We start from the raw sequence: 112,369 nt of genomic DNA, 5'->3' as shown, positions 1-112,369 counted from the left end.
TTCCAATTTAACTAACTTACTATGAACCAACCAACGATGAAGGGCGTGGCCACCCTTAATGTGCCATCTTATGTTAAACATCAGAAGTTGATTGACTGGGTGGCTGAAATTGCTGCTTTGACAATGCCAGATAATGTTTATTGGTGTGACGGAAGTGAAGAAGAATACGATCGCTTATGCGCTCAAATGGTTGAAGCAGGAACGCTAAAAAAGCTAAATCCAGCAAAAAGAAAAAACTCTTATTTAGCTTGTTCCGATCCTAGCGATGTGGCCAGGGTTGAGGACAGAACCTATATTTGCTCCAAAAATAAAGAAGATGCCGGCCCAACCAATAATTGGATGGACCCAGCAGAAATGCGCACGACGCTACAGCCGTTATTCACAGGTTGCATGAAAGGCAGAACGATGTATGTTGTGCCTTTTTCAATGGGGCCTCTAGGATCTCCAATTGCTCATATTGGCGTTGAGTTATCAGACAGCCCGTATGTTGCTATCAATATGCGCATCATGACGCGCATGGGTAAAGGTGTTTTTGATGTTTTGGGCACCACAGGTGATTTCGTGCCTTGCGTTCACACGGTTGGCAAGCCACTTCAGGCAGGCGAAAAAGATGTGTCTTGGCCATGCAATAACACCAAGTACATCGTGCATTACCCAGAAACTCGTGAAATTTGGTCCTTTGGTTCAGGTTACGGCGGCAACGCATTGTTAGGTAAGAAGTGCTTTGCCTTGAGAATTGCTTCAACCATGGGTCGTGATCAAAACTGGTTGGCTGAGCACATGTTGATTTTGGGTGTTACATCCCCTGAAGGTAAGAAATACCATGTGGCAGCAGCGTTTCCATCAGCTTGTGGCAAAACAAACTTTGCCATGTTGATTCCACCCCAAGGCTATCAGGGTTGGAAAGTAACCACCATTGGTGACGACATTGCTTGGATCAAGCCACGCAAAGATTCTGTCACAGGAAAAACACGTTTATTTGCGATCAACCCAGAAGCTGGCTATTTTGGCGTTGCCCCAGGCACCAACACCTTGACCAATGCGAATTGCATGGCCTCTTTGAATGAGAATGTCATCTTTACAAACGTGGCATTAACGGATGATGGTGATGTTTGGTGGGAAGGGATGACTGATAAAGCCCCAGATCACCTGATCGATTGGCAAGGCAAAGACTGGACTCCAGCAGATGGCGCAGCGGGAAGAAAAGCATCCCATCCAAACGCCCGTTTCACAGTTGCTGCAACTAACAATCCAGTGATTGATCCAGAGTGGAACAATCCTGATGGCGTTGCAATTGATGCATTCATTTTCGGCGGCCGTCGCTCAACAACAGTGCCATTGGTAACAGAAGCACGTAATTGGGTTGAAGGTGTTTACATGGCCTCAACCATGGGTTCCGAAACAACCGCCGCGGCTGCTGGTCAGCAAGGTGTTGTTCGTCGTGACCCATTCGCGATGTTGCCTTTCGCTGGTTACAACATGAGCGATTACTTCCAACATTGGTTGAACATGGGTCAAAAACTTGAAGCCGAAGGTGCTAAGTTGCCAAGCATTTACTGTGTCAACTGGTTCCGCAAGAACGAAGCAGGCAAGTTTGTGTGGCCAGGATACGGTGAGAATATGCGTGTTCTAGCTTGGATGTTGGAGCGCATTGAAGGCAAAGCAAAGGGTCAAGAAAACATTTTTGGCACAACACCTTCGCACAAAGACATTAATTGGTCTGGCCTAGACTTCAGCGAAGATCAATTCAATCAAGTGACTTCAATTGATAAAGCTGCATGGCAAGAAGAAATGAAGTTACATGATCAGTTGTTTGATCAGCTTTCATATCATTTACCAAAAGAATTGGTTGAAACAAAGCAGGCTTTAGAAAAGCGCTTAGCAAGCTAATTCTGTAGTAAAAACAAACAGCCCCTTGTTTGAGATTTCAAGCAAGGGGCTTTTTTATTGTTACTTAATTTATTTGATTCAGCGGCCTTACCTTGTTACCAAGAGAAGGCGCCTAATTAGTTAGCACTCTTTGGAATCATGTTCGCTGGATTGATGTGGGTGCCAGCTCTGATCACTTCGTAGTGAAGGTGTGGACCTGTTGATCTTCCAGTATTGCCAACCTTGGCAATCATGTCGCCACGTTTAACGGTTTGCCCTACTCTGACCAATAATTGGCTTGCGTGCGCGTAGCGTGTTTTAAAGCCTTCTGCATGATTGATTTCAACGATGTTGCCGTATTGAGAATCCCAACCAGAGCGGCTCACAACTCCGCCTGCAGAGGCTAGAATCGGTGTGCCAACTGGCGCAGAAAAATCCAAGCCTTCATGCTTTGCCATGGTGTGCAAGAAAGGATCTAGTCTTAAGCCAAAGCCACTGCTTAAGCTGTAGTTATTTTTAACGGGAATGCCTGTTGGCAAACTATTCAACCAAGTCAGCTGCTTTTCCCACAGGGCATTGATTTCAGAAATGCTTTTCTTGAACTCTGTCATGTCTTGAAGCGAACTATCAAGAGCATCGATCAAGCTAACATCCTTCTGAACTTTCAATTCTGGAAGTTTATGAGGGCCGCCTTTGCCGTTACCGCCAGGCACTTGAGACTTAACTGCGCTGGGAGTGGCCAAGTCCATGAAGCGATCTTTTAATTTTTGAATCTGAATAATTTCATCAGAGGTCGTTTGTAGCTTTTCTTGAATTGCTTGAAGTCGCTCTTTGTAAGCTGACTCAATTTGATCTTGCTCTGCTTGGGTTAGAACTCCACCCAGCGCTCTGGCTAAATCAGGCCTAGCCTCAATCGCAATTCTTAAGCCAACAAAATGCAAAATGCCGCCCGCTGCCACCAAAAGCGCTGCGAGGATACCAACCGCAATTGAAACGGTTCTTAAGGTAATCGATATTTTTCGTACCCGGCCTGTTGGACCGGAAACCCACATTAGCTGCATAAAAGTTGTTGATTTTGATCAGACATGCATTATAAAGGCTCCCATGAATATGCCAACCCTCTCCCAAACCCATGAAGCAATTGTGATTGGCGGGGGTATTGCGGGTGCATCAATCATAAAATCGTTAAAAAACAATCACTTAAATAACTTTTTGGTGATTGACTTAGGAAATTCGCCTGCTCAGGGCACCAGTGGGCATGACGGCGCGCTTTGCCACCCCTATGTTGGGCGAGGGGCTTCAAGGCTTCAACGTTTGAGCATGATTGCCTTTAACGAAGCCAAGCAGATTTGGGCTAATTATTGGTCTGGCAAGGGAGTTTTGCATCTGGCCAGAAATGCAGAAAACCACGATAAAAAGTTAATGAGTGAGCGCCTACTATCACAAGGGTTTAGCTTTGATAATGCTCAGGTGATTTCTTCCAATGAAGCCAAGGTTCTCTGCGGGGTATCGTTGGCAGGCACATTTTTCCCAGAAGGTGGCTGGGTCAATCTCAAGCAAATCTGCGAAGATCTGTTTTCTGAGCTGACAGATCAGCAGACCATGATGTCATGCACCGTTAAAAAAATTGCATATCGTGACAAATATTGGCTTGTTTATGACGAAGAGCAAAAAATCATTGGGGTGACTCCGAGATTATTTTTAGCCAATGGGCTGGGCGTTAAATCATTGGCTGCATCGGCAAACATTGATTTACCTTTGAAGCCAGTTCGCGGACAACTATCAACCTTTGGCTACAAAAAAGGAAGCCCATGGGCAAACTGCCAACCAAGGGTTGCGCTTTCAGGTAAGGCGTATTGTTTACCCCCAATTGAAATGAACGATGGGTCTTATCAGTGGATGGTTGGATCTAGCTACGATGAACACGAAGAGGATTTAAGTGTCTGGGATCAAAGCCATCAAGAAAACTTGAGCTTGATTCAGGAAATGCTGGGCACGAAATGCGACCTTGCAGAAATTGAGCCGGTGGATGCTTTTGTTGGAATACGCTGTGTGGCCAGTGATCGTCTACCCATCATGGGTCCTGTCAAAGGTCATCCAGGCTTGTATATTTTGACCTCTTTGGGATCAAGGGGTGTGATGTGGTCAGCACTCGCCCACCAGATGTTCACAGAACATCTGGCAGAAGAGCTGCGTCACTCAGCTTTTTTGGAGACGCGTTTTTTTGCGGGTGCTCGTTTAGCTGGTTTGGGTTTATCAGAAGATTTGGTTTCTGCTTTGCTGCCTGCGCGCTTTTTGGCGGGCGCCTCAAATTCAAAACCAATTTTGCCGTCTGGTTGACGCGCCAAATATGCTTTGAAACCACGTCCAGTTCTGGATGATTTGAAGTTGGTGAGCAAATCTGTTTTTCCTTCATTCAAAAGCTTGGACACCTGCTCTTGAGAGATCTCTTGTTGTAAGACCACCTTGCCAGTAGAAAAGTCACAGGCTTTATTTGGACCAACACTGCGCTCACAGAGATACTTCATGCCATGCTCATACACCGCACCTGAGCATTTAGGGCAAGCGCCCAATGACGATTGACCAGTGAAGTCAACTTCTTCATTGTTGTCTTCATCGCTGTTACCAAAATCAAACTCAAGTTTATAACCAGCATTTGGATAGTCTTTGTCGTCTTCAGGAATAGACACTAATTTAATGATTGCAGCAAATGGGCGCCCCATCTTGCTTCTAAAACCTTGGAGTGGACCAATCTCTTTGTTCTTAATGAATTCTTCGGCTTCGTGGTATTCAAAAGCGCGGCCACCAGGAATTTTGCTGATAGAGAAGCCACACTTTTCACAGGCGAAGCGACGGTAGTTTTCTTTGACCAAACCGCCACAATGAGGGCAAGGCGTTTTTAGATCTGCATAGTCACCAGGAATCGTATCGCTGTCATATTCTTTGGCACGCTTAACAATGCGCTGAGTGATTTGCGCAATTTCTTGCATGAAGGTGTTGCGATCAATTTGACCTTTTTCCATCAACGCAAGTTTGTGCTCCCAATTACCTGTCAATTCTGGGTGCGTTAATTCTTCAACGCCCAAGCCACGCAATAAAGTCATGAGCTGAAAAGCTTTGGCTGTTGGAATAATTTCTCTTGCTTCACGCACCATGTATTTTTCAAAGAGCAAACCTTCGATGATCGCGGCCCTGGTTGCAGGTGTGCCCAATCCTTTTTCTGACATGGCTTCGCGATAGTCTTCATCATCAATCAGCTTGCCTGCACCTTCCATGGCAGACAAAAGCGTTGCTTCGGTATAGCGTGCAGGAGGCTTTGTTTTCAGTGAAACTGGTTTGACAGATTCAGTTTGAACCTTTTCGTTCTCACCGACCACCACAAGTTCTTTGTCATCCTGTGATGATTTTCCGTAAACCGCCAACCAACCTGGATTGATCAAAATCTTGCCATCTGTTTTAAATAGATGACCACTGACTTCAGTGATACGAGTGGTGACTTTGAATTCAGCCGATGGGAAAAAGATTGCCATGAAGCGACGAACCACCAAGTCATAAAGTTTTTGCTCTGGCTCAGATAGATTTTTTGGTGCTTGAAGTGTTGGAATGATCGCAAAGTGATCTGAAATTTTGCTGTTATCAAAAATCTTCTTATTAGGCTTCACCCAAGAATTGTTCAAAATTTGTGCTGCATGGGGGTAATAGTTATCAGAACTTTCCGCCAGCATTTCTAGTGTGCTGGTCACAGTAGGAAGATAGTCCTCTGGTAGCGCACGAGAATCAGTTCTTGGGTAAGTAAGAACTTTGTGTCTTTCATACAAGGCCTGGGCTAAGCCCAAGGTGTTTTTGGCTGAGAAACCAAATCTTGCGTTCGCCTCACGTTGCAAACTGGTTAAGTCAAAAAGCTGCGGGGCTGCCTGAGAACTGGGTTTTGATTCTTCACGGACCTTGCCAGTTTTATCGTGACAAGCAGCAACAATACTTGCAGCAGCGGCCTCGCTCCATAAGCGACTATCTTTTTTCTCTGGATCCGCGTTGGCGTCTTTAGAATCTTTTTTAAACTTTGGATCAAACCATCTGCCTTGATAAATGCCTGCTGCACAAATGAACTCCGCAGTGACTTCCCAGTAATCTCGAGAGATGAATTTTCTGATCAGCTCTTCTCTTTCAACCACGATCGAGAGCGTTGGGGTTTGCACACGTCCTACGGTGGTTAAGAAGAAGCCACCACTTTTACTATTAAATGCAGTCATGGCACGCGTGCCATTGATACCAATCAACCAATCAGACTCTGAGCGACAGCGTGCCGCATTCGCAAGATTCATCAGCTCTTCATCGCTGCGCAATTTGCCAAAACCATCCTTAATGGCTTGGGGCGTCATGGATTGAAGCCACAAGCGCTCGACTTTTTGAGCGGCCTTGGTGTGTTGAGCGATCAAACGGAAAATGAGCTCACCTTCTCGTCCCGCGTCACATGCATTGATCAATCGATTGATGTCTTTGCGCTTGATCAGTTTTTGCAAAACTTTTAAGCGGGCTTCTGTTTTGGCAATCGGGCGAAGGTCAAAGTGAGGCGGAATCACTGGTAAGTTAGCAAATGACCATTTACCTCGTTTAACTTCATATGCATCTGGAGCGGCTATTTCAAGCAGGTGTCCAACTGCAGATGAAACAACAAACTGATCACTTTCAAAGTAATCTTCGTGTTTTGTGAAGCCGCCCAGTGCGCGAGCAATATCCGCCGCAACCGATGGTTTTTCAGCAATGATTAAGGCCTTAAAAGGTCCAGTTTGAGCAGTTGTTTTTGCCACGTGACAGCTTCCCCAATGGGTCTAATTAAATGAATTTCCTTTTTTCATTATTAACCGATAAATGGAAAATAAGGAAATAATTAAGAAAACCCATGCTTGAGGTCGGCCATTAGTGCTTGATAAATATAGGTTATTTTTCAAAAAACCTTAATTCTTCAAATATATCTTCAGGCCGCCCCACCAGCTTTGCGCCCTCCTTGATGAGCTGGTGACACCCCATTGATTGAGGTTGGTGGATTGAATTTGGGATGGCAAACACCTCGCGCCCCAGATCATTGGCGTATTTTGCAGTTGTCATAGAGCCTGAACGAACGGCTGCTTCAACCACCAATATCCCTAAAGAGAGTGCGGCAATCAGCCGGTTTCTTTGTCTAAAGAAGTACGGTTTAGTGACTGAGCCAGGGGGATATTCAGATATCAAGAGGCTTTGCTGAGCAATTGCTTTAAATAAAGGCTGATTTTTGCTGGGGTAGCACTGATCTAAGCTGGTGCCACAAACGGCGATGGTCGATAGCAGCGGCCTGGCTTGCAGGGCTCCTAAGTGGGCTGCTGAATCGATGCCCTCAGCCAGCCCAGAAATGACCAATAAGCCACGATCAACCACAGCATTTGCAAAATAAGAAGCAGTTGTCATGCCTTCTTTGGATGCTTGACGAGACCCGACGATACCAAGGCTGGGTATTTTCAGCGCTTCAAGATTCCCTAGGCAGTAAATTTCTTGTGGGGCATCAGGCAAATCTAGCAATCTGCTTGGATAATAGGGGTGTGATTGTTTAACGGTGATAATTGAGTTCATAGACATGAAGTCTATGAATTAAGATTGATTGAACAATCAGATATCCCTGAACTTATTTGTAAGAACTTTCTGAAATGGCTGCATTACCTATTCTTTGTTATCCAGACCCTCGCTTACACACGGTTGCCAAACCAGTTGTGGCGGTGAACGATGCCGTTCGTCGATTGGTGGCTGACATGGCTCAGACCATGTACGAAGCCCCTGGTATTGGATTGGCTGCTACCCAAGTGAACGTCCATCAACAAGTGATTGTGATTGATCTGTCGGATGAAAGAGATCAACTACAGGTTTTCATCAATCCAGAAATTATTTGGAGCAGTGAAGAAAAGAAAGTTTGGCAAGAGGGATGTTTATCTGTACCAGATTTTTTTGATGAAGTTCTACGCCCATCAGAGGTAAAAGTGCGCGCATTAAATTTAGAGGGAAAGCCATTTGAGATACATGCCGATGGATTATTGGCAGTTTGTATCCAGCATGAAATGGATCACCTCAAGGGCAAAGTGTTTGTTGAGTACTTGTCATCATTAAAGCGCATGAGAATTGCTGGCAAACTAAAGAAGAAAACAAAAGCAGGCGCTCTCTGATGTTGAAAGTTGTATTTGCAGGAACCCCCGACTTTGCCAAAGTTGCCTTAGAAGCGATTGTTCATGCGGGTCATGAGGTGGTGATGGTGATGACTCAGCCTGACAGGCCTGCCGGTCGAGGCATGCAGCTACATGCCAGCCCAGTCAAACAATTTGCTTTAGAAAAAAATATTCCAGTCATGCAACCCACGTCACTCAAGGTAGCTGGGTCATACGGCGATGAGGCTCGAGCGGCTTTGAGTGGTTTGCAAAAATTAGACTTTGATGTGATGGTGGTGGCTGCTTATGGTTTGATTCTGCCCCAAGAAGTCTTTGATATCGCAGAGCAAGCTGGCCGAGCGGGGTGTTTGAATATTCATGCTTCTTTATTACCGCGTTGGCGAGGTGCTGCACCGATTCACAGAGCGATTGAAGCTGGAGATCTTGAGACCGGAATTGCGATCATGCAAATGGATTTGGGTTTGGATACCGGTGCGGTGATTGCGATGAACAAAATGCCAATTGCAGCCAATGAAACAACTGCAACACTCCATGACGCATTGGCAAAGATGGGCGCTTTGATGATTGTGGAAACTTTGAATCGATTTGCGCAAGAGCGAAGTTTGAAGTCTGTGCCTCAAGCGCTTGAGGGCATCACGTATGCTCATAAAATCATGAAGGAAGAGGCAAAGATTGATTGGCAGAAAGATGCCAAGGTAATAGATTTAAAAATCAGAGCATTCAATCCTTTTCCCGGGGCGACTTTGCTTGATGGAGCGTCGATCATCAAAGTTTGGCAAAGCTCTCTGACTGATGATCAATTGCAGAGTGAACCAGGAAAGATCATCAACATCACCACAGACGGTGTGCAGTTAGCCTGTGGAAAGGGCAGCGTTTTATTGACTGAATTACAAAGAGCTGGCGGCAAAAAAATGTCAGCGGCACAGCTTGCGCAGACATTGGGCTGGAAGCCTGGCCAAGTACTGAATTAACAACCCCAAGCGATAATCAACAATTAAGACGGGGTATGCTAGAAATGAGTATTAATTTTAGAATTTCTAAATCTGTTTTCAAGAAGGATTTTAAAGATGTTTAATTGGTTCAAGACAGCCGTATTAATGGCCGGCATCACGGGTTTGTTTATCGTGGTGGGTGGAATGATTGGCGGCGAGCAGGGGATGTTGATGGCCTTGCTTTTGGCGATTGGTATGAACTTCTTTAGCTATTGGTTTTCAGACAAAATGGTCTTGAAGATGATGAACGCCAAAGAGGTGGATGAGGTAACAGCACCTCATTTTTATCGAATGGTGCGTGAGCTTGCGCAAAAAGCTGAGCTGCCGATGCCAAAGGTTTATTTGATTGAAGAAGATTCTCCCAATGCTTTTGCCACAGGCCGCAATCCACAAAACTCTGCGGTTGCTGCGACCACAGGCATCTTGAGAGTTTTATCTGAGAGAGAAATTCGCGGAGTGATGGCTCATGAGTTGGCACACGTCAAACATCGCGATATTTTGATTTCAACCATTTCAGCCACAATGGCGGGAGCCTTGTCTGCGCTTGCAAACTTTGCGATGTTCTTTGGTGGCAGAAGCTCTGATGGTCGCCCGAGCAATCCGATGGCCAGCATTTTGGTGGCCATCTTGGCGCCTTTGGCAGCCAGCTTGATTCAAATGGCGATCTCTCGCGCTCGTGAATATGAAGCGGATCGAGGCGGCGCAGAAATTTGTAATGATCCAGAGGCCTTGGCCATGGCATTGGACAAGATTCACCAAGTTGCCAGCGGTCGACATTTTGATGCAGTTGAAAGACATCCTGAAACTGCTCAAATGATGATCATGAGCCCTTTATCTGGTGGCGGTTTAGCGGGTTTATTTTCTACTCATCCACCAACCGAAGAGCGTGTTGCACGTTTGATGCAAATGGCAAGAACGGGAACATATCCTGGCTGATATCAAACAACAAGGCATCAGCCTTTCAAAAGCACTTTTTGCATCTGCCAAGGTATTGGAAGAGGTTCAAAACGGGACCTCACTGACTTTGGCCCTTCAGGGCACATCACCAGATTTAAGACCTGCTGTTCAGAGCATTGCCTTTCAAGCCCTTAGAAGGGGATTTTGGGCTCAAGAGGTTTTGAATCAATATGTTCAAAAAACTCCACCAGGCCTAACGCTCTATTTGCTTTGGGCTGCGATTGCTTTGTTACCAGAAAAAAATAGCGAGCCCATGTATGCCACACATACCTTGGTGAATGAGGCGGTGAATGCAACAAGCTTGGACAGCAATCTTGGTTTTGCCAGAGGGTTGATCAATGCGGTGTTGCGCAGAGCCCTCAGAAATGAAAAGCTGTATCAAGAAATACCCGAAGAGCAGCACCCTTCTTATCCAGAGTGGTGGACAAGAAAATTAAAATACGCCTACCCAGAGCAGTATCTGAATATTCTTGCGGCATCAAAAGAGAAGCCGCCACTAACCTTGCGTCTAAATCATCGATTTCTGAAAGATGAAGCTGGTGTCAAAAAATATTTAGATGATTTAAGCAAAGCTGACATTGAGTATCAATTGATCGATAAGGTTGGTGGGCAAAAGTTATCAGGTGCGATCGAATTAAAAAACCCAATCCCAGTGGCAAAGATTCCGGGATTCTTTGATGGTGCCTGTTCAGTTCAGGATGCGGGCGCGCAAGTGGCAGCAGAGTTGTTAAAGCTTGCTCCAGGACAAAGGGTGCTTGATGCGTGTGCCGCGCCTGGTGGTAAGGCGGCACATTTTTTAGAAAAATACGATATTCACCTAGATGCACTAGAGATAGACGCATCAAGAGCGAAAAGAATTGAAGAAAACTTTGGTCGTTTAAAACTTAATGGTGGCCACATCATCATTGGTGATGCATCGACTCCAAAAGCATGGTTTGGGGGTGAGTTGTACGATGCAATCATTGCAGACGTGCCATGTTCTGCTTCGGGCATTGTGAGACGGCATCCCGATATCACGTATTTACGCCAAGAGGGCGATATCAAAAATTTGCAAGTGGCACAACGAAAGATCCTCACAGCCCTTTGGAGCTTGTTAAAGCCAGGCGGTAAGTTACTATATGTCACTTGCTCAGTATTTCCAGACGAGGGAGAGCTGCAAGCTAAGTGGTGGCTGAATGCCATGCCAGATGCAGTCAGATTGAAAGCCCCTGGACAGCTTTTGCCATCAAAGCAGCACGATGGATTTTTTTATGCGCTTTTTGAAAAATGAAAGCTTTAGATTAACAATCAGCATGCGCCAACTATTCAATTGGATTGCTAAGATTTTTTTGCTGGCCACCATGGTCAGCTTTGTGCATGCCAATGAAATTAGCTTTAGTAATGTTAGCTTAACCCCGCTTGAAAAATCATGGGCTTTGAATGCAGATGTTCAATTAGAGCTCAGCCCCGCCCTTGAGCAATTAGTTAAAAAAGGTGTGACGCTTCATTTTGTGACTGAGTTTCAGTTGAGCAAAAAAAGATGGTATTGGTTGGATAACAAGATCGTCGACGTCCAACGAGTTTCTAAAATATCTTATCAAGCGCTGACCAATCAATACCGTGTGACGCTGGGCACTTTCAGTTTGACTGCTGCCACATTAAAGCAGGCATTGTCAGCGGTAAAAACAACTGAGGGATGGGTGGTTATTGACCAGGGTATGGTTGAACTGAATCAACCATATCAAGCGGCCGTCCGAATGCGCTTGGATACCAATCAATTGGCAAAGCCATTTCAGGTGAATGCCATCAATTCTAAGTCTTGGAATTTGCACAGTGATTGGCATCGTTTTGAGTTCATACCAAGAGTGCAGCCTGCTCCACAAACGCTTGGGGCTCAGCCATGATGAGATTATTGGCCAAGCCTTTTTTGATTGGCGTAGTGGTATTTTTGGCGCTTATTCTATTGTTGCTGTTGGCCTTTGCCTCAGCCAACACATCTTTTTTTGACGAATATTTTGCTTTGTTGTTCGCCGCCAATGTGTTGATTGGGGTTTTATTTTTGCTGGTGATCGTTGCCTTGGTTTTTAACCTGGCCATGCGTTTGCGCCAAAAGTATTTTGGCTCTAGATTGATTGCAAAGTTAGCGATGTTCTTTGCTTTGGTAGGAGTTTTGCCAGGCGCGATTCTTTACGGCGTTTCTTTGCAGTTTGTGTCTCGCAGTATTGAGTCATGGTTTGACGTCAAGGTTGAGCGTGCTCTTGAGGCGGGCTTGCAATTGGGCAGAACATCGATTGAGATTTCGCGCACAGATTTATTGAGCAAGGGTCGAGAGATTGCGACTCAGATTCAAGCGACCTCACGCGCTTCTGGTGAAGGCGCTTTGACCTTGTTATTGTCAAGACAGCGTGAGCAAAACAGCCTTGAAGAAATCACTTTGTTTGGCTTGGGATCTAAAGTTGTTGCGAGTGCCGGCCTTGGTTTTAATTCTTCAGTATCTGAGATGTCTCAGGCTGATAAGTTGCAACAGGCAAAATCGGTGGGTTATTTCACGCAGACAGATGAACCAAATCCGGAGCTTTCTAAAAAAACTTACACCATTAAATTGTTGATCCCGATTGATAATATTTCTGGGGGCAGTTTGGGTGGATTTAATTTACGTGCTCAGTCAGAGGACAGGTATTTACTGCTGGTTAAAAACATGCCAGAAAGTCTTAGTAATAATGCTTTGGCCGTTCAAAGCGCTTACATTGAATACCAAGAAAAAGCCCTTGGTCGTTCAGGTTTGCGAAAGATGTATATCGGCACTCTGACAATTACGCTGTTTTTAGCATTGTTCATTGCAATGGCCCTGGCCTTGTTATTGGGGCGTCAGTTAGCCACGCCTTTGATCATGTTGCTCAAGGGTACGAAAGCTGTTGCAGAAGGAGACCTTTCTCCTAAGCCGGAATTGAACACCGGGGATGAGCTTGGTTTGTTGACCAAGCAATTCAATGTCATGACCCGCCAGCTATTAGAAGCCAGAAATTTATTAGAAGATTCAAAAACTTTTTCTGAAAGTGTTTTGTCTAATTTAACTGCTGGCGTGTGTGTATTGGATGCCGAGTTTAAATTGGTGGTTTCTAATGCGGGCGCTTCTAGAATTTTTGGAACTCCGTTAGACCAGCTGATTGGTAAGGGCTTGGGCGGTATTCCTCGCTTGCAAGAATTTGAGGCTGCTATTAAAGATGCATTCAGCGCCCATGAGATTTCCAGTAATGACCAAAGTGATCACTGGCAAAAACAAATCATTTTGGATGCATCAAGTCATATAGATTCGCAGCATGATCATGGCATTACTCTGTTGGTTCGCGGAACTCATTTGCCAAGCGGTCTATTCATTGTGGTGTTTGATGATATTTCAGAGGTGATCACAGCTCAACGCTCTATTGCCTGGGGCGATGTGGCCAGACGCTTGGCTCATGAAATCAAGAATCCTTTAACGCCGATTCAATTGTCGGCTGAGAGAATTCAGTTAAAGTTAAAAGAGCATTTAGCTCCTCAGCAGCAAGAGTTTCTTGAGCGCAGCACCACAACCATCATCACCCAAGTTGAAGCGATGAAACAGATGGTGAATGACTTCAGAGATTTTGCTAAAACTCCGGATGCGCAGTTACAAGAATTATCAATGAATGGTTTGGTGCTTGATGTCTTAGGTTTATACGGTGGCACCCCGGTGCGCGCAGATCTTGATCAAGCGTGCCCGATGATCATGGCTGACGCAACGCAAATTCGTCAGGTGATTCATAACCTGATTCAAAATGGTCTTGATGCAAGTGTTGAAGCCAACAAAGGGGACTTTTCAATTTTGGTGAAAACAGAGTTCTTGCCTTATCCAGATTCTAATGAGAATGATAAGGTTGGTAAGGGCATTGTTAAATTGAGTATTTTGGATGCGGGCACAGGTTTTGCCCCAAGAATTTTAAGTCGTGCCTTTGAGCCTTATGTGACAACCAAGGCTAAGGGAACAGGCTTAGGCCTTGCCACTGTGAAGAAAATCGTGGATGAGCACGGCGCAAGAATTGAATTACGTAATCGCATGGAAGACAATCAGGTCATTGGTGCCGAGGTGTCTATTTATTTCAACCAACTGGTAAAGCAAAGTTAGTTATGGCAAGTATCTTAGTTGTTGATGACGAGATGGGCATCAGAGAGCTCCTCAATGAGATCCTAACGGATGAGGGGCACTCGGTGGTATCTGCGCAGAATGCAAATGAGGCTAGAAAAGCCCGAGAAAATCTTGAGCCTGATTTGGTTCTTTTAGACATTTGGATGCCTGACGTTGATGGCGTGACTCTTTTAAAAGAGTGGTCGAACAATGGTCAGCTGACCATGCCAGTGGTGATGATGTCAGGGCACGCCACCATTGATACAGCCGTAGAGGCCACCAGAATTGGTGCGGTGAACTTTTTAGAAAAACCCATTGCGCTACAGAAATTATTGAAAACAGTGGAGCAGGCTTTACAAAAAGCACCTCCTAAAGAGTTATTTGTTGTTGAAACTAAAACTGACATCAAGGCGGATGGGTCTGTACAAATCAGCAGCAAGATTGAGGAATTCATTGTTGAAGAAGCCGATACCAATCAAGCCGAATTCAATTTAAGTTACATCGATCTGCCATTAAGGGAAGCCAGAGACTTATTCGAAAAAGCTTATTTTGAATACCATCTCAACCAAGCTTCAGGCAGCATGACACGCGTTGCAGAAAAGACTGGCCTAGAGAGAACCCATCTTTACCGAAAGCTCAAGGCACTTGGCATTGATGTTGGTAATTACAAAGGTGATTAGTTGCTTTTCATCACAAAATTTTTGTGTATGAACTTCATGAAGATTAGATATTTGTTATCACCAATAATTTTTTTATCGTTAGTAACGGTTTTCTTTGTTTCCTTGGCAAATGCTCAGCAAGCCACCGTGGTGGTTGCTGCAAACATGAAGCCAGCGATGGAAGAGATCTATCAACAATACAAAATAGCAGGTGGTCAGGACTTAAGAATCATTTATGGCTCATCTGGTAATTTTGCCCGTCAAATACAACAGGGCGCGCCATTTCATTTGTTTGTGTCTGCTGATGAGAGTTTCCCTTTGACTTTATATCGTCAGGGTTTGACTGTGGATGAAGGAAAGATTTATGCGATTGGCAGACTGGCTTTGATTGTGCATAAGTCAAAAAAGATCAGGTTGAGTCTCAATCAAGTTGAGCTGAAGAAAATTATTGAGGATGTGAATAAGATCGCCATCGCGAAGCCTGATACAGCGCCTTATGGAAAAGCAGCCATTGATTTTCTGAATGCACTCGGTTTGTATGAGGCCGCAAAGAATAAGATTGTTTTTGGTGAGAGTATTTCATCAGCAACCATGTTTGTGACTTCTGGTTCGGCAGGTATCGGATTAACAGCTTATTCTTTGGCCAAATCTAAAGAAGTGGCGCAAATAGCAGATCACCTTTTAATCCCTGAGAACTTTCATGAACCAATCAAGCAGAGGATGGTGTTAATGAAGAACCCACCTAAGCCAGCTGTGGATTTTTATGCCCATCTGCAAAGTGCCAAAGCCAAGGATGTTCTTAGGCTTAATGGCTACTCAGCCCCTTAACTGGGGTGGGCAGTTTGGGGTAAAAAGCCTTTTATAGTACAATTCTCGATTCTTGGCCTGGTAGCTCAGTCGGTAGAGCAGAGGATTGAAAATCCTTGTGTCGGTGGTTCGATTCCGCCCCGGGCCACCAAGATTCTATAAACCACCTTCGGGTGGTTTTTTCGTTTCTGTAGTGTGCTGGCATGTCGTTTTAAACGACATACCTAATGATCTTTAGTACCATGTAGATCATGGAGTTAGCCAATCAAATCTTTTTTATCGCTTTTTCACTAATTGGTCTGGGGTTATTTTTAAGCGCCCTGTATCAATACCGCGTCAGTGCTGCTAGTGGGCTGAGCATCTATTGGCCGTTGAGCGTGGGAATTTTCTCGCTGTCCTCTTTCAGCTTTGGCATTGCTTTGTGGACGCATAACTTTCTTCTCACAGTAGCAAACACTTCGTTCATTGTTTCTGTTTTTCTTCTGATATTTTTATATCGCTCTTGGAATCAACGCCCCTTTACCAAGATTCAAGCAGTGCTTTTGTGGCTGATCCCAGTTTTTATTGCCTTTCTTTATGACTATTTGAGGGTAACACCAGACACCTTTAAGCATCGCGTGGCTTTGATCACAATTACTCAAGAATTATTTTTAATATGGCAAATCTGGGAGTTGAGAAAGTATTACAAAGTAGATCCAACAATAGTTGTAAGGTGGCTGATTTTTTTAACGGCCTTTACCTTATTTGGAGAAATTCTTAGAACACTTTGGATATTGTTCGGAAGCACCCAAACTAATTTCTTTTTATATGCTCAGGATGCTCTGGCTTTAACACTTTTATGGATTGGTTATGGCAGCACGATCTTGGTGTATGTGGCACTTAATAGTTTCTATTTGGAAAAGCAGATTAGAAAAGAAAACCAAATTGCCAATGCCTTAAAGAGTACAACCGAAGAGAATAAAAAAATTACCGAACTTTTAAAAGAGAAAGAGCGTCTTATCTACGGTCTGATGAAGGCTAATAAGACCGCTGCCACAGGCGCGCTGTCTGCTTCGATTGCTCATGAGCTCAATCAACCTCTTGGCGCATCTAACCTCAATATCCAGTTTCTTAAAATGAATTTAGAAAAAGGGGTGCTGAATCCTGATTTAGGTAAAGAGGTTTTAGATTCTCTAGAAGAAGATAATAAGCGCGCAGCAGCAATTGTTAAATCTCTCAGATCAATCTTTACTGAAATTGACTCAAATGCTGAAGAGGTCGAGCTTGGCAAGCTGATTGATAAATTTTTAGAGATTGTTAAGCCAGAACTAAAGTCTAGGAATATTCAAATTCAACTTCAAGTTGATGATGAATTGCGGATTCGAGTAAATTCTTCTGAAATTGAGCAAGTCATACTAAACCTACTTAATAATGCGATCCAGGCTCTAGCTAACGCAGGAACACTTCAGCGTCGAATTGTTATAGAAGCTGCCAAGGATGAGCATTTTATTCACCTAAGTATTTCTGATAATGGTGCAGGGGTACCGATTGAATTTAAATCTCAACTTTTTGAGCTCTTGAGTACGACCAAGCAGACGGGAATGGGCTTGGGTTTGTGGCTATGTAAGCACATTGTCACTAGATATGGTGGCTCAATTCGCCATGAGGACGCGATTGGCGGTGGAGCTCGGTTTGTCGTGGAGCTACCTTCGGTAGGTTAGCTTATCGATCTAGCTTGTGATTCAGATGCCCTGTTTTGACATAGATGAGGGCGCCCTCTGATTTTGTGAATGGTTTGTGGGTGCTGTATCTGGGGCTTCTGATCCATGTGCCACTCGGGTATGAGCCGTGCTCATCATGAAAGACACCTTCTAAAACCAGAATCTCTTCTCCGCCTGGATGAACGTGTGGATTGAATATGGTGTTGGGTGCCCAACGCACCAGTGCTGTGCCTACACCATCGAATTCATGCAAGGGCATCACGGACAGTCCAGGAACCAGGCCTGGATACCAGGCAGTGTTCTTGGTGTCGATTCTGATGGTGGCTGAATCATCGGGATGAAATTGTCTTAATTTGACAAAAATCGTGCAGCCTTCTTTTGAATAAGGGGTGTGTGAACTGTTGGGTGGATTGCGCAGGTACATCCCTGCTGAGTAATCACCACTTTCATCTGAGAAAGTGCCTTCAAGCACCAAGATTTCTTCCCCAGCAGGATGGGCGTGTTTAGGGAAAGAAGAATTCGGCGCATAGCTCACGATGGTGGTTGCAATCGCAACTTCATCACCAATGCGATCCAGAGGTTTTCGATGAACGCCTGCCATAGGTGATGGCAACCACGGTGCTTCGTGAGTGTTGACCACGGCTTTTTGACTGAAGTCAGCATGGATGTTCATGATTAAGCCCTGAATGTGGGTAGGTGCCAATTCTTATACAAGGCAATCGCACGAATGATGAAAATGAACATGAATGAAACCACTGCAGCCATGGATTCATCTAACAAGTAGGTGCTCAGCAGAATGTACAAACCACTTCCAGCAAAGGCAATCACTGCATAGGGACGGTTGTCATAGAACAGCTGAGGAATTTCTCCGCACACGATGTCTCGCAGAGCGCCCCCAAAAGTTGCAGAAATAACCCCTAGCAAAATGGCTACTACTAATGGCGTGTCAAATTGAAGTGCAATTTGAGTGCCCAGGATCGTTGCCAAGGCAAGGCCCATGGCATCAGGCAACTGAATCATTTTTTCTGTGTAGGCAATGTGTTTGTTCTTAATGAACCAAATGCTCACAATGGTCAATGCAATGATCACCCAAAGCCAGTAAGAGTGTTCAACCCAAAAGAAGGGTCTGCGATCTAAAAGAATGTCTCTTAATGTGCCACCACCAAAAGCAGTCAAACCAGCCACGATGCTGACACCCACCAAGTCTAATTTTTTTCGTAAGCCAGCAATGAGCCCTGAAGCAGCAAATGAGAAGATGCCAATCAACTCAATGATTTCTTGGAAAAAGCTGAGGGTTGGTGTGCTGAACATGCCTTAATGTCTTATCTGTTGCGTATAGGAAAATAAAAGATATCCTTATTATGCAATGCGCCTGAAAATAATTCAGATAGTGATTAATATGGATATATAAGATTAAACAAATGAGCGAGCTAGGGTCAATCAATATGAAGCGTTTTGTTGGTATTCAGGGAAATGATCAAGGCCATTGGGTTGGCGATGGTTTTCCCGTGCGCACTTTATTCTTTTATCAGCAGTTGGGTAAAGAGATGAGCCCATTTTTGATGCTTGATTTGGCTGGGCCGACCGAGTTTCCACCAACAAATGAGCGCAAGGGAGTTGGCACTCATCCTCACCGTGGTTTTGAAACGGTCACCATTGTTTATGAGGGAGGAGTTTCTCATAAGGATTCAACGGGTCAAGGTGGAACGATTGGCCCAGGAGATGTTCAGTGGATGACTGCTGGCTCTGGCATCCTTCATCAAGAATTTCATTCTGATGCTTTTGCAAAGCAAGGTGGAATTTTCCAAATGGTGCAGCTCTGGGTGAATTTGCCAGCCAAACACAAAATGACTCCACCCACTTATCAGGAGATCTTAAGTCAGAGCATTCCCGAGATTCAATTATCAAACTCCAGCGGATCAATCCGAGTGATTGCTGGCGAGCATGAAGGACAAGTGGGTCCTGCAAAAACGTTTACCCCCATGAATGTGTTTGATATTCGTTTGAAAAAAGGCGAGGAACTTGTTTTGCCCGCGCCCAATGGTTGGAATGCTTCCGTGGTTGTTTTGCGTGGCGCTTTAGAAAGTGCCGGTGAGCGTGGTGCAGTGGCACAGGATGCAAAGATGCTGATATTTAGTCAAGATGGGCAAGACATCAAAGTCAAAGCCCTTGAAGATACCGTGGCATTGCTGTTAAGTGGCGAACCAATTGCCGAGCCGATTGTCGGATATGGTCCTTTTGTGATGAATACCCGTGAAGAAATTAATCAAGCAATCAGTGATTTCAATCAAGGAGCATTTGGCAGCATTTAAAGTTTTAAAAATTAAAACTCTTTAAAGAATGCCAATGCCTTTAAAAAACTGAGAGCCCAGAGGTGAGATTGGTTCATGAATCTTGCCAATCTTGCCCGTGATCTTCTTTACTTCATCAATCAAGATCTTGCCATAGCCTTGGCGACGATAAGCCAAATTGACACAGATGTACTCAATATCGCCTGAGTCTAAAAATCTACAATAAGCAATGGTTGTGTTTTGATTCTTGATCAGCACAATGCCATCAGAGATATCTATCTGATAGCTGTTTTTATCAATGGTCATTTAGATCACAAAAATGTGACACGCTTGATCAGAGCTTCTAAGGTCACTTGAGGGCTGGCGATTGTTTTGCCATTGTTTGCGCTGTTGGCAACCACCCCTTTGCCTGCGATGGGTGCCAAGTTATCAACTTTGAAGCGGCCCGCTTGATCTTGTTGGCGAATAAAACACTCTTCATCAAAGAAAAGTTGGTCAAAATTGAAGTCAATCTCATCAGAGTCGACTGTTTTGAAACCAATTAAATCTTGAATTGCTTCAATCGTAGGCTCAATTTCAACTTCAGTGACTTCTTTGAGCTTGGGATTGATTAGAAATGCTTTCATGCGCTTGTCTCTCGAGTGTTTATATCTTATCCACTCTAAAGGATTTTTCATAAATTTGCTGATGCCCTGCAGGAGTCAAAGGCGTAAAATCAAGAGATGAAAAATAAAATATCAAGGGTAGCGGTGGTTGGCGCAGGAGCTGTTGGAAGTTACTTTGGCGGATTGTTGGCAAGAGCCGGACATGACGTTACCTTGATCGCGCGCCAAAAGCATGTGAAAGCCATTCAAGAGAATGGCTTATTTATGGAATGTCAATCTTTTCAAGAGCATGTTTCAATTAAAGCCAGCACTGAATATTCGGCCATCAAGGACGCAGACCTTATTTTATGCTGCGTTAAATCACCAGATACAGAGCGCGTGATGCGTGAAATCAAAGATTTGATCAAGCCAGATGCCTTGATATTGAGTTTGCAAAATGGGGTTGATAACGCCGAAAGAATTGCTCAAGTTGTGCCCAATCCTGCCATTTCTGCCGTTGTCTATGTTGCAACAGGCATGGGTGGTGACGGTCACGTGAAGCACTTTGGTCGGGGAGAGCTCATCATTGGCCAGCTTGGTGGGCATGAGAACATCTCTGCCGAGTTAGAGCAGATTTGCGATCTATTTTTGAGTGCTCAGATACCTTGTTCTGTTTCAAACAATATTCAGCGTGAGCTTTGGCTCAAATTTTTAGTCAATTGCTCGTACAACGGTATATCTGCAATTGGACAAATCACTTACGGTGAAATGGCTCAGCAAGAAAATATCTGGCAATTAATCAATGATCTCACCGCGGAATTTTTGTTGGTGGCGCATCAAGAAAAGATTGATATATCTTTAGCTGAAGCACAAATGGTGAATGAGCAAATTGCTAAAACAATGGCAAATCAGCGCTCATCTACTGCACAAGATCTCATGCGCCGCAAGCCAACAGAGATAGATTATTTGAATGGCTTAATTGTTCGCAAAGCAAAACAACATGGCCTTTACGCGCCCAATCACCAGGCTATTTATGCTTTGGTAAAAATGATTGAGCAAAAGAACCGTGAGTCATCTATTTAAATGACGGCCGTTTTATATTCTTATCGGCGTTGTCCTTATGCCATGAGAGCCAGGATGGCTTTGGCATATTCAGGCATTCCAGTTGAAATCCGAGAAATTTCTTTAAGAGAAAAGCCAGCCTCTTTATTGGCCATCTCACCCAAAGGAACTGTCCCAGTTTTACAAAATGATGGGCTTGTGATTGAACAAAGTTATGACATCATGAAGTGGGCTTTAAAACAGTCTGATCCAGATTGTTGGCTGACTGCAGAAACAGAAGCAGTGATTGATGAATGGGTGGCAAAAAATGACGGCCCTTTTAAAAAGTTATTGGATCAATACAAGTACCCCGATAGGCACCCAGATATTTCTCTTGAAGAGACATTGAGCCAAGCAACAGCATCATTTCTGGGTCCCATCAATGAGCAGTTAACGAAAAGTACTCATCTATTAGGATCTAAGGTGAGTTTGGCTGATATAGCGATATTTCCATTTGTGCGTCAGTTTGCAATGGTTGATCCAGACTGGATTGATCAATCTGGCCTAGATTCTTTAAAACAGTGGTTAAATCAACATCTAGAGTCACCTTTGTTTTTAAGTGTGATGCAAAAATACCCAACTTGGCACGATCCAACCCAGGAATAAGCATGAAAAAATTTATTGGATTCTTAATTGTTTTGGTTTTACTTTTTTGTCTTTACACCTGGTTGGTTTTGACTTGGAGCTATTCAGCTGGTGAGCGCGCTGGGTATGTGCAAAAGCTTTCTAAAAAAGGCTGGTTATGCAAAACTTGGGAGGGTGAGTTGGCCATGATCAATATGCCTGGAACTTTGAGTGAAAAATTTAACTTCACCGTTCATGATGAAACGGTGGTCAAAAAAATCAATGAAAGCATGGGCAAGCGCGTTTCATTGGTTTATGAAGAGCACGTGGGCATTCCAACAACCTGCTTTGGTGACACAGGCTATTTTGTCAAAGACATACTGATTGTTGATTAACTACTTGGTCAGAATCAATTTTCTGTATTTGGTGACTCTCAGTCGATAGACTTCACCCTCGTGTGCAATGTCCAAGTAATTGGACTTGCCCATCAATTCTTTGCTATCAATTAATTTAACTTCTACTTTTTCGCCTTCTCTTATGGAGAAGTGATTATTTTCTTTGGTCATAAGACACTCTTCTTTTGAAAGAAGAAATCATTCTAAAGCATCAAATCAATACTCAAAATAGGGATAAAGCACACATTAGTTTAGTGGCGTGATTCAAGCTTTTTGATTGAAGATTCTTTTCTTGTAAAGAAAGATGACTGCTTTGGCCAAGTAGATAACAATGAATGTGCCAATCAAATCCCCAATGATCATCACGCCCAAGCCTTCAAAGAAAGGACTATCTTCGTTATGCAGTTTGTACCATGCTTGGTGCATGAGAGGGCTGACAATTGAAAAAACAAAAACACAATTGAGTAATTGCTTTGCGTCGAGCTGAGAGAGATCTTGTTTTAAGTCAGAGTCTCGAAAAACAAGTAGTTTCGCTATGTAGGGCGCCAAACCGCTGATGACTCCTGCGCCAATGCCTAGGATTGGATCTTCAAAATAGAAGCCCAGGCTGATAGCAATAGAGGCCATGGCAATACCTAGGGCCCCATTTTTGTCTAATAGCAGGGTCAGCAACAACCTAAATCCTGCGGGCAAAAAAACCCAAGACACCCCAAGGGAAAAAGAAAACGAGCCCATGACATAAGAGTTGATTAAAAAGCTTGCTGCATAAAGAATGGCAGCAATACTGATCAGGGCGGGGCTTAGAAAAACAGGCGAAGACATTGCTGTAAATATAACAAATAGTTGGCTAATTTGTTACTTAAAACATTTAATTCAAATTTAATATTCTTTCCAAAAATTATGGTTACAATTTAAAGCACGTAGTGTTCTACGTGCAAACATCCAACAATGATTGATAAGGAGCATCACTTGAATAAAGCAGAACTTATTTCCGCAATTGCAGAAGAATCTGAATTGTCAAAGGCCAAAGCTGAATTTGCATTGAATTCAATTATGGACAACATCAAAAAGGCTGTTACCAAAGGTGATAGCGTTCAGTTAATTGGTTTTGGTACTTTTGGTTCTGGTAAGCGCGCTGCTCGTGTAGGCCGCAATCCAAAAACTGGCGAAGCAATCAAAATTGCTGCCGCTAAGACAGTTAAGTTCTCAGCTGGTAAAGCATTTAAAGATGCTGTGAATAAGCGTAAGAAGTAATTCGCTGATTTGCATGATCAAAAAGCCCAGCTTCGAGCTGGGCTTTTTTTATGTTTCTTTTATCTCTCTCTTATCCATCTCGATGGATTACTTGATTAATTTCTAGCTTTGCACAAGTCTGCGGTAGCGATGAATGCTCATCAAAATGCCCACGCCGATGCCCAAGGTCACCAGGGCTGTACCACCATAACTGATGAATGGCAGCGGTACGCCGACCACCGGTAGCAGGCCACTGACCATGCCCATGTTCACAAAGGCATAAGTGAAGAAAATCATTGTCACGGCACCGCCCAAAAGTCTTGTGAAGAGTGTTGGAGCATTTGATGAGATGGCAAGACCCCGCTGAATCAAGGCAACAAATAAGCCCAGCAAAATGATATTACCAAGCAAGCCAAATTCTTCAGCAAAAACAGCAAAAATGAAATCGGTGTGTTTTTCTGGAATGAACTCAAGGTGTGCTTGAGTACCATTCAGCCAGCCTTTACCAAATAGCCCACCTGAGCCAATTGCAATGATGGATTGAATCGTGTGAAAACCTTTGCCGAGAGGGTCAGAGCTCGGGTTTAAAAGCGTGCACACACGATTTTTTTGGTATTCATGCAGTAAATACCATTTCACTTCTGGTTCGCAAATGTAGCCACCAAAAATAATGATCAACAAAATGCCGAGCGTGCCAGCTCCTACCACTGGAATGATGTACTTCCATGGAAAGCCCGCAAGAATGATGACGTAAATACCAGATGCCAATACCAGCAATGCAGTGCCAAGGTCAGGCTGCCGACCAATCAAAGCCACTGGCAAGATCAGCAACAAAGCTGCCACACCATAATCCCAAGTCTTTAAGACGCCTTCACGACGTTGAAAGTACCAAGCCAACATCATGGGCATCGCAATCTTCATGATTTCAGATGGCTGGATCACGATGCCAATATTGACCCAACGTCGCGCACCTTTTTTGATCAGACCAAAAGCAGCTACAGCAAGAAGCAAGGCAATACCAATGGTGTAAATCCAAATCGCAGATTTTTCTAGCCACTTGGGCGGAATTCTAGAAACAATCAGCATCACACCAATCGACACAATCAGGTTGCGTGCTTGATCAATAAATTGCACATGTGTTCCGCTGGTCGCCGATATAAATGTGACAATACTGATGGCCACAAGAGCTAAAACAATCAGCCCCAAGGTTTTATCAAGGCCATTCCACAGAAAATCAATCTTATGAATCAAGGAGCGTTTTTCCATTCCGGAACCTCCTTGGGCCAGCGACCCTCAAGATAGTAATCAAGCGCACGTCGCGCAATAGGAGCTGCATGAGCTGCACCGAAGCCAGCATTTTCAACAATCATGGCGATAGCGATCTTTGGATTTTCTGCTGGGGCAAAGACAACGTACAAAGCATGATCTCGTAAAAATTCTGGGGTTGCACCGTGGTTATAGTTTTTAGCATTCAAGCTATACACCTGTGCTGTACCAGTTTTACCCGCAGCGTTGTAGCTCGCACCTTTGAACGCTCCTGCTGATGTACCAAATCTATTCACGTCCACCATTGCATTGGTGACCACGTCTATGTTTTCTTTTTTAAGATCAATTTTGTAGCTTTCTTGTGGCGTGGTTAAAACGCGATCTTTGGTGATAGGGTTTTCTACTGATTTAACCAAGTGCGGTTTCATCACAACACCTTGATTAGCAATATTGGCGGTGGCATGCGCTAATTGCAAAATTGTAAAACTGTTATAGCCTTGCCCGATGCCCAAAGAAATGGTTTCACCTTCAAACCATTTTTGTTGTTCAGACTTCTTAAATGCCTTTTCTTTCCAAGCTGTTGAGGGCAGAATGCCTCGTGCTTCGCCATCAAGATCGATCCCGGTGATTTGACCAAACCCAAGTGGTTTCATGAAGTCGTGCATCGGATTGACGCCCATATCACGAGCCAGGTGATAGTAATAAGTGTTGCAAGAATCAACAATTGATTTGGCCATGTCCACTGTGCCGTGGCCACCGACTTTATCGTCTCTGAAAGTGTTGTTGCCGAGAATAAAGTAACCAGGATCGGCAATCGACTGACTAGGCGTGCGTTTACCGGTCTCAAGAGCTGCCAGTGCCATGAATGGCTTATAGGTTGATCCTGGTGAGTAAGTGCCTTTTAATGGCCGATTGTAAAGAGGCTTCTCTAGAGAATCATTCAAGTCTTTCCAAGTGCTGGCATCAATACCTTCCACAAAATCATTGGGATTGAAATTTGGCTTAGAAACAAATGCAAGGATGTCGCCAGTGTTTGGTTCAATCGCCACAAATGCGCCACGTCTTTTCCCGTACATTTGCTCAACCAAATGCTGAAGCTTGATATCAACAGCCAGCACCAGATTTTTTCCGGGCGTGGAAGAAGATGTTGAAAGTGTTCTGACTGCTCTTCCACCAGCAGTGATTTCAACTTGCTCAAATCCAGGGGAACCTCTGAGAGCCTGTTCATAGCTTTGTTCAATGCCAACTTTGCCAATGTAGGGCATGCCCAATAAGTTGATATTTTTTCTCTGAGCCCAATCCTCATCCATGCTTTTGCTGGAGTCTAATTCGGCAATTAATTTTTCACGATCTTTTTGTGAGACTCTGCCGATGTAGCCAATCAGATGTGAGCCAAGCTCACCATAAGGGTATTGTCTAAATAAACGCGCACGAATTTCTACCCCAGGAAACCTGAAGCGTTGTGCCGTGAATTTTGCAACCTCTACATCGCTGAGCAAAGTTCTGATTGGAAATGAATCAAAAGTTTTTGACTCTGCTGCTAATTTCAAAAAGTTACGACGATCTTTCGGTTGAATGTCGATGACCAATGACAGTTGATCAAGCAATTCATTTAAGTTGGTCTCAACTTGTGAAGGATTGATCTCTAGGGTGTAAGCAGAGTAATTGCGCGCAATCACAATACCATTGCGATCATAAATAAGACCGCGATTAGCAGGAACCGGAATCAAGGCAATGCGATTATTTTCCGCCGCTAAAGAATGACGGTGATGAGTGAATACTTGTAGCCAGACAAATCTCAACAAAAGTATTGAAAAGCAAATCAATACAAAAATCATGGCAACACTCAGCCGATCTTGAAATGACTTAACCGTTGGTTGAGAGTGATTAAATCGATTCATGTGCCGTCAATTAAATTGGACGGTTGAGGTCAACGTCGGTTGGCCTGCGTTGCGGTGCCAATAAGAGGACGACTGCCATTGGCCACAAGAGAGCTTCAATAAAACCAGAAAACAGACTCGACCATGCCCAGAATGGAATTTCACCCGTAGCAACCCAACGAATGATCAACGGCCAAATTGAAGCTGATATAAAAAGCGGCAAGAGATGCAAAGCTTGTTGGATGCGCGTAAAGCCCATCACCCGTCTTTGCCAAAAAATACCAAAGTAGGCAACCAGTGGGTACATGAATGCGTATTGGCCAAGTAAATTGCCATTGTGAACATCCATGACCAAGCCTAAACAAAACGCCCAAATCACACCCACTTTTCTTGGTTGATGAATGGTCCAAAACACCAAGCAAAGCAACAGCCAATCAGGCACCCACGGAGCATTGCCCAGCGGTAAAAAGTTGAGCAAAGTGGCTGCTAGCAAGCTAAAGGTAATGAACAGAGGATTTGCAGGACGAAGGATGTAGCCGCTTTCTATCATGGCTTACCTCTGTATAAACGATTGGACTTTGTATCAGTTTCTTTGAAATTTTTATTGGCTTCTGGCTTAGGACCAAATCCAGCGTCGTAGAAAAGAATCATCACGTGACGAAAGCGATTCACACCGCCCACGGGGGAGCAGTAAACGTAGGCAAAATTTTTGTCGACGTTGCGCTCAATTTTATCGATGGTGGCAACTGCAAAACCTGGTGGATAAACGCCATCAATGCCAGATGTCATCAAGACGTCACCCACTTGCAAATCGCTCACTGCAGCCATGTGTCGCAACTCCAATGGCTGACCTCTGCCATTGCCATGAAGGGCGCCTCGCAGACCATTTCTGGCGACTTGAATTGGAATCACCATGTCTCTGTCATCCAACAAAGTGACTTCAGATTTGTTTTCCATGACACGCACCACTTGACCAATGATGCCTTGATGATCTGAGACCGCTTGGCCAAGAGAGAGGTTGTCTGCTGCACCCCGATCAATCACAACGCGTTGAGACATGGGGTTCGATGGACTATAAAGAATTTGCGCAAGCAAAATCTTAAAGCGAGATTGTTCTTGGATACCAATCAGTTTTCTCAATTGTGCATTTTCAGACATGAACAGTTCTGACTGATTGGCTAGAAGTGTTAACTCGGCCACGCGCTTAGTTAAGAGCTCATTTTGAACTTCTAAAGAGCCTTTGCTGGTGAGGTAGTCGTAAGTACCCACCAAAGCATTTCTAGGCATTTGCATGGCATATTGAAACGGGGTGATTAAGTAGCTTGCAACAGAGCGAACCTGATTCAGCGCCTTGAATTGATGGTCCATGACCATCAGCAAAATGCTGACCAAAAGACAGCCCGCCAGCTTGATGAGAGCTGGCGTACCTTGTTTGAAGAGAGGAGGAGGGCTAAGCTGCAATTAAATTTCTCTAGCTGCTTAGCGAACTTATTCTTGAGAGAATACGCCGCCTAGCTTGTCCATGCGCTCAAGCGCAATGCCTGAGCCTCTGACCACGCAGGTCAATGGATCTTCGGCAATATGAACAGGCAGGCCAGTTTCCTCAAGCAATAAGCGATCTAGGTCGCGAAGCAAAGCGCCGCCACCAGTCAACATCATGCCGCGATCAGCAATGTCAGAGGCCAATTCTGGAGGTGTTTGTTCTAGGGCCACCTTCACGGCGGTCACAATTTGATTCAATGGATCAGTCAAGGCTTCTAGAATTTCATTACTTGTTACTGTGAAGCTGCGTGGGATACCCTCAGAGAGGTTGCGACCACGGATTTCCATGTCTTTCACTTCTGAGCCTGGGAAGGCTGAGCCAATCGTTTTCTTGATGGCTTCAGAGGTTTGTTCACCGATCAACATACCGTAGTTACGGCGAATGTAATTGATGATGGCTTCGTCAAATTTATCGCCACCCACACGGATAGAACCCTTGTAAACCATGCCGCCTAGGGACATCACACCCACTTCGGTTGTGCCGCCACCAATGTCGACCACCATTGAGCCAGAAGCCTCTGAAACTGGCAAACCGGCGCCGATGGCCGCAGCCATAGGCTCTTCGATCAAATAAACCTGTGAGGCGCCTGCGCCCAAGGCGGATTCGCGAATCGCACGTCTTTCAACCTGGGTTGAGCCGCAAGGCACGCAAATGATGATTCTTGGGCTTGGTTTGAGCAATTTGGTCTCATGAACCATTTTGATGAACTGCTTGAGCATTTGCTCTGTGATTGTGAAATCAGCAATAACGCCATCTTTCATGGGGCGAATTGCTTCAATATTGCCAGGAACACGACCAAGCATCTGCTTGGCTTCCTTACCTACGGCTAAAATAGTCTTTTTGCCGTTCGGGCCGCCTTCTTGACGAATCGCCACAACCGATGGCTCATCAAGGACAATACCCTTGTCACGCATGTAGATAAGGGTATTTGCGGTACCCAAGTCAATGGCTAAATCATTAGAAAAGTAGTTGCGAAAGAGACCAAACATAATATAAGTAGGAAAATAGATTAATTAATACGTTAATGAACCCTTTAATGATACCGTAGCAGGACAAATGAATCTCGAAGATGTTAAGCGCATAGCGCATTTATCCCATTTATCGCTCTCGGAAGACGAAGCTAAGGCCACTTTGGCCCAGTTGCAGAAAGTCTTCCATTTGGTTGAGCAAATGCAGGCCGTGAATACCGATGGTATTGAGCCTTTGGCTCACCCAATTGAGCAAATCATGGCCATTGCCCAGCCATTGCGTGAAGATATGGTCACAGAGCATGATCAAAGAGATGCTTATTTGAAAAATGCACCCGCTGAGCATGATGGTTTATTTCTTGTGCCAAAGGTGATCGAATGAGTTGGCACACCAAAACCATTGCAGAATTATCAAAATCACTTCATTCAAAAGAAGTGAGCAGCCAAGAGCTCGCAAATTATTTTTTAGCGCGTATTGCCGAATCAAAAGAGCTGAATGCTTTTGTTGATGTGAACGTTGAACAAACTTTGTTGCAAGCCAAGGCTGCTGATGCTCAATTGGCTGATGGTTCTGCAACTAAATTGACGGGTGTACCACTGGCGCATAAAGATATTTTTGTCACCAAGCATTGGAAGACAACCGCTGGTTCAAAAATATTGAATAACTACATCAGTCCATTTGATGCGCATGTGGTTGCTGAGCTTGGAGTTGGTCGTGCGGGCATGGTTTGTTTGGGCAAGGTCAACATGGATGAGTTCGCCATGGGATCTTCCAATGAAAGTGCTTACGCAGGCCCCACTAAAAATCCTTGGGATCTCGCACGAGTTCCGGGTGGTTCATCAGGTGGTTCCGCTGCAGCAATTGCTGCAGGTTTGGCACCCGCTTCAACTGGAACAGATACTGGCGGATCGATTCGCCAACCCGCAGCGTTTTGCGGCATCACTGGCATTAAGCCTACCTATGGCCGAGTGTCACGTTACGGCATGATTGCTTATGCATCGTCACTGGATCAAGCAGGGCCAATGGCAAAGACCGCAGAAGATTGCGCCATCATGCTCAATGCTATGGCGGGACATGATGCAAAAGATTCCACGAGCTTAGAGCGCGCCAAAGAAGATTACACAAAAGCACTTGGTAAAACTTGGTCTGGTGAGCCAGGCTTGCCTCTCAAAGGTTTAAGAGTGGGATTGCCTAAGGAATATTTTGGCGATGGCTTGAACGCAGATGTTAGAACGGCTGTCGATGCCGCCATTGAGCAATTGAAAAAAATGGGCGCCGAGTGTGTGTCAGTGTCTTTGCCAAAAACAGAGTTATCGATCCCGGTGTATTACGTATTGGCTCCCGCAGAAGCGTCGAGTAATTTGAGTCGTTTTGATGGTGTTCGTTATGGACATCGCGCGGCAGAGTACGGCGATTTAACAGACATGTACAAGCGTTCAAGATCAGAAGGATTTGGCGCAGAAGTAAAGCGCCGCATCATGATTGGTGCTTACGTTTTGTCGCACGGTTATTACGATGCTTATTATTTAAAAGCACAGAGAATTCGTCGCATCATTGCGCAAGATTTTCAAAATGCATTTGATGCCTGCGACATCATCGCAGGACCGGTTGCGCCGAATGTTGCCGGCAAGCTGGGTGAAAAAGTTTCTGATCCAACACAAATGTATTTAGAAGATATTTACACGCTTTCACCAAACTTGGCAGGTTTGCCAGCCATGAGCGTGCCTTGTGGTTTCGGTGATCACGGCATGCCAGTAGGTTTGCAATTAATTGGTAATTACTTCTCTGAAGCTGCTTTGCTACAAGTAGCACATGCTTATCAGCAAGAAACCAATTGGCATCAAGCTCAATCACCTTTTGCAGTGAAAGGTGGTGCGTGATGAAATGGGAAGTCGTGATTGGCATGGAAACCCATGCGCAACTAAGAACTAATTCAAAAATATTCAGCGGTGCATCGATTGAGTTTGGTGCCGAACCAAATAGACAAGCGTGCGCGGTTGATTTGGCTTTGCCCGGTGTTTTGCCTGTCTTAAATAAGGCAGCGGTTGCTCATGCGATTCGTTTTGGTTTGGCCGTTGGTGCACACATTGCACCCATGAGTATTTTTGCGCGCAAGAATTATTTCTATCCTGACTTGCCCAAGGGTTATCAAATCAGTCAATTTGAAATCCCGGTGGTGCAAGGTGGCAAGGTTCACATTGTTTTAGATGGTGTGGCTAAAACTGTTCAGCTGACCAGGGCTCACTTAGAAGAAGATGCCGGTAAATCATTGCATGAAGATTTTCGTGGCCCTCACGGCGAGTCATCCAGCGGCATCGATTTAAATCGTGCTGGCACACCTTTGCTTGAGATTGTCACAGAGCCAGACATGAGAAGCGCTGCAGAAGCTGTGGCTTATGCCAAGGCGCTCCATAGCTTGGTGGTTTGGCTGGGTGTTTGCGATGGCAATATGCAAGAAGGTTCATTCCGTTGTGATGCCAACGTTTCTGTCAGACCTGTTGGGCAAAAAGAATATGGCACTCGTTGCGAAATTAAAAACTTGAACTCTTTCCGCTTTTTAGAAGAGGCGATTCAATACGAAGTTCGTCGTCAAATTGAATTGATCGAAGATGGCGGCCGAGTTGTTCAAGAAACGCGACTATACGATCCAGATAAAAAAGAAACACGTAGCATGCGCAGCAAGGAAGACGCGAATGACTATCGCTATTTCCCCGATCCAGATTTATTGCCGCTGATGATTTCTGAAGAGTGGATTGCTAAAGAGCGTTCTGAAATGACAGAATTGCCAGCACAAAAATCAGAGCGCTGGCAGTCTGAATTCGGTTTGTCTGCTTATGATTGCCAGGTTCTCACGCAAGAGCGTGCCACGGCTGATTTTTATGAAGACTTGCTTAAACAAGTAGGCAAAGATCAAGCCAAGGCAGCGGCTAATTTGATGACTGGTGAGTTTGCGTCGGCCCTGAATAAAGAAGGCATCAGTGCAGCGCAGTCACCACTGAATCCTTCTCAGTTGGCGCAACTCATTCAACGCATTGCCGATGGCACGATTTCTAACAAAATTGCTAAAGAAATTTTCACGGCCATGTGGGATGAGAAAGCATCAGACCCTGATGCTGTTGATCGCATCATTGAGGCAAAAGGTCTTAAGCAAATCAGTGATAGCGGCGCTTTGGAGGCGATCATTGATCAAGTTTTAGCAGCCAATCAAAAGTCGGTAGAGGAATTCCGCGCTGGCAAAGAAAAGGCTTTTAATGCTTTGATTGGCCAGATCATGAAGGCAACTCAAGGCAAGGCCAATCCACAGCAAGTCAACAAATTACTCACGGATAAGTTAAATCAATCATGACACAAGCAAACAATCAAACGGCTGAGCAACAAGAGCGCGAAGCTTTAGTTGCAGAGTGGCTTTTAGCGACCCCAGGGTTTTTTGAAAGACATGCTGATTTATTGGCAGACATTCAATTAAAAAATCCACACGGCGACCGGGCCATTTCTTTGCAAGAGCGTCAGTTGGGTGTTTTGCGTCAACAAAACCAGGCTTTGAACCAGCGTCTTTCAGACATGCTGCGCTTTGGTAGTCAAAACGATAAAACGCAGGGTTTGATGATTCAGTGGTTATCAAATTTGTTGTCTGCCAAGTCTGAGGCTGATGTCAGGGCTGCCATCAGCGCTGGACTGGCCACAATTTTTGACATTGAGCAGGTTGAATTGCTGGATGGTGATCATGGTAATTTCTGTGGTTCAGCAAATCAATCCAGCGATGCCATCAAAGCTCTTTTAAAAGAGAATATTCAAAGTCTTGCAGTGATTAACTTGTCATCGTTAAACGTTCAAATATTACTTGCTAGTCAAAGCGCTGAAAAGTTCACCTCTGACATGGGGCGTGTTTACTTGGATCAAATCGGTGAGCTTGCTTTAGCAGCATTAACCCGTTCAAAAGAATAGGATTGATCTAATCATGAAGTCTTTGCTCGCGCAAGAATACCTGCGTGAACTTCATGTGGTCAGGCAGGTTTCGCAACACACGATTGCCGCTTACACAAAAGATCTTGATTATTTGTTGGCCAGACTTGATGAGCAAGGGCTTGAGTTGGCCGAGGTTACTTCAGATCATGTGCGCTCATGGGTTGTGAAACTGCACTCTCAGGGTCAAGCATCAAGAAGCATTGCGCGAATGCTCTCCGCTTGGAGAGGTTTTTATTTATGGTTGGCCAATCAAAAAGGTTTGGTCAATAAAAGCCCTTTGAGTGATATCAAGGCCCCCAAACGAAAGAAGCCTTTACCTAAGGCGCTGTCGGTTGAACAAGCGATCAATTTGGTGGAGAGTGCCAATAAAGAAAGCGTTCAGGCAGATGATTTTTTGAGGGCAAGAGACAGGGCCATTGTTGAATTACTTTATTCGTCTGGTTTGCGCTTGTCTGAATTGCTGGGCATTGATTTGAATCCGATTGAAACGAAAGAGTATTCGTCCGCTGGCTGGATTGATTTTGAAGCTGGTGAAGTGATGGTTTTAGGTAAAGGTAAAAAAAGAAGAACGGTGCCCGTTGGTGAGGCAGCACTTCATGCTTTGAAAGATTGGCTGGCGGTGCGCGCCAATCATGCCTTGACTGGAAAAGAGGTGGTTCAGGCATTATTTATCAACAAACAAGGTAAGCGAGCTTCAGCAAGAACCATTCAGCAACATTTGGCAGCACTGGCAGTCAAAGCGGGACTGCCCACACATGTTCATCCGCATATGTTGAGACATAGTTTTGCCAGTCACGTTCTACAATCATCGGGTGATTTGCGTGCAGTTCAAGAAATGTTGGGTCATGCCAGCATCACCAGTACGCAGATTTATACCGCCTTGGATTTTCAGCATTTGGCGCAGGCCTATGATTTGGCGCATCCAAGAGCTAAAAATAAGAAGAGTGAATAATGCAAGCGAGCATCACATTAAAAGCCGGTAAAGAACGCCCACTCCTAAGACGACATCCTTGGGTGTACTCGAATGCGATCGAACGTGTTGATGGCAAGATTTATCCTGGAGCAACAGTTCAAGTTTTATCACACGAGGGCAAGTTCATTGCCAAAGGTCTTTACAGTCCAACTTCACAAATCAGGGTGCGGGTGCTGACTTGGGATGAAGGCAAAACAATTGACCATGCTTTTTTTAAAGAGCGTATTTCTAAGGCCCTTGCGCACAGAGCGCAGTGGGTAAAAAACACCAACGCGATTCGCTTGATTTTTGGCGAGAGCGATGGTCTACCAGGATTGGTGGTTGATCAGTACGCAGATACTTTGGTGTGCCAGTTTTTATTTGTTGGTATGGAGCATTGGAAAGAAGCGATTGTGCAGGCCTTGGTTCAACAAACAGCTTGCAAAACTGTTGTTGAGCGATCTGATGCGGCCGTTCGTGCCCGCGAAGGTCTTGAGCCTCATGTCGGGGCGCTGTTTGGCCAGATGCCAGAGGCTCCAATCAATGTGAATGAATGCGGTGTGCTGTACAGCGTGGACGTGGTGCATGGCCACAAAACTGGTTTCTATATCGACCAAAGAGATAGTCGACATCTTTTAAGTGAGCTATCAAACGATAAAGAAGTGTTGAATATGTTTTGCTACACCGGCGGCTTTTCTTTGGCGGCCTTAAAAGGTGGTGCAAAGCACGTCACTTCGGTTGATTCTTCAGGTGAAGCTTTGGCAATGGCTCAAAGACAGATGTTGTTAAATGGTTTTGATGAGCGTCGTGCGACATGGATTGATTCAGATGCGTTTGCCGTGTTGACGCAATTAAGAAAAGAAGAGAAGCAATTCGACATCGTTGTTTTAGACCCACCTAAATTTGCCCCATCCTCCCATCATTTGGATAAAGCTTTGCGTGCCTACAAAGAGATTAATCGTGCTGGCATGCAGCTTTTAAAACCAGGCGGCTTGCTTTTTACGTTTTCTTGCTCTGGTGCGGTTGATTCCGCATTATTTGAAAGAACGATCGCGATGGCCAGCGCCGAGGCAATGGCACATTCAGGCAATACTTCGATGGACTTTAGGTTGATGCAGCGCTTGTCTTCGGGCGCCGATCACCCACTTTTAACAAGTTTCCCTGAGGGAGATTACTTAAAGGGCTTGTTGCTTCAGAGGCTATAGCCATCTGCGCTCGATAGGCTCATAATTAATAGATTACACAAGGATGCAATCATGGCTTTGATACCAGTAACAATTCTTTCCGGTTTTTTGGGTAGTGGCAAAACAACTTTGCTCAAACATATTCTTCATGAAAATCATGGCAAAAAAATTGCCGTGATTGAAAACGAGTTCGGTGAAGAGAACATCGATAATGATATTTTGGTTCAGGACAGTGATGAGCAAATTGTTCAGATGAGCAATGGTTGCGTTTGCTGCACGATTCGCGGAGACTTGGTCAAAGCGCTCAATGACTTATTTGAGTCTCGCAAAGAGAAGAAAATTCATTTTGATCGAGTGGTGATTGAAACCACAGGGGTTGCCAACCCTGGTCCTGTGGCTCAAACATTCTTCATGGACGATGAGGTTGCCAGCCACTACATTTTGGATGCTGTTGTGACCTTGGTTGATGCCAAGCACGGTAACCAACAGTTAGACCAACACGAAGAAGCACAGCAGCAAGTTGGTTTTGCTGACAGAATTTTTATCACTAAAACAGATTTGGTCGATGCAAAAGCGGTTGATCAGCTAAAGCATCGATTGATGCACATGAATCCTCGTGCGCCAATCACAGGCATTACTCAAGGAACCGTGTCTTTGGATCAGGTATTGGATTTGCGTGGCTTTAATTTGAACGACAAGTTGGATATTGACCCGCATTTCTTGGAGCAAGACGACCATGACCATGCAAATTGCGGTCACGATCATCATGAGCATGGCCCAGACTGCAACCACGGGCATGACCATCAGCATGGTCACCAGCACACTCAACCCGTGCAATTCATGAAAAAGGGTCACACCGACAAAATTCAATCATTTGTATTTAAAAGCGATCGACCATTTGATTCTCAGAAGCTTGAAGATTTTTTGGGTGGAATTTTGTCTGTTTTTGGCGCTAAGATGTTGAGATATAAAGGTGTTTTGTTTATCAAGGGTGGTGCACGCAAAGTCATCATTCAGGGCGTTCATGAAATGATGGCTTCTGATTTAGGCGCTCCGTGGGGTAAGGATAAAAAAGAGACCAGGATGGTTTTTATTGGAATTGACCTGCCCAAAGATGTTTTATTGGGTGGCCTTGAAACATGTTTGGTGTAATCTTTATAGATTAGAGTAGAATCCGCGCCCTGAGCTCTTATAAAAATTAAGGGGTATTGCGGCGCAAAAATAGCTTGTAAAGAGCTTGTAAAGCGGTTGTAAGAGATTTAAATTTAGCGAAGTAAGACCAAAGTCCCGAAAGGACAAGAAATGAGCAAGAAAGCATTAACAGAAGCAGATATCGTAAAAATGCCTGAAAAGGATTATATGAATGCTGCTCAACTAGAATTTTTCAAAGCTAAGCTATTGGCTTTGAAAGCAGATCTTTTGCTTCATGCAAACGAAACCACTGAGCATCTTCGCGAAAACGTTTTGGTTCCAGATCCAGCCGACCGTGCAACGATTGAAGAAGAGCATGCTTTGGAATTGCGCACACGTGATCGCGAGCGCAAGCTTCTCAAAAAAGTAGAGCAGTCTTTATTGAGTATCGAGTCTGGCGACTATGGTTGGTGCGAAGAAACTGGTGAGCCAATTGGCATTCCACGTTTGTTGGCTCGCCCAACAGCCAATCTATCTTTAGAAGCTCAAGAGCGCCGCGAATTGCGCCAAAAGTTATTTGGTAACTAAACACAATCATTGGTGTTTAAAGCCCGCACAATTTCTTTTTTAATTTTCCTTGTCATGGGCTTATTTGTGGCCCAGTGGCAAGGTTTTAGCCATAGCGTTTCTCATGGCTTAGCGGTCACGCAGCATAGCGCGTCCGATGGTGTTGCGAATGAACATCAAGTGGATGGCGCAAAACATCATCATCGTCATGATGGCAATGAGTCTGATGGCAAACATCACTGTGCTGCTTATGATTCTCAAACATTGAGCATGGCAATGCCAACGGCTCCAATGACTTTGTCAGTCATTGATAAAACCAATGCGGCCATCAATAGCTATTTAACATATCAGGCTTCGATCGAAGCCTATCGACCCTTTGATGTCAGAGGTCCGCCTAATTCTTAAATACTGAAATTTACTCACGCCAAGTGCGTGATCTTTATTCATGTTTAGGAGAAACACATGCAAGACTTTATGCGCACTGCTTTCAGTGCTGCAGCAATTGCTGCTTTATCAATTTCGTTCGCACAGGCTCAACAAACTTTGGAGCCAGTGATTGTTAGTGCCAACCCTCTTGGCGCAGATATCAATGATTTAATCACTCCTGTGAGTGTTTTGCGTGGCGATCAATTGTCACAAAAACAATCAAGCACTTTGGGCCAAACCCTGAATGGTTTACCAGGCGTTGGGTCAACAGATTTTGGACCAAATTCCAGTCGACCAACCATTCGAGGTTTGGATGGTGATCGCGTTCGAGTGATGAGCAATGGTGGCGCAAGTTTGGACGCTTCCACTTTGTCTTACGATCATGCGGTTGCAATAGAGCCTTTGTTAGTTGAGCAAATTGAAGTGGTTCGTGGACCAGCGGCTCTTCAGTATGGCGGTAGCGCTATTGGAGGCGCGGTTAACGTGATTGATAACCGCATACCAAAGGCTCCTGTGAAAGGTGTTCATGGCCGCGCCGAAGTAAGAGCTGGTGGAGCTGAATCAGAGCGCGCAGCCGCTGGTTTGGTAACCGTTGGTAACGGCGCATTTGCAATTCATGTTGATGGTTCAAGCAGAAAAACGGATGATCTAAAGGTTCCAAAGCAAGCTGGACGCGAGGGCTTTATCAGCCAAGGTAAATTGCTGAACAGTGATGCTGATCAACAAGGCGGCGCATTGGGATTTTCTTTGACCAATGACCATGGGTATCTGGGGCTTTCACTTGACACTTATCGCAATGAATACGGCACAGGTTTGTATGAAGAGGGCGATATTGCGAGCCCAACCAGAATCAAATTAAAACAAGACAAATTAACGCTTGCCGGTGAGCAAAGAAATTTATCAGGCAAAACCGGTCCTTTTGAATCTATCAGAGGCTCATTCAGTACAACGGATTACAAGCATGAAGAATCAGCTGGTGGAGTGGTTGAGTCAACCTTTAAAAATAAAGGTTGGGACAGTCGCATTGAAGGAACTCATTTACCCATTCAAACTTCTTTAGGCTCATTAAAGGGTGCATGGGGTGTTCAGGGAGCTGAGTCTAAATTCTCTGCCATCGGTGATGCAACTTTCGTTCCCAACACTCAAACCAACAGCATGGCCCTATTTGTATTTGAGGAACTTTCTTTTGCCCCGGGCAAAGCTGTTAACGCAGGCTTAAGACTGGAGTCTGTGAAGGTGGATAGTTTTGGTGGTGGCACAAATGGTGAAACTGAGTCATTCACTGCTGATAGCAAAAAATTCAAACCATTCAGCGCTTCAGTCGGCTATCGCCAAGACATGGGTTCTGGATGGACCGCTACCAGTGGTTTGTCTTACACCGAACGCGCCCCAACATTTTATGAACTTTATGCCAACGGCATGCATCACGCCACAGAGACTTATGAGAAAGGAAACGCCGACAACAAAAAAGAAAAAGGCACAACGCTTGAGTTAGGGATGAAGTTTAAAACCCCAACCACGCGCGCTAATTTTGGAGCGTATGTCACGGAGTTCTCTAATTTTATTGGCTTGACTCAAGGCGGATACGTAGATGAGTTAGATGGAAGAATTCAGTCGCTTGACATCGATGAATGTCAGGGGGGCGGCAGTGGCCACTGCGTCCCTAAATACAACTTCAGTGGCATCAAAGCTCGCTTGTATGGTTTAGAGGCTGATGGTCGTTTCCCGTTGGCTTCTGGCTTATTTGGCAAGGTTAGTCAGCTGAACATGGATTGGAAAGCTGATTATGTGCGTGGTGAAAATCGCTCAACAGGTGTTGCATTGCCTCGTATCTCACCATTGCGTTTGAGTTCTGCCTTGGTGTACTCGGAGGGCAAGTATTCAAGCCAAGTCGATGTGCAATATTCCGCTCGTCAGAATCGTTATGCCGATGATTTAGGCGCTACGCCAAGTTACACAATGTTCGGTTTGGGGGCCTCTTATAAAACGGCCGTTACAGGCATGAAGTCTGCATATCTTTTCATGAGAGTGGACAACTTTACCGATGTAGAAGCTCGTAATGCCTCATCTGTTTTGCGCGACATGGCTCCTGCAGGTGCTCGCGCTATCAAGGTGGGCTTAAGAGGCAACTTCTAAGCAATTCTGATGGTGACCTGGGAAAGCTTCACGAAAGTTTTCCTCATAAAAGGCGGCTTTGGGCCGCCTTTTTGCTTAATTGCATAAAAATTCTAGCCAAGCATGGCAACTAATCTTACAATCCGCGCATGAGCACACCACTAGCTGAACTTAAAGACGTTTCCCCTGCTGTTAAAGCCGAGGTTTTGGCACAGGCTTTGCCGTACATCAAGAAATACCACGGCAAAACAATTGTTATCAAATACGGCGGAAACGCCATGACTGAAGATCGTCTAAAAGAAGGTTTTGCGCGTGACGTGATTTTGTTGAAATTGGTGGGCATGAATCCTGTGGTGGTTCACGGCGGCGGCCCGCAAATTGATGATGCTTTGAAAAAAGTTGGCAAGGCTGGAACTTTTATTCAGGGCATGCGCGTGACTGATGAAGAAACCATGGAAGTCGTGGAGTGGGTTCTTGGCGGAGAAGTGCAGCAAGACATCGTGATGTTGATCAATCATTTTGGTGGTCAGGCGGTTGGCTTGACCGGTAAAGATGGCGGTTTGATTCATGCGCGAAAAATGATGATCCCAAATAAAGAAAAGCCAGGTGAGATGTTAGACATCGGCTTTGTTGGTGAAATTGACTCTATCAACCCTGCAGTTGTAAAAGCCTTGCAAGACGATGCTTTCATTCCAGTTATCTCACCGATTGGTTTCGGTGAGGATGGCCAGGCGTATAACATCAATGCTGACTTGGTGGCGGGCAAGATGGCTGAGATTCTGAAAGCCGAGAAATTGGTCATGATGACCAATATTCCTGGTGTGATGGATAAGAGCGGCAACCTGTTGACTGATTTAACTGCCAGAGAAATTGATGGTTTGTTTGCGGACGGCACAATTTCTGGCGGTATGTTGCCAAAGATCTCTTCTGCTTTAGACGCTGCCAAGAGTGGTGTTAATTCAGTTCACATCATTGATGGTCGAATCGAACACTCCTTGCTTTTGGAAATTCTGACCGAGCAAGCTTTTGGTACGATGATCCGATCTCATTGAGCTAATTGAGATTGGCATGCGCCAACCTTTATGGTTATTTGATTTAGATAACACCTTGCACGATGCATCAAGTGCAATTTTTCCTTCTATCAATCATGCAATGACGAGCTATGTGGCTCGTCATTTAAATTTAGATACCCAAGCTGCAAGTCAATTAAGAGACCATTACTGGCGCATGTATGGCGCAACATTGTTGGGCTTGGTCAAACATCATGCAGTTGATCCACACCATTTTTTGCGTGAAACCCACCTCTTTAACGAGGTCAGCGGCAAGCATTTGCAAGATCTGGCAGGCATGGTTCGTGGTGAAAAAGGGCTTCGGCAGATATTGAATCGCTTACCGGGCGAAAAGATCTTGCTCACCAATGCCCCAAAATCTTATGCCTTAAAGGTATTAAAAGAGTTGGGCCTTACAAAATGTTTCAAAGCAGTTGAGGCCATTGAAGACATGGAGCTTCACCAACAATGGCGACCCAAGCCAGATCACCTGATGATCAAAAGACTCTTAAATAAGTACCGATGCGCCCCTCAAAGAGCCATTTTGGTGGATGACACACTGGGGCATTTACTTGAGTATTCAAAATTGGGCATAAAGACCGTATGGTTTAAAAGACATGTTAGGGCTTACACTCAAAATCGAGGAAGTGTCTCTCTGGAAGTACAATCAATCCATCACTTATTTAAAAGTTGGCAAAAACTAAAATGAACTCACCATTTAATCAAATGCCCATCTCTGACGAAGCCGAAAATACTTCTGCTGCCCCAGTTCGTAAACGTCCGCGTCCGGGCGAGCGAAAAATACAAATTTTGCAAGTATTGGCCGAAATGTTAGAGAGCCCAAAGGGTGATCGCGTGACCACTGCTGCCTTGGCTGCCAGATTGGATGTTTCTGAAGCAGCTTTGTACCGACATTTTGCTAGCAAGGCGCAGATGTTTGAGGGGCTGATTGCCTTCATTGAACAAACTATTTTTGGTCTGATCAATCAAATCACAGATCGTGAAGAATCGGGTGATCGCCAGGCTCAAGAAATTTTGATGTTGTTATTGGGTTTTGGTGAAAAGAACCCTGGAATGATTCGGGTTTTATTGGGCGATGCTTTATGGCTTGAAGATGAGCGCTTGCAAGAAAGAATCTTGCAGATTTTTGAACGCATTGAGTCTTCATTAAAACAATCTTTGCGCATCGCTCAAACTCAGGGTCGCTTGACGCAGTCTGCAGATGGTCAAGAGGTGAGCGCCAGAGCGGCCATGATGATGAGCTATGTGGTTGGTCGCTGGCATCGTTACGCAAGAAGTGGCTTTAAGAAGTCGCCGACTGAATTTAACGAGTTACCTATGAGAGTTTTATTCTCCGCATGAGTCTAGGGCTTGTAACGCCTCAAGTACTTAACTTTGCAACACCATTGAAGTTGCAAAGCGGAGCAAGTATTGCTGATTACAACTTGGTGGTTGAGACTTACGGCCAATTAAATGCCCAAAAAAGTAATGCGATTCTGATTTGTCATGCGCTCAATGCTTCTCATCATGTGGCTGGCGTGAGTGCAAGCGACCCCAATGATCTAGGTTGGTGGGACAACATGGTTGGTCCTGGCAAGCCTGTTGATACAAATCGATTTTTTGTGATTGGTGTTAATAATCTGGGCTCATGTTTTGGTTCTACTGGGCCGATGAGTGTGAATCCCTCTACTGGCAAGCCTTATGGCGCGACCTTTCCAGTTGTCACGGTTGAAGATTGGGTGAATGCCCAGGCACGCGTGGCCGATCATTTCCAAATTCAAAAATTTGCTGCTGTGATGGGTGGTAGCCTCGGCGGCATGCAAGCCATGGCGTGGAGCATGATGTATCCCAATCGTATTGGCCACTGCATTGTGATTGCATCAACCCCCAAGCTATCAGCACAAAACATTGCATTCAATGAAGTGGCTCGCAGTGCGATTTTGAGCGACCCAGATTTTCATGGGGGCGATTACTACGCCCATGATGTCAAGCCACGCCGTGGCTTGAGAGTAGCGCGCATGATTGGTCACATCACTTATTTGTCAGACGATGACATGGCTGAAAAGTTTGGCCGCGAATTAAGGCGTGCCGATGGCGATTCTGATGAATACAACTTTAATTTTGATGTTGAGTTTGAGGTGGAAAGTTATTTGAGATATCAAGGTGAGAAGTTTGCAGATTACTTTGATGCAAATACTTATCTGTTGATCACTCGTGCCTTGGATTACTTTGATCCTGCAAAATCATTTGCCAACAATCTCAGCGCAGCCATGAAAAATATTGCTGCTAAGTTTTTGGTGGTGAGTTTCTCAACCGATTGGCGTTTTGCCCCAGAGCGCAGTCGTGAAATCGTTAAGGCATTGTTGGACAATAAGTTGGATGTCACTTATGGTGAGATTGATGCACCCCATGGCCATGATGCATTCTTGTTAGAGGATCCTCGATATCACAACTTGGTCAGAGCTTATTTTGAGCAAATTGCCCAGGAGCTTCAATCATGATGCGTTCAGATTTTGCCGCGATTGCGAAGTGGGTAGAGCCCGGCTCTCAGGTGTTGGATGTTGGCTGTGGTGATGGCAGCTTATTGCATTACTTAAAAGAAGCCAAGCAAGCCCATGTATATGGCGTTGAGTTGGCTGATGACAAAGTTTTGGCTTGTGCGCAAAAAGGTTTGAATGTTATCCAGCAAGATCTTGAAGGTGGTTTGGCTTTGTTTGAAGATCAAAGCTTTGACAAAGTAATCCTCTCGCAAACATTACAAACGATCCATCAAACGGCCAGGATCTTGAGTGAAATTGCCAGGGTTGGTAAAGAATGCGTTGTCTCATTTCCTAACTTTGGCCATTGGTCGCACCGCTCAGCTGTTTTATTGGGTAGGATGCCCGTTTCTAAATCATTGCCTTATCAGTGGTACGACACGCCCAACGTCAGAGTTTTAACGATTGCTGATTTTGAAGCTTTAGCACCAGCGGTTGGTCTTGAATTACTTGATCGCGTGGTTTTCCATGACGGACAGTCTGTGGAATTTTTGCCTAACCTAAGGGGAAGTCTTGCAGTCTATCGTGCACGTCGGGCCAAGTAGAACCAAAGCATTACTTGTTTGTATTTTTCTAGGGTTTTCTAGTGGACTGCCTTTGTTCATTCTTTATAACTTGCTTTCAGCATGGTTAAAAAGTGAAGGCGTCGATTTAAAAGCCATTGGTCTGTTTGCCTTGGTCGGTATGCCTTACACATGGAAGTTCTTGTGGGCTCCTGCGATGGACAGATTCAAGTTACCGTTTTTAGGGCGTCGCCGCGGCTGGATGGTCGTGACTCAAATTGCTGTGATGTTGGCTGTGATCTTGATGGGTCAATTCAATCCAAGTACTGAAATTTGGATTGTGGTTTTTTTAGCATCGATTGTTGCTTTTTTCTCAGCAAGCCAAGACATCGTGGTTGATGCTCATCGACGCGAGTGGTTGACCGAGGGTCAAATGGGTTCTGGCACAGCTCTCTTTGTGAATGCATATAAGTTGTCAACCCTGGTGCCTGGATCACTTTCATTGATCTTGTCAGATTTAATTAGCTGGGATTGGGTATTTTTAATCACCGGTTTATTCATGCTCCCAGGTATTTTGACAACATTGTTGGTGTCAGAGCCTAGAGAGTACGGCCCTCCGCCACTCACCATGAGAGACGCAGTGATTGAACCTTTTAAGGAGTTCATTCATCGCTCTGGCTGGAAGCACGCCGCTTTAATTTTGTTATTTATTTTTCTTTATAAACTCGGTGATTCGATGGCAAGCGCCTTGGCAACACCGTTTTATATTGAGCTTGGTTTTACTCGAACTGAGATTGGCATCGTTGCCAAGAATGCAGGTCTTTGGGCCAGTATCTTGGGCGGAATCCTTGGCGCCTATTGGATGTTAAAAACAGGCGTCAATAAAGGCTTGTGGATTTTTGGAGTCTTGCAAGCAGTGGCCACTTTTGGGTTTGTCGTGCTGGCTCAATCAGGTCCTGATTTGTGGGTCTTGTCATGGGTGATTGGTTTTGAGGCAATCACGGCAGGCCTTGGTACAGCAGCTTTCACCGCCTATCTTGCTTTAGAGACCAATCCACGTTTCACGGCAACTCAGTTTGCTTTGTTCACCAGTCTATCTGCTGTACCCAGAACTTTTATCAATGCATTGACTGGTTACATTGTTGAAATCACTGGTTGGACTAACTTTTTTATCATTTGCGTTATTTTGGCATTGCCTGGCTTGATGTTGTTGCCTAAGATTGCACCATGGCGCGAAGAAAAAAAATCTCCATTTGAAAAAACTGTGTGATCAGATGACTTTCTTAATTTCTTCTAATTTCAAAAGATATTTTTTATTTTCTCTGATAGCTTTATTGGGGGCTTGTAGTTCTTCCTCAAGGCAAGTTGGACCAACTGATGGTGTGAAAGTTGGCAACGGCTCGAGTTTGAAGGACATGGTTCCTGCTAGTCAGCTGGAGGCATCCGCCACCAAGCAATACAACACCATGAAGCAAAAAGCTTCTGAAAAAAATACCTTGGCACCTGATAATCATCCGCAGTTGATTCGTTTGCGTGCGATTGCAAAAAATATATTGCCGCATGCTTATGCATGGAATCCAGACTCTCAGGCTTGGAAATGGGAAGTTAACTTGTTCATTTCTGATCAGGTCAATGCATTTTGTATGCCCGGCGGAAAGATTGCTTTTTATACCGGCATCATCGAAAAGCTGAAGTTAAATGATGATGAAGTGGCTACTGTGATGGGCCATGAAATTGCCCATGCTTTGCGCGAGCACTCAAGAGACCGAATCGCTAAAGCGCAATTAAGTAATTTAGGCGCCAGTGTTCTATCTTCAGCCTTGGGCTTGGGCAACGTGGGAGGACAAGCCTTGGGGCAGGGTCTACAAATCTTGGGCTTGAGTTTTTCAAGGGCTGATGAAAGAGATGCTGATTTGGTTGGCATGGACATTGCTGCTAGGGCTGGCTATGACCCGCGGGCGGGAATTTCTTTGTGGCAAAAGATGGGTCAGCTATCAAAAGAAAAGCAACCAGAGTGGCTCTCTACGCACCCATCTGGCGATAGTCGAATTTATGAGATTCAAAAAAATATCAACGAGGCTTTATTTTTGTATGCACGCGCCAAAAATACCACCGTTGATAAATTACCCAATTACAAGCCTTAAGATTTATACGCCCTCGTAGTCAATGATCAGCGGGGCGTGATCAGAGAACCTTTCAGCTTTATAAATTTCTACTCGCTGAGCTTTCTTGGCGATTCCTGGGGTTGCGATTTGGTAGTCAATTCTCCAACCCACATTCTTTGCGTATGCTTGACCTCTTTGACTCCACCATGTGTAGCATTCATCTTCGGTATTTGGATGTAAGTGTCGATAGACATCCATGAAGCCCGCCTCAGTAAAAAGATGGGTCATCCATTCGCGTTCTTCTGGTGTGAAGCCCGAGTTTTTGAGATTGCCTTTCCAATTCTTTAAATCAATTTCTTTGTGAGCAATATTGATGTCACCACAAAGAATAATTTCTAGACCCTCTGATTTCAGTTGTTTGATATGGGGCATGAATAAATCAAGAAATCTGAATTTGGCTTCTTGACGCTCAGGAGCGCTGGAGCCTGAAGGAAAGTAAACAGAAATAACAATCAGCTTGCCAAACCGCGCTTCAACGTAGCGACCTTCGGCATCAAACTCGCCATCATCAAAGCCAATTTTGATGCTGTCAGGTGCTTTTTTTGAATAAAGCCCAACGCCGCTGTAGCCTTTTTTATTGGCATACTGAAAAAATCCATGGTAGCCATTGGGGCTCATCAAAGCGTTGTCTAAATCAGCTTCTTGAGCCTTAAGCTCTTGAATACAAAGGATGTCAGGGCTTTGAGTATTGACCCACTCAAAGAAACCTTTTTTAGCGGCTGAACGAATACCATTGAGGTTGGCGGTAATGATGCGTAACATCTCGGTTATGACTTCCAATCAAGAAAACTTTAAAAACGAATTTATCCATTTTGCCTTAGATGCCAAAGTGTTAGCTTTTGGCGAATTTAAAACAAAGGCGGGTCGATTATCTCCTTACTTTTTTAATGCCGGTGGTTTCAATGATGGCGCGCTCCTCAAAGCTTTGGGTGAGTTTTATGCCAAGGCATTGATTGACTCGGGCATTCAGTTTGATATGTTGTTTGGCCCGGCCTACAAAGGCATTACTTTGGCGGCCACCACCGCTGTTGCCTTGGCTGGTATGGGACGCCCAGTGCCGTTTTGTTTTAATCGCAAAGAAGCCAAAGATCATGGCGAGGGCGGTACTTTGGTGGGTGCACCATTAAAAGGCCGAGTGGTGATCATTGATGACGTGATTTCAGCAGGCACTTCCGTGCGCGAATCAGTCGATATCATTCGTCGCGCTGGCGCAAACCCTGCAGCTGTTCTGATTGCTTTGGATCGCATGGAAAGAGCAGGCACTGCAACAGAAATCGCTGAGAGTTCAGCGGTTCAAAACGTAGAAAAAGAATTTGGTATGCCAGTGGTATCTATTGCAAATCTAGCAAGCTTGATGAGCTTTTTAGAATCAAGTCAAAGCAAAGAATTGCAACAGTACTTGCCAGCTGTGAAGGCCTACCGAGATCAGTACGGCGTTTAAAGTCATTAAGCTAACGCTTAATCGAGAGTGATCTCGCCTTCAAAAACAGTTTGAGCTGGTCCGGTCATCATGACTGGATTTTGTGCCGATGAAGCGCTATTCCAAGCGATGCTCAGATCTCCACCACGGGTATGAACTGTTACTGGCGAATCCAGGTGACCTCTTAAAATTCCGGACACAACAGCTGCACAAGCACCAGTTCCGCAAGCCAAGGTTTCTCCTGAACCTCTTTCGAAGACGCGCAATTTGATTTCATGGCGATTTTGAATTTGCATGAAGCCAGCATTCACCTTTTTCGGAAATGCCAAATGTGTTTCTATCTGTGGGCCATCTTTTGCAACAGGTGCAGTGTCAACATCTTGCACAATTTGTACAGCGTGTGGATTGCCCATAGAGACGGCGTTGATCCACACCGCATGATCAGAAAGTTCAAGTTGGTATAAGTTCGTCTTGCCTTCAATTTTTTCTTGAAGGCCTGAAGATGTAAATGGAATTCGTTCATTCGTTAAGATCGGGGCGCCCATGTTGACCGTGACTTGACCATCATCATTTTCAGTCAGTGACAAAATGGTGTGAGCCACTTGAACTTTGACGGTTTTGTTCTTGGTCAAACCTTTTTCTCTCACAAAGCGTACAAAGCAACGAGATCCGTTGCCGCATTGCTCAACTTCACCGCCATCAGAGTTAAATATTCTGTAGCGAAATTCTGCTTCAGCCACGGTGGGCTTTTCTACTAAAAGGATTTGGTCGGCGCCAATGCCCAATTGACGATGCGCAAGTCTTGCCCACTGCTCTTTGGTGATGCCCGAGAGGTCTTGAGATATGCCATTTAAGACAATGAAATCATTGCCTGCGCCATGCATTTTGGTGAAGCGTAATCTTGTGCCCGTCATAGGGGTAAATATACAGGTTTGCCATCAAAAGTGAGAATGTTATAGAATTTAGGTATTCGCCGAGTTAAGACAACTTGCGGGGCGAATTCAAAATATCCGCTAAAGCGTCGCCGCACTTAGTAATACTCGGCACGTGTTGTCGCTTATTTAACTAAGGAGCAATCATGGCGAACAATTATTTCTTTACCTCAGAGTCAGTTTCTGAAGGCCACCCAGATAAAGTATCTGACCAAATTTCTGATGCAATTCTTGATGCTATTTTGGCGCAAGACCCAACAGCACGTGTGGCTGCAGAGACTCTTTGCAATACCGGCTTGGTTGTTCTGGCGGGCGAAATCACCACAACCGCAAACGTTGACTACATCCACGTCGCGCGAGACACCATTCGTCAAATTGGTTACGACAACACTGAGTACGGCATTGATTACAAAGGCTGCGCAGTTTTGGTGGCTTATGACAAGCAAAGCCCGGACATTGCTCAGGGCGTTGATAAAGCCCATGATGATGGTCTTGATCAGGGTGCTGGCGACCAAGGCTTGATGTTTGGTTATGCGGTTGATGAAACCCCAGAATTAATGCCTTTACCAATTCATTTGGCTCACCGCTTGGTTGAGCGTCAAGCCGATTTGCGTCGTGACGGTCGTTTGAATTGGTTGCGCCCAGATGCAAAGTCACAGGTGACTTTGCGTTATGTTGACGGCAAGCCAGATTCAATTGATACGATTGTTTTGTCAACTCAGCACTCTCCAGATATTTCATTAGAGAAGCTTCGTGAAGCCGTGATTGAAGAAATCATCAAGCCAGTACTTCCAAAAGAGTTGATCAAAGGCGAAATCAAATACTTGGTGAACCCAACCGGTCGTTTTGTGATTGGTGGCCCACAGGGCGATTGTGGTTTGACAGGGCGCAAGATCATTGTTGATACATACGGTGGCGCAGCCCCCCACGGCGGCGGTGCTTTCTCAGGCAAAGACCCATCCAAAGTGGATCGTTCAGCTGCCTATGCAGGTCGTTATGTGGCAAAAAACATTGTGGCCGCTGGTTTGGCTAGCAAGTGTTTGGTACAGATTTCCTACGCGATTGGCGTTGCTCAGCCAACGTCTGTGATGGTCAGCACGTATGGCACGGGCAAGATTTCAGATGAGAAGATCGCTGAGTTAGTGCGCACTCACTTTGATTTAAGGCCAAAGGGTATCGTGAAAATGTTGAATTTGTTGCGCCCAATCTACCGCAAAACAGCTGCTTACGGTCACTTTGGTCGTGAAGAGCCAGAGTTCACATGGGAAGCCACAGACAAGGCTGCAGCCTTGAGGGCCGCTGCTGGTTTATAATTTCGCAAAATCTCTAAGGAGCGTTGCGAGGTGTTTAAGTCTCTAAAGTCTTAAACACCCTAGGCTTAGAGGAAGGCCCCAGGCCTTTAGCAACGACGCTCGCTAACCTGTGAAGTGATTGGTTGGCGGGCTTTTTTTATTTGCCCTCCATGATCTTCCTTACTAGCTTGGAGTGGATATGAACAAACCTACAGATTTAAATGTGCTTAAAGATTGCGCCATCGCCGATATTTCATTGGCTGATTGGGGTCGCAAAGAAATCATCATTGCCGAAACAGAAATGCCTGGCTTGATGGCGATTCGTGAAGAGTTTTCTGCTAGCCAGCCTTTGCGCGGTGCTCGCGTTACTGGTTCTTTACACATGACAATCCAAACAGCTGTTTTGATTGAAACATTAGAAGCTCTTGGCGCTGAAGTGCGCTGGGCGTCTTGCAATATTTTCTCAACACAAGATCACGCTGCTGCTGCGATTGCTGCAAACGGCACACCGGTGTTTGCGATCAAAGGCGAAACGCTTGAGCAATATTGGGAATTCACACACCGTATTTTTGAATGGCAAGACGGTGGTTATTCAAACATGATTTTGGATGATGGCGGCGATGCCACCATGTTGTTGCATTTGGGTACAAAAGCTGAAAAAGATTTATCAGTATTGAACAACCCAACCAGCGAAGAAGAAACCGTGTTGTTTGCTTCGATCAAAGCCAAATTAAAAATGGATCCAACTTGGTATTCAGTTCGTCTTGAGAAAGTAAAAGGTGTGACAGAGGAAACCACAACGGGTGTTCATCGTTTGTATCAAATGCACGCTAAGGGCGAATTAAAGTTCCCAGCGATCAACGTGAATGACTCAGTGACTAAGAGCAAGTTTGATAACTTGTATGGTTGCCGTGAATCATTGGTCGATGGTATCAAGCGCGCCACAGACGTGATGATTGCGGGCAAGGTGGCCGTGGTTGCTGGTTATGGTGACGTGGGTAAGGGTTCAGCACAAGCCTTGCGCGCGCTGTCAGCTCAAGTATGGGTGACAGAAGTTGATCCAATTTGCGCACTTCAGGCAGCCATGGAAGGTTACCGTGTTGTGACCATGGACTACGCTGCAGATAAGGCAGACATCTTTGTTACTGCAACAGGTAACTACCATGTGATCACTCATGACCATATGGCAAAAATGAAAGACCAAGCCATCGTTTGTAACATTGGTCACTTTGACAATGAAATCGATATCGCTGGTGTTGAGAAGTACAAGTGGGAAGAGATCAAGCCACAAGTGGACCACGTGATTTTCCCTGCCAGCAATGGTCAGCCAGAAAAGCGCATCATCATTTTGGCCAAAGGACGTTTGGTTAACTTGGGTTGCGGTACAGGTCACCCGTCTTACGTGATGAGCTCATCATTTGCCAATCAAACAATTGCTCAAATCGAGTTGTGGCAATCTGCTGGAACAAATAAGTACCCAGTGGGCGTTTACACATTGCCTAAGCACCTTGATGAGAAAGTGGCTCGTTTGCAGTTGAAGAAACTGAACGCTCAGCTCACTGAATTGTCAGAGCAACAAGCCAACTACATCAACGTGAAAAAAGAAGGCCCTTACAAGCCTGAAACATACCGTTATTAAAAACGTGATCAGGAATGAATGACATGGAATTAAGCCTTGAGTTTTTCCCACCCAAAACAGAAGAAGGAGCTGCGAAGCTCCGCTCTGTTAGAGAGCAGTTATCTAGAGCGCTTAAGCCAACATTTATTTCTGTAACGTTTGGTGCTGGTGGCTCAACCCAAGACGGCACTTTGTCGACCGTCAAAGAAATCCATGAGGCAGGCCAAGAGGCCGCGCCTCATCTTTCTTGTGTGGGAAGTTCAAAAGAAAAGATTCGTGAATTACTACAGCAATATAAGCAAATCGGTATTCGTCGGATTGTGGCTTTGCGTGGCGATCTGCCTTCTGGCATGGGTCAGTATGGAGAGTTTCATCACGCCGAAGAATTGGTCAGATTTATTCGTTCAGAAACTGATAGCCATTTCCATATCGAAGTAGCAGCCTATCCAGAGATGCATCCTCAGGCGAAATCAATGAGTGATGACATCTTGATGTTTGCCAATAAGATGAAAGCTGGCGCAGATTCAGCCATCACCCAATACTTTTTCAACAGCGATGCTTATTTCAGATTTGTGGACGAGGCATACAAGCTGGGCGTTGATCAACCCATAGTGCCTGGCATCATGCCAATCACCAACAGTACTCAGCTGTTACGCTTCTCAGATGCTTGTGGTGCAGAGATTCCTCGCTGGATTCGTTTGCGTCTACAGTCATTTGGTGACGACTCTGCATCCATCAAGTCATTTGGTTTGGATGTGGTGACGGATTTGTGTGATCAATTACGCGTGGCGGGTGTTCCAGGCTTGCATTTCTATAGCCTGAATCAGGCAGAAACCACTTTGACAATCGCTAAGAATTTGGATTTGTTGAAGGCTTGATCGAACTTTAAGCAACAATCATCAAGTCGAGTGCTTGATCGTGACTCTGAGGGCGCCATGCGCCCTCTTTTACTTCTAAAGCTTTATATCCGACACCAACTGTTTTAACGGGGCGCTTATCTTTTTTGAATTCAGCAATGGTTCGGTCGTAATACCCACCGCCATAGCCTATTCGCCAAAACTGATCATCCTGTAATGACCAGCCAAGGCAAGGAATGATGAGCAAATCTGGTTCGATTTTGGAGCTGAATGAATCAAGCAAGGGTTCATTGATGTTTTGAGGGCCTTTGACCAAGGTGGTGTCTTGATTCCACTCACCAAAGATCAGAGGCTTATTGAGTTCGACAATCGGCAGTGCTAATTTTTTCTTGGGGTTTTTAGCAGACCAATCAAGTGCCAGAGGACGCAGGTCAAATTCGCTTTTGATCGGCCAATAAATACCCACACAGTTGGCATCAGTTTCATTTAAGAATTGAGAGATTTTGATTTCAAGTTCGTCGCGAAGACTCGAATCTTGATGAAGATCGAGTCTCTTGGCGAGCAATTCTTGTCTTAAATGATTTAAAGTTTTCACAAGCTATTCAAAAGTAGAAAAAATAAGGCATGATTAGGGCTATGCTACAACGAAAAACCACAAAATTGATAAATAAACACCTGCTCATGAGCTTGGTAGTTGTCGCTTTTGCATCAACTTCTTTAGAACTTGCTTATGCTCAAAAGAATCAAACGGCCACCAAGAAAAAATCATCTGACATCAGTTTAACTTCTGATGACAAGATCTTTCTTGAATTAAGAGAAGCCTCGAAAAACAATGAGGCTAGCAAAGCCAAAGATTTGGGTCAAAAGCTCTCAAATTATGACATCGCTGATTACGTTGCATATTTTCAAATCAAGCCTCGCCTGTTTGATAAAGGTGGAGCCCCAAGAGCTGAAACAATGGCTGATGATGCCGTTGATCAATTCTTAAAAAAATATGATGGTACTGCTCTGGCTGATAGATTGAGAAATGATTGGCTTTTGGTGTTGGGCAAGCGCAAAGATTGGCCTACTTTTGATCGAGAGTATGCGCAATTCGTTTTAGATGATGACACTCAAGTGAAGTGTTATGCCCTTCAGTCAAGATTGACCAAGGGTGAGTCAGTGAATGTGCTGGCCGCTGAAGTTAAAAATATTTTATTGGACTCTCGCTATTTTGGAGATGCTTGTCCAGATCTTGTGAACTCGATATACAAGGCCAATGGATTTTCAAAACATGAAGTAGCGACATTTTCAAGAATGGCCGTAGAGAACAATTTTGAAACCTTGGCCAATCGATTCGATGTGCCTGATCCGATGGCAGACATTGTCAGAAGTGCCAGAAAATCACCTGAAGTAGCTTTCCGTGATTTTGATAAAAAGGCGTGGCGCACAAGCAAAGAGAACACCGCGGCTGCATGGGGAAGTGTTGGTCAGTATTTGGCGAAGAAGTTAGACCCTAATGGCTTGAAAGCCTTCAAGATGCAACATGAGCTGGGGCACCATCATTTGTTGACACCAGAAACTCAAGAGTGGAAGGTGAGGGCTGCATTGCGAGAAGGTGATTGGCGAATCGTCAAAGAGACCATTGATCATATGACGCCATCCGTCAGAAAGCGTGATCCGGCATGGACGTATTGGCATGCCAGAGCACAAAAAGAATTGGGCGATGAATCTTTGGCAAAAGAAAGTTTGCAAGCTTTGTCGGATCAGTACCATTTTTATGGACAGCTGGCCAGAGAAGACTTGGGCATGAAAATTCATGTTCCTAAGCGTGTGGCGGCTGACGAAAGTTTGGTCAAGCAAGCGTCATCGAATAAAGCCTTCGCAAGAGCCGTGCGCTTTTATGACATGGGTTTGCGTTTCGAAGGAAATAGGGAGTGGAATTGGGAATTACGTAATCTTAGCGATAAGCAATTGATTGCAGTGGCTGAGCACGCCAAGCGAATTGGTTTATATGATCGCGCAGTTAACACGGCGGATCGAACAAAACTGGAGCATGACTTCAGTTTGCGTTATCCCACCCCATTCAAAGAATCTCTTGCTCCAATTGCTGGATCGATTGGTTTAGATACCAATTGGGCTTATGGTTTGATTCGTCAGGAATCACGTTTCATCATGAATGCGCGCTCTCATGTTGGAGCTTCCGGCCTGATGCAAGTGATGCCAGCAACAGCGAAGTATGTGGCGAAAAAAATAGGAATGAACAGCTTTAAGCCATCCCAATTAGATGATATGAAAGTTAATTTAACCTTGGGCAGTAATTATTTAAATATGGTTTTACAGGATTTGGATGGCTCATGGGCTTTGGCCTCGGCTGCTTATAACGCTGGACCCGGAAGACCCAAGATGTGGCGTGAAAAATTACCTCGAGTGGTTGAGGGGGCAATCTTTGCAGAAACAATTCCCTTCAATGAAACCAGGGGATATGTGAAAAATGTTTTAGCAAATGCCAGTTATTACACCGCCATGTCTAGCAATAAAACGCCGTCTCTTAAGCAGAATCTTGGAACGGTTTCTCCTAAAGCATCTGTATTGTCGGAATTGCCATGATGAACGAAGCAAAAATATTATTGATAGGTGGTAGCGGGTTCATTGGTCAGAAAATAGCCAGTGGATTGAGCGCACTTGGCCACTCAGTTTTATTGCCAACACGCAAAGCTGCATACGCCAAAGAATTATGGGTGTTACCCAAGCTTCAAGTGATTGAAGCCAATATTCATGACCCTGCTGTGTTGGCGGATATGTGCCAACGTTTGGGTCCTGGTGGCGTGGTGATTAACTTGGTGGGTATTTTGCATGACAAAACTGGATCACCTTACGGCCCAGGCTTTTTAAAAAACCATGTTGAGCTCACTAAAAAAATCATTGCTGCAATGGGTGCTGCAAACTTAAAGCGCTACATTCACATGAGTGCTTTGGGCGCTAGTAGCTCAGGCGCATCGATGTATCAGCGCAGCAAAGGTGATGCAGAAAATTTGGTCAAGGCCAGCGATTTGGATTGGACAATTTTTAGACCCTCTGTGGTGTTTGGTGAAAATGATAAGTTCATCAATCTATTCGCCTCTTTGCAAAAGTTCGCCCCAGTTTTGCCTTTGGGCGGTGCAGCCGTTAAATTTCAGCCAGTCTATGTGTCCGATGTTGCGCAAGCGTTTGTGAAATCAATTTCAATGTCAGAGACGATTGGCCGAGTATTTGATTTGGCAGGACCTCGCGTTTACACCTTGGCTGAATTGGTGAATTTTGCTGGCATGGTTGGTGGTAGAAAAAGTATGATTATTCCTTTACCAAAACCATTGGCTTATTTGCAGGCTGGCTTATTAGAAATGATGCCAGGACCTACTTTGATGTCACGAGATAATTTGGCTTCGATGAGCGAAGACAATGTGTTGCCAGCGGGCGCTGAAAATGCTTTAGAAAAAGTATTTGGCATCAACCCACAAGCATTGAATGTTTTAATCAAGTGAAGATTTATGTTGTTGGGGGCGCCATCAGAGATCAGTTACTGGGATTGCCAGTAAAGGATCTTGATTACGTTGTTGTGGGCGCAACAACCGAGCAAATGCTCGCCCAGGGATATACCCCTGTTGGGCAAGACTTCCCAGTATTTTTACATCCCGTCACACATGCTGAATATGCATTGGCCAGAACTGAGCGAAAAGTTTCGCCAGGCTATAAGGGCTTTGTATTTCATGCAGACCCAGGGGTGACCTTAGAGCAAGATTTGGCACGACGCGATTTGACCATCAATGCAATGGCCAAAGAGGCTGATGTGAATGGGCAACCTGTTGGTGATGTGATTGATCCCTATGGTGGTCAAAAAGATATCAACAATAAATTATTTAGGCACATTGGTCCCGCCTTTAGCGAGGACCCTGTGCGCCTTTTGCGCATCGCAAGATTTGCAGCACGTTTTTCTGATTTTTCAATAGCGCCATCCACGCTCACTTTGCTCAAAGAAATTCATTCGAGTGGTGAACTCAATGCTTTGGTCAAAGAAAGAGTGTGGCAAGAAATATCCAGAGGCTTGATGTCTGAGAAGCCATCTAGGATGTTGGAAGTGCTGGTTGAGATGGGAGTTTTTGAATTATTTTTCCCAAAGATGAATTCAAACAATTCATCTTTATTGGGTGATATTGATTTGGCAGCAAACCACCAATTGAATTTGTCTCAGCGGTGCGCAGTTTTGTTGTCAAGTTTGAATGTTGAAGATATCAATGCTTGGGCGGCATTGTGGGGCATCCCAGTTGAGTGTCGCGATCATGCTGTGCTGGTTCGTGAATTACAGATGGGCTTACAGTCAGCCACTCTTGAACCTCGAAATTTATTAGATTTATTAAATCGCGTGGATGTTTGGAGAAAGCCTGAACGCTTTGAGGAGTTGATCAAGGTGGCTGATTTATTAAGACTCCCTACGAAGCAGTTGATGCATTCATATGACTGCGCAAAAAAAGTAGACATTGCGCAGATTGTTCAGGAGGTCGGTGAGCAAGGCTCATCCACTGGAGCGAAGATCAAGCAATTGATTGAAGACAGAAGACTCTTGGCAATCAAAAGCAATTAAATAGGGTTGCGGGAAATTACAGAGATCGAGGCCTTGATCTGAACCCGGGTAAATCACCTTCTTCAAAAGGGAGGCCTTTACCAAAACACATCACTTTGAATAGCTCGCCCATTTCTGCTTCTGATAATAATTTTTGAATGGCATTTGAATGTGGCATGAATTCCGTGGCATTCGATGGATCAACCTTTTCCATCAGCAAGGATCCTATGCCTGCATCTAATAAGTAGGCGGCTTGGCTTGTGAATCCGAGGAGTGATAGACCTGAACCGATGCCGGTCTTTGCGATGCCAGTCCAATCAACGTGCGAGGTTAGATCGCAAAGCCCAGGATAAAAGAAGGGGTCTTGAACCGCTTGATGCGCATAGTGACCCATGACCGTTCCTTGGTTGCGCTGAGAGTGATAGTACTCATGCTCAGGAAATCCATAATCAATCGTTAATACGATTCCCATGCCCAAGATTTCGGAGATGCTGTTGATCCAAGCTTTGGCATTTACATTGACTTCAGTGGTGTAACCATTTTCGAATGATTGTTGTTGCAAGTATTCTGGAAGCATTGTTTCGGGGACTTCTTTGCCCAGGCAATGTCTGAAGCTGATGGTATCTTCAGATGCATCTTCAGATGATTCTTCGTCCAAAGTAACATCTTTAAACACCCACTGCTGATTTTGGTAAGTGATCAATTCAATGGGCATGGCATCCAAGACTTCGTTGGCAAGGATGATGCCTGAGAAGTTTTTTGGTAATTGATTGATCCAAGTAGCCATGGGAAATGGTTGAGCAAGCCTAGATTGTTGGCGCTCAATCAAATCAGCTGATAAATCAAGAATGCTGTAACTATCAACCGCAATGCCTTGGCGCTGTAATTCTGTCAAAATCGACTCGGCCAGGGCGCCTGTTCCGGCTCCAAATTCTAGGATTTGGACCGGTAGATTCAATTTTTGAAGATGTTCAATGATGGGCAGCAAGGTTTGCACAATCGTGGCCCCAAATAAAGGGCTGATTTCAGGGGCTGTGGTGAAATCCCCCTGGCTGCCAAGCTTGCGTTTACCTGCGGCGTAATAGCCTAATCCTGGCGCATACAGGGCCATTTCCATATACTTAGCGAAAGAAATTCGCCCATTTTGAGCTTGAATTTCTTGCTGAATTAAACGAGCCAGCGTTTGACTATGAGACGCTTCTTCGATACTGGGGTTAATATCCATACCTCGCGAGTCTACAACTCTTATAAGTGGTGCTGCAAAAAATATGAAAAACCCAAAAATTGCCTTAGTAACTGGAGCCGCCAAGCGCGTTGGACGCGCTATTGCGATTGGCCTAGCCAAGGATGGCTGGGATGTTGCGATTCATTATGGCAACTCCAAAGACGCTGCTGAACAGACTGTTAAAGATATCTTGGCAACTGGGCAGCGAGGTGTTGCTTTGCAGGCAGACTTATCAGATGAAGCGCAAGCGAGTCAGTTGATCAATCGATGTTGCGAAGCCCTAGGGTTGCCATCTTGTTTGGTGAACAATGCTTCTTTGTTTCAATACGATGTCGCTTCAAGTTTCAGTTATGCCTCACTGGATCGTCACATGCTCACCAATGTGGCTGCGCCATTGATCTTGTCAAGAGATCTGTATCGTCAGCATGCAAAGTTAAGAACTGCTGATACTCGTGGCCCAAGCGGAGTGGTGATCAATTTGCTTGATCAGAAATTAGAAAACTTGAACCCAGACTTTTTGTCTTACACCTTGTCAAAGGCCGCGCTCAACTCAGCAACTAATTTATTGGCGCAATCTTTTGCGCCTAATTTACGCGTTGTAGGATTGGCTCCGGGAATCACGATGGTGTCAGGCGATCAATCTGAAGATGGCTTTGCCAAAGCCCACGGCATGACTCCTTTGGAGCAATCATCAACTCCTGATGACATTGCTGATGCGGTGATTTATTTGGCCAAGGCAAAAGCCATCACTGGTACAACTTTGTATGTTGATGGTGGGCAGCATTTACTTTCGACTAATCGTGACGTGATGTTTTTGACGGAGTAAATATGCAAGCATTGTTATCTCACCCTCGCCTGATGGATTGCCGAAGATTGTTTCTGAGCAATTATGAGGTTTATATCAATATTGGGGTTCATGATTTTGAGAAGCGCGGTGAGCAACGCGTTTTAATCAATGTTGATTTATTTGTACCTTTGGTAGAAAACACACCATCGAAAGATAGTCTGGATGAAGTGGTTGATTACGACTTCATGCGTCAAAGTATCATTGAAAGAGTTTCTAAAGGGCACATACATCTTCAAGAGACTTTGTGTGATGATGTTGCAAAAATCATGTTGGCTCATCCAAATGTGAGAGCCGTTAAAGTTTCAACTGCAAAGCCGGATGTTTATCCTGATTGTGAAGCAGTTGGTGTTGAAATTTTCCTGATCAAAGAATGAAAGATCCACGCAAAGTAGCCTACGAAGAAAATAAGCTAGACAAGAAGCTTTGTCGTCTAGCTGGTCAAGCCATCGTTGATTACAACATGATTGAAGATGGTGACAAGGTCATGGTTTGCATGTCGGGCGGTAAGGACAGCTATGCCATGCTCGATATTTTGATGAAGCTGAAAGAGCGTGCTCCGATTGATTTTGATTTGGTGGCTGTGAATCTTGATCAAAACCAGCCAGGCTTTCCAAAAGAAACCCTGCCCAATTATTTTAAAAAATTGGGTGTGCAGTTTCATATTGAAGATCAAGATACCTATGGGATTGTGAAGCGTGTGATTCCTGAGGGGAAAACAACCTGTGGTCTTTGCTCGCGTTTAAGGCGTGGCATCTTGTACAGGGTTGCTGGTGAGCTTGGCGCCACCAAGATTGCGCTGGGTCATCACCGAGATGACATCATTGAAACTTTGCTGATGAATATGTTTCATGGCGGCAAGTTAAAAGGCATGCCACCGAAATTAAAGTCTGATGATGGCAAGCACATTGTGATCAGACCTTTGGCTTATGTACCAGAGAGTTATCTTGAGAGATATGCTGCGCAGATGGATTTTCCAATCATTCCTTGTAACTTGTGCGGTAGCCAAGAAAATTTACAAAGAAATGCGATGAAGGCTTTGATCAAGGAATGGGAAAAGAAATACCCAGGTCGCGTAGAAAGCTTATTCAGTTCCATTCAAAATGTGGTGCCTTCACACTTAATGGATGCCACCCAATTTGATTTTAAAGATTTAAGTCAGGATGTGGGTTCTAGCGATTCGTCAGAGCAGAACGCTTGGCAGCCAATACAGATGACTCTTTGATCAGCTCTTGAACATCCAGAGCCCAAGTTTCAACTCGACCACTGGCGTATTTTCTTTGTTCATCATTCATGGTCTGAGTGATGAACGCACTCAGCTGAACGCCTAGGGCACTTCTTCTTTTACCAAACTCCAGCTGTTCTTTGGTGGTGCCGTATTCAAAGTTTTTTATGTAAGTTGTCAGCAAATCTTCGGCTTGTTGCTGATTTAATTTATTTTGTTGGATTGATTTAACAATCTTGATTAAATCATTTTGACGGCGCAGGCGTTCTTGATAAACCATGTTCATGTCTAATGGATTATTTTTGATGTGCTGCCTGATTTTTTCTTCTTGTTCTTTATTGATGCTGCCAAACAGCCACTCAACTCGATCAATCACCTTATCTGCTCGAACCTTGTTTTGTTTTTCTAAACTTGGTGGCAGCCATTCTTTGACGAATTTCTCATTGCCCTTTTGCATTCTTTTTTGCATTGTTTCGATTTGATTACTTTGCAGCGTCACAAAAAGTTTTGCAGCGTCCGGAGTGGTTTTCTTGGCAATTTTGTAAATGAACTTTTTGAGGTCATCAGAAAATTGGCTGACTTCATCTGTGGAAAGTGGGCGATTGAGTTGACGGCGCAGCTGCTCAAGAGTTTTAGAAACATCCGTGAGTTGTTCTGTGCGATGCCACCAAAATTGTTGCTCTAAGAGTTCGCGGGTCAAAAATTCTTGTTCTGCTGTTAAGCCAATGTGGTCATCAATCCACCAGCGAATGAGGGTGTCGCCCTGGTTGTAAACAAACCTCACGGCACTGCAGGCGGTGATCAGCAAAAAAAGGCAGCAAATGGCCGTTATTTTGATTGTTTGGAGAGGTTTGGATAAGCTCATATAATTATTAATAATGAATATTGTCATATTAGCCGCTGGACAGGGAAAGCGCATGCGGTCAACGCTGCCCAAGGTCCTTCATCCAATCGCCGGTCGGCCCATGTTGGAGCACGTGCTCACCAGTGCAAAAGCCTTGGCGGGTGATCATGTGACCATCTTGGTTCTTGGCCATGGCGGCGAATTTGTTCAAGAATTCCTTTCAAAAACAGCTTTTCAAGCAAAAACAGCGCTTCAATCCGAGCAAAAAGGCACAGGCCATGCTGTTTTGCAGGCTTGCGATCAATTATCTGATGATCCGGTCACATTGATACTCTATGGCGATGTGCCTTTGATACAAACGCAGACCCTTCAACAGTTGGCACAGTTGGCGGAGTCTGGCGGTCTCGGTTTGTTGACTCAAAGCATGGCTAATCCAACGGGCTATGGTCGAATCTTGCGCAATCATGATGGCGATGTATCCGGGATTGTTGAAGAAAAGGATGCCAGCGCAGAGATTCGTCAAATCACTGAAATTAATACTGGCTTCATGGCCTTGCCCACAGAAAAATTGAAGGGTTGGTTAAAGCAACTTAAGCCAAACAATGCGCAAGGTGAGTATTACTTGACCGATGTGATTGCTTTGGCAGTGGCTGAAGGCGTTCCGGTTTATACAACCCAGGCAAGCAATGATTGGGAAACCGTGGGTGTTAACAGTAGAACTCAACTTGCTGACTTAGAGCGAGTTTGGCAGCATGAGTTAGCCAATCGTTTATTGGAGTCAGGTGTCACACTATTGGATCCATCTCGAATCGATATTCGTGGAGAACTTCAATGTGGTACTGATGTCAAAATTGATATCGGTTGCGTCTTTGAGGGAAAGGTTGTTCTTGGTTCAGGCGTATCTGTTGGTCCGCATTGCGTGATCAAGGACGCTGTGATTGACGCCAATGCCAAGATTCAAGCCTTCACTCATATTGACCAGGCAACCGTTGGTGCTGGCAGTGTGATCGGACCTTATGCCAGATTGCGCCCAGGCACAGTGCTTGCTGAAGAAGTTCATGTGGGCAATTTCGTTGAAATCAAAAACAGTGATGTGGGTGCAGGGAGCAAAGCCAATCATTTGGCCTATGTGGGCGATGCGACCATCGGTAAAAAAGTCAATATTGGTGCTGGCACCATCACTTGTAACTATGACGGTGTGAACAAGCACCGCACGATCATTGAAGACGAAGCATTCATTGGCTCAGATACTCAGCTAGTAGCGCCAGTAACAGTTGGCAAAGGTGCGACCTTGGGAGCTGGCACAACATTGACAAAAGATGCACCAGCCAATCAATTGACTGTAACAAGGGTGAAGCAAGTTTCAATTAATTGGCAAAGGCCAACCAAAAAATCAAAATAAATACTTTTCGTTAAGTATTGGTGAATAGGGAAAATCATGTGCGGGATCGTTGGTGCAGTTTCTAAAAAAAATGTGGTCAATGTTTTAGTTGAAGGTCTGCGCCGACTTGAATATCGTGGCTACGATTCCTGCGGCTTTGCTTTATTAAGTGGTCAAGAGTTGGTTCGTGCGCGCACCACTGCAAGGGTTACGGATTTAGCTGATCAAGGTCAAACAATGTCAGGCAATGTTGGTATTGCTCACACACGCTGGGCCACACACGGCAAACCGGACACTGTTAATGCTCACCCTCACTTTTCTGATGATTTGATTGGCTTGGTGCATAACGGCATCATTGAAAATTATGAAAGCTTGCGTGAAGAATTAAAAGCAGCGGGCTATGTGTTTGTGTCTCAAACAGACACTGAAGTGATTGCTCATTTAATTCATCAAACCTATATCAACATGCCTGTGCGAGATTTGGCAAAAGCTGTGCGCGCAGTTGTGCCAAAGCTCCACGGTGCTTATGCCATTGCTGTGATTGCCAAAGATGCCCCAGGTTTATTGGTGGGCGCAAGGGCTGGCTCACCATTGGTCGTGGCCTATGGCGAGCAAGAAAATTTCTTGGCTTCAGACGCCTTGGCCGTATCTGATCATGCGAGCATGATGGCGTATTTGGAAGAAGGTGATATTGCTGTTTTAACAACAGATCAAGTCATCATCACAGATGTGTCTGGCAAAGTTCAAGAGAGAATCAAAAAGCCTGTGCCCACTCAAAATGTTGAGGTTGATTTAGGCCCTTATCAACACTACATGCAAAAAGAAATTTTTGAGCAGCCAAGAGCCGTTGCTGATACTTTGGGTCATGCTGAGTTTGCTGATCTAAGTTTATTTGGCGCCAAGCAAGCTGATTGGAAAAACATTGACAGCGTTTTGATTTTGGCTTGCGGCACCAGTTATTACGCAGCAAGTACTGCTAAGTATTGGATTGAAGATATTGCCGGCATTTCCACTCAGGTTGAAATTGCGAGTGAATACAGGTACCGAAAAACAGTGCCGAATCCTCGCTCTTTGGTCGTGGTGGTTTCTCAATCAGGAGAAACAGCTGATACGCTTGCAGCGTTAAGACATGCTCAAGCTTTGGGTCATCAAGAAACTCTTGCGGTTTGCAATGTGGCAACCAGTGCCATGGTTCGAGAAACAAAATATCAATTTTTAACCCATGCTGGCACAGAGATTGGCGTGGCGTCGACCAAAGCTTTCACGACTCAATTGGTGGGGCTGTATTTGTTGGCATTGACTTTGGCGAAGAATAAGAACTGCTTGACCAGTGAGCAAGAGCGCATCGCCTTCAATCGTCTGCGTCATTTACCCGCTGCGATTCATGCCGTGCTAGCCCTTGAGCCTCAAATCATTGCGTGGAGTGAGGCGTTTGCTCAATGTGAAAATGCGCTCTTTTTAGGTCGCGGACTTCACTATCCGATCGCACTTGAGGGCGCGCTTAAATTAAAAGAGATTTCTTATATTCATGCTGAAGCTTATCCCGCTGGAGAATTGAAGCATGGACCATTGGCTTTGGTCACAGAGCAAATGCCGGTGGTCACGGTGGCGCCTAATGATGCATTGCTCGAGAAGCTGAAGTCGAATATGCAAGAGGTGAAGGCGCGCGGCGGCAAGCTATTTGTATTTGCTGATAGTGATACACAAATATCTGCTGAAGAGGGTATCCATGTGATTCGAATGCCTGAGCATTATGGTGATTTGTCACCAATCTTGCACGTCATTCCGCTGCAGTTACTGGCGTATCACACTGCATGCGCAAGAGGCACTGATGTTGATAAGCCTCGCAATCTTGCAAAATCGGTGACGGTCGAGTAATTTCGTCAATACTGCCTATGGCAGGATGCCTGTGATTCTGCAAAATAACTTGTTCTTGGTGCCAAAGCCGTCATCCAAGAGGCTACCCAATCAAAGGTTGACGCCTAAAAACCATATGATTGTTATCATCAACTAATTAAAGAAAATTACGAAAGCAATCAATGTCAATATATGGTTCAAACGAACATGAAGAAATGGTCAAAGAAATATTGAGCATTCTTAAGCCAGAGTATTTAGCAATTGCAAATAAGATTCCAAATCTAACACCTCACGAAATCACGATTTGGCATTTAACGTCTTTATGGATGACCGCTGCTCAAAGACTTGATCGAGACAAGTTAGCGGTTCATAAGGAACAATTTAAATTTACTTTATATACTGTGGGACACATTGTTGAGTTACTCGATGATACTGAGTGGGATCAAATTGAAGCAGAGTGGATGCAACACCTCGCCTGCCTAAGAACTTTTAATGACTCCTTCCTCGGTTTGTATTTTCAAAAAAAACAACTTTCGGATAGAACGGCCGATTTTTATAATATTTATGCTTGGCTCATTGCTTTGCATTACTGGTTTGGTATGAGTGTTTATCAAAAAATTGAGCCCAAAATAAAAGATCAAGCAAGTGATGAATATTTGATTGCTACAGAAAGTATGAATAACTTAGCAGCCAATATTTCTGCATTCACTGATCGCTATGATTTGGGCGCTGATGTTTCTGACTTTGTTCAGCAAGGCCTCAATTTGGTCGTCAATAAACCTTCTGATTCCCCATGGGAGATTTACTTTGAATCACATAAAGATCAAATCAAGATCCCCTCTTTTTCAATTGCTCAATAAGATAAGGCTGGCGGAAAAAACTTTATGGTGATGGTGAGGTGAAGCCAATCATTATTTTAGATACCAACATTCTTTTAGATATTTTGGTATTTGATGATGAACGAGCTCATCCTTTGCGAGCAGCGCTTGATGCCAAACTGCTTGATGCAGTCGCCACTGATAAAACCTTTGCAGAATTCTTAGACGTCATCGGGCGAGAGCAATTTTCTTTGGACAAAGATCAGCAACATCTCATCGGCGAGCAATGGAAAAGTTGGGCAAGAATCATTTCTGATAATGAGCTCTGCCAGGCTCCATGGAAATGCAAAGATCGGGATGATCAAGTCTTTATTAATTTAGCCTACAGTCTTAGACCATCGGCATTGATCAGTAAAGATAAGCAGGTATTAAAAATTGCTAAACGTGCCATTAAAGAAAAAGTCACGATTACCTCGGATCATCAAATCTGTATTACCTTCTGAGGCTAAATCCCTTATATTAAAGATGGGTTTTAAGCTTGTTTGAGCCTTCAATTTAGAGGCTTTCATTCGATCGCCCTAGGGTAAACACCAGTCACTTTAAGAATTACTTTTAGTGATTTTTCTTAATAATTCCTTACAATCGTAGTGTTGATTTGCTTCTTTTACGGCAACAACCATACAGGAGATAATTATGAAGAAAAGTATTCGTCATGCCATGTTGGCAGTAGGTATTATCGCTGGCAGCCTTTCTGCTGGCGCCCAGGCAGCATTCCCAGCTGATAAGCCAGTAACCATGGTTGTTCCATTTGCTGCTGGTGGTCCAACTGATAAAGTTGCTCGTGAAATTGCTCTAGCGATGGGCAAAACTTTGAAGCAACAAGTGATCGTTGATAACTCTCCAGGTGCTGGCGGTACGATTGCTGCTAAAAAAGTAATGAATGCCCCTAAGGATGGTTACACAGTGTTGATTCATCACATTGGTATGTCAACAGCCCCAGGTTTGTATAAAAACTTGGGCTACGATCCAATGACAGATTTTGAGCATCTTGGAATGGTTGCAGATGTGCCAATGGTCATGGTTGCTAACAAAGATTTGCCAGCAAAAAACTTAACTGAATTGCTTGCTTACATCAAAGCAAACGGAACTAAAGTTAACTATGCCAACGCTGGTATTGGTTCTGCTTCACATCTATGCGGATTGTTGTTCATGAGCGCTATTCAGCAAGACATGACTACTGTGCCATACAAAGGAACCGCTCCTGCTTTGACAGATTTGATGGGTGGTCAAGTTCAATTGATGTGTGATCAAACTACAAACTTGGCAGGCCAATTGAAGGCTGGTTCAGTAAAACCTTACGGTGCAACAACCATGCAACGTATTGCTGCATTCAAAGATATTCCAACAATGCATGAGCAAGGTTTGAAGAACTTTGAAGTGAACGTTTGGCACGGTGTTTATGCGCCAAAGGGCACTCCTAAGGATGCAACTGATAAGATTTCTGCAGCCCTTCAAGCAGGTATCAACGATGCTGGCTATAAAGCAAAAATGGCTGAGTTAGGCGCTAATATTCCTAATGCAAAGAATGCAAGCCCTGCAGGTCACAAAGCTCATTTGAAAGCTCAAATTGATTTGTGGACACCAATCATCAAGAAGGCTGGCGTTTACGCTGATTAATTAATAAATTAATTAAATAAGCGCAATAAAAGTTTGGCCCCATCTACCTTCTGGTAGGTGGGGCCAAATTGTTTCCACATCATTATTTATAGATTGGTATTTATTTAGTTTTTAAGTTTGAGCGTTCTTCAAGAAGTTGCCAAACTAATTCTTTTTCTTCTTGATCAAGGCTTGACCATAAGGCAATTTCATCCAGTGTTCGATGGCAGCCCAGGCAGTAACGATCTTCATCATCCATGGTGCACAAGTTGATACAAGGCGACTCAGGACGCTTAACGGGTTGTGGATTATTCACTTTTGGGATAATTTTTTTCTAGGATGGTTTGGTAGCGGGCATTCAACTCATTACAATTTTTGATGCTGATGCCAAGATCTCGTACTTGCCCATCTTTTAAATCATAGATCCAACCGTGCACAGTGACTTCTTGATTTCTGGCCCATGCATCTTGAACGCTCGAGGTTTGGCAAACGTTCATCACTTGCTCAATCACATTTAATTCACATAACTTATCAAATTGATCTGACTCTCTCAAAACTTGCCCTAAATACTTACCGTGCTTATCTTGAACGTCTTGAATGTGCCTGATCCAGTTATCAGCTAAACCAATTCTGGTTTTTGTTTGCGCAGCTTTTACACCTGAACAACCATAATGGCCCACCACAATGATGTGTTTTACCTTGATTTGATCAACAGCAAATTGAATGACTGATAAGGCGTTGAGATCAGTGTGAACGACTACGTTAGCAATGTTGCGATGGACGAACACTTCACCAGGAGCCAGCCCCGTGATTTGATTGGCGGGAACACGAGAATCTGAGCAGCCAATCCACAAATATTCAGGGGCCTGTTGGTGCACAAGTCTGCTAAAGTAATCAGGATCGCTTTTAGTGACGGAGTCAACCCATTCTTTATTGTTTTCAAGAAGCTTGCTAAGGATATAAGGATTGTTTGATGTGATCATGAGCGTATTTTCGTTATTAATTGGGCATCATGATGTGTCACAAATGCAGTTTAGCGATGTGGCACGGATGCTGATAGATGAATATTACAGGTAGTTGATGAGAGTGCTTTAAAAACCCTATAAATTAATATGCAAAAAATTATTTATTCGTTTGATGATCAGATTCCTAAGACCGGTACAACCCAAGTGATTCATGCGGGCTTGAAGTGGGTGCGCATGCCCCTGCCTTTTGCTTTAGATCACATTAATTTATGGTTAATCAGAGATTCATTTGAGGGCCGGGATGGTTGGACTTTGGTGGATTGCGGAGTATCTAATGAAGCAAGCAAAAATGCTTGGTTGAATATTTTTAATGCAGAGCTAGAGAATTTACCCATCGTCAGAATCATTGTGACTCACATGCATCCAGATCACATTGGCCTGGCCTCTTGGTTATCTGAAAGATGGTCAGCACCTTTGTGGATGACGATGACGGATTATGTTTTAGCAAAATGGCTATCTGATCCAAGAGGTTCTGAAGTTGGATCAGTGGCTGGCGGGGGTGGTGCTGCAGATCATTTTGCACGTCATGGTCTAGCCAATGAAGAAGACTTGATAAAAATCAGAGCCAGAGCTAATTATTTCAGCAACATGGTTTCTTCAGTGCCGCCAAGATTTAGAAGAATCATGGATCAAGAGCTGATTCAAATTGGTGGACAGGATTGGCAGGTATTGGTGGGTTATGGTCATGCGCCAGAGCATGCCTGTTTGTGGTGCCATGAGACTCAAACCTTGATTTCCGGTGACATGGTGTTGCCACGCATTTCAACCAATGTCAGCGTCTTTGATACAGAGCCTGATGCAGATCCATTGGGTCTTTATTTGGATTCTCTGACTTCTTTAAAAGAATTACCAGAGGATGTCATGATTCTGCCGTCCCATGGAAAGCCCTTTAAAGGGCTTCATGTGCGAATTGAGCAACTGCATGCCCATCATCGTGATCGCTTGGCGGACACTTTGGCAGCCTGTAAGAGCAGCCCACAAAGTGCCAGAGATTTGGTCCCGGTTTTATTCAAGCGGGATTTAGATTTGCACCAGTTGACCTTTGCGATGGGCGAGGCCATCGCCCACCTTAATCACCTTTGGCGCGGCGGGTACTTGTTGCGCGAGGTTTGCTCTGACGGGGTTTTGCGGTTTTCTTGCCGGTAAAGTTGCCTGAAGCCATTTCGGTGGCCATATCAGAGGCCGCTTGAGTGGCTTGGCTGGCAGCCTTTTGGGCTGCTTTGGTGGCTTCGGCCAATGCTTCTGGGGTCATTGCAGCACTGAAGCTCTTTAACGCCTCCAAAGTGGCTCTTTGAACTTCCAGCCCTTGGATGGTGCTGCGCAAGACGTTCATATTCAGTTGCAACCAGTTTTCAACGCTTTTGAGGTCCTGAATGCGCTTGTCTAGCTCTTCTATATCCAAGGTTGGCATGCCGGCACCGCCCCCAATTCCAGCGCCAAAGCCTGACATATTGCCTGGGGTTGGCGAATTGCCCCACATGGTTTTAAACATTTCTAGGCTTTGATTGAAATCTGGCATGGCACCGAACATTTTGACCTCCAAATAAAAAAGTTAATGTAATCAGATAAATATACGTAATACCGATAAAATATAGGTTTAATCAATTTGTCGCAATCATTTGTGACCAAATAAGAGTTTTACTTATGCTTTATACCCGCGGCGCAAACTTGCCTCAATTATTAAAAGACCGTATTTTGGTCTTGGATGGTGCCATGGGCACCATGATTCAGCAACGCAAATTAAATGAACAGCAATACCGCGGTTTGCCAGAGTCAACTCGTTTTGAAAATCATGCCATTGATTTAAAAGGCAATAATGAGTTGCTAAATATCACGCACCCAGAAATCATTTTAGATATTCATCGTCAGTATTTGGCGGCTGGTGCAGATTTGATTGAAACAAATACATTTGGTGCAACCACGATTGCTCAAGATGATTACAAAATGCCTGAATTGGCCAGAGAGATGAATTTGGCTGCGGCTAAATTAGCCAAGCAAGCTTGTGATGAATTTTCAACACCAGACAAACCAAGATTTGTTGCTGGTGCTGTAGGACCAACTCCAAAGACTGCCAGCATTTCTCCGGATGTGAATGACCCGGCTGTTAGAAACGTGACGTTTGAGCAATTGCGTCAAGCATATAAAGAGCAGGTTGAAGCTTTGTATGAAGGTGGCGCAGATGTGTTTTTGGTTGAAACAATTTTCGATACGCTCAATGCTAAAGCCGCTTTGTTTGCAATTGATGAGTTCTTTGAAGAAAAGCAAGTTCGCTTGCCAATCATGATTTCTGGAACAGTGACAGATGCATCAGGGCGAATTTTGTCAGGTCAAACAGTCGAGGCGTTTTGGAATAGCTTGCGCCACGCCAAGCCTTTGACGTTTGGACTTAATTGCGCATTGGGCGCAACGCTGATGCGCCCATACATTGCCGAATTAGCCAAGGTATGTGATGTTGCTGTTTCTTGTTATCCCAACGCAGGCCTGCCTAATCCTATGAGCGATACAGGCTTTGATGAAACGCCTGAAATGACATCTAGATTATTGGATGAATTCTCTAAAGATGGTTTGGTGAATTTGGTGGGCGGCTGCTGCGGAACAACGCCTGCGCATATCAAGGCAATTGCAGATGCCGTAGCGAAGAGATCAAGTCGTCGTTGGAATGCTTATAAGGAGTCTGTGTGATGTCAGCAACAAAACAGATCCCTCCAATGAAATTATCTGGTTTAGAGCCATGCAATATCAGCCCGCACGTGGGCTTTGTGAACGTTGGTGAGAGAACCAACGTCACAGGTTCAAAAGCATTTGCAAGAATGATTTTGAATGAGCAATACGATGAAGCTTTATCAGTTGCAAGACAGCAAGTTGAGAACGGTGCACAGATCATTGATATCAACATGGATGAGGCGATGTTGGATTCAAAAGCTGCGATGGTGCGCTTTTTAAATTTGATTGCTTCAGAGCCTGATATTTCTAGAGTACCCATCATGATTGACTCATCAAAATGGTCAGTCATCGAGGCAGGATTGCAATGTGTTCAAGGTAAGGCCATCGTCAACTCGATTTCTATGAAAGAGGGCGAAGACTTATTCAGGCATCAAGCGAAATTGATTCGACGCTACGGTGCAGCGACTGTGGTCATGGCCTTTGATGAAAAAGGTCAGGCTGATACTTATCAGCGAAAAATTGAGATTTGCCAAAGAAGCTACAAGATTTTGGTGGATGAGCTCGACTTTCCTCCAGAAGATATTATTTTCGATCCGAATATTTTTGCGATTGCCACTGGTATTGATGAGCACGATAACTATGCCAATGACTTTATTCAGGCAACGGCATGGATAAAAGCTAACTTGCCTGGTGCAAAAGTCAGCGGTGGTGTTTCTAACGTGAGTTTCTCATTCAGGGGCAACGATGTTGTCCGCGAAGCAATTCATACAGTATTTTTATATCACGCGATTCGCGCCGGCTTAGACATGGGCATTGTGAATGCCGGTCAGTTGGGTGTTTATGCTGATTTAGATGCAAAGTTAAAAGAACGTGTTGAAGATGTTGTCTTAAACCGCTTTACTGAAAAAGATGGCAAGACTCCCACGGAGCGTTTGCTAGAGATCGCCGACGAATACAAGGGTGGTGGTGCGCGCGCAGAAGAGACCTTGGCTTGGCGTGAGGGTTCAGTCAGAGAGCGTTTAACCCATGCCCTGGTGCATGGAGTGACATCGCACATTGTTGAAGACACTGAAGAAATGCGTCTTGAAATATCAACAGCCGGAGGTCGACCGATCGAGGTCATCGAAGGGCCTTTGATGGACGGCATGAATGTGGTGGGTGATTTATTCGGTGCTGGAAAGATGTTCTTGCCTCAGGTGGTGAAAAGCGCTCGAGTGATGAAGCAAGCGGTGGCTCATTTGATCCCATACATTGAAGAAGAAAAACGACAGATTCTTGAGAGCGGCGGAGATGTGCGTTCTCGCGGAAAGATCATCATGGCAACCGTGAAAGGCGACGTTCACGATATTGGTAAAAATATTGTGACCGTGGTGCTTCAATGTAACAACTTTGATGTTGTGAACATGGGCGTGATGGTGCCTTGTAATGAAATTCTCAAAAAGGCCAAAGAAGAAAAAGCTGACTTGATCGGATTGTCAGGCTTGATCACTCCGTCATTGGAAGAAATGGCCTACGTTGCCGAAGAGATGCAGCGTGATGATTACTTCAGATCTAAAAAAATGCCATTGATGATTGGTGGCGCCACCACATCAAGGGTTCACACTGCAGTAAAAATTGCGCCTCACTATGAAGGTCCAGTTGTTTATGTGCCGGATGCTTCCCGAGCAGTTTCAGTGGCATCTAGTTTGTTATCAGAAGAAGGTGCTGATAAATACATTGATGAGTTGCAAGCCGACTACGAAAGAATTCGGATTCAGCATGCCAATAAAAAACAAACTCCCATCATCAGCATTGAAGAAGCAAGAGCCAATAAAGAAATCATTGATTGGGGCAAGCAAAAAATTACCAAGCCTAAATTTATCGGGCGCCGTGTTTTTAAGAATTACGATTTAGCAGACATTGCCCAATGCATTGACTGGACACCATTCTTTCAGACCTGGGACTTGGCAGGAAAATACCCGCAGATATTAAAAGATGAGGTGGTTGGAGATTCAGCGCAGAAGGTGTTTGCTGATGCTCAAGCAATGTTGCAAAAAATCATCCAAGGCCGTTGGTTACAAGCCCATGCTGTGATTGGTCTTTATCCAGCAAACAGCGTTGGCGATGATATTGAAATCTATGCTGATGAATCACGCCAAGATGTTTTGTTGACGTGGAAGAATTATCGTCAGCAAAGTGACCGTCCTGTTGTGGATGGGGTCAAGAAACCAAATCGTTGTTTGGCTGATTTTGTCGCACCGAAAGATTCGGGAGTTTCTGATTATGTTGGCATGTTTGCGGTAACAGCAGGACATGCGATTGAAAAGAAGCTGAAAGAGTTTGAAGACAAGCATGATGATTACAGCTCAATCATGCTCAAGGCTTTGGCAGACAGATTCGCTGAAGCGTTCGCTGAAAAGATGCATCAAAGGGTGAGAACTGAACTTTGGGGCTACGTCACTGATGAGGGTCTCAGCAATGAAGATTTGATTCAGGAAAAGTACCAAGGTATTCGTCCAGCCCCTGGTTACCCAGCATGTCCAGATCACTTGGTTAAAAAAGACATGTTTGAATGCTTAAAGGCTGATGAAGTTGATATGGCTTTGACTGAGTCCATGGCCATGACGCCATCGTCTAGCGTCAGTGGTTTCTATTTGGCAAACCCACAGGCTCAATACTTTGATGTGGGTCGCATTGGTGAAGATCAGCTCGAGGATTTTGTTAAACGCCCCAAGACACCATCTCTTTCTTAAGCAAAGCTTCTTTGAGTAAGTTGATGAATGGATATGCTCTTTGCCCTAAACGATCATGGTTGATGCTGTGGCCAGATTCTTCAGAAGATTCTGAGGGGGTGTTTTCAGGGGAATTCTTTTTGCGTTCCAGGTCTTCTGCAATGGCAGCTTCTAACTTTGCAATGGCAATTGGCAATTGTTCAAGCAGAAAGATACCCCTGGGCTCCAAAGGCCTACCGATGATGGCAAAGATCTTTGAGGTTAGGTCTTCTAACATCAAAACATCTGCAGCTTTTTTACATTGAAATTTATATAACATTAGCAAAGATTAACACCAAAAGTTAACTGATAAACTAAACCTCTATGCTACCAGCCATTAAAAAACAAATTATTTCATTGATGCAAGCCGCTTTAGCTGAGATCGCTAAAGAGCGAAGCATTCTGGATCCATTGCCAGAGCCTCATGTGGAGCGACCAAAAGTCGTCGAGCACGGCGATTTGGCCACCAATATTGCTATGCAGTTGTCTAAGGCGTGGAAAGCTAATCCAAGGGAATTGGCACAAGTATTTGTTGAGAAGTTAATGGCTCAAACAGGAGCCCAAGAATTAATTGCGAGTGCTGAAATTGCGGGTCCAGGATTCATTAATTTACGCTTGACTCAAAAAGCTCGCTTGCAAGTGATTGGAAAAGTATTTGCTGATGGCAATTGTTATGGTCAGCAAGCTGAACTGGGTAAAAAAGTATTGGTTGAGTTTGTTTCTGCAAACCCAACCGGCCCACTGCATGTGGGTCATGGCCGCCAGGCAGCGCTGGGTGATGCTCTATCGAATATTTTGAAAACCCAAGGTTGGTCGGTTCACAAAGAGTTTTATTACAACGATGCTGGTGTGCAGATACAAAATTTGGCCATTTCTGTTCAAGCAAGGGCAAAAGGTTTGAATCCTGGCGATAAGGACTGGCCGGAATCTGCCTATAACGGTGAGTACATTGCGGATATTGCAAAAGACTATTTAGCCAAAGCCACAGTGGCAGCTTCAGACGGTCAGCCTGTGCATGCAGATGGTGATATCAACAACATCGAATCTATTCGTCAATTTGCTGTGGCTTATTTGCGTAAAGAGCAAGACATTGACCTGCACTCATTTGGCGTTCAATTTGATTGCTATTACTTGGAATCATCTTTGTACAGTGATGGCAGTGTGGCATCGGTTGTTGCTGATTTAGCGTCAGTTGGCAAGAGCTTTGAAGCCGAGGGTGCTCTTTGGTTACGCACCACTGATGATGGCGATGACAAAGATCGTGTCATGAAAAAGTCAGATGGTAGCTACACATATTTTGTTCCAGATGTTGCTTATCATGCCAGCAAATGGTCACGAGGCTTTACTCATGTGATCAATATCCAAGGCAGTGATCACCATGGCACGATTGCCCGGGTGCGTTCTGGTATCCAAGGTGTTGCACAGAAGCGGTCTTGGGATATTCCGAAAGATTATCCGCAGTACGTGTTGCACAAAATGGTCACCGTGATGAAAGGTGGCGAAGAGGTCAAGATATCTAAGCGCGCTGGCTCTTATGTGACAGTTAGAGATCTCATCGAGTGGTCGGGTGGTGTGACAGCTGACATGAATGATGCTGAGCGTCAAGATGCGATTCGCCGTGGCAGAGACGCTGTTCGATTCTTCTTGATATCTCGTAAAGCTGACACTGAATTTGTCTTCGATATTGATTTGGCATTAAAACAAAATGATGAAAATCCTGTTTTCTATGTCCAATATGCACACGCTAGAATTTGTTCAATTTTGAGGCAATGGGCGGGGGATGAGAATAGTCTGAAGTCAGCATCTCTTCTTGCATTAGATAGTCACGCATCTAATATGCTTTTAACCCGTTTATCTGAGTACTCTGATGTGTTGGCTGAGGCAGCAAAAGACATGACGCCTCATTCCTTGGCATTTTATTTAAGAGACTTGGCCAGCGATTTCCACACTTTTTACAATGCAGATAGAGTGTTGGTCGATGAGGAAAACATTCGCTCAGCGCGCTTGGCTTTACTCTTAGCGACCAAACAAGTGATTGCTAATGGATTAGGTATTTTAGGTGTATCAGCACCTGAAAAAATGTGAGGAGTTAATGTGATGAAAAATAACAATCAACATGTGTCTTTAGAGTCTGGTGCATCAGGTGGCACATTGATGGGTTTTGTGCTCGGCTTATTGCTGGGCTTGGCAATTGCTGTGGGTGTTGCCATCATGTTGACCAAAGGGGCTCCGGAGCCAAAACTCAATCAAAGAGCGCCGGAAGCGGTGAGCAAAGCTAAGCCTATGGAAGCCATTGAAGAGGGCGAAGTTCAAGTTGAAGACAAGCCTAATTTGAATAAACCATTGCAAAGCAAAGTGCCATTGCCAGGTGAAGCAACGTCTAAAGATCCTATTGCCTCGATTGCTGCTGCAACTCAAGGACCAGAATATTGGTTGCAAACGGGGGCATACAGAAATCAAGATGAAGCGCAACGTCAAAAAGCCATGCTGGCGATGCAAGGCTTAGAAGCCCTCATTTCTGAAAGGGAATTGGACGGCGCAGCTCTTTGGCGGGTACGTGTTGGGCCATTTGTTGGTCAAAGCGAAGTGACTCAAACAAGGGCCAGACTGCAAAGCGCTGGTATTCCTTCTACAATCATTCGTATCAATAAATCAAATTAATGCTGATATGAAAAACATCAATTTATTTACCCTGTTCAAAAATTTATTCTTAGGGCTTATTTGCCTGGGATTTTCTCAGTTAGCGCTATCGCAAGGTAGACCAATTGAAGAAGGTTTTGATTACCGCGTGATGCCAGTGGCCCAGGCCACAGAATCAAAAGGCAAGATTGAGGTCCTAGAGTTTTTTTGGTACGGTTGTCCGCACTGTCATGACTTTGAGCCAGAGCTAAGTGCTTGGATTGCTAAACAAGGTCAAGATGTTGTTGTTAAGAAAATACCGGTTGCGTTTAGAGATGAATTATTGCCGCACAGCCAATTGTTTTATGCCTTGGATAGCCTTGGTAGAAATGATTTACACGCCAAGGTCATGGTGGCAATGCACGTTAATAAGAAAAAGCTTCTAGCAGAAGCTGAAATAACAGAGTGGGTTGTTAGCCAAGGCATTGATCGCCAAGCTTTTTTGAAGGCCTTTAAATCATTCACTGTGATTTCAAAAGCAAGAGCGGCCAATCAGATTGCTCAAACTTACAGAATTGATGGTGTGCCATCTGTTGCAGTTCAAGGTAAATATTTGACCTCACCATCAATCGCCGGTGGCTCTAAAGCCAGAGCGATTCAAACGATGGATTTTTTAGTGAGCAAAGCTAGAAAAGAAAAGAAGTAAAACTGAAAGATTTTTAAATTTAAATATTCATATAAATCTTTAAATCGGGCCTATTCACGGGCCCTTTTTTTTAGCCAACGCATCAGTCCACCCAGGACTGGAATTTTTTCATAAAGCTCTTCAGCGGCATCCCAGTAGTCGCGATGTTCTGTGATGAGGGCTTCTTCATTGAAGGTCATCCAGGTACAACCTCTGATGACTTGATTAATTTCGGGAGATTTCTTGAGTTGAAAAATGAATTCCCAGATCAAGCAAGCATGAGATCCATTTTCTAGGGTATTTTTAATCACAAAGTGTGGGTTGTTCACTTGCGTGAACATGTGAGTAAAAATATGTCTGATGTTTGCATGCCCTTTAACTTCATTGAAAGGATCTTTGAAAAAGGCATCTTTTGAGTAAAGCGCCACCAATGCATCAATGGAATTGGGCGATAGCTTTTCAAACTGATCAATCACCCGTTGAATATGCTGACTTGTCATTTAAATCTTAATGAATTTTTTGATAAGAAAAAAATAAACTGGATAAGGCAGTAGTCGCAAAAATTTCAAAAAATATGAAAATCTCTTAGGGAAATGAATGTCAAATTCCCCAGCTTGTATGCCATCTAAAATTTCAGTAGCAGCTTGTTCTGTTGTGATCAAAGCCGGCATTTCAAAATCATTTTTAGCAGTTGCTTCCGTGGACACAAAACCAGGGTTGATCATGTAAACGGCCACGTTCTTTGGTTTCAAGTCGTAATAAAGCGTTTCGCAAAAATTGATCATCGCTGCTTTGCTTGGTCCATAAGCAAGAGATTGCGGCAAGCCACTGTAGCCAGCAACACTGCTCACAATGGCAATGCCACCAGATTGTTGTTGGATGAAATCAGGCAAAGTGATTGAGCAAGCGCTCATAGCACCAATGATATTGGTATTGATGATGTCAGTGGCTTTGGCCAAATCAAAATTATCGGCACGCATGGGTTCGTAGATGCCAGAAACATACAAGAGCAAATCAATACCACCCCATGTTTGCTTGATTGATTGGTAGGCTGTGCTTAATTCATCATTGTTTTGTGCATTGGCTGGTAAGCAAAGGGTTTGATCTGTTGGCCATTTATCTTGAATGGCTTTGAGTTTGTCGATGCGACGTGCACTGAGAGCTACTTTGGCACCATGACTCAGGAAAGCCTGGGCGCAAGCTTCGCCAATCCCACTGGATGCGCCAATGATCCAGATCCGTTTGTTATAAAAACTAATGACTCGCTGATTAAGCGCCATTTGTGTCGGGCTTTCTCAATGTGAATTGAATGACATCAGTGCTCTTCTCAGCAAAACCTGCAGCGCAGTACATCAAGTAAAGATTCCATAGACGAATGAACTTTTGATCAAACCCCTGGGCTTTGATGGCGTCTAACTGCTGATTGAACTTTTCATGCCATAAGACCAAGGTCTTTTGATAATCTTGCCCAAATCGATAAACGCTTTCAGTCACAAGACCCTGCTTGGCTGCAGCTTCTTTGAATTTTTCTTCTGAAGGCAACATACCACCAGGAAACACGTACTGTTGAATAAAGTCAGAGCTGTTGCGGTATTTTTCAAATAAGTCATCAGCAATAACGATGGTTTGGATGCAGGCTTTTTTACCAGGCTTTAAGCATCGTTGAAGCATCTCAAAATAACTTGGCCAGTAACTTTCACCAACGGCCTCAAACATTTCAATTGAGGCAATGCCATCGTACTGTTCTTGATGATCTCGGTAGTCTTGTAACAAAACTTGATGAGTACCTGAATCTGTTGATTGAATTCTGCCACCACGCTCACGCGCATATTTGGCTTGCTCTTCAGAGATGGTCAAGCAGTCAATGTTGATGCCATTCAAGCAGGCTTGCTCCATGAGGCCGCCCCACCCACAACCAACCTCAAGAATTTTTTCTCCAGGAGCAACCGTGAGCGATTGAATGATTTTTTGATACTTAGCAATTTGAGCTTCTACCAAAGGCGTGTCTTTGTTATCAAAGCAAGCGCTTGAGTAGGTCATGCTGGGGTCTAGCCAAAGGGCATAAAAAGCATTGCCGATGTCGTAGTGCGCATGAATATTTTTTTTGCTGCCCGCTTTGGTATTTTTATTGAACCAATGTTTGATGCGATAACCCAAGCGACCCCACCAATTGCCATAGATGATGGTTTCAATTTCTTGTCTGTTGGCCAACAGCAATCTAAGTAGAGCCAAAAGATCGGGTGAGTCGCAAAGACCTTTGATGTAACTTTCTGCAAAGCCAATGTCACCAGACTTCAAACAAGATTTGCAAACTTCCCAGTCATGAATCTGAATCGTTGCTTCAATACCGGCATGCGCACCCTTAAAGGTGAGATGCTCGCCTTCAGGGCTGATAACTTGTAATTGACCGACTTGGATATTCTTTAAAAGTGAAAGAACGGCTCTTGCGTGCCAAGGCAAGCTTGGCAAGAATCCATCGATGGTATTGGTGTTTGAACTCATTTACTCACTTCCGTAGAAGGCGGTGTTGGTTTGCTATGAAATTGGACACCTTTTAGCCACAAACGTAAAGCTTGCCAATGAATTCTGACAATCACTCCAATGCTCATGGCTGGATATCTAATTGCAGACCAAATGATACTTTTTAAATCAATATCTTGTTCAGTCCCACTAACGCTGGTGATCAGGAGGGGGCCCTGGTCATGGTATTCAATTCGAGCAACGTGTTGTCCAGAGTCTGCCTTGGAGAAAAATCTGAATTGGTATTCACCTTTGACTTCGCAAAAGGGTGATACATGAAAGACCTTATTGGATAAAAAGCTTTGACCCCATTGAATGGAGCGACCGTCTGGGTTGCTCAACAGGTAGCAATGCCTCTCGCCAAAGGTGTTGTTGACTTCCGCCAAGATGGCTTTCAAATCGCCTGAGTGATTTTCGAAAAACCAAAAGCTCACAGGATTAAATACATAGCCTAAAACCCTGGGAAATGTTTGGAGCCAGACTTCGCCATCAATGTCTGTGATGCCTTCGCTTTTGACTAGATCAAGAGCCCAGGTAAGGGAATCGTTTTCACCTCTACCATGGTCTTTGTCGTAGAAAGTGAGCCAAGAAAGCTTGTTATCGCCCAAGCCAATTTGAGATATCCCTTTGGGATTGGTTTTTCTTTGGCGCATCGGTATGCGCAAAGTAAAGACAGAGTATGCAAACTTATTAATGGCAGGTTTTAGTCGAGCATGTCGAACTTGGCCAAAACAAATTTTTGCAATGCTCATGCTGATATTGGTGTTTTTCTCGGAGATCTTAAAATTTCCTGGATTGCTTCAGCCACAAGTTCACCCGAGCGCAGGCCATCTTCGTGGAATCCGTAACCGGTCCATGCTCCACAGTACCATGTATTCCTCAGACCTTGTATTAAAGATAAGTTTTGTTGAGCAAGAATGGCTGCCTGATCAAACACGGGGTGCGCATACTGAATGTCGGCATGAATTGTTTCTGCTTTGGGCTCAACCACGGGGTTCAAGCTGACAATCACTGGCTGATTGGCCCAGCTTTCAGGCAAGGGTTGCAGTTGATTGATTAAATAATTAACGCAAACTTCTTGATCTTGGAGATTTTCACTTTGGGTACTGGCATAGTTCCAGGCAGCCCAGCATTTTTTTTCACTTGGCAATAAAGAACTGTCGGTGTGTAAAACGGCTCGATTATCTTGATACTTAACAGAACCAAGAATGTTATTTTCTTCAGCGCTTGGATCTTTTAAGACATCAAGCGCTTGATCGCTGTGACAGGCCATCACCACATGGTCATAACTGATGGTGCCATGAGCAGTGTTGATGTTGACTTGATTCGCATTTCTTGAAACAGAGGTGACGTGCTCTCGAATGAATGAGCCACCATTCTGTTCGATGTGGGCACATAATTTTTTGACGTATTCTCTTGAGCCACCTTGGACAGTTAACCATTGAGGCCTATCTGCAATCTGAATCAATCCATGGTTGAAGCAAAATCTGATCATGGTTGCAATTGGGAATGCCAACATTTGAGAAACCGGGCAGGACCAAATGGCTCCAACCATGGGTAAAAAATACCAATCTTGAAATTCCTGACTGAAGCGATGTTTTTTAATAAATTCACCAACAGTTAAATCAATCTCATCCAATCGCTTATCCGCAGCCAATTTTGTACAGATTCGATTGAATCGAATGATGTCTTTGACCATGCGCAAAAATGAAGGGCTCAAGATATTTTTTCTTTGAGCAAATAATGAGTCAATGCTGGTGCCCGACCACTCAAGTACATCACCATTTTGTTTGGGGATGGACACAGAGAAAGACATGTCAGATTTAGCAATCTCTACGTCTATCTCATGGAACAAGCGAATCAGTCTTGGATAGGTTCTTTGATTGAATACCAAAAATCCGGTATCGACACCGTGACTGACTTTGCCTGATGGGGTATCAAGGGTCAGATCAACTGTATTGCTGTGTCCACCAATGTGATTGCCACCTTCGTAGATGGTGACTTCACAGTTATCTAATTTGCTAAGAGCATATGCACAGCCAAGGCCTGATATGCCAGCGCCAACGATGGCTATTTTCATGAGACTCTTTCATTGGCTTTAAATAAGAAAACCACAAGACACCCCTGAGCATAAATAAGGGAGGGAGAGAAACTGCGCTCAGCGGGCTTCATGTCTTGTGGTTAAAAGGGTTAATGGGTGTGACGTTTATCTTTGGCTAACCATGCATAAGCAGAGTGGTTGTGAATAGATTCAAAATTCTCTGATGACACTTCGTAAGCAACCACTTTGTCTGAGTGATCAAGTGCCACAGCAATGTCTCGAACCAAATCCTCTACAAATTTAGGATTGTCATAAGCTTTTTCAGTGACGTATTTTTCATCAGGGCGCTTCAGTAGACCCCATAGTTCACAAGAAGCTGCTTGCTCAGCTATTTTGATCAAGTCTTCAGCGTCCATGTTTTCTGTGATCTCGGCTGCAATCACAATGTGTGAGCGCTGATTGTGAGCGCCGTACTCTGATATTTTTTTCGAACAAGGGCACAAGCTGGTCACTGGAACTTGCACTTGAAGCGTGTAACGCAGCGCACCTTTCTCAAAAGCTGCTTTGATGTGTAAGTCGTAATCAAGCAAACTCTCAACGCCTGACACTGGCGCCACTTTATTTAAGAAAAGTGGCATCTTCATATCAATATGACCTTCTGTTGCTTCTAGGCGCTCAAGCATGGTGCTCATCAAAGACTTAACAGAATCAAACTCAAGTGGCGCGTGTTGGTTTTGTAAAACTTCTAAAAATCTAGACATGTGAGTGCCTTTGACATCTGATGGAAGCTTAACAGTCATGTCAATCATGGCGACGCTCGCCTGTGAGCCTGCTTTGGTTTTAATCTGAACAGGATGACGCACAGATTTGATGCCCACTTTCTGAATGACAATGTTGCGTTCATCATGGCTTGCTTGAACATCAGGAAGAAAAATCTTTTCCGGGGCATTCATTATGGTTTCTCCTGAAGTAACTTTTCAATTTGAGCAACAATCTTTTTGCTGCTGGGGGATGTCATGCTGCTGTATGCCTCAATGACATTACCTTGACGATCCACCAAATATTTATAGAAGTTCCAACGGGGTTTGGTGCCTGTTTGTTCAATCAAGTGCTTAAAAAGTGGGTTTGCATCAGGGCCAGTGACGGATGATTTGGCAAACATGGGAAATTTAACCCCATAGGTGTTGTGACAAAAATCAGCGATTTCTTTGTTGGATCCAGGCTCTTGTTTGCCAAAGTCATTGGATGGAAAGCCAAGAATGACGAATCCTTTGTCTTTGTACTGGCTATAAAGCTTCTCTAGACCATCATATTGGCTTGTAAAGCCGCAATAACTGGCTGTATTGACGATGAGCACCACTTTGCCCTGATATTGGCAAAGATTCTGAGGGGCTTCATCCTGAAGTCTTAAAAAGGTATGGGACAGCGTTTTTGAACAATTCATCGCAACAGCTTCCTTTGGCCAAAAACTCCACATAAGAACCATCAGCAGAAGGGCTGTTAAGGCCATTCTGTAAAAATCAGCCCCCAGGCTTTTACCTGCCTGTTGTGGGGTTTTGGACCTGTTCTCAGCTCCGACCATCATTGGGTTTGTCTCCTCGACCCATTTTTATGAGTATTTGCCACATTGACCTTGGACAACATTTAACTTTGTCTAGGTCAAATCGACAATATGGTGCAATATTAAGCATAAATTAAAATAAATGCAAATTATGTCTTAGACAGTGTAGAATTTACTCGTCGATACCTCGTATTAACTTGGCGACAAACTTGAGTTTTCCCTTATGAATGTTAGGTTTAACAATTTGCCAGACATGCTGAGTATCGCTGCAGTAGAGCGAGACACTGGCATCGCTAAAGACACACTTCGAGTGTGGGAAAGACGTTATGACTTTCCAATACCACTCAGGGATAAGAATGACGATCGTGTTTATCCGGCCGATCAAATCGAAAAACTGCGAGTTTTAAAAAGATTATTAGACCTGGGATTTCGTCCTGGGCGAATCGTTCCATTGCCTATCGAAGCCCTCAAAGAGTTAAGTGCTAAAAGTAATCAAACCGCAGAGGTCACTACTCATTCTTTATCGATGATTTCTCAAGAAGAAATGGATCGGTATTTAGATTTATTGAGATCTCATCAAACTGAAGCTTTGAGATTGGCACTTTCCACAACGTTGATGAAGATTGGCTTGGATCGCTTTGTGATTGAGGTGGTTGCACCACTCATCAGAAATATTGGTGAGTACTGGGCCAATGGTAAGTTGGAGATCCACGAAGAACATTTGTTCACAGAACAAATCAAACACTTGTTGAGAACAGCGATTAATTCAGTGCCACGTGGACACATCGGTCAAAATGAAGAATCATCCAGACCAAGAATCCTATTAACAACATTTCCGCAGGAGCCTCACAGCTTGGGTCTTTTGATGGCCGAAGCGTTGATGGCTTTGGAAGGGTGTTCATGTGTATCTTTAGGAACGCAAACCCCGATTCTTGAAATTGCTCAAGCAGCCAGAGCTCAAAAAGCAGATGTGATTGCTTTATCGTTTTCTTCACAAATGAATCAAAACCAAGTGGTTGATGGTTTGAATGAGCTCAAGTCAAAGTTAGCACCAGGAGTGGAGTTATGGGTGGGTGGCGAGAATCAAGCCCTGCGCAAGCGAACACCTGAAGGTGTAAAGGTCATGGCCGCACTTCAAGATATTTCTGCGAACGTCAAAGGTTGGCGCACAAAACGTTCAGCTAATTGATGTGAAAAAACTTGTCTTAGTTCTAGGTGATCAATTAAAGGCCGATAGTTCGGCCTTTAATCATTTCGATGCGGCAAAAGATGAAGTGATCATGATTGAGTCTGAATTTGAGGCCAATTATGTTTGGACACATAAAGCAAAGATCGCTCTTTTCTTATCAGCGATGCGCCACTTTGCAGAAGTATTAAAAAAGAAAAAATACGCACTGACGTATGTGAAGCAAAGCAAGCTATCAATAGTCTCTGTGCTCAAGGAGCATATTCAGAAACACCATTTCACTCATTTGGTTTGTGTTGAGCCTGGTGAATGGCGATTAAGAAAAGAGTTACAAGATTTAGCCAGTGAGCTTCAAATCTATTTGACGATTGAACCTGACAATCATTTTTATTGTGACTTTGATGAGTTCAAAGAATGGGTGGGCGATAAAAAAGAAATCAGACTTGAATACTTTTATCGGTACTTGCGTAAAAAACACAAGGTCCTGATTCAAGAAGATGGGGAACCTGAGGGTGGTCAATGGAACTTTGATGAGCAAAACAGAAAGCCCTATCCCAAAAAGGGCCCTGGACAAATAACTGAACCTAAATGGTTTACTCCTGATGCCATCAGCAAAGAGGTGATGACTTATGTTGAGTCAACATACTCCAAGCATCCTGGAGAGCTAGAGAGCTTTGCCTGGGCTGTGACCAGGGAGCAAGCATTGTTAGCTTTGAGTCATTTTATTGAATATCGCTTGCCCTTATTCGGAGCTCATCAAGATGCCATGTGGACCAACACTCCTTTTGGTTGGCACTCCATATTGTCCACATCACTCAACTTAAAACTCATTGATCCCAAAGAAGTGGTTGATTCCGCCATTCAGGCATATGAAAAGAAGCAAGTATCTTTGAGTGCGGTTGAAGGCTTTGTGCGTCAAATTTTAGGTTGGCGTGAATTTATTCGAGGCATGTATTACTTGGATATGCCAAAAATGGCAGAGGATAACTTTTATCAGCATCAAAGAAAGTTGCCTGATTGGTATTGGACGGCTAACACCAAAATGGCCTGCATGAAAGACGCTATTCAACAAACTCTGAAATATGGTTACGCTCATCACATTCAAAGATTGATGGTCACGGGTAATGTTGCTCTGTTGGCGGAGTTATTGCCTCAGCAAGTTTGTGAGTGGTATCTGGCCATTTATGTGGATGCGCTTGAGTGGGTTGAGTTGCCAAATACGGCTGGTATGGCTTTATTTGCCAATGGTGGAAGATTTACGAGCAAGCCCTATGTTGCCAGTGGCGCATACATCAAAAGAATGAGTAATTATTGTGAGTCTTGCTCATACCAATCAAGCAAAAGATATGGGCCCGATGCTTGCCCAATGACGACCTTGTATTGGAATTTTTTAATCAATCATCGGGCTGAGTTTGAAAAAAATCCGAGAACTCGTTTGATGACGGCCAATCTACAGAAAATTGATGCAGAAGAGCAGCTCCTGATCACTCAGCACGCTCAAACATTGTTAAATAATTTAGAAAATATCTAGTCGGTTGTAAGATGTTGCCTATGACAACGCTAAATCTTGATAAATTACCGCTGCCAGCATTTGAGAAGAAGATTTGTTCTGTAGAGAATCTGCAGGAAGCTTTGGCTCGTTTGCCAAAACCCATCGTTTTTACAAATGGTGTGTTTGATATTTTGCACAGAGGTCATGTGAGTTACCTTGCTCAGGCTAAAAGCCTTGGCGCTAGTTTGGTGCTGGGCGTTAATGCAGACAGTTCAGTACGCATGCTGGGCAAAGGGGACGCAAGACCACTCAATACGCAAGATGATCGCATGGCCTTATTGGCCGCTTTGGAGTCTGTTGACTTGGTTGTGATGTTTGCAGAAAAAACACCGGTTGAGTTGATTGCTAAAGTAAAGCCAGATATTTATGTCAAAGGTGGCGATTATCAAATTGATGATTTGGCCGAAACAGCCTTGGTCAAAACTTGGGGTGGAAAAGCTTACGCGATTCCATTCATTCACGATCGATCAACGACGGCTCTTGTCAACAAGATCAGGGCTTGATGAGTTAGATTGCACCGATTGAGCTGGACTGAAAATTTTGATTTGATCGTTTTCTTGAGTCGATGTTGTTGATCCTTGAGACGCAGTTTCAACCCAAGAATTAATATGGCTTTGAGCTCTAAAAGAGTTGGCATTAATTTGTAGCGCCAGCAAAATGACAACGCTGATGGCAATGATCAAAGCGGCTTTTAGTTTTTTACTCATGAAGTTAATCCCATCTTGTTCCAAGCTAAAAGTCCTTTAAGAACCATTTGCTCTTCATGATGAACCGGCACTGATGAAGAACATTCTTTAAGAAGTGCGACCAAAGTTTTGGCATTTCCACCAGTAACAATCATCAGATCCAGTTTGATTTTTTGATTCTTTGCATATTCTTGAGCCATCGTGATGGCACCAATGTGGCTGGCCAGAATCCCTTGATAGATACCATCGTGGGTGTTCGTGCCAATCTTCAATGATGAATCTTCTTTGTCGGTTGAAACCTTGGGTAGTTGAGCGGTGTTTAAATTCAGAGCATTGGTCATCAATGCCATGCCAGGAATAATCCACCCACCCATGTGGTGAGAGGGTGTGATGAGATCAATGGTCGTCGCAGTTCCAGCACTGATCACCAATAGATTTTTATTTGGAAACATCTGATGAGCCCCAAGCGCCATGGCTCTCCTGTCAGCACCCAACTGCTCTGGTTGATCATATTGACTACCCAGGTGCTCTATGGCTGATAAGCCATTCATTTTAAACCACGATGCTTGAGGCATGATTGTTTTTAAATGTTTTTTAAGAGCAAGTGTTTGAGTTTCGCCGATGACACTTGAGCAGATGATTTTCTCAATAGATTGATTTTTTGATAGTGGATCAAATTCAGTAAGTTGAGTGGGTGAATCATTCATGCTCGAGCCTTGATCAATAAAATCAGAGTCTAAGTCACCATTACTGGAGGCCATCGCCCATTTGAGTCTGCTGTTGCCGATGTCAATCAACAAGATGCTCATGCTTTTGCCTTTAAAGAAACGTCACCACTGATAATTTTTTGTATCTTATTGTTAGATTCGATCAGTAAATGACCTTGATCATCCGCCCCTCGCTCAAAACCCTCAAACTGTATTTGCTCATTCTGAATAATGGCACAGGATTGATTTCTATAAATATCCCATGAGTTCCATTCTTCTTGAAACTTAGCGAAAGAATGTTGTTCAAAGACTTCAATGGTCTTCGCGAGTTCTTTGAGGATAGCAAGCCATAAAACATCAGCATCTATCTTTTTAGTTTGGCTGATCTGATCTAAGCTGGCAATGGGGCGTTGAATGGTATTTTCTAAGGCCTCATCCGTCGTCAAATTAATCCCAATGCCAATCACCAACCAAGTTGATTGATTTGAATCTAATTGACCGCCTTCTAAGAGCATGCCAGCTAATTTTTTTTCATTGAAGAAGATATCGTTCGGCCATTTGAGACCCAAACCTGATTTTTTTAAATCTTCCTGAGAAATTCCGCTGGCTTGACTGATTCCTTTGACCACGGCAAGTCCGCAGGCAAGGCTTAATCCTGATAGTTCAGAAATGTTTTTTTTGAATGGGTAAGCAACTGAAAATGTCAGTGCTTGCTGGGCATGGCTGACCCAAGATCTGCCAAGGCGTCCCTTGCCAGAGGTTTGTGTGATGGCTTTTCTGGCAATGGGTTCCCATAGCTGACCAGCTCGCCACCGAGCCATCAAGTCTTCGTTGGTTGAAGGACTTTGATCAACAGTTTCTAGGATCCAATTGATTGCCATTTCAATATTGTAGGTACTATGTGGCTATGACAGGAAATTTTCAAAGACCTCAACGCCTTAACTGGCCAGATTTGCCGATGCCAACCGCAAGGATGGCATGCTTTTCTTATATTTTGTTGATCATTTACGCCAGTATTTATCCGTTCAATTTCAATGTCAGCGTGGGCGCCACTTACTTGGATTGGATTTTTGCGCCAATCCCTCAGTACATCACTTCATTTGATGTTTTTACCAATATTTTGGGTTATTTGCCCTTGGGTTTTTTAATTGTTTTTGCTGTTTATCCTCGCCTGAAATCTTATCGTGCCTTGTTGTTGTCAATCATCATTGGCGCTTTTCTTTCTGCAGGTTTGGAATCTTTACAGACTTGGCTAGTGACTCGGATACCCAGCAATGTTGATTGGTGGGCAAACATATCTGGGGTAGCAATAGGCGCACTCATTGCCATCACATTGGACCCCGCTTGGCTTTCTGGAAGTATTTTTCAAAGAAAGAGGGTTGAATGGTTTGGGGTGCGATCTAGCGGTATTTTGTTGCTAATGGCATTTCCATGGGCGCAAATTTATCCCCAAACAGCATGGCTGGCCATGGGTGGACTTGCGACCAAGTGGCCCAATTCGATTCTTTGGACAAGTACTTTTAACTTTGCCACGATTGAAATCGCCACAACGATGCTGGCCTGGATTTTCGCTGGTATCAGCATTGCATTGACCATGCGCAAGGATGCGCCCAAATTAGTACTGTTATTTTGTTTACTGATCACCACGATTATTTTGAAAGCTTTGTTTTCAGGAATGCAGTTTGGGGCTGATAAAAGCTTTGCGTGGTTAACTCCGCCTGCATTATGGGGAATGATATTTTCAACAATTCTATTGTTTGGGGCTTTGCAATTGAACAGGGTTTATTTGTATTTGATTGGTATTTGCGCTTTGCTTGGTATGTTGTTCTTGGTGAATTTCTTTCCGCAAAACCCATACTATTTAGTGACCATTCAAGAGTGGCGCCAAGGTCGGTTATTGCACTTTAACCATTTGATGTCATGGCTGGCTTGGATTTGGCCAGTAGCAGCATGCCTCTCTTTAATAAAAGGCTTGAAACTCAAGTCGTCTATATAATTTTCAAAATGAGCCACTTTAAATACCACTTATTCTTTTGTTTGAACCAGCGTGAAAACGGTAAAGACTGTTGTGCCCAGCACAACGCTCAAGGCCTATTTGAGCATGCCAAGCTTCGGTGTAAGGACTTGGGCTTGTCAGGCGAAGGCAAGGTGAGAGTTAATAAAGCGGGATGTTTGGACCGCTGTGCTCATGGCCCGGTGATGGTTGTTTATCCAGAAGGGATTTGGTACACCGCCATTGATCAAAGTGACATTGATGAAATCATTGATACACATTTTGTTAAAGGCCAAGTGGTTGATCGATTAAGGATTGATTAAGTGAATCGAACCATCAAAATTCATTTGAAGGGGCCTGCTGGAATCATTGAGGCATCTTTAGATTTGCCTGAGGGTTTAAAGCATGACCCAGCAAACTTTCGTCCAAGAGGCATTGCCTTGGTGGCGCACCCTCATCCGCTGTTGGGCGGCACGATGGACAATAAAGTGGCACAAACTTTGGCGCGCACACTTGCGCAATTAAATTATGTGACTGTCAGACCAAACTTCAGAGGTGTTGGTGCATCTGAAGGCGTGCACGACGATGGCAAAGGTGAAACGCAAGATATATTGGCTGTCATTGCCTGGATGAAAGATTCTTTTGGTTGGCAAGAGATTTCTGAATTAGAGGGGCAAGGTTGGCCATTATTGGTGGGTGAATTACCTTTGGTGATCGCAGGTTTTTCTTTTGGTAGTTATGTCAGCAGTTATGTTGTGAAGCATTTAGAAGAAATGCAGATGCCGCCTGAGCGACTCATCATGGTGGGTTCTGCAACAGGTAAATGGGATGTTGCTCCAGTGCCTAAGAACACGATTGTGATCCATGGAGAAGTGGACGATGTGATTCCCTTGACCAGTGTTTTAGATTGGGCCAGACCTCAAGAGTTAACAGTGCAAGTGATACCGGGCGCCGATCATTTTTTCCACCGCAAGTTACATTGCATCCGTGATTTGATTGTGAGTGCTTTTCATGGGCAACCTGATCCTCGAGGCGTTGATTGAGCATGGATATTCCAGCAGAAGAATCGTTGATCAAATACCCGTGTGACTTTCCGATCAAAGTCATGGGTAAGTCTGTGCCTGGTTATCAAGAAGCTGTTCAGAATATTGTTTTACAGTTCGATAAAAATTACGACATCACTACCACTGAATGTAGGCCATCAAAAAATGGTAATTATTTGGGTTTAACAGTGACGGTGCATGTCATAAGCCGCGAGCAATTAGATGAGCTTTACAGAACCCTATCAACCCACCCAATGGTGAGTGTTGTTTTATAAATAATGACGATCATCATTCGCCAATTAGGTTTGCAGGAGTATTTGCCAACATTTGAGGCGATGAAAAACTTCACGGCGCAACGCTCAACTGAAACATCTGATGAGATTTGGGTGTTGCAGCATCCGCCGACTTACACATTGGGCCAAGCTGGGGATGCGGCTCACTTACTTCAGCCTAATGCACAAATACCGTTGATTCCAATTGATCGAGGTGGTCAGATCACTTATCACGGCCCTGGGCAATTGGTCATTTATTTGTTATTGGATTTGCGCCGCAGACGTCTATTTGTTCGAGACTTGGTGCATCGCATTGAGCAGGCCATCATTGATACTTTGGCAGATTTTGGCATTGTGAGTCAAAGAAAATCAGGGGCGCCAGGCATCTACCTGGCTGGTGAGCCAGCCATCCCTGCAGAACTGCATGGAGCAAAAATTGCTGCCTTGGGGCTTAAGGTGACCAAGCAATGTTGTTATCATGGCCTGGCACTCAATGTGGATATGGATCTAAAGCCCTTTTTGGCAATCAACCCCTGTGGTTATGAGGGTTTAAAGACAATTGATATGAAGAGCCTTGGGGTGAGCGACAATATCGACATTGTGGCAAAAAATATAGTGAGCCATTTATCTCAACAATTAGAGGTGCGGTCATGACCAAGACCTACGATCCAAATCAAAAACAAAAATCTGCTGATAAAACATCGCGCATTCCAATCAAGATTGTGCCGATTGAAGAAGTTTTAAAAAAACCTGATTGGATCAGGGTGAAAGCTGCTTCTGGTAATTCTCGCTTTAATGAGATCAAAAAGATCCTTCGTGAAAATCAATTGGTGACGGTTTGTGAAGAAGCCAGCTGCCCAAATATTGGCGAGTGTTTTGGTAAAGGCACTGCAACATTCATGATCATGGGTGATAAATGCACCCGTCGTTGTCCGTTTTGTGATGTTGGGCATGGAAGACCAGATCCTCTTGATTTAGAAGAGCCCAATAATCTTGCCAAAACAATTGCAGCACTCAAACTGTCTTATGTGGTGATCACCAGCGTTGATCGTGATGATCTTCGTGATGGCGGTGCTCAGCATTTTGTTAACTGCATCACCAAAACAAAAGAATCATCTCCCCAAACAAAAATTGAAGTCTTAGTGCCAGACTTCAGGGGCAGACTTGAGAAGGCTTTGGATATCTTCAATGATGGCTTGCCAGATGTGATGAACCACAACCTAGAAACTGTGCCACGCTTATACAAAGAAGCGCGTCCAGGCTCAGACTACATGCACTCATTGAAGTTGTTAAAAGACTTCAAGGCTCGCTATCCTCATGTTTCAACCAAGAGTGGTTTGATGGTTGGCCTTGGTGAAACAGACGAAGAGATTTTAGAAGTGATGAAAGACATGCGTGAGCATGACATCGATATGCTGACCATTGGCCAGTACTTGGCGCCATCAGGCCATCATTTACCGGTGCGTCGTTACGTGCACCCTGACACATTCGCCATGTTTGAGAAAGAAGCTTATGCGATGGGCTTCACTCATGCAGCGGTTGGAGCGATGGTCAGATCAAGCTATCACGCAGACGAACAAGCTCACAAGGCAGGTGTTGTTTAATCAATCAATTGGCAGGTGAGTTATCGGCTAGCTCAGAATTAGATCTGAACTAGCTTAGAACTAGGTTTTATCTGCCAAAGATTTTTCTAGTAACTTGTGGAAGTCATTCCACTCAGGTTCGCCCACATAGCGCTTGATGATTTTTCCCTGCTTGTTGATCACAAGCGTCGTTGGGGTCAGCTGAATTTTCCCAAATGCTTTTGCGGCACTCCCGTCTGAATCCATGGCAACAATGAATGGCAGTTTGCGCGTTTCTGCAAAGTTCACCACGTACATCGGTGGGTCATAAGACATTGCTAAGGCAATGAACTCTAAGCCTTGTGATTTGTACTTTTCATAGGTATTGACCAAATCAGGCATTTCTTTAACGCATGTCACGCAACTGGTTGCCCAAAAATTAATGACGGTGACTTTTCCAGCAATATCAGCTTGGGTCAAAGTTTTCCCTGATATTTCAGAAATCTTGAAGTTTGGCACTGATTGTTGAGTATCTGATGCACATCCTGATAGAAGGCTGAATACGGAAATGAGTCCAGCTACTAGAAAATGTTTGATTGTCATAAATCTGCTGAAGTGAGGTTGAATGGGCATAATCTTATTTTATGCAAATTAAACAAATCATGTTGCGAAACTTATTCATCATTCTTGGGCTTTTGCTGACGGTGTCTGCATGTTCTCCAACTTTGGATTGGAGAACGGTTCGTTCAGACGATTTGCTTTACGAAGCGCTGTATCCAGGCAAGCCAAGCCGTGCTGAAAAATCAGTGATGTTTGATGGTCATAAGCTGACCATGACGATAGAGGCTTCCAAGGTCGAGAATTCACTTTATGCGGTTGGGGTTATTAATATTCCCAAAGACATCAGTCAAAAATTTGATGCCAATGGGTTTATAAAGTATTTACAAACAGGGATGTTGAGTAATTTGAAGAACTCTCCTGCACCCATTGAAAAGACGGTGACAATCAAAACTGCTGGGCAGTCCAGCATTGATTTGAGCGCTAAAGAATTCTTGATCCAAGGTGATGGTCCAGATGCTAAAAAAAGATTGTTGAGATTTAGAATCGTGCAGCGTCAGTTTCCCGACGGACAAATACAAATTTATCAACAAAGTCTTTTGCAAACAATCGGCGGCGAAGTACCTCTTGAAAAGTTGATTCAGACTGATGCTCACGAGATGTTCTTTTCTGGGTTCAAGCCTTACTAAGTGGCCATGAGTCATCCTGCTCCAGCTTTGCCAATGAAGGGTGCATTAGCACTCAAGGTATTTATATTTTTTGCCTTTGCTTATATTCTGTCTTATGCATTCCGTTCTGTGAATGCAGTGATTGCTCCTGAGTTGATGGCTGATTTAAAAATCAGCAATGCACAGCTAGGTCTTTTGTCAGCGGCTTATTTCATTGGTTTTTCAGCGATGCAGATACCTTTGGGTATTGCGCTTGATAAATTTGGCGTGAGAAGAGTGGAAAGTGTTTTGTTGTTAATGGCTTTGGCTGGCACACTTGTTTTTGCTTTTTCAGAATCATTATTTGGTTTAACAATTGGTCGTTTATTGATTGGCATTGGTGTTTCAGCTTGTTTGATGGCTGCATTCACAGCCTATCGCAGATGGTTTGCGTTGGAGCAGCAAGGGCAGCTTGCCTCAGGGATGTTGGTATTTGGTACGGTGGGTGCTTTGATGACCACGGTGCCTGTTCAGTTATCCCTGCCTTATATTGGTTGGCGCGGCATTTTTATAGTCATGGCGCTATTGGTATTGATTGGTTTTATTGCCATTCGTTTTGGTTTGCCTAAATTTGACGATCATCCACATGTGAATAATGCACCTTTGAGTGATGATCATCAGTCGATTGGTTTAAAAGATATTTTTTTAAATCCATTCTTTTTAAGAATGTTGCCCATCGGGGTTATTAATCATGGCGGCTTTTTAGCTTTGCAAACACTTTGGATTGGCCCATGGATGATGGATGTGCTTGGGTATAGTTCGATTGAGAGTGCGCAAATTTTATTTTTATTCAATGGGGTGATGTTGCTGGGTTATGCCTTCAATACTTGGTTCATTCCACGCGCTAATCGTCAGGGATATCAAACCCTGAATTACATCAAGTATTTATTGGGTTTTGGTTTGGTGGCGCAATTGATTGCCATTACTTGGCAAATTCAATTGAGTTGGATTTTATGGATTGTGTTGGCCATCACAGCCACTGGTCATATTTTGGGTCAGAGCACCGTGATCACAGCATTCCCATCGCGCAATGCTGGCTTGGCCAGTACCAGTTACAACTTATTGATTTTTGTTGGAGCTTTTATCTTCCAATGGAGCATTGGTTGGGGCATTGATTTGATGAGTGCTCAAGGCTTTGGAAAGCCAGATGCTTTTCGCCAAGTATTTTTAGTATTTTTAGCGCTACAAGCGATGTCGTTTATTTGGTTTTTATATTATCCAAAGCCACTGAAGCATCACTTGGCTGCTCAATAAGCCATCACTTTTTTTCTAATGCGCTGACCTTCGCTTCAAGCTCTTCTAATTTGGCCCGTGTCTTAGCCAACACCTGAGTCTGTAAATCAAATTCTTCTCGAGTGACCAAATCTAGTTTTTGAAATCCTTGGGTCATCAAGCCACGAACATTTTTTTCTAAGTCTTTAGCAGGAGATTGGCGAATTGCATCGCCAACTTTGGTTTGCATGTCATTAGCAATGCTTTGCATTTTTTCCATGATGTCTTGCGGGTTCATACAGTCTCCAGAGGAATTTCTTGAATAGTATCTTTTTACCAAAGATATGAGAATCTCATGCACCAATACGGTGCTTCATTTTGGTGCATGGTGTGCATTCTTAAATGGTGCATTGAAGCAATAGCAACGACTGTGTAAATTAATAGATTCACTAAGTCATTGTTTATATTTAAATAAATAGAACTGGCACAGCTTTTGCTTAATATCTTTGCAAGGAATTTCCCTTGGATTGTTTATTAGGAGTGCAACATATGAAAACTTACTTAACTCTCTCAGCGATCGCTTTGGCAGCAGCTGCTACTTTATCTTCTGGCACAGTGTTGGCTCAAGCCGCAGCACCAGCCCCTGAATACACGATTGCATACAACATTGGTGCAACTAGCGACTATCGTTTCCGTGGCCTAAAGCAAAATGGTGATAACGCTGCTGTTCAAGGTGGTATTGATTTTGCGCATAAATCAGGCGTTTACCTTGGCACATGGGCATCAAATGTTTCTGATTGGGCTGCCGCAAACGCTTCTGCAAATTTAGAGATGGATTTTTATGGTGGCTACAAAACTGAGTTGGCAGGTGTGGCTCTTGATTTCGGGATGATCTACTACAACTATCCTGGTGCTAGCAAACCTAACTTGTCAGACACTCGTGAAGTTTATATTGGCGCCGCATACGGACCAGCAGCATTTAAAGTGTCCCGTGTAATGAGTACTAATTATTTTGCTTCAACTGGTGGTGATGCAAGTGGCACGATGTATTACGACCTAACTTTGTCACAAGAAGTAATGCCTAAGCTAACAGCCTCAGTTCACGCTGGCTATACAGATTATAAAAATGGGTCAAACAATTTATATGATGGCGGAGTAAATGGAAGCGGCAAAGTTTCATATTCTGACTACAACGTTGGTTTAACGTACGACTACGAAGGTTATATGTTGGGCGTAAAGTATTTCTTTAACGATACAAAGCCTGGTACAGAAGGTTATGCAACTAGTGCTGCCGGCAAAAAACTTTACAAAGACGGCTTAGCAGTTTCAGTTCTTAAAGCATTCTAATTTAGCGATCTCACGGAGAAACCTATGAAATTAATCACAGCAATTATCAAGCCCTTCAAGCTTGACGAAGTGCGTGAGGCGCTATCAGAAGTTGGCGTTTCAGGCATTACCGTTACTGAAGTTAAAGGCTTTGGACGACAAAAGGGTCACACTGAGTTGTATCGCGGTGCTGAGTACGTTGTTGATTTTTTGCCTAAAGTAAAAATTGAGGCAGCAGTGGATGATGGCATTGTGGAGCGCGCCATCGAAGCGATCGAAAAATCAGCAAAAACCGGCAAGATCGGTGATGGCAAGATTTTCGTGTCATCTATTGAACAAGTTATCCGCATTCGTACCGGTGAAACCGGTCAGTCTGCTCTTTAAAGCGAGGTATCAAAATGACACATTGGATTAAACGTCTACTCGCAGCTGGTGCAACAGCTTTGGCACTAGGATCCGTTACGATGGCAGTCTCATCTCCAGCATTTGCTAAAGATGAAGCAAAGCCAGCTGTAACTGCTCCTGCTGCAGCTGCTGCTAGTGCTGCCCCAGCTGCTCCTGCAGCCCCGGCACCAGTTGCAAATAAAGGTGACACAGCTTGGATCATGATTTGTACTGCGTTAGTGATATTGATGACGTTGCCAGGTTTGGGTCTTTTCTACGGTGGCTTAGTGCGTAGCAAAAACATGTTGTCCGTGTTGATGCAATGCATGGTCATCTTCTCGTTGATCTCAGTTCTTTGGGCGGTGTATGGCTACAGTATTGCCTTCACTCCAGGCAACGCATTCTTTGGTGGATTTGATCGACTCTTCTTGGCTGGTTTAACACCAGAATCAATGGGCGCCACCTTCAGTAAAGGTGTTGTGATTCCAGAGTTTGCATTCTTCTCATTCCAGGGTGCGTTTGCAACAATCACTTGCTGTTTGATCATTGGTGCGTTCGCTGAACGTGCTAAGTTCTCTGCAGTGTTGTTGTTCATTGTTCTTTGGTTCACATTCAGCTATCTACCAATCGCTCACATGGTTTGGTTCTGGCCAGGTCCTGATGCTTACACTGATGCAGCCGCGGCTGAAGCAGCCACAGCAGCTTCTGGTTGGTTGTTCCAAATGGGTGCATTAGACTTTGCCGGCGGTACAGTGGTGCATATCAATGCGGCGGTGGCTGGTTTGGTTGGTGCTTATGTGATCGGTAAGCGTCTTGGTTTCGGTAAGGAAGCCATGAAGCCACATAGCTTAACTTTGACCATGGTTGGCGCATCACTTTTGTGGTTCGGTTGGTTCGGCTTCAATGCTGGTTCAGCACTAGAAGCTTCAGGTGGTTCAGCAATGGCATTTGCTAATACATTCTTAGCAACTTCAGCTGCTGTATTGACTTGGTCTTTGGGGGAGTGGATTGGTAAAGGCAAGCCATCAATGTTGGGTGCGGCATCTGGCGCAGTTGCCGGATTGGTTGCAATCACTCCAGCAGCAGGCTTCGTTGGCCCAATGGGCGCCATCATCATCGGTTTGATCTCAGGCTTCCTATGCCTATGGGGTGTGACTGGTTTGAAGCGCATGCTTGGCGCTGATGACAGCTTGGATGTGTTTGGTGTTCACGGTGTGGGTGGTATTGTGGGTGCGCTTTTAACAGGTGTATTTGCAGCCCCAGCATTGGGTGGCACAGGTATCTATGACTACGTAGCCAATGCTGTAGCAGCTGATTACTCAATTGCTGGCCAAGTATGGATCCAGGCCAAGGCTGTATTAACTACCATCGTTTGGTCAGGTGTGGTGTCATTCATTGCCTACAAACTGGTTGATGTGGTGATTGGTTTGCGTGTACCTGAAGATGCTGAACGTGAAGGTTTGGACATCACTTCTCACGGCGAAACAGCCTACGAAGGTTAATGATTTAGTAGTAAATCTGTGTGAAATGTGAAGTAAATATCCCCCGGTAGATTTCTTGCTGGGGGGCTTTTAAAGAGCGGTTTCTTTAATTAGAACCCGCTCTTTTTTTATCTGTCTTAGAATGACAACATGGTTCCTCATCTTATTACTGCCCTGAATGGTCCTTTGCTTGAATTAGAGAGCAAGGTTTTAGAAGCCACACCTGCCATCGAGCGATGGTTCAGGCTGGAGTGGCAAGAGCACACGCCCCCGTTTTATTGTTCAGTGGATCTGCGCAATGCCGGGTTCAAGCTTGCTCCTGTTGATACAAATTTATTCCCTGGAGGGTTTAATAACTTATCTCCAGAAATGATGCCATTGGCCGTTCAGGCGTCTATGGCATCTATTGAGAAAATTTGCCCAGATGCAAAAAATTTATTGTTGATTCCAGAGCGTCACACACGCAATGTGTTTTATTTGCAAAACGTGGCACGCTTAGCTTCAATATTGAGACAAACTGGTTTGAATGTTCGACTAGGAAGTTTGTCAGAAGAAATAACAAAACCAACACCAATCGATTTGCCAGATGGCCAAAGATTGGTTTTGGAGCCGTTGGCCAGAATTGGGAATAAAGGTCGTCGATTAGGTCTCAAGGATTTTGATCCTTGCACGATTCTTTTGAATAATGATTTATCAGGCGGCATCCCCAAGATTTTAGAAAATCTTCACGAGCAATATTTATTGCCTCCATTGCATGCGGGTTGGGCTGTGCGCCGTAAATCAAATCACTTTGATGCCTACGACGATGTGGCTAAGAAGTTTTCCAAAGTGATTGATATTGATCCGTGGATGATCAATCCATTTTTCACGAAGTGTACTGGCGTTAATTTCCATGAGCGCATCGGTGAAGAGTGTTTGCAAGAGAGTGTCGATACTATCTTGAAAAAGATTGCACGAAAATACAAAGAGTACGGCATCAAAGAAAAACCATATGTGATTGTTAAAGCAGATGCTGGAACTTATGGCATGGGCATTATGACTGTCAAAGATGCTAGCGAAGTCAAAGATTTGAATCGCAAAGAACGCAATAAAATGAGCGTTATCAAAGAAGGCTTAGAGGTTGCTGATGTCTTGGTTCAAGAGGGTGTTTACACCTTCGAGAAAATCAATGAAGCTGTTGCTGAGCCTGTTGTCTATATGATGGATCGTTACGTGGTTGGTGGTTTTTACAGAGTTCACACGGGCCGTGGGGTTGATGAAAATCTCAATGCGCCGGGCATGCATTTTGTGCCATTGGCGTTTGAGCACAATTCAATTCCGGATGTGGCTGCAAAACCAGGCATTGCAGTACCTAATCGTTTTTATCTTTATGGCGTGGTTGCAAGACTCGCTTTATTGGCGGCATCTTTAGAGCTAGAGCGCACTGATCCAGAGGCAGAATAATCAGATGAAGAAGCTTCTCTTTATTGCAGATCCTCTGAGCAGTTTCGTCGTCAAAAAAGACAGTACTTTGGCCATGATGAAAGCTTCGCAACAGCGAGGTCATGAAGTTTGGCATTGTCATATTCATGATCTGAAAAGTATCGACTCGTTGATTCAAGCAGATTGCAAGCAGATTGAGATAACTACTCATGACGGTTCTTGGTTCAAGGAAGTAAAAGCTCAAGTTCGAAAGCTTTATGAATTTGATGCCATCATCATGAGGAAAGATCCTCCTTTTGATTTGGCTTATGTCACAGCCACTTGGTTTTTGTCGCAAGCATGTCTTGAGGGTGCAAAAGTATTCAATGCTCCTGATGCTTTGAGAAACCATTCTGAAAAATTAGCGCTCTTGGAGTTCATGAAGTTTGCACCCCCGACAGTCGTCAGTCATGATTTGGCCGACATCAAAGCATTTCATCAGCATCATCAAGACGTGATCATCAAGCCTTTGGATGGCATGGGTGGCCAAGGTATTTTTAGGGTTCAAGCCAATGGGTTGAATTTAGCCAGTATTGTCGAAACTCTGGGCGGTAATGGTCAGCGAGCGTTGATGGTTCAAAAGTTTCTGCCAGAAATAGCCGCAGGCGATAAGCGGGTGTTGTTGATTGGTGGCGAAGTGGTCCCCTTTAGCTTGGCACGTATTCCACAAGCTGGTGAAGTGAGAGGTAATCTTGCATCCGGTGGTAAGGGTGTTGCGCAACCCGTCACTCAACAAGAATTGAGTATTGCCGAAGAGCTCGCTCCTCAGTTGGCTTCAAGAGGGTTGCATTTGGTGGGCTTGGATTTTATCGGTGGTTTTTTAACAGAAATAAATGTGACCAGCCCAACTTGCTTTGTTGAAATTAGCGAGCAAACAGGTCATGATGTGGCATTACAGTGGTTAACTAATTTAGAGAAACATATTCATTAAATGGCCGGCATTTTAATCATCGCTCATGCGCCTTTGGCATCTGCATTACAAGAATTCACTCGCCATGTGTATGGCGAGGTGCCAGATCGTCTAAAGGCCCTTGATGTCATGGCGCACGAAGATGCAAAGTTGACTTTGGAGCGCGCGGTAGAAGCAGCCCAGTCAATCAATTCTGATAAGGGCCTTCTGGTGCTCACAGACATCATGGGGGCTACACCAGCCAACGTGGCCAGTCGTTTAGCTCATATGACAGAATTTGCCGGGCATGTCAGAGTGATTGCAGGAGTCAATTTACCGATGTTAATGCGGGCGATTGCCTACAGAACAGAGCCTTTAGATTCTGCCACTCAAAAAGCCATGCATGGTGGGCAACAAGGGATTATTCCAATTGGCCACATGGGTCACATTGATGACAATAATAAGATGGAAGTGAAGGATTAAGAATGCCCAGCGCAGATATTAATATCATCAATAAACTTGGATTGCATGCTCGCGCCTCGGCTAAATTAACCCAGCTAGCAGGTCAGTACCCGTGCGAGATATTTTTGTCCAAGAGCGGCAGAAGAGTAAATGCTAAAAGTATTATGGGTGTCATGATGCTTGCTGCTGGAATGGGCAGCGTCTTAACTCTTGAGACTGAAGGTGAGCAAGCGCAAGAGGCTTTTGATGCGATTCAGGCGCTCATCAATGATCGTTTTGGGGAAGGTCAGTAATTTGTCTTTTACGCTTCATGGTATTCCTGTTACGAATGGTATTGCGATAGGTCGTGCCCTGAGGATCGCTCCATCCGCCATGGATGTGAAGCATTATTTGATTTCTGAAGGTAACGAACAAGTAGAACAAAAAAGGCTTCTCGACGCATTTCAAATTGTTAGACAAGAATTAAAGACTCTAAGAGCAGGTTTGCCTGAGGCAGCGCCAGAAGAGATGGCTGCATTTTTGGATGTGCATGGCATGATTTTGGCGGACCCAACGCTGACAGAAAAACCTTTAGAGCTGATTCAAGAAAAACGATACAACGCTGAATGGGCTTTGGCTACTCAGTTGGAAAATGTGCTCGAACAATTTGCAGAGATTGAGGATGCTTATTTGCGCGAAAGGGCTGCAGATATTCGTCAGGTCGTTGAGCGGGTCATGAAAGTCCTTCATTTGGGCGAGGATCATCAAACCATTGGAGCCTTCTACAAAACAGTTTCTGAAAACAGAGAGCTGAGCGAAGTGATTGTGGTGGCCCATGACATTTCTCCGCCAGACATGTTGCGCTTTAAAGAATTGGCTTTTGGTGGATTTGTCACTGATTTGGGCGGTAAAACTTCACACACTGCAATCGTTGCAAGAAGCTTGGATATTCCTGCTGCTGTTGGTGTTAGAAGTGCCAGTGAACTGATTCGACAAGATGATTGGCTCATCATCGATGGCGATCGTGGCATTGTCATTGTTGACCCAAGTCCTTTTATTCTTGAAGAGTATCGCCATTTGCAGTCGGCGAGAAAACTTGAAAAGAAAAAACTTTTAAGACTCAAGCACACACCAACAGTGACACTGGATGGTCAGCACATTGATTTGATGGCCAACGTTGAAATGCCGGATGATGCGCCAATGGCATTGGATTCTGGGGCTGTTGGCATTGGTTTGTTCAGATCTGAATTCTTATTCATGAATCGCCAAGGCCAAATGCCAGATGAGGAAGAGCAATTCTGGGCATATCGCAAAACAGCTGAAGCCATGAAGGGTTTGCCAGTCAGCATCAGAACCATTGATATTGGTGCCGATAAGCCTTTAGACGTCAAAGATAATGGTGGTGCAAACTATTTGTCACCTTTGGGTTTGCGTGCCATCAGATGGTCATTGTCTGAGCCTGAAATGTTTTTGATTCAGATACGAGCAATCTTAAGAGCTTCGGTATTTGGCAAGATCAAGATTTTGATACCGATGTTGGCTCATGCTCAAGAAATTGATCAAACTTTAGAGTTGATACAAACTGCTAAAAATCAACTGGAAGCTGAAAGTATTAGTTTTGATCCAGGTATTCAAGTGGGCGCTATGATTGAAATCCCAGCGGCTGCTTTGGCACTTCCTTTGTTCATTCGTCGCTTGGATTTCTTATCTATTGGCACCAATGATTTGATTCAATACACTTTGGCGATTGATCGTGCAGACAATGCTGTTGCGCATTTGTATGACCCACTACACCCTGCAGTTTTAAGATTGATCGCCAGCATTATCAGAGATGCAAAAAATGCTCAAATGCCAGTATCTGTGTGTGGCGAGATGGCTGGAGATGCCTCAATGACGAGGGTCTTATTGGGTATGGGCTTGACTGATTTCTCACTTCATTTCAAGCAGCTCTTATCGGTTAAACAAGAAATCTTGCGATCTGATACCCAGCAATTGAAATCAGCGGTTGATAGTTTGTTATCAGCGATTGAGCCTGAAGATATTCAGGCAGCATTTCAAAAAATTAACGCTTGATCAATATTGATTCAGTCAATGAGTGATTGAATCAATAATTGTTGGAACAAACTTCGCAGTTAACTCGTTGATGTAACTCAATCGTATCAATCTGCGTTGATCTGGCATCCCACAACAGTAATTTGCCGCAAAGAGATTTGCCAACGCCAGTGATCACCTGAAGCGCTTGAGCTGACTGCATTGCTCCAATGATGCCAACAAGAGGTGAAAAAACTCCCATGGTTGAGCATTGCACCTCATCGAACTTTTGATCTTTTGGAAATAAACAGGCATAACATGGTGTGCCTTTTTGTCTTGGATCGATCACGGTGAGTTGCCCATCAAAACGAATGGCTGCACCACTGACCAAGGGGATCCGATGTTTCACGCATGAAGCATTGATCAAATGTCGACTTGAAAAATTGTCTGTGCAATCTAAAACAACCGTTGCTGTCGGTAAAAGCTGATCCAGTAACTCACTCGTTACTTTTTGTTCAAGAGCCACCACATTGAGATGGGGATTGAGTTCTTGCAACATATTTTTTGCGGAGCTCACCTTGGGCATGCCAATAGAAGTTTGGCGGTGCATGATTTGGCGTTGAAGATTGGTTAAATCAACCACGTCATGATCAATCAAAGTGATTTTCCCAACGCCGGCTGCTGCTAAATAGGGCGCGGCTGCAGAACCAAGACCGCCAGCGCCGATCACAACAACGTGAGCTGACAATATTTTTTCTTGGCCTTCAATGCCAATATCATCCAGAAGAATGTGGCGAGAGTATCGAAGTAGTTCTTGATCGTTCATCGCCAACTTTTTTTATTCCAAGCGAGACTTGGATTTTTTAATTGGTTGACCTTTTAAGTAAGCAGCTGCCTGAGTGAGCATGAAGTCTTCTGCTGTACCAAATTCAGCAGGACGCTTTTTGCGATCTTTTTCTTTTTGCTCAGGTGTTTTCTTGGCATTCAAATCTTCAATGCGTTGCAATTCCTCAAGACGACGTTGTTCGCGATCTTTGATTAATTTCTCTTCAGAAGATTGTTTATTCTTAAGATGTTTTTCGCTGTCAATTTCGCGAGTGATCAATACATCATCAGGATCACCTTCAGCGTTTTGATCAACGGCAATGTCAGGCTTGATGCCAAATGCCTGGATTGATTTACCAGTTGGCGTGTAGTAGTAAGCAGTGGTCAGCTTCAAGGCTGAGTCCGCGCTCAATGGGCGCACAGTTTGTACTGAGCCTTTACCAAAGGTTGTTTTGCCAATGATGGTGGCACGTTTGTGATCTTGTAAGGCACCCGCAACAATTTCTGAGGCTGATGCAGAGAATGCATTCACAAGAACAACGAGCGGTACTTTTTTGAAGACCGGAGACAGTTGCGCTAGGGCATCATTGTTTTCTGATAAACGATAGTTATCAAAAGTTGATTTAAATACTTGTTTGGCTTCTTCTGTTTGACCCTTGGTCGAAACAATCAAAGTGTCCGTTGGTAAGAAAGCCGCAGATACTCCAACAGCGCCTTGTAATAGACCGCCGCCATTGTTTCTTAGGTCCAGAACCAATCCTTTTAATTGCGGATTTTCCCCAGCCAATTCATTTAACTTTTTGGCTAGATCTGGAATAGTTCTTTCTTGGAAGCTGGTGATGCGCACGTAGGCAATGCCAGGCTCAACAAATTTAGCTTTAACAGACTGAACTTTGATCTCAGCGCGAGTGATGGTGATAGGGAAAGTTCTGTCTTCACTTTTTCTGAAAATTGTTAAAGTGATTTTTGTGCCAGGCTCACCACGCATGCGACGCACAGCTTGATCAAGAGTCATGCCGCGCACAGGCTTGTCATCCAAGCGAGTGATCAAGTCACCAGATAAAAGACCAGCCTTTGCTGCAGGCGTATCTTCAATTGGATTGAGAATTTTGACAATGCCATCTTCAGAAGTGATTTCAATGCCCAAGCCAGCAAACTTACCTTGGGTGTGCTCTTGCATTTCAGCAAAATCTTTTTTATCCAAGTAAGAAGAGTGCGGATCTAGTCCGCTCACCATGCCTTTGATGGCATCAGTCAATAAACGCTTATCTTCAACTGATTCAACATAATCTCGTTTGATTTGACCAAATACATTTGATAGATTGCGAAGTTCATCTAGCGGTAATGAGGAGCTTCCTTGTTGAGCAGTGGCTGAAAGTTGCAAAGTTAATGCAACTCCAGCAATCAAACCTGAGCAAACGAGGGCAATACTCTTGATCGAGCGGCGCATAGATTATTTTTCTAAGTAAAAATGTTTAATTGGTTTTAAGTTGTCATCTAACTCATAAACAAGAGGTATTCCGTTAGGAATATTGATTTCCATGATGTCTGAATCAGATACGTCGTCTAGGTACTTTACTAGGGAACGGATACTATTGCCATGAGCTGCGATCAAAACTCTCTTACCAGAGCGCAAGGCTGGGGCAATTGACTCCTCCCAAAGTGGCAAAACTCGAGCAACGTTGTCTTTTAAGCATTCGCCCAGAGGAATTTCTTCTTTTTTAAGTTTTGAGTAGCGCGGGTCGTTAAATGACGCTCTTGGGTCATTTGGATCCAGCAAGGGAGGTCTGACGTCGTAGGACCTTCTCCAAATATGAACCTGCTCATCGCCATACTTGGCGGCCGTTTCAGTCTTATTCAAACCTGCCAAGGCGCCATAATGACGCTCATTTAAGCGCCAGCTGTGCACCACTGGCAGCCAAAGCCTATCCATGGCTTCTTGAGCATGCCAAAGGGTTCTAATGGCCCTTTTGAGCACAGATGTGTAAGCAATGTCAAAATCATACCCGGCAGCCTTTAAACTCTCTCCAGCTTGGATAGCTTGCTGGATGCCGGTAGGGGTTAAATCAACATCAACCCAGCCGGTAAAACGGTTTTCTAGGTTCCATTGGGATTCGCCGTGGCGGATAAGTACGAGTTGTTTCATATTCACATTCTATAATTTACTGATGGACTTCTTAACAAATACAAATAATTTATTACTTCTTGCCACCCTGCTTACATCGGGATTGGCCTTGGCATTGCCCCAGATCTTGGGGCGCCTTAACAAACAGCTGCTCAGTGTGCATGAGTCTGTGCAATGGATTAATCAGCGTCAAGCGCAGATTGTTGACATCCGCACGCCTGATGAATACAAAGCAGGCCATATAGCAAATTCTAAGCATTTGCCACTTTCAGAGCTTGATTCAGGCTTAAAGCAAGCAAAAATTGATAGCAACAAGCCTATCATTTTAGTTTGTTTGAGCGGAACTAGAGCAAATACTGCCCTCGGAAAGCTTAAAAAAGCTGGCTGTAAAGAGGTTGCTTGCATGGATGGTGGAATTTCTGCTTGGAATCAAGCGGGTATGCCACTCATCAAATAAGAGTCAATCATGATAAAAATTACGATGTACAGCACCCGAGTTTGTCCATATTGCAATATGGCTGAAAGATTGCTGGTTTCAAAAGGTGTTGAAATCACAGAAAAAATCTTGGTTGATGTGGATCCGGTGCGCCGTGAAGAAATGATGACCAGAACTGGGCGTCGCACGGTACCGCAAATTTTCATAGGTGAAACACATGTTGGTGGGTTTGATGATCTATCAGCATTGGATAAAGCAGGTAAATTAGACCCATTATTGGGCAAGTAAATAGGAAAAAATATGACAGAAGCAGTCAACAGCGAAATGGGAACAGACCCAGTTTTTCAAATTCAACGCGTTTATTTGAAAGATATTTCTCTAGAGCAACCCAATGCCCCAGAGATTTTGTTAAATCAAGGTGAGCCAAAATTAGAAGTTCAGGTTGATATCCAAGCTAAACAATTGGATGACGTTAATTTTCACGTCACTTTGATTGGCAGCGTTACAACCAAGATTGAAGACAAGGTACTCTTTTTGGTCGAGGCTCAGCAATCAGGTATTTTTGAAATTCGCAACATGCCTGACGAGCAAATGAACCCTTTGTTGGCAATTGCTTGCCCAACCATTTTGTTCCCATATTTGCGCGCAAATATTGCGGACATGATCAGCCGTGCAGGCTTTCAGCCGGTTCATTTGGCTGAAATCAATTTCCATGCTTTGTACGAGCAACGCATGGCGCAGGGCGCTCAAGCGGAAGCTTCTAACGACAGCGGAATTATTCTGCCGAACTGATGAAGCACATTTATTTTCTTGGGGCAGGTGCATGGGGAACCGCAATGGCCATGCATGCCTCAAAAAATAAAAAAGGACTTCCAGTTACCTTGTGGAGTCGCTCTGATGAGCTTGCTAAAACTATTAGAGCGACGCGATTTAATCAACAGTACCTTCAAGACATTCAATTGCCCACTGAACTTTTGATCAGCAGTGATTGGAATCAGTTATTCGATGATTGTGCGCAAGAAGATTTGTTGTTCATCGCAACCCCTGTTTCTGGTTTAAAAGAAACGGTTGATCATCTGTTGAAGCTTCAACAGATTCCAAAAAATTGGGTTTGGTTGTGTAAGGGCTTGGAGCCAAAAACTTCATTGATGCCACATCAGGTGATTGCACGTGAGTTAAGTCTTGCCTCTGCCAATGACAGAGGCATCAACACAGCTGTTCTGTCAGGCCCCAGTTTTGCTTCAGAGGTTGCCAAGGGGATGCCTTGTGCACTGACAGTTGCAAGTGAATCAAATGAATTAATTGCCAAGGTACAAGATGCTTTGCACCATGGCAATATGCGCATTTATGGCAGCAACGACATTGTTGGTGTTGAGTTGGGTGGTGCCATCAAAAACGTTTTAGCCATTGCAACGGGTATAGGTGATGGCTTGGGCTTGGGTTTGAATGCCAGAGCTGCTTTATTGACTCGTGGTTTAGCCGAGATGATGCGTTTGATGACAGCCATGGGTGGTAAGTCTGAAACAGCCATGGGCTTGACTGGGGTGGGCGATTTGATTTTGACAGCCACTGGTGACCTATCAAGAAATCGACGCGTTGGTCTTCAACTGGCCACAGGAAAAAAGTTACCGGAAATACTGAAGGATCTAGGGCACGTTGCAGAAGGAGTGCTGTGTGCTCAAGCGGTGAGTGATCTTGCAAAATCCAAGGGCATTGAAATGCCCATCACTCACATGGTGTGCGAAGTGTTGTTCAAAGAATTGGATGCAGCAACAGCGGTCAAGTTATTGATGGGTAGAGACGCCAAGTCTGAAGCTTAATAATTGAATTAGTAAATAAGCAAGTAACTATTCGCCACCCTTGAAATCCATTTGGCGCCAAGCTTCATAGATCATCACTGCCACAGAGTTTGATAAATTCAGGCTCCGACTATTTGCCCTCATAGGTAATCTCAAGCATCTTTCAGGCAAAAAATGATTTCTCACATCTTGAGCCAGCCCTTTTGTTTCAGAACCAAAAATTAAAAAATCATTTTCTAAAAATTTAGCTTGTGCCAAAGTTGCAGTACCTTTGGTTGTGATGGCAAACATCCTGCCTTGAGGTGGCTTTTCTTGTTGAAGAAAATCTTGCCAACTTTCATGAACCTTCATGTTGGCGTATTCGTGATAGTCCAGTCCCGCCCGCTTCAAGCTTTTGTCCTCCAGAGGAAAGCCCAATGGTTTGACCAAATGAAGTTGCGCTCCAGTATTGGCGCACAAACGAATGATGTTGCCCGTATTGGGTGGTATTTCTGGTTCCACAAGAACAATGTTTAGCATGATGATTTTTTAGGTGTTCTAAGAATGACCCAATTATGAACACTTTGCGCTCCAAAATCTTTAAGTAATTGTGCAATCACACTCAAAGTTGCTCCGGTGGTCATGACATCATCAATTAAAACAATGTTTTTATTTTTAATCAGATCAATGTTGTTGGGATTGATGAAGAAAACATTGTTTAAGCGATGGGCCCGCTCTTGTTTGCTGGCTGATACTTGATCGCCTTCGATGTGTATTCTTTTTAACACCTTCCAGTTGCTTTTTATTTTTAGTTTTTTTGAAAACAGCTTACAAAGCTCCCATGATTGGTTAAAGCCTCTGCGGTGAAGTTTTTCTTGACTCATGGGAATGGGCAATATCACATCAACTGACTGGTCTTTCTTTAGTTCCTTTGGATGAATATCAAACCAAGCATCAAAAAGACCATGTGCAATGGCGATTTGATGTTGGTATTTGTATGAATGGATGGCGTCCGTTAAAAATCCACCATAACTGTCAAGGCAAAGTGTTGCATCAAAAGGCGGCTGGTTTTTTAGGCAATCCAAGCACAGTGAATTTTTTTCGTGGTGTGCTAATGGTAGAGCGCATTGAGCGCATCTATTTAACTGGGAATCTTTTAGTCGTTTACGACACTTTTGGCATATCGTTGCCGTTTGAAACTCCTGGCACCCAATACAGGAAGTAGGCAGGAGTAAATTCATGTAACGCTCAGTATACTGAACACTTATGCCCACAACATCAACAGTGCCAAGCGCATTTTCAAGCTCAGGCTCAAGAACCATTCCTGAATTTCTAGCATTAGAAATTGCGCAACGCATGGCTGAAAAATTAGAGATTGTTCGTTTACAGCCGAAAAAAATTGGCCACCTTGGAGCATTAAATTTAAGCGTTCTGGGTTCTTATTACCCCGAGGCTGAGCACCATTGCTTTGATAGAAAATTTTCTTCAAACGCTCTTTCGCAGTTGTTTAAAAAAATCACTCGCCAATATTTTTATAGGTATCAAGAGCCTGCACCTATTGGGGTTGCTGATTTTGATTTGATTTGGTCAAACTTGGAATTGCATCTTCAAGGTGACCCTAATTCATTGATGAAACAGTGGAAAAGCAAACTCAAGCCTGAAGGTCTTTTGATGTTCAGCTACTTTGGCCCTGATACAGGTAAGGAGCTTGCCAAGCTTTTCCCCAATGACTATTTGCTGAGGAATGCAGGCAGCTTTGACATGCACGATGTGGGGGATGGATTGATGCAGGCTGGCTTTTCTGAGCCTGTGATGGACATGGAGTACCTGACCTTGTCCTATGATGATCCTGATTTGTTGTGCAAGGAAGCATTTGATTTGGGTTTGTTGGCTTCCTCTGATTCAGCAAAGCACTTAATTGGGGCTGAATCGAAGTTGACCATCACCCTGGAAGTTGTTTACGGTCATGCTTGGGCGCCGGATGCCTTACTTGCTCAAAAGAAAGCTGGAATAACAACCATCAGCCCCGATCAAATTGTTAGGTCTAAAAAATAAGTAAGCAAGCGCACACATACCTTAATACCTAATTGTTGTTGTGTAAATGTCTCAATTGCTTAGTAATTTATTGCACTAGATCAAATTACAAATATAATTCATGCCATATCAAGTGCATTGCTAATAATGCGGTGCAACAGATTCAAGAATTTATTTAATGGGAACGAAGATGAAACATCGCACATCACTGGTCGGTTTGCTATTTGGTTTGGTGAGCTCGCTCTATGCTAATTTTGCTTTGGCTATCAATGACATGCCAGGCGGTCCTTCAAGATTTCAGTTAAATCTTCAGCCTGCAGCAACCAAAGTTGCTGAAGAGGTGGCGTATCTTCATTGGATGATGTTGATCATTTGTGCGGTTATTTTTATCGCCGTGTTCGGCGTGATGTTCTACTCAATTTTCAAGCACCGTAAATCATTAGGTCATAAAGCAGCTAGCTTTCATGAGAGCACAACAGTTGAGATCATTTGGACTGTGGTGCCATTGATCATCGTGATTGCGATGGCATTGCCAGCAACTAAAACAGTTGTGGCGATGAAAGACACAACCAACGCTGACATCACAATCAAAGTGACTGGTTATCAGTGGAAGTGGGGTTACGATTACATCAAGGGTGAAGGCGAAGGCGTTTCATTCTTGCAAACTTTGAAAACACCACGTGAGCAAATCAACAACCAAGTTGAAAAATCAAATACCTATTTGGTTGATGTTGATAATGAAATGGTTGTGCCTGTGGGCAAAAAAATTCGTATGGTCACAACTGCTAACGATGTGATTCACTCATGGACCATTCCAGCATTCGGCATCAAACAAGATGCGATTCCAGGCTTTGTTCGTGATGCTTGGTTCAGAGCGGAAAAGTTAGGCACCTTCTATGGCCAGTGTTCAGAGCTATGTGGTAAAGAACACGCGTTCATGCCAATCGCTGTGAAGGTTGTGTCGGATGCAGAGTACACAGCATGGGTTGCTGATAAGAAAAAGCAAATGGCTTCTTTGGCTGATGACCCAACAAAAACTTTCACAATGGATGAGTTAAAGCAACGTGGTGAAAAAGTTTACGCATCTAACTGCGCGGCATGTCATATGCCTAACGGTAAGGGCGCTGGCGCATTCCCAGCTTTAGATGGATCTAAAGTTGTTTTAGGTGCTAAGGATGCCCAATACAAAATCTTGTTGCAAGGTAAGGGCGCCATGCCAAAGTGGACTCAACTCAACGATGTTGAATTAGCCGCAGTTATGACATACACACGTAATGCTTGGGGTAATAAGACTGGTGAATTAATCCAGCCTAAAGACTTCACAACAGCACGCGCAGCGAAATAATTAAATTAGATAGGTAATTGGAGCTAACTATGAGCACAGTAAGTCACGCACACGATCACCATGACGACCACGCACATGATCATCCGCATGGTTGGAGACGTTGGTTATATGCCACCAACCACAAAGATATCGGTACGCTGTATCTGATTTTTTCATTTTTCAGTTTGATTGCTGGCGGCATCATGGCTATGGGCATTCGCCTAGAACTATTCCAGCCTGGTTTGCAGTTCATTCGTCCTGAGCTATTTAACCAGCTCACAACGATGCACGGTCTGGTGATGGTTTTTGGCGCGATCATGCCGGCCTTCGTTGGCTTTGCAAACTTGATGATTCCTTTGCAAGTGGGTGCCTCAGATATGGCATTTGCTCGCATGAATAACTTCAGTTTCTGGATCATGCCAGTTGCAGCTTTGTTGCTATTAACTTCATTCCTAGTTCCTGGTGGCGCAACTGCTGCTGGCTGGACTCTGTATGCACCCCTATCAGTGCAAATGGGCCCAGGTATGGACATGGCCATTTTTGCTATTCACTTGATGGGTGCTTCATCCATCATGGGTTCAATTAACATCATCGTGACCATTTTGAACATGCGCGCTCCTGGCATGACTTTGATGAAGATGCCAATGTTCTGTTGGACATGGTTGATCACTGCTTACCTATTGATCGCTGTTATGCCAGTTTTGGCTGGTGCGATCACCATGGTTCTTACAGACCGTCACTTTGGTACTAGCTTCTTCTCAGCAGCTGGTGGTGGTGACCCTGTGATGTATCAACACATTTTCTGGTTCTTCGGTCATCCAGAGGTTTACATCATGATCTTGCCTGCGTTCGGCATTGTGAGTGAAGTCATTCCTACATTTGCACGTAAGAGATTGTTTGGTTACAGCTCAATGGTTTATGCGACAGCATCAATTGCGATTTTGTCATTCATCGTTTGGGCGCACCACATGTTTGCAACAGGTATGCCTGTAACAGGTCAGCTGTTCTTCATGTACGCAACAATGTTGATTGCTGTTCCAACAGGCGTGAAGATCTTTAACTGGATTGCAACAATGTGGAAGGGTTCAATGACATTTGAAACTCCAATGTTGTGGTCAATTGGCTTTATCTTTGTATTCACCATGGGTGGTTTTACAGGCTTGATTTTGGCCATTGCCCCGATTGATATCATTTTGCAAGACACCTACTACGTTGTGGCTCACTTCCACTATGTTCTAGTAGCTGGCTCTTTATTTGCTTTATTTGCAGGTTTCTATTACTGGGCGCCAAAGTGGACAGGCCACATGGTCAATGAGTTCCGCGGAAAAATTCACTTCTGGGGCTCAATGATTTTCTTTAACATCACATTCTTCCCAATGCACTTCTTGGGTCTTGCTGGTATGCCACGTCGTTACGCAGACTACCCAGTTCAGTTCGCCGACTTCAATGCAATTGCATCAGTTGGTTCACTTGGCTTTGGTTTGATGCAGATTTATTTCTTATTGTTCGTGGTGTTGCCAACATACCGTGGTGGTCAAAAAGCAGCTGACAAGCCATGGGATGGTGCTAACGGTTTAGAGTGGACAATTCCTTCTCCAGCGCCGTTCCACACATTTGAAACTCCACCAACAGTTAAGTAATAACTATTTGCGGAATTTAAATGACAACATCAGATCAAAAAACACAAAACTCAAGAGCGAGTAATCGTCGCTTGGGTCTTGTGTTGTTAACGGTTGCAATTGCCTTCTTTGTAGGAATTGTTGCCAAGAAAATCATGTTTGGCTAATCATGGCATTTAACCTCACCCAATACAACCGTCAAATGCTGGTCAAGCTCGCTGTGATCAGTGTGGCCATGTTTGGTTTTGGGTATGCATTGATTCCAATGTACAGGGTTCTATGTGAAGTGACTGGCATTAACGTTGTCACCAGCAAAAATAACTACGGTACGCGTGCGGTTCATGCGACCAGCAAAAATACCCAAGTGGATGAATCAAGATTGATCACGGTTGAGTTTGATTCAAATACTCAAGGACCGTTCAGATTCCGCTCAGTAAAAAACTCAATGCAAGTGCACCCTGGAGAAATGATTCAGGTGGTTTACGAGGTTGTGAATACTCAAAATAGAAATGTTTCAGCTCAGGCTATTCCGAGTTATGCCCCGATGCAGGCGACGGAACATTTCACCAAGTTGGAGTGCTTTTGTTTTAACGAACAAACGTTGAAGC

General features: G+C 44.2%; 121 protein-coding genes, 1 tRNA gene, 2 pseudogenes and 1 riboswitch (1 of these 125 cut by a window edge). Of the genes and pseudogenes, 83 read left to right on the top strand and 41 right to left on the bottom strand.

The genetic code is table 11. From position 1 onward, the window contains the following. Positions 1-21 precede the first annotated feature (21 nt). Positions 22-1,890 carry a phosphoenolpyruvate carboxykinase (GTP) gene (locus AOC33_RS02060; RefSeq protein WP_089514940.1) on the top strand — a complete coding sequence of 623 codons (1,869 nt, stop codon included), beginning with the start codon at positions 22-24 and terminating at the stop codon, positions 1,888-1,890. Positions 1,891-2,006: 116 nt separating this feature from the next. Here the strand turns inward: AOC33_RS02060 and AOC33_RS02055 are convergent, their stop codons facing one another. After that, entirely contained in the window at positions 2,007-2,930 is a 924-nt protein-coding gene (locus AOC33_RS02055; RefSeq protein WP_089514939.1) for a M23 family metallopeptidase, read from the bottom strand. Between AOC33_RS02055 and mnmC1 the strand changes: the two are divergent. After that, positions 2,812-3,966: pseudogene (gene mnmC1 / locus AOC33_RS09175) on the top strand (FAD-dependent 5-carboxymethylaminomethyl-2-thiouridine(34) oxidoreductase MnmC1); the annotation flags it as partial. The gene AOC33_RS02055 and the pseudogene mnmC1 sit on opposite strands and share 119 nt — an antisense overlap. A 98-nt stretch (positions 3,967-4,064) precedes the next feature. Here the strand turns inward: mnmC1 and AOC33_RS02045 are convergent. Next, the gene (locus tag AOC33_RS02045) at positions 4,065-6,677 is read right to left on the bottom strand and encodes a DNA topoisomerase III (protein ID WP_089514937.1); all 2,613 of its coding nucleotides are present in this window, start codon (positions 6,675-6,677) and stop codon (positions 4,065-4,067) included. A 130-nt stretch (positions 6,678-6,807) separates the two neighbouring features. After that, a complete protein-coding gene (gene dprA / locus AOC33_RS02040; RefSeq protein ID WP_089514936.1) occupies positions 6,808-7,479 on the bottom strand; it encodes a DNA-processing protein DprA in 672 nt (223 codons plus the stop codon). A 68-nt stretch (positions 7,480-7,547) separates the two neighbouring features. Between dprA and def the strand changes: the two genes are divergently transcribed. The 10 genes from def to AOC33_RS01990 all read left to right on the top strand — a co-directional run bounded on the left by def (position 7,548) and on the right by AOC33_RS01990 (position 17,295). Beyond that, entirely contained in the window at positions 7,548-8,057 is a 510-nt protein-coding gene (gene def / locus AOC33_RS02035; protein WP_089514935.1) for a peptide deformylase, read from the top strand. Between the two features lie 2 nt (positions 8,058-8,059). Continuing rightward, positions 8,060-9,028, top strand: a complete 969-nt coding sequence (fmt, locus tag AOC33_RS02030; RefSeq protein ID WP_089515561.1) for a methionyl-tRNA formyltransferase — start codon at positions 8,060-8,062, stop codon at positions 9,026-9,028. A gap of 96 nt (positions 9,029-9,124) precedes the next feature. Next, positions 9,125-9,985 carry a zinc metalloprotease HtpX gene (gene htpX, locus AOC33_RS02025; RefSeq protein ID WP_089514934.1) on the top strand — a complete coding sequence of 287 codons (861 nt, stop codon included), beginning with the start codon at positions 9,125-9,127 and terminating at the stop codon, positions 9,983-9,985. Between the two features lie 55 nt (positions 9,986-10,040). Then, positions 10,041-11,276 carry a 16S rRNA (cytosine(967)-C(5))-methyltransferase RsmB gene (gene rsmB, locus AOC33_RS02020; protein ID WP_180738079.1) on the top strand — a complete coding sequence of 412 codons (1,236 nt, stop codon included), beginning with the start codon at positions 10,041-10,043 and terminating at the stop codon, positions 11,274-11,276. Next, positions 11,257-11,889, top strand: coding sequence for a DUF4390 domain-containing protein (locus tag AOC33_RS02015; RefSeq protein WP_180738078.1), 633 nt, complete (start codon positions 11,257-11,259; stop codon positions 11,887-11,889). The genes rsmB and AOC33_RS02015 overlap by 20 nt, the downstream gene beginning before the upstream one ends. Beyond that, complete coding sequence (locus tag AOC33_RS02010) at positions 11,886-14,129, top strand: sensor histidine kinase (protein WP_089514931.1); 2,244 nt, start codon at positions 11,886-11,888, stop codon at positions 14,127-14,129. The genes AOC33_RS02015 and AOC33_RS02010 overlap by 4 nt, the downstream gene beginning before the upstream one ends. Before the next feature lie 2 nt (positions 14,130-14,131). Next, complete coding sequence (locus AOC33_RS02005; protein ID WP_089514930.1) at positions 14,132-14,809, top strand: response regulator; 678 nt, start codon at positions 14,132-14,134, stop codon at positions 14,807-14,809. Positions 14,810-14,860: 51 nt separating this feature from the next. Beyond that, entirely contained in the window at positions 14,861-15,616 is a 756-nt protein-coding gene (gene modA / locus AOC33_RS02000; RefSeq protein ID WP_245835564.1) for a molybdate ABC transporter substrate-binding protein, read from the top strand. A gap of 54 nt (positions 15,617-15,670) precedes the next feature. Beyond that, positions 15,671-15,746 (top strand) — tRNA-Phe (locus tag AOC33_RS01995). Between the two features lie 100 nt (positions 15,747-15,846). Then, positions 15,847-17,295: a sensor histidine kinase gene (locus tag AOC33_RS01990; protein ID WP_089514929.1), complete on the top strand. Its 1,449-nt coding sequence runs from the start codon at positions 15,847-15,849 to the stop codon at positions 17,293-17,295. A 1-nt stretch (position 17,296) separates the two neighbouring features. Here the strand turns inward: AOC33_RS01990 and AOC33_RS01985 are convergent, their stop codons facing one another. Then, positions 17,297-17,968, bottom strand: a complete 672-nt coding sequence (locus AOC33_RS01985; RefSeq protein WP_089514928.1) for a cupin domain-containing protein — start codon at positions 17,966-17,968, stop codon at positions 17,297-17,299. A gap of 2 nt (positions 17,969-17,970) precedes the next feature. Next, complete coding sequence (locus AOC33_RS01980; protein WP_089514927.1) at positions 17,971-18,606, bottom strand: trimeric intracellular cation channel family protein; 636 nt, start codon at positions 18,604-18,606, stop codon at positions 17,971-17,973. Positions 18,607-18,740: 134 nt separating this feature from the next. On the opposite strand from AOC33_RS01980, the gene AOC33_RS01975 reads away from it, so the two are divergent. Further along, on the top strand, positions 18,741-19,607 hold the full coding sequence (locus tag AOC33_RS01975; protein ID WP_089514926.1) for a pirin family protein: 867 nt from the start codon (positions 18,741-18,743) through the stop codon (positions 19,605-19,607). A gap of 21 nt (positions 19,608-19,628) precedes the next feature. Here the strand turns inward: AOC33_RS01975 and AOC33_RS01970 are convergent, their stop codons facing one another. Together AOC33_RS01970 and AOC33_RS01965 are read right to left on the bottom strand one after the other, a co-directional pair. After that, positions 19,629-19,892, bottom strand: coding sequence for a GNAT family N-acetyltransferase (locus tag AOC33_RS01970; protein ID WP_089514925.1), 264 nt, complete (start codon positions 19,890-19,892; stop codon positions 19,629-19,631). Positions 19,893-19,897: 5 nt separating this feature from the next. After that, complete coding sequence (locus AOC33_RS01965; RefSeq protein WP_089514924.1) at positions 19,898-20,212, bottom strand: hypothetical protein; 315 nt, start codon at positions 20,210-20,212, stop codon at positions 19,898-19,900. Positions 20,213-20,308: 96 nt separating this feature from the next. Here AOC33_RS01965 and AOC33_RS01960 point away from each other — a divergent pair, with 96 nt between their 5' ends. Genes AOC33_RS01960 through AOC33_RS01950 form a run of 3 tightly spaced genes read left to right on the top strand, consistent with a single transcriptional unit; the run spans position 20,309 to position 22,230 of the window. Then, positions 20,309-21,253: a ketopantoate reductase family protein gene (locus AOC33_RS01960; protein ID WP_089514923.1), complete on the top strand. Its 945-nt coding sequence runs from the start codon at positions 20,309-20,311 to the stop codon at positions 21,251-21,253. Beyond that, positions 21,254-21,877 carry a glutathione S-transferase gene (locus AOC33_RS01955; protein ID WP_089514922.1) on the top strand — a complete coding sequence of 208 codons (624 nt, stop codon included), beginning with the start codon at positions 21,254-21,256 and terminating at the stop codon, positions 21,875-21,877. Between the two features lie 2 nt (positions 21,878-21,879). Then, positions 21,880-22,230, top strand: coding sequence for a hypothetical protein (locus tag AOC33_RS01950; RefSeq protein ID WP_089514921.1), 351 nt, complete (start codon positions 21,880-21,882; stop codon positions 22,228-22,230). Here AOC33_RS01950 and AOC33_RS01945 read toward each other — a convergent pair whose 3' ends face one another. Both AOC33_RS01945 and AOC33_RS01940 read right to left on the bottom strand, forming a co-directional pair. Continuing rightward, on the bottom strand, positions 22,231-22,401 hold the full coding sequence (locus tag AOC33_RS01945) for a hemin uptake protein HemP (protein WP_089514920.1): 171 nt from the start codon (positions 22,399-22,401) through the stop codon (positions 22,231-22,233). Positions 22,402-22,494: 93 nt separating this feature from the next. Beyond that, a complete protein-coding gene (locus tag AOC33_RS01940) occupies positions 22,495-23,052 on the bottom strand; it encodes a hypothetical protein (protein ID WP_089514919.1) in 558 nt (185 codons plus the stop codon). 126 nt (positions 23,053-23,178) lie between these two features. Between AOC33_RS01940 and AOC33_RS01935 the strand changes: the two genes are divergently transcribed. Further along, positions 23,179-23,484 carry an HU family DNA-binding protein gene (locus AOC33_RS01935; protein ID WP_219349892.1) on the top strand — a complete coding sequence of 102 codons (306 nt, stop codon included), beginning with the start codon at positions 23,179-23,181 and terminating at the stop codon, positions 23,482-23,484. Between the two features lie 102 nt (positions 23,485-23,586). On the opposite strand, the gene rodA is transcribed toward AOC33_RS01935, so the two are convergent. From rodA to AOC33_RS01910, 5 genes are read right to left on the bottom strand one after another with little or no spacing between them, the layout of a single operon-like run. After that, positions 23,587-24,729: a rod shape-determining protein RodA gene (gene rodA / locus AOC33_RS01930; RefSeq protein WP_089514918.1), complete on the bottom strand. Its 1,143-nt coding sequence runs from the start codon at positions 24,727-24,729 to the stop codon at positions 23,587-23,589. Further along, a complete protein-coding gene (gene mrdA, locus AOC33_RS01925; protein ID WP_089514917.1) occupies positions 24,711-26,630 on the bottom strand; it encodes a penicillin-binding protein 2 in 1,920 nt (639 codons plus the stop codon). Before mrdA ends, rodA begins: the two co-directional genes overlap by 19 nt. Before the next feature lie 10 nt (positions 26,631-26,640). After that, complete coding sequence (gene mreD / locus AOC33_RS01920) at positions 26,641-27,159, bottom strand: rod shape-determining protein MreD (RefSeq protein WP_089514916.1); 519 nt, start codon at positions 27,157-27,159, stop codon at positions 26,641-26,643. Beyond that, on the bottom strand, positions 27,156-28,070 hold the full coding sequence (gene mreC, locus AOC33_RS01915) for a rod shape-determining protein MreC (protein ID WP_089514915.1): 915 nt from the start codon (positions 28,068-28,070) through the stop codon (positions 27,156-27,158). Before mreC ends, mreD begins: the two co-directional genes overlap by 4 nt. Positions 28,071-28,097: 27 nt before the next feature. Beyond that, on the bottom strand, positions 28,098-29,141 hold the full coding sequence (locus tag AOC33_RS01910) for a rod shape-determining protein (RefSeq protein ID WP_089514914.1): 1,044 nt from the start codon (positions 29,139-29,141) through the stop codon (positions 28,098-28,100). Between the two features lie 67 nt (positions 29,142-29,208). Here AOC33_RS01910 and gatC point away from each other — a divergent pair, with 67 nt between their 5' ends. The 16 genes from gatC to AOC33_RS01830 all read left to right on the top strand — a co-directional run bounded on the left by gatC (position 29,209) and on the right by AOC33_RS01830 (position 44,821). Beyond that, positions 29,209-29,502, top strand: coding sequence for an Asp-tRNA(Asn)/Glu-tRNA(Gln) amidotransferase subunit GatC (gatC, locus tag AOC33_RS01905; protein WP_089514913.1), 294 nt, complete (start codon positions 29,209-29,211; stop codon positions 29,500-29,502). Further along, positions 29,499-31,001, top strand: a complete 1,503-nt coding sequence (gene gatA, locus AOC33_RS01900) for an Asp-tRNA(Asn)/Glu-tRNA(Gln) amidotransferase subunit GatA (protein WP_089514912.1) — start codon at positions 29,499-29,501, stop codon at positions 30,999-31,001. Before gatC ends, gatA begins: the two co-directional genes overlap by 4 nt. After that, complete coding sequence (gene gatB / locus AOC33_RS01895; protein ID WP_180738077.1) at positions 30,998-32,467, top strand: Asp-tRNA(Asn)/Glu-tRNA(Gln) amidotransferase subunit GatB; 1,470 nt, start codon at positions 30,998-31,000, stop codon at positions 32,465-32,467. Before gatA ends, gatB begins: the two co-directional genes overlap by 4 nt. Further along, positions 32,464-33,066 (top strand): DUF484 family protein, encoded by a 603-nt coding sequence (locus AOC33_RS01890; RefSeq protein WP_089514910.1) that lies wholly within the window; start codon positions 32,464-32,466, stop codon positions 33,064-33,066. Before gatB ends, AOC33_RS01890 begins: the two co-directional genes overlap by 4 nt. A 13-nt stretch (positions 33,067-33,079) precedes the next feature. Beyond that, the gene (xerC, locus tag AOC33_RS01885) at positions 33,080-34,039 is read left to right on the top strand and encodes a tyrosine recombinase XerC (protein WP_089514909.1); all 960 of its coding nucleotides are present in this window, start codon (positions 33,080-33,082) and stop codon (positions 34,037-34,039) included. After that, entirely contained in the window at positions 34,039-35,244 is a 1,206-nt protein-coding gene (locus tag AOC33_RS01880; RefSeq protein WP_089514908.1) for a class I SAM-dependent rRNA methyltransferase, read from the top strand. The genes xerC and AOC33_RS01880 overlap by 1 nt, the downstream gene beginning before the upstream one ends. Positions 35,245-35,292: 48 nt before the next feature. Next, positions 35,293-36,375 (top strand): CobW family GTP-binding protein, encoded by a 1,083-nt coding sequence (locus tag AOC33_RS01875; RefSeq protein ID WP_180738104.1) that lies wholly within the window; start codon positions 35,293-35,295, stop codon positions 36,373-36,375. A gap of 150 nt (positions 36,376-36,525) precedes the next feature. Then, positions 36,526-36,942, top strand: coding sequence for an RNA polymerase-binding protein DksA (gene dksA, locus AOC33_RS01870; RefSeq protein ID WP_089514906.1), 417 nt, complete (start codon positions 36,526-36,528; stop codon positions 36,940-36,942). Positions 36,943-36,954: 12 nt separating this feature from the next. After that, entirely contained in the window at positions 36,955-37,326 is a 372-nt protein-coding gene (locus tag AOC33_RS01865) for a hypothetical protein (RefSeq protein ID WP_143744004.1), read from the top strand. Between the two features lie 57 nt (positions 37,327-37,383). Next, positions 37,384-39,483, top strand: a complete 2,100-nt coding sequence (locus AOC33_RS01860; RefSeq protein ID WP_089514904.1) for a TonB-dependent receptor — start codon at positions 37,384-37,386, stop codon at positions 39,481-39,483. Positions 39,484-39,611: 128 nt separating this feature from the next. Further along, positions 39,612-40,514, top strand: a complete 903-nt coding sequence (gene argB / locus AOC33_RS01855; RefSeq protein WP_089514903.1) for an acetylglutamate kinase — start codon at positions 39,612-39,614, stop codon at positions 40,512-40,514. A gap of 16 nt (positions 40,515-40,530) precedes the next feature. Next, positions 40,531-41,220, top strand: coding sequence for a pyrimidine 5'-nucleotidase (locus AOC33_RS01850; protein ID WP_089514902.1), 690 nt, complete (start codon positions 40,531-40,533; stop codon positions 41,218-41,220). Further along, a complete protein-coding gene (gene slmA, locus AOC33_RS01845; protein ID WP_180738076.1) occupies positions 41,217-41,873 on the top strand; it encodes a nucleoid occlusion factor SlmA in 657 nt (218 codons plus the stop codon). The genes AOC33_RS01850 and slmA overlap by 4 nt, the downstream gene beginning before the upstream one ends. Beyond that, a complete protein-coding gene (metX, locus tag AOC33_RS01840) occupies positions 41,870-43,012 on the top strand; it encodes a homoserine O-succinyltransferase MetX (protein WP_089514901.1) in 1,143 nt (380 codons plus the stop codon). Before slmA ends, metX begins: the two co-directional genes overlap by 4 nt. Further along, on the top strand, positions 43,009-43,593 hold the full coding sequence (gene metW / locus AOC33_RS01835) for a methionine biosynthesis protein MetW (RefSeq protein ID WP_089514900.1): 585 nt from the start codon (positions 43,009-43,011) through the stop codon (positions 43,591-43,593). Before metX ends, metW begins: the two co-directional genes overlap by 4 nt. Next, on the top strand, positions 43,562-44,821 hold the full coding sequence (locus tag AOC33_RS01830; RefSeq protein WP_219349891.1) for an AmpG family muropeptide MFS transporter: 1,260 nt from the start codon (positions 43,562-43,564) through the stop codon (positions 44,819-44,821). Before metW ends, AOC33_RS01830 begins: the two co-directional genes overlap by 32 nt. Here AOC33_RS01830 and AOC33_RS09170 read toward each other — a convergent pair whose 3' ends face one another. Next, positions 44,822-44,968 (bottom strand): hypothetical protein, encoded by a 147-nt coding sequence (locus AOC33_RS09170; protein WP_245835563.1) that lies wholly within the window; start codon positions 44,966-44,968, stop codon positions 44,822-44,824. Here AOC33_RS09170 and AOC33_RS01825 point away from each other — a divergent pair. Continuing rightward, on the top strand, positions 44,967-45,695 hold the full coding sequence (locus AOC33_RS01825) for a M48 family metallopeptidase (protein ID WP_245835562.1): 729 nt from the start codon (positions 44,967-44,969) through the stop codon (positions 45,693-45,695). The two genes, AOC33_RS09170 and AOC33_RS01825, sit on opposite strands and share 2 nt — an antisense overlap. Positions 45,696-45,698: 3 nt before the next feature. On the opposite strand, the gene AOC33_RS01820 is transcribed toward AOC33_RS01825, so the two are convergent. Beyond that, positions 45,699-46,478, bottom strand: a complete 780-nt coding sequence (locus AOC33_RS01820; RefSeq protein WP_089514898.1) for an exodeoxyribonuclease III — start codon at positions 46,476-46,478, stop codon at positions 45,699-45,701. A 7-nt stretch (positions 46,479-46,485) separates the two neighbouring features. Between AOC33_RS01820 and pyrE the strand changes: the two genes are divergently transcribed. Then, positions 46,486-47,157 carry an orotate phosphoribosyltransferase gene (gene pyrE / locus AOC33_RS01815; protein ID WP_089514897.1) on the top strand — a complete coding sequence of 224 codons (672 nt, stop codon included), beginning with the start codon at positions 46,486-46,488 and terminating at the stop codon, positions 47,155-47,157. 17 nt (positions 47,158-47,174) lie between these two features. On the opposite strand, the gene dapF is transcribed toward pyrE, so the two are convergent. After that, positions 47,175-48,050, bottom strand: a complete 876-nt coding sequence (gene dapF / locus AOC33_RS01810) for a diaminopimelate epimerase (RefSeq protein ID WP_089514896.1) — start codon at positions 48,048-48,050, stop codon at positions 47,175-47,177. A 164-nt stretch (positions 48,051-48,214) separates the two neighbouring features. On the opposite strand from dapF, the gene metK reads away from it, so the two are divergent. The 3 genes from metK to metF all read left to right on the top strand — a co-directional run bounded on the left by metK (position 48,215) and on the right by metF (position 51,856). Continuing rightward, complete coding sequence (gene metK / locus AOC33_RS01805; protein WP_089514895.1) at positions 48,215-49,381, top strand: methionine adenosyltransferase; 1,167 nt, start codon at positions 48,215-48,217, stop codon at positions 49,379-49,381. 9 nt (positions 49,382-49,390) lie between these two features. Beyond that, positions 49,391-49,489, top strand: a riboswitch (S-adenosyl-L-homocysteine riboswitch). A gap of 70 nt (positions 49,490-49,559) precedes the next feature. Beyond that, positions 49,560-50,999, top strand: a complete 1,440-nt coding sequence (gene ahcY / locus AOC33_RS01800; RefSeq protein WP_089514894.1) for an adenosylhomocysteinase — start codon at positions 49,560-49,562, stop codon at positions 50,997-50,999. Positions 51,000-51,013: 14 nt separating this feature from the next. Continuing rightward, complete coding sequence (gene metF, locus AOC33_RS01795; protein ID WP_180738075.1) at positions 51,014-51,856, top strand: methylenetetrahydrofolate reductase [NAD(P)H]; 843 nt, start codon at positions 51,014-51,016, stop codon at positions 51,854-51,856. A gap of 7 nt (positions 51,857-51,863) precedes the next feature. On the opposite strand, the gene AOC33_RS01790 is transcribed toward metF, so the two are convergent. Next, complete coding sequence (locus AOC33_RS01790) at positions 51,864-52,430, bottom strand: 5-formyltetrahydrofolate cyclo-ligase (RefSeq protein ID WP_089514893.1); 567 nt, start codon at positions 52,428-52,430, stop codon at positions 51,864-51,866. Positions 52,431-52,516: 86 nt separating this feature from the next. On the opposite strand from AOC33_RS01790, the gene AOC33_RS01785 reads away from it, so the two are divergent. Genes AOC33_RS01785 through AOC33_RS09210 form a run of 3 tightly spaced genes read left to right on the top strand, consistent with a single transcriptional unit; the run spans position 52,517 to position 56,435 of the window. Continuing rightward, the gene (locus AOC33_RS01785) at positions 52,517-54,424 is read left to right on the top strand and encodes a lytic transglycosylase domain-containing protein (RefSeq protein WP_245835561.1); all 1,908 of its coding nucleotides are present in this window, start codon (positions 52,517-52,519) and stop codon (positions 54,422-54,424) included. Next, positions 54,421-55,338, top strand: coding sequence for a complex I NDUFA9 subunit family protein (locus AOC33_RS01780; protein ID WP_245835560.1), 918 nt, complete (start codon positions 54,421-54,423; stop codon positions 55,336-55,338). The genes AOC33_RS01785 and AOC33_RS01780 overlap by 4 nt, the downstream gene beginning before the upstream one ends. Further along, entirely contained in the window at positions 55,335-56,435 is a 1,101-nt protein-coding gene (locus AOC33_RS09210) for a tRNA nucleotidyltransferase/poly(A) polymerase-related protein (protein WP_089514891.1), read from the top strand. Before AOC33_RS01780 ends, AOC33_RS09210 begins: the two co-directional genes overlap by 4 nt. 16 nt (positions 56,436-56,451) lie before the next feature. On the opposite strand, the gene AOC33_RS01770 is transcribed toward AOC33_RS09210, so the two are convergent. Further along, entirely contained in the window at positions 56,452-57,639 is a 1,188-nt protein-coding gene (locus AOC33_RS01770; RefSeq protein WP_089514890.1) for a class I SAM-dependent methyltransferase, read from the bottom strand. 43 nt (positions 57,640-57,682) lie between these two features. Here AOC33_RS01770 and AOC33_RS01765 point away from each other — a divergent pair, with 43 nt between their 5' ends. From AOC33_RS01765 to ttcA, 3 genes and pseudogenes are all read left to right on the top strand, one after another. Further along, a complete protein-coding gene (locus AOC33_RS01765; protein ID WP_089514889.1) occupies positions 57,683-58,465 on the top strand; it encodes an SDR family oxidoreductase in 783 nt (260 codons plus the stop codon). Positions 58,466-58,467: 2 nt separating this feature from the next. Continuing rightward, a complete protein-coding gene (locus AOC33_RS01760) occupies positions 58,468-58,860 on the top strand; it encodes a dihydroneopterin aldolase (protein WP_089514888.1) in 393 nt (130 codons plus the stop codon). Further along, positions 58,857-59,639, top strand: a pseudogene (ttcA, locus tag AOC33_RS01755) (tRNA 2-thiocytidine(32) synthetase TtcA); the annotation flags it as partial. The gene AOC33_RS01760 and the pseudogene ttcA, both read left to right, overlap by 4 nt. Positions 59,640-59,655: 16 nt before the next feature. Here the strand turns inward: ttcA and AOC33_RS01750 are convergent. Continuing rightward, a complete protein-coding gene (locus tag AOC33_RS01750) occupies positions 59,656-60,573 on the bottom strand; it encodes a DUF6279 family lipoprotein (RefSeq protein WP_089514886.1) in 918 nt (305 codons plus the stop codon). A 13-nt stretch (positions 60,574-60,586) separates the two neighbouring features. Here AOC33_RS01750 and glmU point away from each other — a divergent pair, with 13 nt between their 5' ends. The 5 genes from glmU to AOC33_RS01725 all read left to right on the top strand — a co-directional run bounded on the left by glmU (position 60,587) and on the right by AOC33_RS01725 (position 66,285). Next, on the top strand, positions 60,587-61,954 hold the full coding sequence (gene glmU / locus AOC33_RS01745) for a bifunctional UDP-N-acetylglucosamine diphosphorylase/glucosamine-1-phosphate N-acetyltransferase GlmU (protein WP_089514885.1): 1,368 nt from the start codon (positions 60,587-60,589) through the stop codon (positions 61,952-61,954). A gap of 36 nt (positions 61,955-61,990) precedes the next feature. Continuing rightward, a complete protein-coding gene (glmS, locus tag AOC33_RS01740) occupies positions 61,991-63,811 on the top strand; it encodes a glutamine--fructose-6-phosphate transaminase (isomerizing) (RefSeq protein ID WP_089514884.1) in 1,821 nt (606 codons plus the stop codon). A gap of 161 nt (positions 63,812-63,972) precedes the next feature. Continuing rightward, positions 63,973-64,650 (top strand): hypothetical protein, encoded by a 678-nt coding sequence (locus AOC33_RS01735; protein WP_089514883.1) that lies wholly within the window; start codon positions 63,973-63,975, stop codon positions 64,648-64,650. Positions 64,651-64,688: 38 nt separating this feature from the next. Then, positions 64,689-65,111, top strand: coding sequence for a PIN domain-containing protein (locus AOC33_RS01730; protein WP_089514882.1), 423 nt, complete (start codon positions 64,689-64,691; stop codon positions 65,109-65,111). A gap of 190 nt (positions 65,112-65,301) precedes the next feature. After that, positions 65,302-66,285 (top strand): tripartite tricarboxylate transporter substrate-binding protein, encoded by a 984-nt coding sequence (locus AOC33_RS01725; protein WP_089514881.1) that lies wholly within the window; start codon positions 65,302-65,304, stop codon positions 66,283-66,285. Positions 66,286-66,385: 100 nt separating this feature from the next. Here the strand turns inward: AOC33_RS01725 and AOC33_RS01720 are convergent, their stop codons facing one another. Both AOC33_RS01720 and can read right to left on the bottom strand, forming a co-directional pair. Beyond that, the gene (locus tag AOC33_RS01720; protein ID WP_281252734.1) at positions 66,386-66,580 is read right to left on the bottom strand and encodes a DUF1289 domain-containing protein; all 195 of its coding nucleotides are present in this window, start codon (positions 66,578-66,580) and stop codon (positions 66,386-66,388) included. Then, positions 66,573-67,247: a carbonate dehydratase gene (can, locus tag AOC33_RS01715; protein ID WP_089514879.1), complete on the bottom strand. Its 675-nt coding sequence runs from the start codon at positions 67,245-67,247 to the stop codon at positions 66,573-66,575. The genes AOC33_RS01720 and can overlap by 8 nt, the downstream gene beginning before the upstream one ends. Before the next feature lie 129 nt (positions 67,248-67,376). Between can and AOC33_RS01710 the strand changes: the two genes are divergently transcribed. Beyond that, positions 67,377-68,435 (top strand): MBL fold metallo-hydrolase, encoded by a 1,059-nt coding sequence (locus AOC33_RS01710; protein ID WP_089514878.1) that lies wholly within the window; start codon positions 67,377-67,379, stop codon positions 68,433-68,435. Here AOC33_RS01710 and AOC33_RS01705 read toward each other — a convergent pair. Then, positions 68,359-68,820 carry a PhaM family polyhydroxyalkanoate granule multifunctional regulatory protein gene (locus AOC33_RS01705; protein ID WP_089514877.1) on the bottom strand — a complete coding sequence of 154 codons (462 nt, stop codon included), beginning with the start codon at positions 68,818-68,820 and terminating at the stop codon, positions 68,359-68,361. The two genes, AOC33_RS01710 and AOC33_RS01705, sit on opposite strands and share 77 nt — an antisense overlap. A gap of 113 nt (positions 68,821-68,933) precedes the next feature. Here AOC33_RS01705 and AOC33_RS01700 point away from each other — a divergent pair, with 113 nt between their 5' ends. Both AOC33_RS01700 and metH read left to right on the top strand, forming a co-directional pair. Beyond that, positions 68,934-69,971 carry a homocysteine S-methyltransferase family protein gene (locus AOC33_RS01700; RefSeq protein WP_089514876.1) on the top strand — a complete coding sequence of 346 codons (1,038 nt, stop codon included), beginning with the start codon at positions 68,934-68,936 and terminating at the stop codon, positions 69,969-69,971. Further along, positions 69,971-72,685: a methionine synthase gene (metH, locus tag AOC33_RS01695; RefSeq protein WP_089514875.1), complete on the top strand. Its 2,715-nt coding sequence runs from the start codon at positions 69,971-69,973 to the stop codon at positions 72,683-72,685. The genes AOC33_RS01700 and metH overlap by 1 nt, the downstream gene beginning before the upstream one ends. Here the strand turns inward: metH and AOC33_RS01690 are convergent. Next, positions 72,654-72,983: a DUF1840 domain-containing protein gene (locus AOC33_RS01690; RefSeq protein WP_089514874.1), complete on the bottom strand. Its 330-nt coding sequence runs from the start codon at positions 72,981-72,983 to the stop codon at positions 72,654-72,656. The two genes, metH and AOC33_RS01690, sit on opposite strands and share 32 nt — an antisense overlap. A 44-nt stretch (positions 72,984-73,027) precedes the next feature. On the opposite strand from AOC33_RS01690, the gene argS reads away from it, so the two are divergent. From argS to AOC33_RS01675, 3 genes are read left to right on the top strand one after another with little or no spacing between them, the layout of a single operon-like run. Continuing rightward, entirely contained in the window at positions 73,028-74,788 is a 1,761-nt protein-coding gene (gene argS, locus AOC33_RS01685) for an arginine--tRNA ligase (protein WP_089514873.1), read from the top strand. Positions 74,789-74,800: 12 nt separating this feature from the next. Continuing rightward, positions 74,801-75,364, top strand: coding sequence for an SPOR domain-containing protein (locus AOC33_RS01680; RefSeq protein WP_089514872.1), 564 nt, complete (start codon positions 74,801-74,803; stop codon positions 75,362-75,364). 7 nt (positions 75,365-75,371) lie between these two features. Continuing rightward, positions 75,372-76,028, top strand: coding sequence for a thiol:disulfide interchange protein DsbA/DsbL (locus AOC33_RS01675; RefSeq protein ID WP_089514871.1), 657 nt, complete (start codon positions 75,372-75,374; stop codon positions 76,026-76,028). 50 nt (positions 76,029-76,078) lie between these two features. On the opposite strand, the gene AOC33_RS01670 is transcribed toward AOC33_RS01675, so the two are convergent. From AOC33_RS01670 to AOC33_RS01640, 7 genes are all read right to left on the bottom strand, one after another. After that, positions 76,079-76,507: a nuclear transport factor 2 family protein gene (locus AOC33_RS01670; RefSeq protein WP_089514870.1), complete on the bottom strand. Its 429-nt coding sequence runs from the start codon at positions 76,505-76,507 to the stop codon at positions 76,079-76,081. Then, a complete protein-coding gene (locus tag AOC33_RS01665; protein ID WP_089514869.1) occupies positions 76,508-77,287 on the bottom strand; it encodes an SDR family NAD(P)-dependent oxidoreductase in 780 nt (259 codons plus the stop codon). It lies immediately after the preceding gene. Continuing rightward, positions 77,277-78,509: an SAM-dependent methyltransferase gene (locus AOC33_RS01660; protein ID WP_089514868.1), complete on the bottom strand. Its 1,233-nt coding sequence runs from the start codon at positions 78,507-78,509 to the stop codon at positions 77,277-77,279. Before AOC33_RS01660 ends, AOC33_RS01665 begins: the two co-directional genes overlap by 11 nt. Next, positions 78,506-79,279, bottom strand: coding sequence for a DUF1365 domain-containing protein (locus tag AOC33_RS01655; RefSeq protein WP_089514867.1), 774 nt, complete (start codon positions 79,277-79,279; stop codon positions 78,506-78,508). The genes AOC33_RS01660 and AOC33_RS01655 overlap by 4 nt, the downstream gene beginning before the upstream one ends. Beyond that, a complete protein-coding gene (locus tag AOC33_RS01650; RefSeq protein WP_089514866.1) occupies positions 79,276-80,607 on the bottom strand; it encodes an NAD(P)/FAD-dependent oxidoreductase in 1,332 nt (443 codons plus the stop codon). Before AOC33_RS01650 ends, AOC33_RS01655 begins: the two co-directional genes overlap by 4 nt. A gap of 110 nt (positions 80,608-80,717) precedes the next feature. After that, entirely contained in the window at positions 80,718-81,521 is an 804-nt protein-coding gene (folE2, locus tag AOC33_RS01645) for a GTP cyclohydrolase FolE2 (protein WP_089514865.1), read from the bottom strand. Further along, a complete protein-coding gene (locus AOC33_RS01640) occupies positions 81,521-82,045 on the bottom strand; it encodes a glutathione peroxidase (RefSeq protein WP_245835606.1) in 525 nt (174 codons plus the stop codon). Before AOC33_RS01640 ends, folE2 begins: the two co-directional genes overlap by 1 nt. 337 nt (positions 82,046-82,382) lie before the next feature. Between AOC33_RS01640 and AOC33_RS01635 the strand changes: the two genes are divergently transcribed. Genes AOC33_RS01635 through rfaE2 form a run of 3 tightly spaced genes read left to right on the top strand, consistent with a single transcriptional unit; the run spans position 82,383 to position 85,370 of the window. Beyond that, positions 82,383-83,318 carry a MerR family transcriptional regulator gene (locus tag AOC33_RS01635; protein ID WP_245835559.1) on the top strand — a complete coding sequence of 312 codons (936 nt, stop codon included), beginning with the start codon at positions 82,383-82,385 and terminating at the stop codon, positions 83,316-83,318. Position 83,319: 1 nt separating this feature from the next. Beyond that, positions 83,320-84,846: a cryptochrome/photolyase family protein gene (locus tag AOC33_RS01630; RefSeq protein WP_089514863.1), complete on the top strand. Its 1,527-nt coding sequence runs from the start codon at positions 83,320-83,322 to the stop codon at positions 84,844-84,846. Positions 84,847-84,866: 20 nt separating this feature from the next. After that, complete coding sequence (gene rfaE2, locus AOC33_RS01625) at positions 84,867-85,370, top strand: D-glycero-beta-D-manno-heptose 1-phosphate adenylyltransferase (RefSeq protein ID WP_089514862.1); 504 nt, start codon at positions 84,867-84,869, stop codon at positions 85,368-85,370. Here the strand turns inward: rfaE2 and AOC33_RS01620 are convergent. The 3 genes from AOC33_RS01620 to AOC33_RS01610 are packed head-to-tail and all read right to left on the bottom strand — an operon-like array spanning position 85,335 to position 87,141. Beyond that, positions 85,335-85,574 (bottom strand): hypothetical protein, encoded by a 240-nt coding sequence (locus AOC33_RS01620; protein WP_089514861.1) that lies wholly within the window; start codon positions 85,572-85,574, stop codon positions 85,335-85,337. The two genes, rfaE2 and AOC33_RS01620, sit on opposite strands and share 36 nt — an antisense overlap. Beyond that, the gene (locus AOC33_RS01615) at positions 85,571-86,362 is read right to left on the bottom strand and encodes a type III pantothenate kinase (protein ID WP_089514860.1); all 792 of its coding nucleotides are present in this window, start codon (positions 86,360-86,362) and stop codon (positions 85,571-85,573) included. The genes AOC33_RS01620 and AOC33_RS01615 overlap by 4 nt, the downstream gene beginning before the upstream one ends. Continuing rightward, entirely contained in the window at positions 86,359-87,141 is a 783-nt protein-coding gene (locus AOC33_RS01610) for a biotin--[acetyl-CoA-carboxylase] ligase (RefSeq protein WP_089514859.1), read from the bottom strand. The genes AOC33_RS01615 and AOC33_RS01610 overlap by 4 nt, the downstream gene beginning before the upstream one ends. A 26-nt stretch (positions 87,142-87,167) precedes the next feature. Here AOC33_RS01610 and AOC33_RS01605 point away from each other — a divergent pair, with 26 nt between their 5' ends. Genes AOC33_RS01605 through lipA form a run of 6 tightly spaced genes read left to right on the top strand, consistent with a single transcriptional unit; the run spans position 87,168 to position 91,172 of the window. Further along, complete coding sequence (locus AOC33_RS01605) at positions 87,168-88,256, top strand: VanZ family protein (RefSeq protein ID WP_089514858.1); 1,089 nt, start codon at positions 87,168-87,170, stop codon at positions 88,254-88,256. 8 nt (positions 88,257-88,264) lie between these two features. After that, positions 88,265-88,576, top strand: coding sequence for a (2Fe-2S) ferredoxin domain-containing protein (locus AOC33_RS01600; protein WP_089514857.1), 312 nt, complete (start codon positions 88,265-88,267; stop codon positions 88,574-88,576). Then, positions 88,577-89,296: an alpha/beta hydrolase gene (locus tag AOC33_RS01595; protein ID WP_089514856.1), complete on the top strand. Its 720-nt coding sequence runs from the start codon at positions 88,577-88,579 to the stop codon at positions 89,294-89,296. Positions 89,297-89,298: 2 nt separating this feature from the next. Further along, positions 89,299-89,571 carry an HP0495 family protein gene (locus AOC33_RS01590; RefSeq protein ID WP_089514855.1) on the top strand — a complete coding sequence of 91 codons (273 nt, stop codon included), beginning with the start codon at positions 89,299-89,301 and terminating at the stop codon, positions 89,569-89,571. Positions 89,572-89,574: 3 nt separating this feature from the next. Next, the gene (lipB, locus tag AOC33_RS01585; RefSeq protein WP_180738074.1) at positions 89,575-90,222 is read left to right on the top strand and encodes a lipoyl(octanoyl) transferase LipB; all 648 of its coding nucleotides are present in this window, start codon (positions 89,575-89,577) and stop codon (positions 90,220-90,222) included. Beyond that, positions 90,219-91,172, top strand: a complete 954-nt coding sequence (gene lipA / locus AOC33_RS01580) for a lipoyl synthase (protein WP_089514854.1) — start codon at positions 90,219-90,221, stop codon at positions 91,170-91,172. Before lipB ends, lipA begins: the two co-directional genes overlap by 4 nt. Positions 91,173-91,232: 60 nt before the next feature. Here lipA and AOC33_RS01575 read toward each other — a convergent pair whose 3' ends face one another. Then, positions 91,233-91,763, bottom strand: coding sequence for a TlpA family protein disulfide reductase (locus tag AOC33_RS01575; RefSeq protein WP_089514853.1), 531 nt, complete (start codon positions 91,761-91,763; stop codon positions 91,233-91,235). A gap of 29 nt (positions 91,764-91,792) precedes the next feature. Between AOC33_RS01575 and AOC33_RS01570 the strand changes: the two genes are divergently transcribed. Together AOC33_RS01570 and AOC33_RS01565 are read left to right on the top strand one after the other, a co-directional pair. Next, complete coding sequence (locus AOC33_RS01570; protein ID WP_143744003.1) at positions 91,793-92,377, top strand: hypothetical protein; 585 nt, start codon at positions 91,793-91,795, stop codon at positions 92,375-92,377. A 6-nt stretch (positions 92,378-92,383) separates the two neighbouring features. Continuing rightward, positions 92,384-93,649: an MFS transporter gene (locus AOC33_RS01565; protein ID WP_089514851.1), complete on the top strand. Its 1,266-nt coding sequence runs from the start codon at positions 92,384-92,386 to the stop codon at positions 93,647-93,649. Positions 93,650-93,653: 4 nt separating this feature from the next. Here AOC33_RS01565 and AOC33_RS01560 read toward each other — a convergent pair whose 3' ends face one another. After that, positions 93,654-93,905, bottom strand: a complete 252-nt coding sequence (locus tag AOC33_RS01560) for an accessory factor UbiK family protein (RefSeq protein ID WP_245835558.1) — start codon at positions 93,903-93,905, stop codon at positions 93,654-93,656. 251 nt (positions 93,906-94,156) lie between these two features. Between AOC33_RS01560 and AOC33_RS01555 the strand changes: the two genes are divergently transcribed. From AOC33_RS01555 to ptsP, 8 genes are all read left to right on the top strand, one after another. Next, positions 94,157-94,954 carry a TorF family putative porin gene (locus AOC33_RS01555; RefSeq protein WP_089514850.1) on the top strand — a complete coding sequence of 266 codons (798 nt, stop codon included), beginning with the start codon at positions 94,157-94,159 and terminating at the stop codon, positions 94,952-94,954. Between the two features lie 24 nt (positions 94,955-94,978). Then, positions 94,979-95,317 carry a P-II family nitrogen regulator gene (locus tag AOC33_RS01550; protein WP_089514849.1) on the top strand — a complete coding sequence of 113 codons (339 nt, stop codon included), beginning with the start codon at positions 94,979-94,981 and terminating at the stop codon, positions 95,315-95,317. Between the two features lie 14 nt (positions 95,318-95,331). After that, positions 95,332-96,819: an ammonium transporter gene (locus tag AOC33_RS01545; protein WP_089514848.1), complete on the top strand. Its 1,488-nt coding sequence runs from the start codon at positions 95,332-95,334 to the stop codon at positions 96,817-96,819. 129 nt (positions 96,820-96,948) lie between these two features. Continuing rightward, positions 96,949-98,241 carry a glutamate--cysteine ligase gene (gene gshA, locus AOC33_RS01540; protein ID WP_089514847.1) on the top strand — a complete coding sequence of 431 codons (1,293 nt, stop codon included), beginning with the start codon at positions 96,949-96,951 and terminating at the stop codon, positions 98,239-98,241. A 4-nt stretch (positions 98,242-98,245) separates the two neighbouring features. Continuing rightward, positions 98,246-99,190 (top strand): glutathione synthase, encoded by a 945-nt coding sequence (gene gshB, locus AOC33_RS01535; RefSeq protein WP_089514846.1) that lies wholly within the window; start codon positions 98,246-98,248, stop codon positions 99,188-99,190. Further along, a complete protein-coding gene (locus AOC33_RS01530; RefSeq protein WP_089514845.1) occupies positions 99,191-99,631 on the top strand; it encodes a PTS sugar transporter subunit IIA in 441 nt (146 codons plus the stop codon). Positions 99,632-99,633: 2 nt separating this feature from the next. Beyond that, entirely contained in the window at positions 99,634-99,903 is a 270-nt protein-coding gene (locus AOC33_RS01525; RefSeq protein WP_089514844.1) for an HPr family phosphocarrier protein, read from the top strand. Position 99,904: 1 nt separating this feature from the next. Beyond that, on the top strand, positions 99,905-101,662 hold the full coding sequence (gene ptsP, locus AOC33_RS01520; protein WP_089515551.1) for a phosphoenolpyruvate--protein phosphotransferase: 1,758 nt from the start codon (positions 99,905-99,907) through the stop codon (positions 101,660-101,662). A 31-nt stretch (positions 101,663-101,693) separates the two neighbouring features. Here ptsP and AOC33_RS01515 read toward each other — a convergent pair whose 3' ends face one another. From AOC33_RS01515 to gpmA, 3 genes are read right to left on the bottom strand one after another with little or no spacing between them, the layout of a single operon-like run. Continuing rightward, a complete protein-coding gene (locus AOC33_RS01515) occupies positions 101,694-102,446 on the bottom strand; it encodes a HesA/MoeB/ThiF family protein (RefSeq protein WP_089514843.1) in 753 nt (250 codons plus the stop codon). Between the two features lie 12 nt (positions 102,447-102,458). Beyond that, on the bottom strand, positions 102,459-103,895 hold the full coding sequence (locus AOC33_RS01510) for a S41 family peptidase (RefSeq protein WP_089514842.1): 1,437 nt from the start codon (positions 103,893-103,895) through the stop codon (positions 102,459-102,461). A gap of 3 nt (positions 103,896-103,898) precedes the next feature. Beyond that, positions 103,899-104,591, bottom strand: a complete 693-nt coding sequence (gpmA, locus tag AOC33_RS01505; protein WP_089514841.1) for a 2,3-diphosphoglycerate-dependent phosphoglycerate mutase — start codon at positions 104,589-104,591, stop codon at positions 103,899-103,901. Positions 104,592-104,613: 22 nt separating this feature from the next. Here gpmA and AOC33_RS01500 point away from each other — a divergent pair, with 22 nt between their 5' ends. The 4 genes from AOC33_RS01500 to AOC33_RS01485 are packed head-to-tail and all read left to right on the top strand — an operon-like array spanning position 104,614 to position 106,826. Further along, positions 104,614-105,027: a rhodanese-like domain-containing protein gene (locus AOC33_RS01500; protein ID WP_180738073.1), complete on the top strand. Its 414-nt coding sequence runs from the start codon at positions 104,614-104,616 to the stop codon at positions 105,025-105,027. Positions 105,028-105,036: 9 nt separating this feature from the next. Beyond that, on the top strand, positions 105,037-105,294 hold the full coding sequence (gene grxC, locus AOC33_RS01495; protein ID WP_089514839.1) for a glutaredoxin 3: 258 nt from the start codon (positions 105,037-105,039) through the stop codon (positions 105,292-105,294). Between the two features lie 12 nt (positions 105,295-105,306). Then, a complete protein-coding gene (secB, locus tag AOC33_RS01490; RefSeq protein ID WP_089514838.1) occupies positions 105,307-105,798 on the top strand; it encodes a protein-export chaperone SecB in 492 nt (163 codons plus the stop codon). Next, positions 105,798-106,826 carry an NAD(P)H-dependent glycerol-3-phosphate dehydrogenase gene (locus AOC33_RS01485; protein WP_089514837.1) on the top strand — a complete coding sequence of 343 codons (1,029 nt, stop codon included), beginning with the start codon at positions 105,798-105,800 and terminating at the stop codon, positions 106,824-106,826. The genes secB and AOC33_RS01485 overlap by 1 nt, the downstream gene beginning before the upstream one ends. A 27-nt stretch (positions 106,827-106,853) precedes the next feature. Here AOC33_RS01485 and trmL read toward each other — a convergent pair whose 3' ends face one another. Continuing rightward, positions 106,854-107,324: a tRNA (uridine(34)/cytosine(34)/5-carboxymethylaminomethyluridine(34)-2'-O)-methyltransferase TrmL gene (gene trmL / locus AOC33_RS01480; RefSeq protein ID WP_089514836.1), complete on the bottom strand. Its 471-nt coding sequence runs from the start codon at positions 107,322-107,324 to the stop codon at positions 106,854-106,856. Beyond that, entirely contained in the window at positions 107,318-108,106 is a 789-nt protein-coding gene (locus AOC33_RS01475; RefSeq protein ID WP_180738072.1) for a ComF family protein, read from the bottom strand. Before AOC33_RS01475 ends, trmL begins: the two co-directional genes overlap by 7 nt. Here AOC33_RS01475 and AOC33_RS01470 point away from each other — a divergent pair. The 5 genes from AOC33_RS01470 to AOC33_RS01455 form a co-directional block, all read left to right on the top strand. Beyond that, positions 108,051-108,839 (top strand): methyltransferase domain-containing protein, encoded by a 789-nt coding sequence (locus tag AOC33_RS01470; RefSeq protein WP_180738071.1) that lies wholly within the window; start codon positions 108,051-108,053, stop codon positions 108,837-108,839. The genes AOC33_RS01475 and AOC33_RS01470 overlap by 56 nt on opposite strands. Positions 108,840-109,008: 169 nt before the next feature. Continuing rightward, positions 109,009-110,163: a cytochrome c oxidase subunit II gene (gene coxB, locus AOC33_RS01465; RefSeq protein ID WP_425439806.1), complete on the top strand. Its 1,155-nt coding sequence runs from the start codon at positions 109,009-109,011 to the stop codon at positions 110,161-110,163. A 29-nt stretch (positions 110,164-110,192) separates the two neighbouring features. After that, on the top strand, positions 110,193-111,782 hold the full coding sequence (ctaD, locus tag AOC33_RS01460) for a cytochrome c oxidase subunit I (RefSeq protein ID WP_089514832.1): 1,590 nt from the start codon (positions 110,193-110,195) through the stop codon (positions 111,780-111,782). A 20-nt stretch (positions 111,783-111,802) separates the two neighbouring features. Next, a complete protein-coding gene (locus tag AOC33_RS09140) occupies positions 111,803-111,928 on the top strand; it encodes a cytochrome oxidase small assembly protein (RefSeq protein WP_219349890.1) in 126 nt (41 codons plus the stop codon). A gap of 2 nt (positions 111,929-111,930) precedes the next feature. Further along, a protein-coding gene (locus AOC33_RS01455; RefSeq protein WP_089514831.1) for a cytochrome c oxidase assembly protein crosses the window boundary here: on the top strand, positions 111,931-112,369 show its 5' portion. It continues 155 nt past the right edge of the window; only the first 439 of its 594 coding nucleotides appear in the window; it begins with the start codon at positions 111,931-111,933; its stop codon lies beyond the right edge, outside the window.

This window comes from Polynucleobacter cosmopolitanus (assembly GCF_002224225.1).
Lineage (GTDB): Bacteria > Pseudomonadota > Gammaproteobacteria > Burkholderiales > Burkholderiaceae > Polynucleobacter > Polynucleobacter cosmopolitanus.
This window is presented reverse-complemented; position numbering and strand designations above follow the sequence as displayed.

Excerpts from the sequence above, each read along its gene's own strand:
- dksA (WP_089514906.1), top strand. The coding sequence starts at position 36,526 with ATGAGCAAGAAAGCATTAACAGAAGCAGATATCGTAAAAATGCCTGAA.
- AOC33_RS01530 (WP_089514845.1), top strand. The coding sequence starts at position 99,191 with ATGGCCGGCATTTTAATCATCGCTCATGCGCCTTTGGCATCTGCATTA.
- mrdA (WP_089514917.1), bottom strand. The coding sequence starts at position 26,630 with ATGAATCGATTTAATCACTCTCAACCAACGGTTAAGTCATTTCAAGAT.
- AOC33_RS01975 (WP_089514926.1), top strand. The coding sequence starts at position 18,741 with ATGAAGCGTTTTGTTGGTATTCAGGGAAATGATCAAGGCCATTGGGTT.
- AOC33_RS02015 (WP_180738078.1), top strand. The coding sequence starts at position 11,257 with ATGCGCTTTTTGAAAAATGAAAGCTTTAGATTAACAATCAGCATGCGC.
- AOC33_RS01565 (WP_089514851.1), top strand. The coding sequence starts at position 92,384 with ATGAGTCATCCTGCTCCAGCTTTGCCAATGAAGGGTGCATTAGCACTC.
- AOC33_RS01945 (WP_089514920.1), bottom strand. The coding sequence starts at position 22,401 with ATGACCAAAGAAAATAATCACTTCTCCATAAGAGAAGGCGAAAAAGTA.
- trmL (WP_089514836.1), bottom strand. The coding sequence starts at position 107,324 with ATGCTAAACATTGTTCTTGTGGAACCAGAAATACCACCCAATACGGGC.
- rfaE2 (WP_089514862.1), top strand. The coding sequence starts at position 84,867 with ATGACAACGCTAAATCTTGATAAATTACCGCTGCCAGCATTTGAGAAG.
- AOC33_RS01820 (WP_089514898.1), bottom strand. The coding sequence starts at position 46,478 with ATGTTACGCATCATTACCGCCAACCTCAATGGTATTCGTTCAGCCGCT.
- AOC33_RS01935 (WP_219349892.1), top strand. The coding sequence starts at position 23,179 with ATGATTGATAAGGAGCATCACTTGAATAAAGCAGAACTTATTTCCGCA.
- xerC (WP_089514909.1), top strand. The coding sequence starts at position 33,080 with ATGAAGTCTTTGCTCGCGCAAGAATACCTGCGTGAACTTCATGTGGTC.
- AOC33_RS09140 (WP_219349890.1), top strand. The coding sequence starts at position 111,803 with ATGACAACATCAGATCAAAAAACACAAAACTCAAGAGCGAGTAATCGT.
- ctaD (WP_089514832.1), top strand. The coding sequence starts at position 110,193 with ATGAGCACAGTAAGTCACGCACACGATCACCATGACGACCACGCACAT.
- folE2 (WP_089514865.1), bottom strand. The coding sequence starts at position 81,521 with ATGAATGCCCCGGAAAAGATTTTTCTTCCTGATGTTCAAGCAAGCCAT.
- mreD (WP_089514916.1), bottom strand. The coding sequence starts at position 27,159 with ATGATAGAAAGCGGCTACATCCTTCGTCCTGCAAATCCTCTGTTCATT.
- AOC33_RS01665 (WP_089514869.1), bottom strand. The coding sequence starts at position 77,287 with ATGGCGCTTAATCAGCGAGTCATTAGTTTTTATAACAAACGGATCTGG.
- AOC33_RS01485 (WP_089514837.1), top strand. The coding sequence starts at position 105,798 with ATGAAGCACATTTATTTTCTTGGGGCAGGTGCATGGGGAACCGCAATG.
- AOC33_RS01990 (WP_089514929.1), top strand. The coding sequence starts at position 15,847 with ATGGAGTTAGCCAATCAAATCTTTTTTATCGCTTTTTCACTAATTGGT.
- AOC33_RS01610 (WP_089514859.1), bottom strand. The coding sequence starts at position 87,141 with ATGGCAATCAATTGGATCCTAGAAACTGTTGATCAAAGTCCTTCAACC.
- pyrE (WP_089514897.1), top strand. The coding sequence starts at position 46,486 with ATGACTTCCAATCAAGAAAACTTTAAAAACGAATTTATCCATTTTGCC.
- AOC33_RS01680 (WP_089514872.1), top strand. The coding sequence starts at position 74,801 with ATGAAAAATAACAATCAACATGTGTCTTTAGAGTCTGGTGCATCAGGT.
- rodA (WP_089514918.1), bottom strand. The coding sequence starts at position 24,729 with ATGGAAAAACGCTCCTTGATTCATAAGATTGATTTTCTGTGGAATGGC.
- AOC33_RS01735 (WP_089514883.1), top strand. The coding sequence starts at position 63,973 with ATGTCAATATATGGTTCAAACGAACATGAAGAAATGGTCAAAGAAATA.
- AOC33_RS01590 (WP_089514855.1), top strand. The coding sequence starts at position 89,299 with ATGGATATTCCAGCAGAAGAATCGTTGATCAAATACCCGTGTGACTTT.
- def (WP_089514935.1), top strand. The coding sequence starts at position 7,548 with ATGGCTGCATTACCTATTCTTTGTTATCCAGACCCTCGCTTACACACG.
- gshA (WP_089514847.1), top strand. The coding sequence starts at position 96,949 with ATGGTTCCTCATCTTATTACTGCCCTGAATGGTCCTTTGCTTGAATTA.
- glmS (WP_089514884.1), top strand. The coding sequence starts at position 61,991 with ATGTGCGGGATCGTTGGTGCAGTTTCTAAAAAAAATGTGGTCAATGTT.
- AOC33_RS01470 (WP_180738071.1), top strand. The coding sequence starts at position 108,051 with ATGCCCACAACATCAACAGTGCCAAGCGCATTTTCAAGCTCAGGCTCA.
- AOC33_RS01970 (WP_089514925.1), bottom strand. The coding sequence starts at position 19,892 with ATGACCATTGATAAAAACAGCTATCAGATAGATATCTCTGATGGCATT.
- AOC33_RS01700 (WP_089514876.1), top strand. The coding sequence starts at position 68,934 with ATGCTTTATACCCGCGGCGCAAACTTGCCTCAATTATTAAAAGACCGT.
- AOC33_RS01575 (WP_089514853.1), bottom strand. The coding sequence starts at position 91,763 with ATGCCCATTCAACCTCACTTCAGCAGATTTATGACAATCAAACATTTT.
- AOC33_RS01550 (WP_089514849.1), top strand. The coding sequence starts at position 94,979 with ATGAAATTAATCACAGCAATTATCAAGCCCTTCAAGCTTGACGAAGTG.
- gatC (WP_089514913.1), top strand. The coding sequence starts at position 29,209 with ATGAATCTCGAAGATGTTAAGCGCATAGCGCATTTATCCCATTTATCG.
- AOC33_RS02010 (WP_089514931.1), top strand. The coding sequence starts at position 11,886 with ATGATGAGATTATTGGCCAAGCCTTTTTTGATTGGCGTAGTGGTATTT.
- AOC33_RS01655 (WP_089514867.1), bottom strand. The coding sequence starts at position 79,279 with ATGAGCATTGCAAAAATTTGTTTTGGCCAAGTTCGACATGCTCGACTA.
- metH (WP_089514875.1), top strand. The coding sequence starts at position 69,971 with ATGTCAGCAACAAAACAGATCCCTCCAATGAAATTATCTGGTTTAGAG.
- AOC33_RS01705 (WP_089514877.1), bottom strand. The coding sequence starts at position 68,820 with ATGTTCGGTGCCATGCCAGATTTCAATCAAAGCCTAGAAATGTTTAAA.
- AOC33_RS01600 (WP_089514857.1), top strand. The coding sequence starts at position 88,265 with ATGAGCCACTTTAAATACCACTTATTCTTTTGTTTGAACCAGCGTGAA.
- AOC33_RS01765 (WP_089514889.1), top strand. The coding sequence starts at position 57,683 with ATGAAAAACCCAAAAATTGCCTTAGTAACTGGAGCCGCCAAGCGCGTT.
- AOC33_RS01910 (WP_089514914.1), bottom strand. The coding sequence starts at position 29,141 with ATGTTTGGTCTCTTTCGCAACTACTTTTCTAATGATTTAGCCATTGAC.
- AOC33_RS01750 (WP_089514886.1), bottom strand. The coding sequence starts at position 60,573 with ATGAGCTTATCCAAACCTCTCCAAACAATCAAAATAACGGCCATTTGC.
- AOC33_RS02060 (WP_089514940.1), top strand. The coding sequence starts at position 22 with ATGAACCAACCAACGATGAAGGGCGTGGCCACCCTTAATGTGCCATCT.
- AOC33_RS01670 (WP_089514870.1), bottom strand. The coding sequence starts at position 76,507 with ATGACAAGTCAGCATATTCAACGGGTGATTGATCAGTTTGAAAAGCTA.
- AOC33_RS01555 (WP_089514850.1), top strand. The coding sequence starts at position 94,157 with ATGAAAACTTACTTAACTCTCTCAGCGATCGCTTTGGCAGCAGCTGCT.
- AOC33_RS01660 (WP_089514868.1), bottom strand. The coding sequence starts at position 78,509 with ATGAGTTCAAACACCAATACCATCGATGGATTCTTGCCAAGCTTGCCT.
- metX (WP_089514901.1), top strand. The coding sequence starts at position 41,870 with ATGAGTCTAGGGCTTGTAACGCCTCAAGTACTTAACTTTGCAACACCA.
- AOC33_RS01725 (WP_089514881.1), top strand. The coding sequence starts at position 65,302 with ATGAAGAAAAGTATTCGTCATGCCATGTTGGCAGTAGGTATTATCGCT.
- AOC33_RS01690 (WP_089514874.1), bottom strand. The coding sequence starts at position 72,983 with ATGTTATATAAATTTCAATGTAAAAAAGCTGCAGATGTTTTGATGTTA.
- metW (WP_089514900.1), top strand. The coding sequence starts at position 43,009 with ATGATGCGTTCAGATTTTGCCGCGATTGCGAAGTGGGTAGAGCCCGGC.
- coxB (WP_425439806.1), top strand. The coding sequence starts at position 109,009 with ATGAAACATCGCACATCACTGGTCGGTTTGCTATTTGGTTTGGTGAGC.
- AOC33_RS01955 (WP_089514922.1), top strand. The coding sequence starts at position 21,254 with ATGACGGCCGTTTTATATTCTTATCGGCGTTGTCCTTATGCCATGAGA.
- AOC33_RS01635 (WP_245835559.1), top strand. The coding sequence starts at position 82,383 with ATGCTGAGTATCGCTGCAGTAGAGCGAGACACTGGCATCGCTAAAGAC.
- AOC33_RS01780 (WP_245835560.1), top strand. The coding sequence starts at position 54,421 with ATGATGAACGAAGCAAAAATATTATTGATAGGTGGTAGCGGGTTCATT.
- AOC33_RS01525 (WP_089514844.1), top strand. The coding sequence starts at position 99,634 with ATGCCCAGCGCAGATATTAATATCATCAATAAACTTGGATTGCATGCT.
- glmU (WP_089514885.1), top strand. The coding sequence starts at position 60,587 with ATGAATATTGTCATATTAGCCGCTGGACAGGGAAAGCGCATGCGGTCA.
- grxC (WP_089514839.1), top strand. The coding sequence starts at position 105,037 with ATGATAAAAATTACGATGTACAGCACCCGAGTTTGTCCATATTGCAAT.
- can (WP_089514879.1), bottom strand. The coding sequence starts at position 67,247 with ATGATCACATCAAACAATCCTTATATCCTTAGCAAGCTTCTTGAAAAC.
- metK (WP_089514895.1), top strand. The coding sequence starts at position 48,215 with ATGGCGAACAATTATTTCTTTACCTCAGAGTCAGTTTCTGAAGGCCAC.
- AOC33_RS01615 (WP_089514860.1), bottom strand. The coding sequence starts at position 86,362 with ATGAGCATCTTGTTGATTGACATCGGCAACAGCAGACTCAAATGGGCG.
- slmA (WP_180738076.1), top strand. The coding sequence starts at position 41,217 with ATGAACTCACCATTTAATCAAATGCCCATCTCTGACGAAGCCGAAAAT.
- argB (WP_089514903.1), top strand. The coding sequence starts at position 39,612 with ATGAGCACACCACTAGCTGAACTTAAAGACGTTTCCCCTGCTGTTAAA.
- lipB (WP_180738074.1), top strand. The coding sequence starts at position 89,575 with ATGACGATCATCATTCGCCAATTAGGTTTGCAGGAGTATTTGCCAACA.
- AOC33_RS01985 (WP_089514928.1), bottom strand. The coding sequence starts at position 17,968 with ATGAACATCCATGCTGACTTCAGTCAAAAAGCCGTGGTCAACACTCAC.
- AOC33_RS01860 (WP_089514904.1), top strand. The coding sequence starts at position 37,384 with ATGCAAGACTTTATGCGCACTGCTTTCAGTGCTGCAGCAATTGCTGCT.
- AOC33_RS01650 (WP_089514866.1), bottom strand. The coding sequence starts at position 80,607 with ATGAAAATAGCCATCGTTGGCGCTGGCATATCAGGCCTTGGCTGTGCA.
- AOC33_RS01640 (WP_245835606.1), bottom strand. The coding sequence starts at position 82,045 with ATGTGGAGTTTTTGGCCAAAGGAAGCTGTTGCGATGAATTGTTCAAAA.
- AOC33_RS01980 (WP_089514927.1), bottom strand. The coding sequence starts at position 18,606 with ATGTTCAGCACACCAACCCTCAGCTTTTTCCAAGAAATCATTGAGTTG.
- secB (WP_089514838.1), top strand. The coding sequence starts at position 105,307 with ATGACAGAAGCAGTCAACAGCGAAATGGGAACAGACCCAGTTTTTCAA.
- AOC33_RS01760 (WP_089514888.1), top strand. The coding sequence starts at position 58,468 with ATGCAAGCATTGTTATCTCACCCTCGCCTGATGGATTGCCGAAGATTG.
- dprA (WP_089514936.1), bottom strand. The coding sequence starts at position 7,479 with ATGTCTATGAACTCAATTATCACCGTTAAACAATCACACCCCTATTAT.
- AOC33_RS01890 (WP_089514910.1), top strand. The coding sequence starts at position 32,464 with ATGACACAAGCAAACAATCAAACGGCTGAGCAACAAGAGCGCGAAGCT.
- AOC33_RS01825 (WP_245835562.1), top strand. The coding sequence starts at position 44,967 with ATGGTTCCTGCTAGTCAGCTGGAGGCATCCGCCACCAAGCAATACAAC.
- gatA (WP_089514912.1), top strand. The coding sequence starts at position 29,499 with ATGAGTTGGCACACCAAAACCATTGCAGAATTATCAAAATCACTTCAT.
- lipA (WP_089514854.1), top strand. The coding sequence starts at position 90,219 with ATGACCAAGACCTACGATCCAAATCAAAAACAAAAATCTGCTGATAAA.
- AOC33_RS01545 (WP_089514848.1), top strand. The coding sequence starts at position 95,332 with ATGACACATTGGATTAAACGTCTACTCGCAGCTGGTGCAACAGCTTTG.
- AOC33_RS01950 (WP_089514921.1), top strand. The coding sequence starts at position 21,880 with ATGAAAAAATTTATTGGATTCTTAATTGTTTTGGTTTTACTTTTTTGT.
- AOC33_RS02005 (WP_089514930.1), top strand. The coding sequence starts at position 14,132 with ATGGCAAGTATCTTAGTTGTTGATGACGAGATGGGCATCAGAGAGCTC.
- htpX (WP_089514934.1), top strand. The coding sequence starts at position 9,125 with ATGTTTAATTGGTTCAAGACAGCCGTATTAATGGCCGGCATCACGGGT.
- gpmA (WP_089514841.1), bottom strand. The coding sequence starts at position 104,591 with ATGAAACAACTCGTACTTATCCGCCACGGCGAATCCCAATGGAACCTA.
- AOC33_RS01965 (WP_089514924.1), bottom strand. The coding sequence starts at position 20,212 with ATGAAAGCATTTCTAATCAATCCCAAGCTCAAAGAAGTCACTGAAGTT.
- AOC33_RS01500 (WP_180738073.1), top strand. The coding sequence starts at position 104,614 with ATGGACTTCTTAACAAATACAAATAATTTATTACTTCTTGCCACCCTG.
- AOC33_RS01785 (WP_245835561.1), top strand. The coding sequence starts at position 52,517 with ATGAGCTTGGTAGTTGTCGCTTTTGCATCAACTTCTTTAGAACTTGCT.
- AOC33_RS01510 (WP_089514842.1), bottom strand. The coding sequence starts at position 103,895 with ATGCGCCGCTCGATCAAGAGTATTGCCCTCGTTTGCTCAGGTTTGATT.
- dapF (WP_089514896.1), bottom strand. The coding sequence starts at position 48,050 with ATGACGGGCACAAGATTACGCTTCACCAAAATGCATGGCGCAGGCAAT.
- AOC33_RS09170 (WP_245835563.1), bottom strand. The coding sequence starts at position 44,968 with ATGTCCTTCAAACTCGAGCCGTTGCCAACTTTCACACCATCAGTTGGT.
- gshB (WP_089514846.1), top strand. The coding sequence starts at position 98,246 with ATGAAGAAGCTTCTCTTTATTGCAGATCCTCTGAGCAGTTTCGTCGTC.
- ahcY (WP_089514894.1), top strand. The coding sequence starts at position 49,560 with ATGAACAAACCTACAGATTTAAATGTGCTTAAAGATTGCGCCATCGCC.
- AOC33_RS01675 (WP_089514871.1), top strand. The coding sequence starts at position 75,372 with ATGAAAAACATCAATTTATTTACCCTGTTCAAAAATTTATTCTTAGGG.
- AOC33_RS01710 (WP_089514878.1), top strand. The coding sequence starts at position 67,377 with ATGCAAAAAATTATTTATTCGTTTGATGATCAGATTCCTAAGACCGGT.
- AOC33_RS01560 (WP_245835558.1), bottom strand. The coding sequence starts at position 93,905 with ATGAACCCGCAAGACATCATGGAAAAAATGCAAAGCATTGCTAATGAC.
- AOC33_RS01605 (WP_089514858.1), top strand. The coding sequence starts at position 87,168 with ATGACAGGAAATTTTCAAAGACCTCAACGCCTTAACTGGCCAGATTTG.
- AOC33_RS01770 (WP_089514890.1), bottom strand. The coding sequence starts at position 57,639 with ATGGATATTAACCCCAGTATCGAAGAAGCGTCTCATAGTCAAACGCTG.
- AOC33_RS01475 (WP_180738072.1), bottom strand. The coding sequence starts at position 108,106 with ATGGTTCTTGAGCCTGAGCTTGAAAATGCGCTTGGCACTGTTGATGTT.
- argS (WP_089514873.1), top strand. The coding sequence starts at position 73,028 with ATGCTACCAGCCATTAAAAAACAAATTATTTCATTGATGCAAGCCGCT.
- AOC33_RS01960 (WP_089514923.1), top strand. The coding sequence starts at position 20,309 with ATGAAAAATAAAATATCAAGGGTAGCGGTGGTTGGCGCAGGAGCTGTT.
- AOC33_RS01515 (WP_089514843.1), bottom strand. The coding sequence starts at position 102,446 with ATGAACGATCAAGAACTACTTCGATACTCTCGCCACATTCTTCTGGAT.
- metF (WP_180738075.1), top strand. The coding sequence starts at position 51,014 with ATGAATGACATGGAATTAAGCCTTGAGTTTTTCCCACCCAAAACAGAA.
- AOC33_RS01880 (WP_089514908.1), top strand. The coding sequence starts at position 34,039 with ATGCAAGCGAGCATCACATTAAAAGCCGGTAAAGAACGCCCACTCCTA.
- AOC33_RS01620 (WP_089514861.1), bottom strand. The coding sequence starts at position 85,574 with ATGAGTAAAAAACTAAAAGCCGCTTTGATCATTGCCATCAGCGTTGTC.
- AOC33_RS01850 (WP_089514902.1), top strand. The coding sequence starts at position 40,531 with ATGCGCCAACCTTTATGGTTATTTGATTTAGATAACACCTTGCACGAT.
- AOC33_RS01570 (WP_143744003.1), top strand. The coding sequence starts at position 91,793 with ATGTTGCGAAACTTATTCATCATTCTTGGGCTTTTGCTGACGGTGTCT.
- AOC33_RS02055 (WP_089514939.1), bottom strand. The coding sequence starts at position 2,930 with ATGCAGCTAATGTGGGTTTCCGGTCCAACAGGCCGGGTACGAAAAATA.
- AOC33_RS01940 (WP_089514919.1), bottom strand. The coding sequence starts at position 23,052 with ATGTCTTCGCCTGTTTTTCTAAGCCCCGCCCTGATCAGTATTGCTGCC.